General features: G+C 63.3%; 98 protein-coding genes, 1 tRNA gene and 1 pseudogene (2 of these 100 running past the window's edge). 60 read left to right on the forward strand and 40 right to left on the reverse strand.

Annotated elements, in window-relative coordinates:
• Together DEHOM01_RS01560 and DEHOM01_RS10035 are read right to left on the reverse strand one after the other, a co-directional pair.
• Positions 1 to 302, reverse strand: partial view of an excinuclease ABC subunit UvrA gene (locus tag DEHOM01_RS01560; RefSeq protein WP_061211170.1) — the beginning only. 2296 nt of this gene lie to the left of the window's left edge; 302 of the gene's 2598 nt are visible here — the first part of the coding sequence; its start codon is at positions 300 to 302; its stop codon lies off the left edge, out of view.
• 110 nt (positions 303 to 412) lie between these two features.
• A complete protein-coding gene (locus DEHOM01_RS10035) occupies positions 413 to 562 on the reverse strand; it encodes a hypothetical protein (protein ID WP_167346629.1) in 150 nt (49 codons plus the stop codon).
• Here DEHOM01_RS10035 and DEHOM01_RS09680 point away from each other — a divergent pair.
• The 5 genes from DEHOM01_RS09680 to DEHOM01_RS01585 are packed head-to-tail and all read left to right on the forward strand — an operon-like array spanning position 561 to position 5363.
• Positions 561 to 1448, forward strand: coding sequence for a siderophore-interacting protein (locus DEHOM01_RS09680; RefSeq protein ID WP_167346630.1), 888 nt, complete (start codon positions 561 to 563; stop codon positions 1446 to 1448). The genes DEHOM01_RS10035 and DEHOM01_RS09680 overlap by 2 nt on opposite strands.
• A gap of 53 nt (positions 1449 to 1501) precedes the next feature.
• On the forward strand, positions 1502 to 2554 hold the full coding sequence (locus tag DEHOM01_RS01570) for an iron-siderophore ABC transporter substrate-binding protein (RefSeq protein WP_082738637.1): 1053 nt from the start codon (positions 1502 to 1504) through the stop codon (positions 2552 to 2554).
• A gap of 51 nt (positions 2555 to 2605) precedes the next feature.
• Positions 2606 to 3544, forward strand: a complete 939-nt coding sequence (locus DEHOM01_RS01575) for a FecCD family ABC transporter permease (RefSeq protein WP_439645379.1) — start codon at positions 2606 to 2608, stop codon at positions 3542 to 3544.
• Positions 3541 to 4575 (forward strand): FecCD family ABC transporter permease, encoded by a 1035-nt coding sequence (locus tag DEHOM01_RS01580; RefSeq protein WP_061211173.1) that lies wholly within the window; start codon positions 3541 to 3543, stop codon positions 4573 to 4575. The genes DEHOM01_RS01575 and DEHOM01_RS01580 overlap by 4 nt, the downstream gene beginning before the upstream one ends.
• Positions 4572 to 5363, forward strand: coding sequence for an ABC transporter ATP-binding protein (locus DEHOM01_RS01585; protein ID WP_061211174.1), 792 nt, complete (start codon positions 4572 to 4574; stop codon positions 5361 to 5363). Before DEHOM01_RS01580 ends, DEHOM01_RS01585 begins: the two co-directional genes overlap by 4 nt.
• Positions 5364 to 5495: 132 nt before the next feature.
• On the opposite strand, the gene DEHOM01_RS01590 is transcribed toward DEHOM01_RS01585, so the two are convergent.
• The 4 genes from DEHOM01_RS01590 to DEHOM01_RS01605 form a co-directional block, all read right to left on the reverse strand.
• Entirely contained in the window at positions 5496 to 5849 is a 354-nt protein-coding gene (locus tag DEHOM01_RS01590; RefSeq protein ID WP_061211175.1) for a VOC family protein, read from the reverse strand.
• 100 nt (positions 5850 to 5949) lie between these two features.
• The gene (locus DEHOM01_RS01595) at positions 5950 to 6738 is read right to left on the reverse strand and encodes a class I SAM-dependent methyltransferase (protein WP_061211176.1); all 789 of its coding nucleotides are present in this window, start codon (positions 6736 to 6738) and stop codon (positions 5950 to 5952) included.
• Between the two features lie 62 nt (positions 6739 to 6800).
• Positions 6801 to 7511, reverse strand: coding sequence for an ASCH domain-containing protein (locus tag DEHOM01_RS01600; RefSeq protein WP_061211177.1), 711 nt, complete (start codon positions 7509 to 7511; stop codon positions 6801 to 6803).
• Positions 7512 to 7697: 186 nt separating this feature from the next.
• The gene (locus DEHOM01_RS01605) at positions 7698 to 9005 is read right to left on the reverse strand and encodes an FAD-dependent oxidoreductase (RefSeq protein WP_082738638.1); all 1308 of its coding nucleotides are present in this window, start codon (positions 9003 to 9005) and stop codon (positions 7698 to 7700) included.
• A 309-nt stretch (positions 9006 to 9314) separates the two neighbouring features.
• Here DEHOM01_RS01605 and DEHOM01_RS01610 point away from each other — a divergent pair, with 309 nt between their 5' ends.
• Positions 9315 to 9743, forward strand: a complete 429-nt coding sequence (locus DEHOM01_RS01610; RefSeq protein ID WP_061211178.1) for a tetratricopeptide repeat protein — start codon at positions 9315 to 9317, stop codon at positions 9741 to 9743.
• Between the two features lie 153 nt (positions 9744 to 9896).
• Here the strand turns inward: DEHOM01_RS01610 and DEHOM01_RS01615 are convergent, their stop codons facing one another.
• Positions 9897 to 10829 (reverse strand): DUF2382 domain-containing protein, encoded by a 933-nt coding sequence (locus DEHOM01_RS01615; RefSeq protein WP_061211179.1) that lies wholly within the window; start codon positions 10827 to 10829, stop codon positions 9897 to 9899.
• 248 nt (positions 10830 to 11077) lie between these two features.
• Between DEHOM01_RS01615 and DEHOM01_RS01620 the strand changes: the two genes are divergently transcribed.
• Positions 11078 to 11608 carry a GNAT family N-acetyltransferase gene (locus DEHOM01_RS01620; protein WP_061211180.1) on the forward strand — a complete coding sequence of 177 codons (531 nt, stop codon included), beginning with the start codon at positions 11078 to 11080 and terminating at the stop codon, positions 11606 to 11608.
• Here the strand turns inward: DEHOM01_RS01620 and DEHOM01_RS01625 are convergent.
• Positions 11605 to 13203 (reverse strand): inorganic phosphate transporter, encoded by a 1599-nt coding sequence (locus DEHOM01_RS01625; RefSeq protein ID WP_061211181.1) that lies wholly within the window; start codon positions 13201 to 13203, stop codon positions 11605 to 11607. The genes DEHOM01_RS01620 and DEHOM01_RS01625 overlap by 4 nt on opposite strands.
• A gap of 377 nt (positions 13204 to 13580) precedes the next feature.
• Here DEHOM01_RS01625 and DEHOM01_RS01630 point away from each other — a divergent pair, with 377 nt between their 5' ends.
• Positions 13581 to 14816, forward strand: a complete 1236-nt coding sequence (locus DEHOM01_RS01630) for a threonine/serine exporter family protein (RefSeq protein WP_061211182.1) — start codon at positions 13581 to 13583, stop codon at positions 14814 to 14816.
• Between the two features lie 9 nt (positions 14817 to 14825).
• Here DEHOM01_RS01630 and DEHOM01_RS01635 read toward each other — a convergent pair whose 3' ends face one another.
• Together DEHOM01_RS01635 and DEHOM01_RS01640 are read right to left on the reverse strand one after the other, a co-directional pair.
• Positions 14826 to 15446: a hypothetical protein gene (locus DEHOM01_RS01635; RefSeq protein ID WP_061211183.1), complete on the reverse strand. Its 621-nt coding sequence runs from the start codon at positions 15444 to 15446 to the stop codon at positions 14826 to 14828.
• Positions 15447 to 15499: 53 nt separating this feature from the next.
• Entirely contained in the window at positions 15500 to 18127 is a 2628-nt protein-coding gene (locus DEHOM01_RS01640) for an MMPL family transporter (RefSeq protein ID WP_061211184.1), read from the reverse strand.
• Positions 18128 to 18356: 229 nt separating this feature from the next.
• Here DEHOM01_RS01640 and DEHOM01_RS01645 point away from each other — a divergent pair, with 229 nt between their 5' ends.
• Positions 18357 to 18869 (forward strand): phosphoribosyltransferase, encoded by a 513-nt coding sequence (locus tag DEHOM01_RS01645; protein ID WP_016664163.1) that lies wholly within the window; start codon positions 18357 to 18359, stop codon positions 18867 to 18869.
• A gap of 19 nt (positions 18870 to 18888) precedes the next feature.
• On the opposite strand, the gene DEHOM01_RS01650 is transcribed toward DEHOM01_RS01645, so the two are convergent.
• Complete coding sequence (locus tag DEHOM01_RS01650; RefSeq protein ID WP_061211185.1) at positions 18889 to 19824, reverse strand: DUF808 domain-containing protein; 936 nt, start codon at positions 19822 to 19824, stop codon at positions 18889 to 18891.
• A 186-nt stretch (positions 19825 to 20010) separates the two neighbouring features.
• On the opposite strand from DEHOM01_RS01650, the gene DEHOM01_RS01655 reads away from it, so the two are divergent.
• The 4 genes from DEHOM01_RS01655 (at position 20011) to DEHOM01_RS01670 (ending at position 24990) form a co-directional block, all read left to right on the forward strand.
• Positions 20011 to 21270: an MFS transporter gene (locus DEHOM01_RS01655; protein WP_061211186.1), complete on the forward strand. Its 1260-nt coding sequence runs from the start codon at positions 20011 to 20013 to the stop codon at positions 21268 to 21270.
• 44 nt (positions 21271 to 21314) lie between these two features.
• Positions 21315 to 22322, forward strand: a complete 1008-nt coding sequence (locus DEHOM01_RS01660; protein WP_061211187.1) for a PPK2 family polyphosphate kinase — start codon at positions 21315 to 21317, stop codon at positions 22320 to 22322.
• A 111-nt stretch (positions 22323 to 22433) separates the two neighbouring features.
• Positions 22434 to 22928, forward strand: a complete 495-nt coding sequence (gene tpx, locus DEHOM01_RS01665) for a thiol peroxidase (RefSeq protein ID WP_061211188.1) — start codon at positions 22434 to 22436, stop codon at positions 22926 to 22928.
• A 151-nt stretch (positions 22929 to 23079) separates the two neighbouring features.
• The gene (locus tag DEHOM01_RS01670) at positions 23080 to 24990 is read left to right on the forward strand and encodes a potassium transporter Kup (protein WP_061211189.1); all 1911 of its coding nucleotides are present in this window, start codon (positions 23080 to 23082) and stop codon (positions 24988 to 24990) included.
• A gap of 20 nt (positions 24991 to 25010) precedes the next feature.
• Here the strand turns inward: DEHOM01_RS01670 and DEHOM01_RS01675 are convergent, their stop codons facing one another.
• From DEHOM01_RS01675 to pgi, 4 genes are all read right to left on the reverse strand, one after another.
• Positions 25011 to 27245, reverse strand: a complete 2235-nt coding sequence (locus DEHOM01_RS01675; protein WP_061211190.1) for an NADP-dependent isocitrate dehydrogenase — start codon at positions 27243 to 27245, stop codon at positions 25011 to 25013.
• A gap of 72 nt (positions 27246 to 27317) precedes the next feature.
• A complete protein-coding gene (locus DEHOM01_RS01680) occupies positions 27318 to 28091 on the reverse strand; it encodes a ZIP family metal transporter (RefSeq protein WP_061211191.1) in 774 nt (257 codons plus the stop codon).
• 51 nt (positions 28092 to 28142) lie between these two features.
• Positions 28143 to 29177 (reverse strand): 6-phosphofructokinase, encoded by a 1035-nt coding sequence (locus DEHOM01_RS01685; protein ID WP_061211192.1) that lies wholly within the window; start codon positions 29175 to 29177, stop codon positions 28143 to 28145.
• A gap of 196 nt (positions 29178 to 29373) precedes the next feature.
• The gene (gene pgi / locus DEHOM01_RS01690) at positions 29374 to 31065 is read right to left on the reverse strand and encodes a glucose-6-phosphate isomerase (RefSeq protein ID WP_061211193.1); all 1692 of its coding nucleotides are present in this window, start codon (positions 31063 to 31065) and stop codon (positions 29374 to 29376) included.
• A gap of 177 nt (positions 31066 to 31242) precedes the next feature.
• Between pgi and typA the strand changes: the two genes are divergently transcribed.
• The 11 genes from typA (at position 31243) to DEHOM01_RS01745 (ending at position 42437) form a co-directional block, all read left to right on the forward strand.
• Positions 31243 to 33159: a translational GTPase TypA gene (gene typA, locus DEHOM01_RS01695; RefSeq protein ID WP_061211194.1), complete on the forward strand. Its 1917-nt coding sequence runs from the start codon at positions 31243 to 31245 to the stop codon at positions 33157 to 33159.
• A 14-nt stretch (positions 33160 to 33173) separates the two neighbouring features.
• Positions 33174 to 33650 carry a hypothetical protein gene (locus tag DEHOM01_RS01700; protein WP_061211195.1) on the forward strand — a complete coding sequence of 159 codons (477 nt, stop codon included), beginning with the start codon at positions 33174 to 33176 and terminating at the stop codon, positions 33648 to 33650.
• A complete protein-coding gene (gene fdxA, locus DEHOM01_RS01705) occupies positions 33647 to 33979 on the forward strand; it encodes a ferredoxin (protein ID WP_016664175.1) in 333 nt (110 codons plus the stop codon). Before DEHOM01_RS01700 ends, fdxA begins: the two co-directional genes overlap by 4 nt.
• 233 nt (positions 33980 to 34212) lie before the next feature.
• Positions 34213 to 35397 (forward strand): extracellular solute-binding protein, encoded by a 1185-nt coding sequence (locus DEHOM01_RS01710; RefSeq protein ID WP_061211196.1) that lies wholly within the window; start codon positions 34213 to 34215, stop codon positions 35395 to 35397.
• A gap of 9 nt (positions 35398 to 35406) precedes the next feature.
• Positions 35407 to 36300: an ABC transporter permease gene (locus DEHOM01_RS01715; protein WP_061211197.1), complete on the forward strand. Its 894-nt coding sequence runs from the start codon at positions 35407 to 35409 to the stop codon at positions 36298 to 36300.
• A gap of 1 nt (position 36301) precedes the next feature.
• Entirely contained in the window at positions 36302 to 37102 is an 801-nt protein-coding gene (locus tag DEHOM01_RS01720) for an ABC transporter permease (protein WP_061211198.1), read from the forward strand.
• A complete protein-coding gene (locus DEHOM01_RS01725) occupies positions 37099 to 38244 on the forward strand; it encodes an ABC transporter ATP-binding protein (RefSeq protein WP_061211199.1) in 1146 nt (381 codons plus the stop codon). The genes DEHOM01_RS01720 and DEHOM01_RS01725 overlap by 4 nt, the downstream gene beginning before the upstream one ends.
• The gene (locus tag DEHOM01_RS01730) at positions 38241 to 39044 is read left to right on the forward strand and encodes a glycerophosphodiester phosphodiesterase (protein ID WP_082738640.1); all 804 of its coding nucleotides are present in this window, start codon (positions 38241 to 38243) and stop codon (positions 39042 to 39044) included. The genes DEHOM01_RS01725 and DEHOM01_RS01730 overlap by 4 nt, the downstream gene beginning before the upstream one ends.
• Entirely contained in the window at positions 39041 to 39874 is an 834-nt protein-coding gene (locus tag DEHOM01_RS01735) for an inositol monophosphatase family protein (RefSeq protein WP_061211201.1), read from the forward strand. The genes DEHOM01_RS01730 and DEHOM01_RS01735 overlap by 4 nt, the downstream gene beginning before the upstream one ends.
• 31 nt (positions 39875 to 39905) lie before the next feature.
• Positions 39906 to 41057: a succinyldiaminopimelate transaminase gene (dapC, locus tag DEHOM01_RS01740; protein ID WP_061211202.1), complete on the forward strand. Its 1152-nt coding sequence runs from the start codon at positions 39906 to 39908 to the stop codon at positions 41055 to 41057.
• A gap of 30 nt (positions 41058 to 41087) precedes the next feature.
• Positions 41088 to 42437 carry a citrate synthase gene (locus DEHOM01_RS01745; protein ID WP_082738641.1) on the forward strand — a complete coding sequence of 450 codons (1350 nt, stop codon included), beginning with the start codon at positions 41088 to 41090 and terminating at the stop codon, positions 42435 to 42437.
• Positions 42438 to 42456: 19 nt separating this feature from the next.
• On the opposite strand, the gene DEHOM01_RS01750 is transcribed toward DEHOM01_RS01745, so the two are convergent.
• Complete coding sequence (locus DEHOM01_RS01750; protein ID WP_061211203.1) at positions 42457 to 43383, reverse strand: hypothetical protein; 927 nt, start codon at positions 43381 to 43383, stop codon at positions 42457 to 42459.
• A 2-nt stretch (positions 43384 to 43385) separates the two neighbouring features.
• The gene (gene dapD / locus DEHOM01_RS01755) at positions 43386 to 44336 is read right to left on the reverse strand and encodes a 2,3,4,5-tetrahydropyridine-2,6-dicarboxylate N-succinyltransferase (protein ID WP_061211204.1); all 951 of its coding nucleotides are present in this window, start codon (positions 44334 to 44336) and stop codon (positions 43386 to 43388) included.
• Positions 44337 to 44405: 69 nt separating this feature from the next.
• Between dapD and dapE the strand changes: the two genes are divergently transcribed.
• The 3 genes from dapE (at position 44406) to DEHOM01_RS09685 (ending at position 46523) form a co-directional block, all read left to right on the forward strand.
• A complete protein-coding gene (gene dapE / locus DEHOM01_RS01760; RefSeq protein ID WP_061211205.1) occupies positions 44406 to 45497 on the forward strand; it encodes a succinyl-diaminopimelate desuccinylase in 1092 nt (363 codons plus the stop codon).
• Between the two features lie 10 nt (positions 45498 to 45507).
• Positions 45508 to 46254: an LOG family protein gene (locus DEHOM01_RS01765; protein WP_061211206.1), complete on the forward strand. Its 747-nt coding sequence runs from the start codon at positions 45508 to 45510 to the stop codon at positions 46252 to 46254.
• Positions 46255 to 46352: 98 nt separating this feature from the next.
• The gene (locus tag DEHOM01_RS09685) at positions 46353 to 46523 is read left to right on the forward strand and encodes a DUF3117 domain-containing protein (protein ID WP_016664188.1); all 171 of its coding nucleotides are present in this window, start codon (positions 46353 to 46355) and stop codon (positions 46521 to 46523) included.
• A gap of 42 nt (positions 46524 to 46565) precedes the next feature.
• On the opposite strand, the gene DEHOM01_RS01770 is transcribed toward DEHOM01_RS09685, so the two are convergent.
• Positions 46566 to 47222 carry an O-methyltransferase gene (locus DEHOM01_RS01770; RefSeq protein WP_061211207.1) on the reverse strand — a complete coding sequence of 219 codons (657 nt, stop codon included), beginning with the start codon at positions 47220 to 47222 and terminating at the stop codon, positions 46566 to 46568.
• 130 nt (positions 47223 to 47352) lie between these two features.
• On the opposite strand from DEHOM01_RS01770, the gene DEHOM01_RS01775 reads away from it, so the two are divergent.
• Positions 47353 to 47784, forward strand: coding sequence for a twin-arginine translocase TatA/TatE family subunit (locus tag DEHOM01_RS01775; protein WP_061211208.1), 432 nt, complete (start codon positions 47353 to 47355; stop codon positions 47782 to 47784).
• A gap of 26 nt (positions 47785 to 47810) precedes the next feature.
• On the opposite strand, the gene DEHOM01_RS01780 is transcribed toward DEHOM01_RS01775, so the two are convergent.
• The 4 genes from DEHOM01_RS01780 to DEHOM01_RS01795 are packed head-to-tail and all read right to left on the reverse strand — an operon-like array spanning position 47811 to position 52452.
• Positions 47811 to 48929 carry an Mrp/NBP35 family ATP-binding protein gene (locus DEHOM01_RS01780; RefSeq protein WP_061211209.1) on the reverse strand — a complete coding sequence of 373 codons (1119 nt, stop codon included), beginning with the start codon at positions 48927 to 48929 and terminating at the stop codon, positions 47811 to 47813.
• A gap of 9 nt (positions 48930 to 48938) precedes the next feature.
• On the reverse strand, positions 48939 to 49598 hold the full coding sequence (locus tag DEHOM01_RS01785) for a DUF1003 domain-containing protein (protein WP_061211210.1): 660 nt from the start codon (positions 49596 to 49598) through the stop codon (positions 48939 to 48941).
• A 5-nt stretch (positions 49599 to 49603) separates the two neighbouring features.
• Positions 49604 to 50923, reverse strand: coding sequence for a magnesium transporter MgtE N-terminal domain-containing protein (locus DEHOM01_RS01790; protein WP_061211211.1), 1320 nt, complete (start codon positions 50921 to 50923; stop codon positions 49604 to 49606).
• Positions 50920 to 52452, reverse strand: a complete 1533-nt coding sequence (locus tag DEHOM01_RS01795; RefSeq protein ID WP_061211212.1) for an aminopeptidase P family protein — start codon at positions 52450 to 52452, stop codon at positions 50920 to 50922. Before DEHOM01_RS01795 ends, DEHOM01_RS01790 begins: the two co-directional genes overlap by 4 nt.
• A gap of 72 nt (positions 52453 to 52524) precedes the next feature.
• Here DEHOM01_RS01795 and DEHOM01_RS01800 point away from each other — a divergent pair, with 72 nt between their 5' ends.
• Together DEHOM01_RS01800 and DEHOM01_RS01805 are read left to right on the forward strand one after the other, a co-directional pair.
• Positions 52525 to 53376 carry a PHP domain-containing protein gene (locus DEHOM01_RS01800; protein ID WP_061211213.1) on the forward strand — a complete coding sequence of 284 codons (852 nt, stop codon included), beginning with the start codon at positions 52525 to 52527 and terminating at the stop codon, positions 53374 to 53376.
• A gap of 5 nt (positions 53377 to 53381) precedes the next feature.
• On the forward strand, positions 53382 to 54731 hold the full coding sequence (locus tag DEHOM01_RS01805; protein ID WP_156468282.1) for a CobD/CbiB family protein: 1350 nt from the start codon (positions 53382 to 53384) through the stop codon (positions 54729 to 54731).
• A gap of 19 nt (positions 54732 to 54750) precedes the next feature.
• Here DEHOM01_RS01805 and DEHOM01_RS01810 read toward each other — a convergent pair whose 3' ends face one another.
• The 3 genes from DEHOM01_RS01810 to DEHOM01_RS01820 all read right to left on the reverse strand — a co-directional run bounded on the left by DEHOM01_RS01810 (position 54751) and on the right by DEHOM01_RS01820 (position 57292).
• Positions 54751 to 56244 carry a DEAD/DEAH box helicase gene (locus DEHOM01_RS01810; RefSeq protein ID WP_061211215.1) on the reverse strand — a complete coding sequence of 498 codons (1494 nt, stop codon included), beginning with the start codon at positions 56242 to 56244 and terminating at the stop codon, positions 54751 to 54753.
• 19 nt (positions 56245 to 56263) lie between these two features.
• Positions 56264 to 56485: a DUF3107 domain-containing protein gene (locus DEHOM01_RS01815; protein WP_016664198.1), complete on the reverse strand. Its 222-nt coding sequence runs from the start codon at positions 56483 to 56485 to the stop codon at positions 56264 to 56266.
• 195 nt (positions 56486 to 56680) lie between these two features.
• Entirely contained in the window at positions 56681 to 57292 is a 612-nt protein-coding gene (locus DEHOM01_RS01820) for a TetR/AcrR family transcriptional regulator (protein WP_061211216.1), read from the reverse strand.
• Positions 57293 to 57440: 148 nt separating this feature from the next.
• Here DEHOM01_RS01820 and DEHOM01_RS01825 point away from each other — a divergent pair, with 148 nt between their 5' ends.
• Both DEHOM01_RS01825 and DEHOM01_RS01830 read left to right on the forward strand, forming a co-directional pair.
• Positions 57441 to 60647, forward strand: coding sequence for a UrvD/REP family ATP-dependent DNA helicase (locus DEHOM01_RS01825; protein WP_061211217.1), 3207 nt, complete (start codon positions 57441 to 57443; stop codon positions 60645 to 60647).
• Complete coding sequence (locus DEHOM01_RS01830) at positions 60644 to 63940, forward strand: ATP-dependent helicase (protein WP_245630631.1); 3297 nt, start codon at positions 60644 to 60646, stop codon at positions 63938 to 63940. The genes DEHOM01_RS01825 and DEHOM01_RS01830 overlap by 4 nt, the downstream gene beginning before the upstream one ends.
• A gap of 23 nt (positions 63941 to 63963) precedes the next feature.
• On the opposite strand, the gene DEHOM01_RS01835 is transcribed toward DEHOM01_RS01830, so the two are convergent.
• Positions 63964 to 64875: a phosphotransferase gene (locus DEHOM01_RS01835; RefSeq protein WP_061211219.1), complete on the reverse strand. Its 912-nt coding sequence runs from the start codon at positions 64873 to 64875 to the stop codon at positions 63964 to 63966.
• A 120-nt stretch (positions 64876 to 64995) separates the two neighbouring features.
• On the opposite strand from DEHOM01_RS01835, the gene nudC reads away from it, so the two are divergent.
• A complete protein-coding gene (gene nudC, locus DEHOM01_RS01840; RefSeq protein WP_167346633.1) occupies positions 64996 to 65880 on the forward strand; it encodes an NAD(+) diphosphatase in 885 nt (294 codons plus the stop codon).
• The gene (locus DEHOM01_RS01845) at positions 65877 to 67973 is read left to right on the forward strand and encodes an ATP-dependent DNA helicase UvrD2 (protein WP_082738645.1); all 2097 of its coding nucleotides are present in this window, start codon (positions 65877 to 65879) and stop codon (positions 67971 to 67973) included. Before nudC ends, DEHOM01_RS01845 begins: the two co-directional genes overlap by 4 nt.
• Positions 67974 to 68057: 84 nt before the next feature.
• On the opposite strand, the gene DEHOM01_RS10040 is transcribed toward DEHOM01_RS01845, so the two are convergent.
• Positions 68058 to 68219 (reverse strand): DUF5679 domain-containing protein, encoded by a 162-nt coding sequence (locus DEHOM01_RS10040; protein ID WP_016664205.1) that lies wholly within the window; start codon positions 68217 to 68219, stop codon positions 68058 to 68060.
• Positions 68220 to 68796: 577 nt separating this feature from the next.
• Between DEHOM01_RS10040 and DEHOM01_RS01850 the strand changes: the two genes are divergently transcribed.
• Positions 68797 to 69354 (forward strand): M48 family metallopeptidase, encoded by a 558-nt coding sequence (locus DEHOM01_RS01850; protein WP_245630632.1) that lies wholly within the window; start codon positions 68797 to 68799, stop codon positions 69352 to 69354.
• 89 nt (positions 69355 to 69443) lie between these two features.
• Here DEHOM01_RS01850 and DEHOM01_RS01855 read toward each other — a convergent pair whose 3' ends face one another.
• Positions 69444 to 69980 carry an NUDIX hydrolase gene (locus DEHOM01_RS01855; protein ID WP_082738646.1) on the reverse strand — a complete coding sequence of 179 codons (537 nt, stop codon included), beginning with the start codon at positions 69978 to 69980 and terminating at the stop codon, positions 69444 to 69446.
• A complete protein-coding gene (locus tag DEHOM01_RS01860; RefSeq protein ID WP_061211223.1) occupies positions 69977 to 71524 on the reverse strand; it encodes a zinc-dependent metalloprotease in 1548 nt (515 codons plus the stop codon). The genes DEHOM01_RS01855 and DEHOM01_RS01860 overlap by 4 nt, the downstream gene beginning before the upstream one ends.
• A gap of 142 nt (positions 71525 to 71666) precedes the next feature.
• On the opposite strand from DEHOM01_RS01860, the gene DEHOM01_RS01865 reads away from it, so the two are divergent.
• The 10 genes from DEHOM01_RS01865 (at position 71667) to DEHOM01_RS01910 (ending at position 83187) form a co-directional block, all read left to right on the forward strand.
• Positions 71667 to 72770: a YlbL family protein gene (locus tag DEHOM01_RS01865; protein WP_167346634.1), complete on the forward strand. Its 1104-nt coding sequence runs from the start codon at positions 71667 to 71669 to the stop codon at positions 72768 to 72770.
• 47 nt (positions 72771 to 72817) lie between these two features.
• On the forward strand, positions 72818 to 73531 hold the full coding sequence (locus DEHOM01_RS01870; RefSeq protein WP_061211225.1) for an HAD family hydrolase: 714 nt from the start codon (positions 72818 to 72820) through the stop codon (positions 73529 to 73531).
• Between the two features lie 101 nt (positions 73532 to 73632).
• On the forward strand, positions 73633 to 75315 hold the full coding sequence (gene ettA, locus DEHOM01_RS01875; protein WP_061211226.1) for an energy-dependent translational throttle protein EttA: 1683 nt from the start codon (positions 73633 to 73635) through the stop codon (positions 75313 to 75315).
• A gap of 131 nt (positions 75316 to 75446) precedes the next feature.
• On the forward strand, positions 75447 to 75827 hold the full coding sequence (locus DEHOM01_RS01880; RefSeq protein WP_016664212.1) for a GntR family transcriptional regulator: 381 nt from the start codon (positions 75447 to 75449) through the stop codon (positions 75825 to 75827).
• Positions 75824 to 76540, forward strand: coding sequence for an ABC transporter ATP-binding protein (locus DEHOM01_RS01885; protein WP_061211227.1), 717 nt, complete (start codon positions 75824 to 75826; stop codon positions 76538 to 76540). Before DEHOM01_RS01880 ends, DEHOM01_RS01885 begins: the two co-directional genes overlap by 4 nt.
• Complete coding sequence (locus tag DEHOM01_RS01890) at positions 76521 to 77363, forward strand: hypothetical protein (protein ID WP_147594899.1); 843 nt, start codon at positions 76521 to 76523, stop codon at positions 77361 to 77363. Before DEHOM01_RS01885 ends, DEHOM01_RS01890 begins: the two co-directional genes overlap by 20 nt.
• A 103-nt stretch (positions 77364 to 77466) precedes the next feature.
• Complete coding sequence (gene glgP, locus DEHOM01_RS01895; protein WP_061211228.1) at positions 77467 to 79995, forward strand: alpha-glucan family phosphorylase; 2529 nt, start codon at positions 77467 to 77469, stop codon at positions 79993 to 79995.
• Positions 79996 to 80087: 92 nt separating this feature from the next.
• A complete protein-coding gene (locus DEHOM01_RS01900) occupies positions 80088 to 80954 on the forward strand; it encodes a carbohydrate ABC transporter permease (RefSeq protein ID WP_016664217.1) in 867 nt (288 codons plus the stop codon).
• Between the two features lie 11 nt (positions 80955 to 80965).
• Entirely contained in the window at positions 80966 to 81796 is an 831-nt protein-coding gene (locus DEHOM01_RS01905) for a carbohydrate ABC transporter permease (RefSeq protein ID WP_061211229.1), read from the forward strand.
• Between the two features lie 98 nt (positions 81797 to 81894).
• Entirely contained in the window at positions 81895 to 83187 is a 1293-nt protein-coding gene (locus DEHOM01_RS01910) for an ABC transporter substrate-binding protein (protein WP_061211230.1), read from the forward strand.
• Positions 83188 to 83197: 10 nt separating this feature from the next.
• Here the strand turns inward: DEHOM01_RS01910 and DEHOM01_RS01915 are convergent, their stop codons facing one another.
• Entirely contained in the window at positions 83198 to 84106 is a 909-nt protein-coding gene (locus tag DEHOM01_RS01915; protein WP_061211231.1) for an NAD-dependent epimerase/dehydratase family protein, read from the reverse strand.
• A gap of 120 nt (positions 84107 to 84226) precedes the next feature.
• Between DEHOM01_RS01915 and DEHOM01_RS01920 the strand changes: the two genes are divergently transcribed.
• Positions 84227 to 85000: a TetR/AcrR family transcriptional regulator gene (locus tag DEHOM01_RS01920; protein WP_061211232.1), complete on the forward strand. Its 774-nt coding sequence runs from the start codon at positions 84227 to 84229 to the stop codon at positions 84998 to 85000.
• On the opposite strand, the gene DEHOM01_RS01925 is transcribed toward DEHOM01_RS01920, so the two are convergent.
• Genes DEHOM01_RS01925 through DEHOM01_RS01935 form a run of 3 tightly spaced genes read right to left on the reverse strand, consistent with a single transcriptional unit; the run spans position 84997 to position 87915 of the window.
• A complete protein-coding gene (locus DEHOM01_RS01925) occupies positions 84997 to 85929 on the reverse strand; it encodes an SMP-30/gluconolactonase/LRE family protein (protein ID WP_061211233.1) in 933 nt (310 codons plus the stop codon). The two genes, DEHOM01_RS01920 and DEHOM01_RS01925, sit on opposite strands and share 4 nt — an antisense overlap.
• Entirely contained in the window at positions 85910 to 86815 is a 906-nt protein-coding gene (locus tag DEHOM01_RS01930; protein ID WP_061211234.1) for an acyl-CoA thioesterase, read from the reverse strand. The genes DEHOM01_RS01925 and DEHOM01_RS01930 overlap by 20 nt, the downstream gene beginning before the upstream one ends.
• A 35-nt stretch (positions 86816 to 86850) precedes the next feature.
• Positions 86851 to 87915, reverse strand: coding sequence for a D-2-hydroxyacid dehydrogenase (locus DEHOM01_RS01935; RefSeq protein WP_061211235.1), 1065 nt, complete (start codon positions 87913 to 87915; stop codon positions 86851 to 86853).
• Between the two features lie 98 nt (positions 87916 to 88013).
• Here DEHOM01_RS01935 and DEHOM01_RS01940 point away from each other — a divergent pair, with 98 nt between their 5' ends.
• The 4 genes from DEHOM01_RS01940 (at position 88014) to DEHOM01_RS01955 (ending at position 90873) form a co-directional block, all read left to right on the forward strand.
• Positions 88014 to 88532: a gluconokinase gene (locus DEHOM01_RS01940; protein ID WP_174519424.1), complete on the forward strand. Its 519-nt coding sequence runs from the start codon at positions 88014 to 88016 to the stop codon at positions 88530 to 88532.
• 43 nt (positions 88533 to 88575) lie between these two features.
• On the forward strand, positions 88576 to 88896 hold the full coding sequence (locus DEHOM01_RS01945) for a putative quinol monooxygenase (RefSeq protein WP_061211236.1): 321 nt from the start codon (positions 88576 to 88578) through the stop codon (positions 88894 to 88896).
• A gap of 106 nt (positions 88897 to 89002) precedes the next feature.
• Entirely contained in the window at positions 89003 to 90379 is a 1377-nt protein-coding gene (locus DEHOM01_RS01950) for a sodium/glutamate symporter (protein ID WP_061211237.1), read from the forward strand.
• A 14-nt stretch (positions 90380 to 90393) separates the two neighbouring features.
• Positions 90394 to 90873, forward strand: coding sequence for an acyl-CoA thioesterase (locus tag DEHOM01_RS01955; protein ID WP_061211238.1), 480 nt, complete (start codon positions 90394 to 90396; stop codon positions 90871 to 90873).
• 9 nt (positions 90874 to 90882) lie between these two features.
• Here DEHOM01_RS01955 and DEHOM01_RS01960 read toward each other — a convergent pair whose 3' ends face one another.
• Complete coding sequence (locus DEHOM01_RS01960; RefSeq protein ID WP_061211239.1) at positions 90883 to 91809, reverse strand: mechanosensitive ion channel family protein; 927 nt, start codon at positions 91807 to 91809, stop codon at positions 90883 to 90885.
• 116 nt (positions 91810 to 91925) lie between these two features.
• On the reverse strand, positions 91926 to 94481 hold the full coding sequence (pepN, locus tag DEHOM01_RS01965) for an aminopeptidase N (RefSeq protein ID WP_061211240.1): 2556 nt from the start codon (positions 94479 to 94481) through the stop codon (positions 91926 to 91928).
• A gap of 240 nt (positions 94482 to 94721) precedes the next feature.
• Between pepN and fdnG the strand changes: the two are divergent.
• The 3 genes and pseudogenes from fdnG to nrfD all read left to right on the forward strand — a co-directional run.
• A pseudogene (gene fdnG, locus DEHOM01_RS01975) lies at positions 94722 to 97910 on the forward strand (formate dehydrogenase-N subunit alpha); the annotation flags it as partial.
• Between the two features lie 242 nt (positions 97911 to 98152).
• Entirely contained in the window at positions 98153 to 99136 is a 984-nt protein-coding gene (locus tag DEHOM01_RS01980; RefSeq protein WP_061211242.1) for a 4Fe-4S dicluster domain-containing protein, read from the forward strand.
• The gene (gene nrfD / locus DEHOM01_RS01985) at positions 99133 to 100236 is read left to right on the forward strand and encodes an NrfD/PsrC family molybdoenzyme membrane anchor subunit (protein ID WP_061211243.1); all 1104 of its coding nucleotides are present in this window, start codon (positions 99133 to 99135) and stop codon (positions 100234 to 100236) included. The genes DEHOM01_RS01980 and nrfD overlap by 4 nt, the downstream gene beginning before the upstream one ends.
• A gap of 191 nt (positions 100237 to 100427) precedes the next feature.
• Here the strand turns inward: nrfD and selD are convergent, their stop codons facing one another.
• Entirely contained in the window at positions 100428 to 101471 is a 1044-nt protein-coding gene (selD, locus tag DEHOM01_RS01990) for a selenide, water dikinase SelD (protein ID WP_061211382.1), read from the reverse strand.
• Positions 101472 to 101511: 40 nt separating this feature from the next.
• On the opposite strand from selD, the gene DEHOM01_RS01995 reads away from it, so the two are divergent.
• From DEHOM01_RS01995 to selB, 4 genes are all read left to right on the forward strand, one after another.
• Positions 101512 to 101606: transfer RNA gene (locus tag DEHOM01_RS01995), tRNA-Sec, on the forward strand.
• A gap of 146 nt (positions 101607 to 101752) precedes the next feature.
• On the forward strand, positions 101753 to 102526 hold the full coding sequence (locus DEHOM01_RS02000) for a DUF3800 domain-containing protein (protein ID WP_061211244.1): 774 nt from the start codon (positions 101753 to 101755) through the stop codon (positions 102524 to 102526).
• A 218-nt stretch (positions 102527 to 102744) separates the two neighbouring features.
• Positions 102745 to 104100 carry an L-seryl-tRNA(Sec) selenium transferase gene (gene selA / locus DEHOM01_RS02005; RefSeq protein WP_061211245.1) on the forward strand — a complete coding sequence of 452 codons (1356 nt, stop codon included), beginning with the start codon at positions 102745 to 102747 and terminating at the stop codon, positions 104098 to 104100.
• A 9-nt stretch (positions 104101 to 104109) separates the two neighbouring features.
• On the forward strand, positions 104110 to 105915 hold the full coding sequence (selB, locus tag DEHOM01_RS02010; RefSeq protein WP_061211246.1) for a selenocysteine-specific translation elongation factor: 1806 nt from the start codon (positions 104110 to 104112) through the stop codon (positions 105913 to 105915).
• A gap of 62 nt (positions 105916 to 105977) precedes the next feature.
• On the opposite strand, the gene nagE is transcribed toward selB, so the two are convergent.
• From nagE to DEHOM01_RS02030, 4 genes are all read right to left on the reverse strand, one after another.
• Positions 105978 to 107948, reverse strand: coding sequence for an N-acetylglucosamine-specific PTS transporter subunit IIBC (nagE, locus tag DEHOM01_RS02015; RefSeq protein WP_061211247.1), 1971 nt, complete (start codon positions 107946 to 107948; stop codon positions 105978 to 105980).
• A 105-nt stretch (positions 107949 to 108053) separates the two neighbouring features.
• A complete protein-coding gene (locus DEHOM01_RS02020; RefSeq protein WP_061211248.1) occupies positions 108054 to 108716 on the reverse strand; it encodes a ribonuclease FAU-1 family protein in 663 nt (220 codons plus the stop codon).
• A gap of 210 nt (positions 108717 to 108926) precedes the next feature.
• The gene (locus DEHOM01_RS02025; protein WP_061211249.1) at positions 108927 to 110774 is read right to left on the reverse strand and encodes an ABC transporter ATP-binding protein; all 1848 of its coding nucleotides are present in this window, start codon (positions 110772 to 110774) and stop codon (positions 108927 to 108929) included.
• A complete protein-coding gene (locus tag DEHOM01_RS02030) occupies positions 110771 to 112534 on the reverse strand; it encodes an ABC transporter transmembrane domain-containing protein (protein ID WP_245630633.1) in 1764 nt (587 codons plus the stop codon). The genes DEHOM01_RS02025 and DEHOM01_RS02030 overlap by 4 nt, the downstream gene beginning before the upstream one ends.
• A gap of 124 nt (positions 112535 to 112658) precedes the next feature.
• On the opposite strand from DEHOM01_RS02030, the gene DEHOM01_RS02035 reads away from it, so the two are divergent.
• The 3 genes in view from DEHOM01_RS02035 to DEHOM01_RS02045 are tightly spaced (at most 42 nt apart) and all read left to right on the forward strand, a layout consistent with a single transcriptional unit that may run on beyond the window.
• On the forward strand, positions 112659 to 113279 hold the full coding sequence (locus DEHOM01_RS02035; RefSeq protein ID WP_061211250.1) for a mycothiol-dependent nitroreductase Rv2466c family protein: 621 nt from the start codon (positions 112659 to 112661) through the stop codon (positions 113277 to 113279).
• Positions 113280 to 113321: 42 nt separating this feature from the next.
• The gene (locus DEHOM01_RS02040; RefSeq protein ID WP_061211251.1) at positions 113322 to 113786 is read left to right on the forward strand and encodes a ribose-5-phosphate isomerase; all 465 of its coding nucleotides are present in this window, start codon (positions 113322 to 113324) and stop codon (positions 113784 to 113786) included.
• A gap of 17 nt (positions 113787 to 113803) precedes the next feature.
• Positions 113804 to 114706 carry the 5' portion of an Fpg/Nei family DNA glycosylase gene (locus DEHOM01_RS02045; protein WP_061211252.1) on the forward strand. It continues 105 nt past the right edge of the window, so the window shows 903 of its 1008 coding nt (coding positions 1-903); the start codon lies at positions 113804 to 113806; the stop codon falls past the right edge of the window.

Below are 114706 nucleotides of genomic sequence, written 5' to 3' on the forward strand. Positions count from 1 at the left end.
GTCGGCGGTAGGCCTGCGACTGACCCTACGCGCGGGTTGACCGCGTTACCGATGAGACGGCGCGCGAAGGGGGAGACGGACTCCAGGTAGCGACGCTGCGCCTCCCCATGGATGGTACCGAAGGCAAGGCTGGACTTGCCTGAGCCCGACACGCCGGTGATCGCCACGAGGGTATCCCGGGGCAGGTCGACGTCGATGTGTTTCAGGTTGTGAAGGTGCGCATCCCGCACCCGGATCATCGGATCATGATCTGCACGTGTCGAAGCATGCGGAGCCTGTGACGCGGGCGTGGAGTGGGGCATGCTGACTATTTTAACCTCGCGAACTGTGGTCCCTATCGATAGAGGTTGCCGTCGGTGTGGCATCACGCTCTCGCGATATGCCCGACTCGGAACGAGGTCGTCGGTTGTTATCAGTTGAGATCTGTGAGGGCCTCGCCGGTGCTGAAGCGCTCCCCGGTCTCCTGCGCGATGGTCTCTTTTTCCCGGATGCCGTTGCGGCGAAGGGCGTGGGTGAATAAAGTAAGGCGAGCCTTGCCTAATTGTGGTACGTTATGCGGCATGAGATCAAAGCTCTCGTATACCGCGGTTGAGGTCCGCGTCGACGCAGTGCGCGACTTGTGCCCCTCGATGCGTCGAGTCACCCTGAGCGGAGAAGGACTTAAGAAGGCTGCTCCGCTTTGCCTTGACCGTCGGATCAAGCTCGTGCTGCCCCGATACCACGGTGACGCACTGGAGGACATCCCGCGTATCCCAGGTTGGTATGACGCCCTCGTGTCTTTACCACCAAGTGATCAGCCGTCCGTGAGGACATACACGGCCCGGGCAATGCGTCCAGACATGGCCGAGCTCGACGTCGATGTGGTTCGCCACGGCACCAGTGGCCCCGCGGGCCGGTGGATCGAAACCGTGGCTGCTGGCGATTGGCTCGTTGTTGCCGTCCCCCGCGCCGATTTCAAGGACATTGACACCATTGGCCTGGCCTGGCATCCGGGTAGTGCCAAGCAAATCCTGGTGGCTGGCGACGAAACCGCGGCACCGGCTATAGCCAACATCGCCGCCTCTCTGGCCCCAGATGCCGTCGGCACGATTCTGGTCGAGATGCCGGCCCCCGAGGATGCATGGCCTCTCACGGCCCCGCCCGGGGTTGACGTTAAAGTGCTGTGCCGCGAAGGTGAGGCTCCCGGCAGTTTGCTCGAACGTGAACTTCACGCGCTGACGTGGCCGCCCGAAGCGGCCGAAAGCGTAGCGGTCGATGACCTTGACGATGACGCTGGAATCCTGTGGGACGAACCCGCCGGAGATGCCGACGGCGAGCATTTTGCCTGGTTGGCAGGCGAAAAAGGGGCTGTGCAACGTATGCGCCGCTTCCTCGTACGCGAACGCGGCTGCCCCCGCGATCGGGTGGCCTTCATGAGCTACTGGCGTCAAGGGCACGCCGAATCCTAACCATCCCGGCGCGACCGCGTCGGTCCCACATAACCCCTAAAGGAACACCAGAAATGTACCCCTCAGATCAGCGTCTCAGCATGCCTCGTCGCGGGCTGCTCGCCCTGGCCGGAGCCTTCTCGCTGTCTGCCGTCACCGGTTGCGGCAGTAACCGTTCGAGTGCTGGGTCAACGTCCACCGAAACCGCGTCGGCGGGCAGTTTCCCCGTTGTGATTCGCCATGCCTTGGGATCCACGACCATCAAGCAGGCGCCTCAGCGAATTGTCACCATCGGGCAGGGCGCCACTGAGGCCCTCATCAGTATGGGGGTCTACCCGGTTGGCGTTGAAACCTATGCCTGGGGAGCTGACAAGGATGGACATCTACCCTGGAACCGAGAAGCCTTCGAGAAGGCGGGACGGCCCCTTCCAGCTCTATTCGCCGGCGGTGAGCAACTCGACGTCGAGGCCATTGCGGAGCTCGAGCCTGACCTGATCCTCGCTCCATGGTCAGGGCTCACCCAGAAACAGTATGACCAACTGACCGCGTTCTGCCCGACTGTCGCCTACGAGAAATCCGCCTGGACCACTACTTGGGACGGCGAGATCCGCATGGTGGCCAAGGCGCTGGGGCGCCCCAGCGACGGCGACAAAGTCATTAGCGACCTCAAGAAAACCCTCGCCGACACTGCTGCTCAGCACCCACATTGGGAAGGCACGACCTTCAGTTACATCTACACTGAAGGCCAGGGAACGCTTGGCATTTTTCGTCCCACGGAACAACGCGTGGCCTTGATCAGCATGCTCGGCCTGACGGTCGACCCAATTGTCGATACCATCACGGCCAACGATGGGTCCGATTGGGCGCTCATCAGCCTCGAGAATGCCGATAAGCTCAAGGATTCTGACCTCATCTTCACCTTTCATCTGGATGCCGCGACCAAGAAACAGGCCACCTCGCAGCGGCTCTACTCGTCCATCCCTGCCATCAAGCGTGACAGCGTGGTGGCCCCGACTGACCCGCAGCTCGTCACAGCGATCAGCATGATCAACCCGCTCACCGTGCCGTGGAGCCTTCCACGTCTCACTGATCTCATCGACCAGGCCGTCGCGAAGGTGACGGACTAACTCTTGCTGGCTCGTCGACGTACTCTGGTCGCCACCGCTCTCGTGGCGGTGGTGCTCGGTATCACCTGTGTGCTCAGTCTTGCTCTGGGCAGTAAAGCCATCGGACTCCGTGACCTGGCGGAAGCCATCCACAGTGGCGGCGACCCCCACGTGCGGGAGGTGCTGGCAGCACGTGTCCCACGCACCTTGTGCGGGCTGGTTGCGGGCGCTGCCCTCGCCAGTTCTGGCGCCGCGATCCAGACAGTCACTCGTAATCCCCTCGGGGATCCGGGGGTTCTGGGGCTGACAAGTGGTGCAGCAGCTGGAATCGTTACCGTCACGTCGATCCCCGGGCTCGCTGGCCTCCAGCTCGTCGGGGGAGCCTTCGCCGGAGCAGCGGTGGCCACGGTTGCAGTGATGGTACTTGGCAGTTTCGGGCGTGGCACCGATGCCACCAGGTTGGTACTTGCCGGGGCCGTGACGACAGCCGTCGCCGTTGCCTACTCGCAGGCCGTGAGCCTACGCCACAAGGCAGCCTTTGACGCGTTGCGCTACTGGTCGGCGGGATCGCTGGCGGTAGGCGACTTCCTCGATTGGTGGCCCGTGGTGGTGATCGCAGTCGCGGGCGCGGGGCTCTTCGCCGGGGGACGTGGGCTGGATGCCGTGGCTCTTGGCGACGAAGTAGCCGCAGGCCTGGGGCACCATCCTGCACGTGTGCGCGCTCTCACTCTTACCGCGGTGGCTCTGATGACCGCGGCCGCGACAGCGATTACTGGCCCTATCGTCTTCGTCGGTCTCGCTGCACCGCACTTGGCCCGACGATTCGCTCAAGGCTCGGCGCGTGCGCTCATCGGGTTGTGTTGTCTGATTGGGCCGGTACTCATGCTGCTGGCTGATGTGATTGGACGCCTGGTCCTGCGTCCTGCTGAGGTACCTGTTGGAGTCGTGACCGCACTCTTGGGTGCGCCTTTGCTGCTCGCAGTAGTCCGCCGCTCACGAGGCGTGCTGTGAACGCGGCCCCTACCTCCCTCGCCGCGAATCAGGACCGCGCCGCCCGTCTCGCCCAGCGCAGCCGTACCCGGCATGTCCTCGCGGTGGTGATTCTGGTGGTGGCTCTAGTGGCATCCTGCGCGTGGACGCTGGCCGTTGGCAGGCTCGGCACCCCTCTTGCACGTCAACCGCAAGCTTTGCTCGATCTGCTCACCGGACGCGGGAGCCTCGCTCTGACGACACTGCGCGGACCGCGCCTTGCCGTGGCGGTCGGGGCGGGTGCGGCGCTGGGACTGGCAGGAGCATTATTTCAGCGCGCTACTGCGAATCCACTCGTCACTCCCGATGTCATTGGGATTACCACCGCAGCTGGAGCTGGGATGGCGGTGGCGAGTGCGCTCAATGTTCCGACCAGTCTTGGCGCGCTGGGTGGTGCCCTCGCGGCCGGCCTCATCATCCCGTGGGCCACGACAACAGGCTTCCGTAATCCCGGCGCGGTGATCGTCGCAGGGATCGGTATTGCAGCGGCCTCCACCGCGTTGACGCAGTTTGTCTTGGTTTTCTCGCGCCAGTCCGAGGCCATGGCTCTCGCGGCTGCACTCACGGGGTCGCTGACCGCGCGAACCTGGGGTGATGCTCTGGTCGTCTGGTCGGTGCTCCTACTACTGGGACCGGTGGCGCTGGGGCTACGTGTTGATCTCGATCTCATCAGCCTTGGCGACGATGCGGCTCACGGTCTCGGATCGCGCCCGGCCAAGACGCGTTCTTTCGCGCTATTAGTGGGAATTCTGCTGACTGTGGGCGCGGTGGCAGCAGCAGGCCCGCTCGCCTTCGTGGCGCTCACTGCCCCTCATTTGGCTCGTGGATTGACCGGGCGGCCGGCGATGGGATCCGCGGCGTTAGTTGGCGCGACGACGGTGTGTCTGGCCGATTTAGCCGTTCGACACGTGGCGTTCCTCGCGGGGCTTCCCGTGGGCGTACTCACGGCCCTGATCGGCGGGCTGTTTCTTGGCGCGGTTCTCATCTCACAAATCCGGGAGGGCTCACTATGACCAGTTCGGCGATCGACATGAACGAGCTCACCATTCGCTTCGGTGGCCTGACCGCTGTTGACCGCCTTAGTGCCACGGTGCCGAAGGGAAGCTTCAGCGTCGTCATCGGCCCTAACGGGTGTGGCAAGTCGACCTTGTTGCGCGCCGTGGCCCAGGTGCGGCCGGCCGACGAGGGTAGCGTGACGATGCTCGGCCACGATGTTGCCCGCATGGGACGTCGACAGCTGGCTCGTACCTGCAGCCTTCTGCCGCAGACCACGGTGGCCCCACGAGGTCTGCGCGTGGGCGAACTCGTGGCGCGTGGCCGCCACCCCTACCACTCGTTCCTCAGTAGCAGTGCCCCCGGTGACAGTGAGGCCATCCACCGGGCGGTTGAACGCGCCGGGGTTGCCGACCTCGTCGACCGATACGTGCACGAGCTGTCTGGTGGCCAACGGCAGCGCGTCTGGTTAGCGATGGTTCTTGCCCAGGACACTCCAGTCTTCCTGCTGGATGAGCCGACCACATTTCTGGACCTCTCGGCGCAGTACCTACTTCTCGACCTCTGCTCCGACCTGGTCGATGAAGGTCGTACGGTCATGGCCGTTCTGCACGATCTGCCCCAGGCAGCTGCCTATGCCGATCACGTGCTTATGTTGAACCAAGGGCGATTGGTTGCCGCGGGATCCCCTGCCGAGGTGATCACCGAGGAGAATGTGGAGGAGACCTACCGAATCAAATGCCGCGTGGACCTCGAGGATCCGCGCGGGCCGGTGGTTCTTCCGCTTGCTCGCAAACATCGACTGTGAACCAGCTGGCGCAGCCCCGGGGGCCGTTCGAATCCGACGGCTCTAGGCGGTGAGATGCTGATCCAAGGTTCGGTATGCACGCAGTGGACTGCGGTCTGAAACAAGGAAGTGTTGAACAGTTCCGATCTGGGTCTAACCAGGGGTAGGGTCGCCCACACAGAACTCGTTGCCTTCCGGATCCTGCATAACGGTCCACACGAGTCCCGGTGCTTCATGACTGCCGAGTTCGGTGGCGCCTAGCTTCTTGAGGCGCTCTACTAAAGCTTCGCGTTCAACCCCGCCGCCGTCGAGATGCACGCGGTTTTTACCGGGAGTGGGGTCTTCAACGCGCTGAAAGCCGAGTGCCGGAGTGGAGTCGAGCAAAACGAAGTCTCCGTAGTCGGCGGCGATAGCGCATCCTGTGGCGGACGCCCAGAATTCAGCGAGCTTAGAGGGATCGTCGCAGTCGAAGGTTACCTGGCGGATAGCAAAGGTTGCGTCACGCATAGTCCGCATGGTACGTGCGTGTCATCGTTCCTGCCTGTTAATCGCAGGTAGGTAAATGTCCAACGGTGCGCCGTGGGATTCTGCTTTAACGCCTCGGTCGCTATCGACTCGTGTCACGTCGACGCTGGGCAGTGACAAGTGCGTAACCGGTCGAGGAGTTGATCCGCCCCGAATCATCGGCGTGGGCCTCGAGGTGATCGCGCAGCGCGGTCCAAAGAGCCTCTCGGCGGGCACCGGCATTGTCGGCCATCCAAGCGTGCGTCGGGCTTCCTTCTCGGTAAAGCTGCATACCCTCTTCGACGCTTTCGAATGACCAATCCAGGTCGAGGTGTTCGATGCTGATGTGGTCGAACCACGGCGACAAACGCTCGTGCGCCACATCGTCGACGCCCCAGGCCATGTGGGGTGGGGTTTGCGTCGAGGAGCCGGGGCTCACGGCTTCCGACATTGCGTCGGTCATCGTGGCGAGAAAGCCTTCGAGGTTCCACGTGGCCATCACAAGGGTGCCGCCGGGACGCAGGATGCGAGCCCACTCTTCGGGTCCAGCTACGGGATCGCAAAACATGGAGCCAAACGTGCTTGTCAATGCGTCGTAGCCGGAATCCTCTAGCCCGGTTGCCTCCCCTTGGGTGCCAAGCCATGTGGCTTCAGGTGCGAGCCGCTGCCCGATCGTGCGGATCCGTGTGGTCGGCTCGATGGCGGTCACGGAGTAGCCGCGACTGAGGAGCTCCGCAGCACCTTCTCCATGCCCGGAACCGATGTCGACGACAGTTGCGGGACTGGGCGTGCGGCGAGACAGTTCGGTGGCAACGAGTGTGGAGACTGGGCGCAGGCGTGCGGCAGTCGGGGCGTAGTCGCACGCGGACCAGATGTCGCTAGGGGAGGCCATGCCCACACACTACATGAGAAGCGTTATCACGTAACTGTGGAGCGTGCCTTCAGCGGCTCTGCCTATGTGAGCTCAAACGTCACGACGTCGACGCTGTCGTCCATTACGAGACCCGGGTAGTGCGTATCGAGAGCTTCGTGCAACTCCGTCAACGAGGCAAAGCCGTCCCGCCTCGCCTGCTCCTCGGTGAGGTTACGGCGACGAGTGGGCGTCACGGAGGTTACGGTAGCGTCGATCGTCATGACCTCACCGCTGTCTTTCTCGAACACGAGCTGTGCCGGGCCGGGGTAAAACGGATCGTCGACTCGGATGGTTTGCCGCTTAGTTCCTTCCCTGATCGCGCGCTCGTAACCTTCCCACATGTAGAGCTTTTGCGGGCGTTCCATGGCACGCCAGTCATAGGCGTAGGGGAGCAGCTCGGCAACACTCACGGCCTCAAGTCCGTTGGACCCTCGAACCACGCACTGGATCGCGGGATCGCGGTCAAAAAGCACTTGTCGGCACTTCCCACACGGGGAAATGACCTGCCCGGTTGGCCCGTAGACAGCGGCGACGGCGACAACGGGGTCGTCGGCGCATTCGGCGGCGTGATTAGCGAGAGCCGAAATCTCGCCACACGGTCCGCCTAGAAAATGGAATGCGTTGAGCCCGAGCACTGTTCGGCCAGACTTCGTGAGAAGGGCAGCGGCCACCGTATGGTCGCCACCATCGTTGCCCCGTTGGGCATGGTCAGATGCAGCACTTACCAGCTGTCGGAGCTCGGACGTTATCACGCCCTCACCGTATCAGTGCCCTAGCGGGGTCGGTTCGGCTCAAACAAAAGCCAGGCGACCAGGAAACCTTGCGGTTATGCGAGTTTCGCCAGTTCTTGGGCTGCGCCAACCATTGTCCGACGGTCGCTCTCCGACGGTCCCTTCTTACTTTCGGAGGCCGAGCGCGAAGACGGCACTGTCGCCAAGCTATCGCTTGCGGAAACGGTGAGTCGCGCTCGTCAGCCGATTGAGCGCTGAGTTCCAACGATCGCGCAAAGCGATCCATGGGCCGATCGCGTCTCTATATGGCATAGCTCCGGCCTTAGGGCCGAACAGGCGTTGCTCCACCTTGCCCTCGTCTTTCCCAACGATTCCCAAGAGAGCCGTGAGGATCCGGAGGCTGACGTTGCGCGTGGCGCGCGCCGGATCTTCACTGGTGATGTTCTCCTTGAGATGCCAGGCGTACTCGCCCAAGGCGGAAAGATCGGGCATCCGCGCCTCGTCGTAGTCGGTAAGCGGTGTTGAGCTACCGGAGGCTAGAGCCTCCGCGAGCAGCATCGCATCTTCGAGACCGGAGTTCACGCCTTCGCCCGTTGGTGGAATAACGGAATGAGCGGCGTCGCCCAACAGAACGAGCCACTCGTCGTGGGAAACGTACGGGCAGCGAACAACGGCACCGCCGAGGGGTTCTCGATTGAAGAAGTCGGCGTAGTTAGCGTGGGTGAGCAACGGCGGGAGAAGGGGCGCGTTGTGCTCGAGATACCGACGTAGGGCGGTGATTCGATCTTCGGAACGATCAGACGACAGCAGCATGGCTTCTGCCGGGTCGCTTTGAATGGCTGTTATCGCGATACACCACACGCCGTCGGGGAGCGTGGCGGTATAAATGCCTTTATTCGTGAAGATGTGATGCCATCGTGGATCTAAGCCGGTGGCGGATGCCCCGGGAGTTGAATACACCACGCGGAATTGGACACCCCAATCGCCCACCTCCGGGTTGAAGTTGGGCAATTGAGTGGCCATCGACCGGCGGGTGCGAGACCACACGCCGTCGCAGGCCACGACTATGCCTTCGCCGACGTGGATGGGAGCAGCTTCGGCAAAATCCAGGGTGCGGGTCTCGAGGTCGATCTCGCGCAACTTATGCCCAGTGAGTATGGAGATTCGCGGATCGTGCCTGGCCGCATCCAAGAGTATGCCGGTGAGTCTGGCGCGAGTCGTGCCGATGAGTGTTCCTGATGGCAAGGATGCGATGGTTCGGCGTCCCGTGCGGATCTTAAACCCCTCGACCAGCTCTCCCTGGGCTCGCAGCTGATCCACAAGCTCGGGGGCGATGCGCCGCAGAGTTTCCTGTCCGCGCGGGTTGACTCCTATGGGATAGCTGTTTGCGTCGCTGAGTGAAATATGATCCTTGGCCTCATATAAAGTTACGCGTCGCTTTTGCGCAGCCAGCAGGAGGGCAGTTGCGAGGCCGACCGGGCCCGCACCGATGATATGGATGTCTCGACTTACCATGGCTGAACGCCTTCCTGTGATGCAGCCAGTGTAGAGCCGAATAGGTACGTCCACACGCGCGTCCTACATGCCGAAGACCATTCCTCTGTGACAGCAGAGGAGTGTCCTAATCGGACGGCTTTAAAGTGCCGTATTGTCAACCCGTCAAGAGTCCGCTTCTTGGGTTCAGATGGCATTTGTAGCACTGTGCCCATGGGGGTGATGCCGCGGTCGAGGCCGCGTTCGAGCAAGCCGCGCAGGCCTTTCCCAGTCCGCCTTGCAACGCTGTTCTCGCCAACTGGTACGGGACCGGATGGGGAGGAGACCACCATGAGTTGGGAAGAAGAAATCGACGTACTAGCCGAAAAGGGAAACGAACGCATGGATGCTGAGGATTACCTTGGCGCGGTGGAGTTTTTCGATCTTGCCTGGACGATGCTCCCGGAGCCGAAAACGCAGTGGCCGCAAGCAACATGGCTGCTGGCGAGCATCGGTGATGCGCACGTGCTGCGCGGGGATTTCCAGACCGCGCATGCTGCTTTGACCACGTGCATGCACTGCCCGGAGGCGCTCGGCAATCCGTTCATTCACCTGCGCCTCGGCCAAGCGCAGTTTGAACTTGGGAACGAGCCGCGCGCAGCGGACGAACTCATGCGCGCATACATGGGTGCGGGCCCGGAGATTTTTGCCCACGAAGACCCGAAGTATCTCGATTTTCTGGCCAGCAAGGCGCAATATATCGAGCGGCCAAGCGTGTGAATCTCGCCGAAGCACACGTGTTTACGTCGCTCATCTAGGTCTCGGGTGGGATCGAGAGCGTACGTCCACTGCTGAGCATGAGCGAAGCCCCCGACCACTCGCGCGATGGCGAGCGGTCGGGGGCTTCTTCGAGTCTTAGCCCTTCAAGGGTGCTCAGATGGTGTCGCCCTTGCGGTTGCCCTCGGCGTCAACGCCGTCCACGGCAACCTCTTCGTGCGAAACGTCGGTCGAGACTCGCTCGGTGTCCTGCACGGTGCGGGTGCCCACGCGGACGTCCTCGGTCGCGACGGTCTCCTTGTTCACGACAGGGCGCTCTTCGGAGATCGAGACCTCGACCTCGTCCTCGCCGAGGGGAGTGTCGGTTGCGGTGCCGTTCGCGGGGGTGCGCTCGACAACGAACTCTTCGCGCTCAACGGGAACCTCGATGGTCTTGGTGTCCGTCACGACGTGCTTGCGAAGGCGCACGCGGCCGGTCTCGACCTTCTCGGTGCCGACGTTGACCTGCTCCTCGTGGAGGGTGATCTTCTGATCGCCCTCGGCGTCGGCAGCCTCGCGGCGGTCCGCATCGGCAGAGTAGCCCTCGCGGTTCGCCTCGGCTGCGGCGTCGCGCTCGCCGGCAGCGCCCGCAACGCCAGCGGTGCCAGCAACACCGGCGGTGCCGACGCCTGCTGCGCTCTCGTTGCCCGCGGCGTTATCGGCGAGACCCTGCTGGTTGAGGTCACGATCCTCACGAACCTCGCCCGTGTTGGCGTTGGTTTCGGTGCCGTAGCCCGGGTCCTTCACGCCGTAGTAGCGGTAGAGCTCGTTTTCCTGCTCGGGGGTGATCTCGCCGTCCTCGCTGATGTTCGGAGCGTCCTTCACGAAGTCCTTCTCGTAGGGGACGGTGATCTCGTCGCCCGCGAGCTTCGCGTCATCGAGCGGGATGAACGTTTCGTTCGTGCCGAAAAGACCGGTGTTCACCGTGACCCACGAGGGTTCACCGGTGCTGTTGTGGAGGTAAACCTGGCCGACCGAGCCGATCTTGTTGCCGTCGCGGTCGATAACGGTGGCCTTCTGGAGAGTGTCAATCTGGTCGCGGAGGTTCATGGTTGGTGTCCTTTCCTCGAACGTAAGACTTTCGAGACACTGTGGGAAGCTCGTGAGCGTCTCTTGTGGAACGCCCGGAGCTCTTTTGTGCCCCAAGCGAGAACCAACTTTCCATGAGTACCTTGAGGCTTTTTCCACGTACGCTGAGCGCTTCGTGGAAGGAGTCTTACTGAATACTGGGTCTGCCCGCGTGAGTCTGAGAGGTTTGTGCGTGCGACTTTCAGTTTCGCGTACGAAACAATGGGGAAATGCTCTTCATGGTTCGGCATGCCCGCCCCTCAGAAACGTTCGCTCTTAGCGAACTCGCAGCCCGTACCTTTCCTTTGGCGTGCCCTCCGACGCTTGCAAGGGCCCACATCGACGCCCATATCCGCGAGAATCTTTCTCCCAAACACTTTGATGCGCACATCGCCCATCCGGACCACGATGTACTCGTGGCAGCCGTCGGACCTGAAATCCTTGGGTACGCACTCGCACTTTTCGGGCCTGACGGTTCCCCCGCTCCGGGCCTTGGCGTCACGCTCAACCCTGCGGGCCTGCTTTCCAAGTGCTACACGGACCCAAAGGTGCACGGCACCAAAGCAGGGGCCAGCCTTCTCGTCGCAGCCGAAGAGCGCGCACGCGAACGTGGGGTGAATGGCCTATGGCTCAACACAAATGCCCACAACATCCGGGCGCAGCGTTTCTACCGCAAGCACGGATTCAGCCGCGTGGGCGACATCGATCTCGTCGTGGGAGGGATCGTGCACCACGACCCCGTGTTCGAAAAGCGGGTTTAGCCGAAAACAGCCCTCAGGATCACGATGCCCACCGCGCCGATGGCAGCCGCCGCCGGAAGCGTAATGACCCAGGCGAGGGCAATCGGTTTCATGAGTTTCCAGTTCGCCGCCTTATTCACGAGACCAATGCCGAGAACTGCGCCGATGAGGATATGAGTCGACGAGACCGGGATCCCCACCATCGATGCGCCCATGACCACGCCCGCGGCGGACAGCTCGGCGGCGAAACCTGAAGCGGGGTGCATTTTCGTGAGACCGGTGCCAACTGTCTGGATGACGTTGCGGCCGATGAACCACAGACCGCAGATCAAGCCCACGCCTGCACTGAGCATGAGGGCCGCGGGAACCGTCGCGTCAGAAGAAATCGAGCCGCTCTTCAGTACGTCGAGGACCGCAGCGAACGGGCCAACCGCGTTCGCGATGTCATTCGAGCCGTGGCTGAAAGCGAACGCCGAGGCGGTAAACACCTGCATCCACGAGAACAGGAGGAAGGTCGAGCGCGAGAGGTCCTCGTTCTTAAGCGTCTTCGCGAAAATGAACACCGCCATCCACACGGCCGCGCCTACCATCGCCATGATGAGGATGTTGCCCGCGCCGTTAATGTCAAGGTGCAGGTTCTTGAGGCCCTTGAAGAGGAGCATCGAGGAGATCACGATCGAACCGGCGGCTGCGAGGAGCGGCACCCACGTGTCGAGTGCGCGGTGGGCATTGACGTGCTCGGCGCGCTCCTCAATGTCGTGGAGTTCGCGGTAGTAATCCGAGTCGAGATCCTCAACGTCGTAGTTGGGGTCCGACTGAATCGTAGAGGCATCGCGCGCCATGGCGTTCGTGTAGGCGATCTGCTGGATCTCCGTGAGGCGTTCGAAAGCTTTCTTGTGTTTTTCGCGGTGCGCAGCGCGGTCGATCTTGAGCTGGCGAAGCTGCGCGTCAGCTTCCTCGTTATACACGAGGATGTAGCGCTTGATTGCGCTGAAAAGGACGTAGGCAACGAGCCCTCCGAGGATAGGGGAGACGACCCACGAGAGTGCAATCTTGCCGATCTCGCCCCACTGCACCATGTCGAAACCACCGGTGCCCGTGACAAGGCCGAGCGTCACGGCAGCGCCAACGATGCCACCGACGATTGAGTGGGTCGTGGAGACGGGCCAGCCCATCTTTGTCGCCACTAGCAGCCATAGTGCGGCGCCGAGGAGTGCCGACATCATGATGAAGGCGAAGTCGAGTGGTTGAACGGAGAAGGCATCGAGGTCGACGATGCCGCTGCGCACAGTTTCGGTCACATCGCCGCCAGCGATCACTGCGCCGCTCACTTCAAAGATGGCGGCGACCATGAGCGCCTGCTTCATGCTGAGGGTGCCCGCGCCCACCGACGTGCCGAACGAGTTGGCGACATCGTTGCCGCCGATGTTGAACGCCATGAACAGGCCCACGACGATGGTCGTGATGAGGATGCCCCACGATCCAGTGCCGGTGTAGCCAAGCGCCCAGTAGATGCACAAGATGAGCGTGCCGAGTGTGAGGACACCGAACGCGAGGTGCCAATTGCGATCGGGGCCAAGGAACTGGCGCTTTGGTTCGAGGACGTCGTGAGACATGGGGAAAATCCTTCGAGGGTGAGGAGCGGACCGCATCATGATGCGCCGGCAGAGCAACTGAAAGGTTACGCGCACTTTGCCTTTGGGTGGATATTCCCAGTCTGTTGGCCATGACTTTCACAAAGTACGTGGGGTAGACGGCTGGATTCTGCGCGGGCGAAAGCCGAGGAAGGGACGATGGCGGCGAGGGGGCCGGGTTCTTCTCCTTCTCGGTTGTGCTGTTAGCCATCACGGTGCCTGTGCTGCATGAAACTGCCATGAGGCGAAAATGAAGAAACCTTCATGTACTGGGAGCGCTAGGGTTAAACGGGCGCACGCCCGGCTGTTTCTGGTGCGGGGCCGTTCACATACGAGACGCAGCGAAGAGAGAAGGATCCATGCGAGACGAGCGGATGCGGGCTCTCGCAACCGCGGCACGAACCCTCGTGGGGTACGGCCACCTCACGTCGGAGGCAATCTCCGCGGTCGAATCCCTGAGCGCTCGACTCGGCTTGCCGGTACGGTGCATTGTTGAATGGAACCGCGTCGTCCTCGTCGATCTCGACGGTCGTGCGCACACGACCGTCCACGTGCGACCCGAGGCGATCAACATGGCGCGTGTTAACGCGACGCTACGAGCTATCGACTCGCTTCCGGCCAGTGGCGACATCGGTGATCGTGAACTCGCGCGGCTCAATTCTCGGCTCGACGAAGCGGCTTCGATTTCGCACGCCCCGCTATGGCTTTTCGTCCTCGCCTGTATCACCGGTGCGTGGGGTCTCGCTCTCATCTACGGTGCCCGCAGCCCGCTGTCGTACCTGTTGATCGCGCTAGCAGCGGGTGTTGGCGGTTGTATGAGGCGATGGCTCGGAGCCCACGGCATCGCCGTGCCGGGCCAGGCGCTTGCGGCTGCCTTGCTCGCGGGGATTCTTGGTGGGGTCGCCGACCACCTCGGTATCGCATCGGCAGCCCGGCTCGTCGCGGTGTGCCCCGCCATGATTCTTGTGCCGGGCCCGCACCTCATTAACGGCGCGCTCGACGTCACGGGAAAGAACGTCACGGTGGGGTGGCATCGCCTCGTGTATGGCGGCATCATCCTCGCGGCGATCAGCGGCGGGCTCGTCGTGGGGCTGCTCCTCGTAGGGAGCGACCTTCCCGTCACTGCTGGTGCCCGTACGCCTTCGCTATGGGTTGATGCGCTCGCGGCAGCACTCGCTGCGATGGCCTTCAGCGTCTACTTCTCGATGCCGCTCACGCAGGCGGCGTGGCCCATCCTCGTGGGAGGGCTCATCCATGCTGGACGTTGGATTCTCATGGTTGTGTGTGGCGTCAACGTCATCAACGGCGACCTCGCGGCGTGCATTGTCGCGGGGCTTGTGCTGAGCGCCGTTGCGCACCGCAAACGCCTGTCATTCGCAGGCGTGGGGTTCGCCGCGATCGTCGCGCTTGTGCCCGGCATCTACCTGTTCCGCGCCGTGGCGGGAATGGTGCAGCTGACGACACGGCCGAGCACGGTTGTCGTGGTTGGCATCGCGCAGGACTTCTCCACCGCCCTGCTGATTCTCGCCGCGATGACGTTCGGGCTCATCCTCTCTCACGGCTTCATCACGAGGTGGCGCGCGGCCGTACGATAGGGACGGTCGCTAGCCCTCGACCTTGCGCTTTGCCTCGCGCAAAAGCGCTGCGTACTCGTCCGCGCTCAGCGACACTTCCGGCATGTTGCGCAGCCCGTATCGGGCCTTGCCGTCGGCGTCGTGCTCGAACTTCCACGCGAGGGGAAAGCCCGCACGGGCAGCCTTGCGGCGCGGCCAGGCGAGGACACCGGGGATGACGCGTTCACTCTTGAGTCCGAGCGCGGCCACAATTTCCGACGCTCCGAGCGTGTTCGGCGCAGCGTCCATGAAAAGCGTGAAAATGTCGCGCTCGTTTCGTTTGAGGGAGCGCCACCACTCGACGGCGCAGTCGAGAAGGTCGTGATCGCTTGAGGTGGGCGCAGCGGCAGCGGCGCTGCGGCGCGGGCTTTCCGGTTCACGGGTTGTGCGGTCCGACGCCGGTTGCGCCTCATCTTTGCCTCGGTTGACGTCGCGCTCGCCGCCGGGGCGAGTTTCCGCGGGGCCCCGGCCTTCCGTCGCGGGCCCCTCGTGCGCGTTGTCGTTCGCTTTGGGCTGGGCGGTCTCGCTCCCCGCGAGCCACGTACCAAAACGCGTGTAGAAATCGGCGAGCCGATCTTCGGGGACGAGAACTTTCACCTCATGCATGACCATAGGGCAATTCTAGGCTGCCCCGAACGGCGCCGTGCCTTTTCGCTGCCGTGTCCCTATGCGCGTGGCGCCGCGTTTTTGGGAGCCACCACCCGGTCGAGAACGGCGAGCAGTGCAGGAAGGATCCCCACGATCAGGATGATGGCCGCAAACGCCCCGATCGCGATGGTTCGACAGATCTGGGCGACCGTCGGATTTGAGAACAGAGAACCGATCACGCCTGTCACCAGCACCATGATGAGGCCCGAGGTGAGGATCGTGTGAATCGAACCGTCGTAGGCGCGCGCAAGCGAATCTCGCACCCCGTGTTCCTGCCGTGCCTCCCGGTAATACGTCGTGAGGACGATCGCGTAATCGATCGTGGCTCCCATCAAAATGCACTGCACGATGAGCATCGCGAGGTAGTACATGCTGTATCCCTGGAGCCCGACGGTGCTCACCGTAATAAAGACGCCTACCTGCACAAGCAGCACAAGAATCGCAGGCACGGCGATCGAGCGGAACGTGAGCGCCACAATGATGAATATTGCGGCCGCCGTGAAAAGTGTGATCTTCACATTTTCCGCGCCGAATCCCTCGCGCATTTCGTACACCATGGCTGAATCTCCCACGAAGAAATGCTCACCGGGCACCTTGGCGTCTGCGAGATCGACGAGATTCTCGACGAACGCGAGTGTTTCCGGGCTTTCCTTCGGGTAGTCAGTACGGATAATCAAGCGCGAGAACTCGGTTCCCACGAACCGCGTGCGAACATCAGCGATGTCTGCGGCGGCGCTCTCGAGTTGAGAAACCTGCTCAGTGCTCAACTGCCCCTCAAATCGCCCGTCCTGCCCGGAGTTTTCGAGCATGAAGTGCACGAGGTCATCAAGTGACATCGTCCAGGACGGATCCGATTCATGAAGCGCGCGGTGCAGCAAGAAGAGCTGAGTGAGATCCTCCTCGTTGAGAGGGGCCGCGTCGCTCGCGTCGCCTGAATGATCGCCCTCGCTCCCGCGCTCCTTCATGCCTTTTAGCGCCGACGCTAGCTGCTTCGGGGTGAACTCCCGGCCCCGAACGTCACCGGGTACCTGACCTGAATCGAGTGCGCGCTCGAGAGCGTCGACTCCGTCAAACCGGCCGGCGCCGCCCGGGGTGAAAGACCCGAGTTCCCCCTTCTGGCTGAGGTCTTCAGCCTCGCGAGCGGCAGTCACGAATTCTCGTAGCGTCATGGTTCCCGCCTGACCGTCGTGGTAGGCGAAATACACCATCGAAAGGGCCGTGTCGTTGAGAGCCAAGGAATCGTCGGACCCGTCCTTGTTCCCAATCGCGTTCCCAGAGTCGTGCGAGCCCTCAAATTCCTCCAGGGTGCTTCTCATCTCGCCCTTCGTGAGCGGTTCCCCGACGGTCGTGGGGTAACCCATCACGCTGATCGCGTGCGGATCGCGCTTCGCAGCATCGGCAATCTCATGAATGTGCTCAGAATTCGAATTGAGATAGACGAGCACGATGTCGTTAGCGGGGGCGAAATGCTCGGCGACCCGGTCGGGGGTCGAAAGCGTGTACGCCGTCTCCGTACGGGATTGGAGGAACGCGGATCCCGCAAGGACAGCGACGAACACAGCGAGCACGACCCACCGTGCAGCGTGCTCGAGCCGAGCGAGCATGCCCAGGCGGGGGTGGAGGAATGGTTTTGGGGTGCGCGCTATCAAGGCGTCGCACATGACAAGGAGCGCGGGAAGGACTGTGAAAACGGTCAGCATCGAGATCGCCACGCCCTTGGCAAGGACGATGCCAAGGTCGGCGCCAACCTTGAAGCTCATGAAGATGAGCATGAGAAGGCCGACGATGGTCGTGATCGATGCCGAGGCGATTGCGCTGAAGGCCTTGGGCAGGGCTCGGCGCATGGCGATTGCGCTCGCATCTGCTACGGAGTCCACACCGCGGCTTTTCTGCGCGGCGCGTTCTTGCCGATACCGATTGGCGAGGATGATCGAGTAATCCATCGACAAGACGAGCTGGAGGATCGCGGCAATCGAAAACGTCACTTCGGCGATTTCGCCAAGAAAGACGTTGGATCCCATGTTGAGCAGCACGGCGATGCCGATCGTCGCGAGATAGAGCAGGGGCTCGATCCACGACGCACTCATCGCGATAAGGATCGCGGCGAGTAGAGCCACGGCTATGGCCGCGATCCATAGGGGAAGCTCGCCGCTCGTCGAGGGATTATCGCTCGTGAAGGCGAGGGGGTGTCCGTTCAGGCCGGACTCGCTCAATGCGGAGAGGTGCTCTGCAAGGGACGTCGCAGCCGGGTCTGCGTAGTCGGATTCGGAGGAGACGACGAAGAGCGTGTGGTCACCGTTGATGTATCGGGCTGGGTCGCCATCAGCAGGAGTGGCATTGGTTGACGATGTGACGTGGTGAACCCCATTGAGCTTCTCGAGGGCAGCGAGGGCCTCTTTGCGCTCCGAGTCGTCAGCGAGTCCATCCACCATGACCCGAAACGTCGAAAGTTCGGGGTCATCGAACTGATCTGTGAGGACTTCGGTTCCGGCGCGCATCGGTGATGCGGACGGCAGATACTTCGCCATATCGGCATTCACGCCGACGAAAGGAATCAACGCGCCAAAGAACACCGCGCACAATGCCGCAAGGGCGACGATGAGGTGCCGCGCACGCACGATGAGAGACGCGCAATAATCAAGCATCGCGGCTCCTGCTGTCTTCACATGCGAGGTGCCTACCACAAGGGCGGGCGGCTGTATCGAAGTCGTTACTAGTGTACGCACCCGGAAGCAGCGTTTCGAAGACGCGGATTTTCGCCCCTAGAATGGAGCCACGACCGGTTGGCCCCGAGGGTCCGACGGGGGAGAAGACAACGAACACACCACCGGAACAACCGGTGCGATCCGGAAATGCCGGGGAAACGAGGACGCCGTGACAGGGGCCTACCACGCCGATTCAAGCGATCTGCAGGTGAAGGAGGTCCTCACGTGGGAGACCTTCGGCACCGCGAGCCGTGAACTTGCACAAACCATCATTGATTCGGACTTCGAGCCCGAGATCATCATCGCCGTTGCGCGCGGAGGCCTGCTCCCGGCGGGGTCCCTCGCTTATGCTCTGGGACTCAAACTTGCCGACGCTATCAACGTCGAGTTTTACACCGACGTTCACGAGACCCTTCCCGATCCGGTCCTTCTCGCGCCGCTGCTTGACACCGAGGCTATTGAAGGCAAGCGCCTGCTCGTCGTCGACGATGTTGCCGATTCCGGCCGCACTCTCGCGCTTGTCCTTGAGCTTCTCGAGGCTCAAGGCGCCGAGGCGCGCTCCGCGGTCCTGTACTCGAAACCGACGTCGGTCGTCGAGCCCCATTTCGTCTGGAAACACACCGCCGACTGGATCGTGTTCCCCTGGTCGGCTGAACCGCCTGTCACCCCCACGGAAAAGTAAGCGGCCGGCCCCGCTGGCGCTAGTGGGCCTTCTTCCCCCATGGGGTCAGTGCCCACACGCCGGCCCCGCTGGCGCCCCACGCGAGCCCGAATACCAGGGCGCACAGCGTATCGACGAGCCAGGCGAGCACGCCGCCCACGCCTGCGATCCCCTCGACGCCCTCGGCGAGGTGGTGCACGAGGCCGTACGGTGCGTGCAGTCCGAGCTCATCGAGGCCTGTGAGCATGATGTGACCGCCAACCCACAGCATGGCGAACATTCCGACGTAGCTGATGATGGTCATGACGACCGGCATTGCCCGCACAAGCCATGCGCCGAACGTCTTCGCGGCGCCTGAATCCCGTTTCGTGAGCGCGAGCCCAACGTCGTCCATCTTGACGAGAAGACCCACGACCCCGTAAACGGCGAGCGTGATGACAATCGCGACGACCACGAGGATGAGGGCGCGATCTACGAGGGGCTGGTCAGCGACCTCGTTGAGCGAGATCACCATAATTTCTGCGGAGAGAATGAAATCGGTGCGCACGGCCCCTGATACAACCTTCTTTTCCGCATCCTCTCCCTGCACAACGGCGGGCTCGGCATCGTTCGCTTCCTTGTTGCCGGTGACAAGCTCCCAAATCTTATGGGCGCCCTCGAAGCACAAATAGGTGCCTCCCAGCATGAGTAGCGGCGTGAGGACCCACGGCGCAAACTGCGAAAGAAGGAGCGCGAACACGAGGATGATGGCCTTGTTGAGCAAGGACCCCTTCGTGATTTTCCAAATGATCGGCAGCTCCCGCTTGGGGTTGACTCCGCGCACATATTGCGGAGCTACGGCGGCGTCGTCAACGACGACCCCCGCTGCCTTTGCGCTGACCTTCATGGACGCGGCGGCAACATCGTCCGCATTGGCCGCGGCCATGCGCGCGAGGGCGGCGATATCGTCGAGCAGTGCGGCAAAGCCAATGGCCATAAGGAAAAACCTTCCGATGTGCGCGTCTAGAGCACTCCCATTTTATGGGTATCCGCGCGGTGAATCCCGCCACCACAACTTGGAGGAGGCCCGCGTCTTTTTCTAGAGTATTGGGCGCTGCGCGGGTCAACATCCGTGAGCCCAGGCACCTGACGTGTCTGCCGCATAACGATGAAGGAGTGTGCCGTGTCGGCTGTTCCTCCTACCGTGACAGGCTCGATTCCCGCGATTAACCCGGAGGTCGATCCGTCAGCCCTCCCCGAGGCAGCACCGAACAGCGAACCGGAGAGCTCGAATTGGATCGCGGTGGTCGCGCTGGCTCTCGGGATCTTCACGCTTATCACCATCGAAGAGCTTCCCATCGGCGTGCTCACGCTTATCTCCAACGACCTCGGTGTGAGCCGAGGAACCGTCGGACTCGCCGTGACACTTCCCGGCGTGATCGCGGGCGTTGTGGCCCTACTCGTGCCGAGCGTGACTCGCCCCTTGAACCGTAAGACCGTGCTGCTACTCGCTCTTCTCTCGGTGGTCGTGAGTTGCACGATCTCCTTCTTCTCCACCTCGTGGCCGCTCTTTCTTGCCTCGCGCATTTTCACCGGGATTGCGATTGGGATGAACTGGCCCGTGCTTCCGCTCGTCGCGATTGGCCAGGTGAAAAAAGAGGACCGCACGACTGCGCTGACCATTGCGTTTGCCGGGAACGGGAGCGCGCTCGTGCTTGGACTGCCTCTCGCAACGTGGCTCGGAACGATGCTCGGGTGGCGCGGCGCGTTCGCTGCCACGGGTATTCTCGCCCTCGTCGTGGGGCTCATGATGGTCGCAATGGTCAGGCCCGTGCAGTCGGCCGTGGTGGAAACCGTGCGCTCGACCCTCGGCGCTGTGAAGATCCGCGGCGTGCGCTACGCATTTGTGCTGACGCTCATTATCGTGACGGGCCAGTTCGTCTCCTACAGCTACGTGAGTCCGATCCTTCAAGACTTTGGCCACGTCGATCTCGAAAAGATCAGCATGTACCTGCTGCTTTACGGGGCGCTAGGCCTCATCGGGAACTTCGCCGCAGGTCCGCTCATCAAACGCTCTGCTGCCGTGGCGGTTCTTGTCCTTGCGGTGGGTACGGCGCTTTCGCTGGCGCTGGTCGCGACCGTAATGTCCGCCCCCGTCAATGCTCTCGTCATCATCGCTGTGTGGGGCTTTTTTGGCGGCATGGCCTCGGTGTCGATTCAGTCGCTCGTCAACGCTGAGGCGGGGGAGCGCGTTGAGGCGGGCACTGCCCTCAATAGCGCGGCATTCAACATCTCGATCGGTGGGGGCGCGATCATTGGCGGCCTGATCGTGGATAGCGCCGGGCTTCGCGCGGCGGTCTGGGTGTCGACGGCTGCCGTTGCCCTCGGTGCCCTCATCGTGACGCGGTTCATCACACTCACGCATAGGCGAGCCTCGAGGTGAGCGTGAGTCAGGGAGGGCCCCTCGCCGCTTCCTAAACTGGAGGCATGGCCAAGAAGGACAAGAAGAGCAAGAAGAACACTGAGGGCGCTCAGACGCCCGTGCGTGAACAGCGCGAACAGATCGTTCTCGATCAGGCGAAGAAACACCTAAAGGTGAGTGATGCTGCGCTCGACATCGTCGAGGACGGCACCTATGTCGACGCGCGCCCACGCGGGCACGAGCTCCCGCTCGACCTCGAGGGCTTCACTTCCGTGCGCGACCTCTCGACGAAGGCGCGGCTCGAGTTTGGCGGCGACAAGCAGGACGGCAAAGCAATCCTCGCCGCCCGCAGCGCGTACCTCAGTGAGCTCCAGGAGAGACTGTGGGCTGAGCATCGTGGTGAGGACAATGGCCGCCGCGTTCTTCTCGTGATCCAGGGCATGGACACGGCCGGCAAGGGCGGGATTGTGCGTCACGTGGTGGGCGCTGTTGACCCGCAGGGCGTGCGGATCAAGGGCTTCAAGGCTCCGACGGCGACGGAGAAGAATCGCCACTTCCTGTGGCGTATTCGCCGAGCGCTTCCCGAGCCGGGCTTCGTCGGCGTGTTCGATCGATCGCACTACGAGGACGTGCTCATCCACCGCGTCCACGGGTGGGCAGACGACAAGACTCTCGCGAAGCGCTACAGCGACATTAACCGTTTCGAGAAGCAGCTTGTGGAGGAGCGCGGCTACGAGGTCGTGAAGGTCATGCTTCACATTTCTAAGGAGGAGCAGTGGGAGAGGCTCTACGAGCGTCTCGAACGCGAAGATAAGCACTGGAAGTTCAACATGGGCGACCTCGACGAACGTGAGCATTGGGATGCATACATGGATGCGTACGACGCTGCGATCCGCGAGACGCACAAGGCGTGGGCTCCGTGGCACGTCGTTCCCGCGGATCGAAAGTGGTACGCGCGGCTGGCTGTTCAGCAGCTTCTGACCGATGCGCTCGAACGCATCGCCCCCGCTTATCCGAAAGCTGACTTTGATGTGAAGAAGGCCATTGAGCGAATGAAAGCGGAGAAGGCGTAGGCGTGCGAGAGCATCCCGCTTTCTGGCAACGGTCAGATGGCGGCTCTACTGTACGAGGCGTAGCAGGGCCGCATGTCGCGGCCGGACATAGCGATGAAAGAAGGATTGACAATGGCAGAAGTCACCATTGAAGGCGCGACCGTGTCGACGAACGGGGAGCTCCCCAAGGTTGGCGATCAGCTTCCCGCGTTCACCCTTGCAGACGCCGAGCTGAAAGATGTCACTCTTGACGACTTCGCCGGCAAGCGCATTGTGCTGAACATTTTCCCTTCGGTTGACACGCCCACGTGCCAGGCGCAGCTGCGCACGTTCAACAAGCAGGCGTCCTCGCTCGACAACACCGTCGTGATCGGTGTGTCGGTGGACCTTCCGTTCGCGCAGGAGCGTTTCTGCGGCGCGGAGGGCCTCGATGACGTCCACACGTTCTCGGCTTTCCGTTCGAGCTTCGGCAAGGACTACGGCGTCGTGCTGTCCGACGGCGAGTTCGCCGGCCTGTTCGCTCGTGCCGTGCTTGTTGCCGACGAAACCGGCAAGGTTGTGCACTCGCAGCTCGTGCCGAGTGTCGATGACGAGCCCGACTACGAGGCTGCACTCGCGGCTCTCTGATTTCGCGACAGTACGAAAACGCCCCGGTGTGTGCCGGGGCGCTTTCGTATGTGGGGCTGATAGCCGCTGTACGGCCTTACGGATTCGTGAGCCACGAGACAGCCTTAACGGTTTCTTGACCCATGGGGCCGGGTTAGACTCGTCGCTCGTGATGACAACTCACGCCCGTTCACAAGGTATTTTTGCACTGTCCGTCGCCGCCCTCGGCGTTGTTTTCGGAGACATCGGCACTTCGCCGATTTACGCATTCCAAGCGCTTTTCACAGAGGCCGACGGCCACCCGCTTCCCCCTGATCCCCAGCATATTTTTGGTGCGTTGTCCCTCGTGCTGTGGGCAGTCACCTTCACGGTCTCCATTAAGTACGTAGGTGTGCTCCTTCGTGCCGATAACGACGGTGAGGGAGGCGAGCTCTCGCTCACGGCGCTTCTGACATCCGTCCTGTCGAGCGCGCGCACGCGAAGTTTGCTCGGCGTGGTGATGGTGCTCGGGATGTGCGCGGCGGGTTTGTTTTACGGCGATTCGCTCATCACCCCGGCCATCTCAATCCTGTCGGCTGTGGAGGGGCTCGAAGAGGCGTCTCCCGCCCTCGGCCCGCTCGTCGTGCCAATCGCGCTCGCGCTTGTGCTTGCCCTGTTCAGCATTCAGCGGTGGGGAACGGGCGTCGTGGGCCGCGCGTTCGGGCCCGTCATGATCGTGTGGTTCCTTGTGATCGCGACCTTCGGCGTGCTGTCGATCGTCAAGACTCCGGAAATCATCGGGGCGCTTTCCCCGCATCATGCTCTCGGCTTTATCGTGACGGAACCGCTCTTGGCATTTTTCGCGCTCGGCGCTGTTGTGCTGACGGTGACGGGAGCAGAGGCCCTGTATGCGGATATGGGGCACTTTGGTCGAGGACCGATCGCGAGGGCATGGTTCGCGCTCGTCTTCCCGTGCCTCGCACTTAACTATCTGGGGCAGGGGGCGCTCGTTCTGCGCGAACGCAGTGCGAGCCACCCGTTCTACGATCTTGTCCCGCACAACCTTCAGTTCCCCGTGGTGATTCTTGCGACCCTCGCGACGATCATTGCGTCGCAGGCCGTGATCGCGGGGGCGTTCAGCGTGTCGATGCAGGCCCAGCGGTTGGGGCTGCTTCCGCGCCTCACGCATACGTACACGAGCGAACACAAGGGGCAGGTGTATGTGCCCGGTGTGAACTGGCTACTGTGCGTGGGGGCACTCGTGCTCATCCTTGCCTTCCGCTCCTCGCAGGGGCTCTCGAGCGCGTACGGCATCGCCGTGTCGGGATCGTTCCTCCTCTCGACTGCTCTCCTGTTCCTCTACCTCCGCTACGTGCGAAAGTGGGCACTGTGGAAGGTGATCGTCGTGGCCGCGTTCTTTGCGAGCGCCGAGCTCTTCCTATTTGCGGCCAACGCCGCGAAAGTGTTCACGGGAGGGTGGATTCCCCTCGTCGTATCGGCGCTGTGCATCGCGACGATGCACGTGTGGCGCTTTGGCGCCGATCGCCTTCGTGAGCGCCGCCGGGACCTGTGCGGAACGTGGGAGGAATTCGTGGCGCGCACGGAAAAGAAGCAGCTCCAAAAGCTCCCGGGAACCGTCGTGTACCTCCACCAGGATGTCCATACGCCGCCGCTCGCGCTTCTCACGCAAACGCGCGTGAATCGCGCCATCCACTCTCGCGTCGTGATTGCCGAGGTGACGACCGAGCCTGTTCCACGCGTGAACGCGGAAGATCGCATCAAGGTCCTGGACGTCCCGGGCGTGCCCGACGGCGTCGAATGCGTGAACGTCCACTTCGGCTTCAAGGAACACCTGGATGTGCCGAAAGCGATGCGTCTTCTCGCCTCGTGTCCCGACACGAGCGAGCGTTGGAGCAATCAGCGTCTGAAGTCCACGTGGTTCGTGACAGCGCGCGCCAACCTTGTGCTTGCGCCTGCGACGTTCCTGACGCTCGTCGCGAAGAAAGTGTTCCGCGTGATGTTCAAGAACCAGGCACGCGCAAGCGACCACTTCCATTTGCCGGTCGCACGTTCGATGGGCGTCGAGACCGACCTGCGCTTCTAGAGAAGCCGGAGGCGGGCGCGTTAGCGCGCCGCGAGCTGGTCGATGATCGCGTTGAACGTGGCCGAGGGGCGCATAACCGCTGCTGTCGATTCAGGGTCGGGCCGGTAATAGCCACCGATCTCAGCCTTCGTGCCCTGAACCGCGAGAAGCTCACGCTCGATGTCATCGGCAGATTGATCAAGCTCGCTCGCGACGGGCGTAAACGTGCGCGCGAGCGCACTGCTGTCGCTTTGTGACGCGAGCTCACGCGCCCAATACAGTGCGAGGAAGAAGTGCGAGCCCCGGTTGTCGGTGCCGCCGAGACGCCGCTCGGGTGACTTGCCTTCGGTGAGCAACGTTTCGGTTGCGCGCTCGAGTGCATCCGCGAGGACCTCGGCATCGTGATTGTCGTCGCGGCGTGCGAGATGCCTGAGTGATTCGGCGAGCGCGAGAAATTCCCCGAGAGAGTCCCACCGCAGGTAGTTTTCTGTCACGAGCTGTTGGACGTGTTTCGGTGCGGAGCCGCCCGCTCCCGTCTCGAAGAGCCCGCCGCCCGCCATGAGGGGAACAACCGAGAGCATCTTGGCGCTGGTGCCGAGCTCCATGATGGGGAAGAGGTCGGTCAGGTAATCGCGCAGCACGTTGCCGGTGACCGAGATCGTGTCGAGTCCGTCGCGGGTTCGCGCGAGAGTCTCCCTCATGGCCTCGACGGGGCTGAGCACGCGGATGTCGAGGCCGTCGGTGTCCTCGTCGGCGAGGGCGCGCTCGACCTTCGCCGCAATTTCGCGATCGTGTGCCCGCTCGGGGTCAAGCCAGAAGAAGGCAGGCGTTTCGCTAAGGCGCGCGCGACGCACGGCGAGCGCAACCCAGTCGCGCACGGGTGCGTCCTTCGTGTGGCATGCACGGAAAATATCGCCGGCCTGGACGGTGTGCGATGTCAGCGCCGCGTCGTGGCATCCGCACGTCGAGCGGATCTCGATTCGCCCGTCTGCGGGGGCGATGAAAGTCTTGTCGTGGCTGCCGTATTCTTCGGCTTTCTGCGCCATGAGGCCAACGTTCGGGACGGTTCCCATTCGGGACGGATCGAACGCGCCGTGGCGGCGACAGTCGTCGATCACAACCTGGTAGATGGGGGCATAGGAGCTATCGGGAATGACGGCAAGCGTGTCGTGCGGGGCACCGTCGGACCCCCACATTTTTCCGCCCGTGCGGATCATCGCGGGCATGCTCGCATCCACGATGACGTCGCTCGGCACGTGAAGATTCGTGATGCCGCGATCCGAGTCGACCATCGCGAGTTCGGGGCCCTCGGCGAGGCGGTCATTCACGAGCGTGCGAATCTCCTCGGCAGTTTCGGCACCGACCGCATCGAGGCCCGAGAGGATCGCGCCGAGACCGTTGTTTGCCGAGAGCCCCGCGTCCTCGAGTTCTGCCCCGAAGCGTGTGAAGACCTCGGGGAAGAATGCGCGCACCGCGTGGCCGAAAATGACGGGATCACTGACCTTCATCATCGTGGCCTTGAGGTGGAGCGAGAACAGAACGTCGCGCTCGCGGGCGTTATCGATCTGAGCGGTGAGGAATTGCTCGAGAGCGCCGATGCTCATGACGCTCGCGTCAATAATGTCGCCGTCTTCGGCGGTCACGGCGTCTTTGAGGATCGTTTCGGTTCCGTCGGCTGCGACGTGGACGATCTGGAAGGTTTTCTCGCCATGAACGACGAAGCTTCGTTCGCTCGAGCGGAAGTCGCCCTCGCTCATGGTGGCGACCTCGGTGCGCGAGTCAGTGCTCCACTCGCCCATGCGATGCGGGTGGGCCTTCGCGAAGTTCTTGACGGCGCGCGGCGCGCGGCGGTCAGAATTGCCTTCGCGGAGCACCGGATTGACGGCGGAGCCTTTGACGGCGTCGTATCGCGCGCGGATGTCGAGTTCGGCGTCGGTTTCGGGGTTATCCGGGTAGTCGGGGAGGTCGTAACCGCGTGCCTGGAGTTCGGCGATTGCGGCTTTGAGCTGCGGAGCCGAGGCCGAAATGTTGGGAAGCTTGATGATGTTCGCCTCTGCGGTGCGAGCGAGGGCGCCGAGCTCGGCGAGAGCGTCACGTTCGCGTTGGTCCTCGGGGAGGCGGTCCGCGAACGCGGCGAGGATGCGAGCGGCGAGTGAAATATCGCGGGTTTCGATGTCGACGCCGGCCTTCGAGGCGAAACCACGCACGATTGGCAGGAGCGATGCGGTCGCAAGCATGGGGGCTTCGTCGGTGATGGTGTACATGATGGCGGACATCAGCTTCTCCTCGCGGTGATGGTCACGAACTTCTCAAACGTACCAGGCGGCGGCGGGGAGCAAACCTCGTGCTCAGCCGCCGAGCGCCCATAGGCTCGCCGCCATGACAAGCGCACCGATGCCACACCACGTGAGGGTTCGCGTGAGCCGAGCGTGCGTGTAGGCGAGGGGGAGGAGCTCGACCGCGCTGATTGCGATCATCACCCCTGCGATGAGGGGGGTTGCCCATTCGAGGTTTGCGGCGTGCCCCGTGGCGGTGAGGAGCCCGTAGAGCGCGAGGGCTCCGGCTGGTTCGGACAGCCCCGAGAGCGCTGTTGCGGCGATGGCCTTCGTACGTGATCCGGTTGCGTGGAGGATGGGGGCGGCGACGGCGACCCCTTCGGGGATGTTGTGCAGCGCGATCGCGCCAGCGAGCGGGAGTGCGAATGCGGTGTCCTGGAGTGCGCTCGAAAATGTCGCGAACCCCTCGGGAATGTTGTGCGCGGTGAGTGCGAGAGCCGTGATGAGGCCCGTGCGCAAAAGTGCTCGCGTATGTGAGGGGTCCGACGGTTGCGACGCCTCCCTAGCGCTCGTGACCGCGCGGCGCTCCCACGCTCGCGAGGCAAGGTCGAGGGCGCCAACAATGACGAGACCGGCGACGCAGTAAAGGGTGCTCGTGCCCGCTCCGAGCACACCGATCGAGTGGGGGAGGAGCTCGAGAGCACTGACGGTGAGCATCGCACCTGCGGCGAACGCGAGAGCCGCGCCTAGGGCCTTCGGTTCGCGGGCACGCTCACTCAAGGCTATGAGAGAGCCGAGGATCGTGGCGAGCCCGGCAATTGTGGTGAGGGCGAGCGCGGTCAGCATGTTGAGAATTATTATCAAAAAGCGGGGCTGGGGCGCAAATGCGCGGTATTCCTACCCAAAAAGGACGCGAACCTCGTCCCACCTGGACCTGGGCACGCGCTTCACCGAGTCGATTGCCCCGGACAGCGGCTCATTGACGATGTCGGTTCCACGCAGTGAAACCATGCGCCCGTACCCGCCCTCGTGGATGAGGTCGATCGCGGCCATGCCAAATCGGGTCGCGAGGACGCGGTCGTACGCATTCGGTTCGCCGCCGCGCTGGATGTGTCCGAGCACGGTCGCGCGGGTTTCGATGCCCGTGGCTTCTTCGATATAGGGGGCGAGGCGCTGGGCGACGCCGCCGAGGATCGGTCGGCCGAATTCGTCCATCTCGTAGTCCATGAAGTCTGCCGGCGCGTCCTTCGGAACGAACCCCTCGGCGACGACGACGAGTGGGGAGCGGCGCTTTGAGCGTGCAGCGCGCTGCGAAACGTACTCGCAGATTTCGTCGATCGTGAGCGGGAATTCGGGGATGCAGATGACATGCGCGCCTGCAGCCATACCCGAGTGGAGCGCGATCCAGCCGACGCTGCGCCCCATGACCTCGGCGACCATGCATCGGTGGTGGCTGTTGCCCGTCATGCGTAAGCGGTCGAGGTTCTCGGTTGCGATATCAACGGCGGTATTGAAACCGAACGTGTAGTCCGTGGCGTCGAGGTCGTTATCCACTGTTTTCGGGACGCCGACTACGGGGATGCCGGCCTCTGCGAGGCGATTGGCCGTGAACAGTGTTCCGTCGCCACCGATAGCGATGAGGGCGTCCACATCGTGGTCCTCGAGAACTTTGCGCACGCCCTCGGCGCCGCCGCCGTCCTCGTGGAAGGGATTGACGCGCGAAGTACCGAGGATCGTTCCGCCCTGACGGCCGATGCCGCGCACAAGGCGTCGAGGGATCGGGATGAATTCGTTGTCGCGCACTCCCTTCCAGCCGTCGAGGTAGCCCACGAATTCATCTTCGTAGATGGAATCTCCCTTGAGGACTGCTCCGCGGATGACCGCGTTGAGTCCCGGGCAGTCGCCGCCAGAAGTTAGAATGCCGACCTTCATGCCACTCTCCTTCGGTTATGTCTTGCGCCACGTCCATCCTAAGGACAAAGTCGCGGGACTTCGTGGGAGTCCCGCTAGGCGGACCGACTGCCGAGCCGCAACGGCGTTGGATTGCATAGGAGTTGTGGGGGTTACCCACTCGTCAAAGAAAACGGGACCCCGCCTCGGCGGGGTCCCGTTTTCTTAAGCGCGCAATTTAGGCGCGGTGCGCGCGGTAGTACTCGATGAGCTGACGGGTCGAGGAATCCTGCTCGGCGAGAACCGACTCGTCGCCCGCGACGGCGCTCGTCAACTGCTTCGCGAGCTGCTTGCCGAGCTCAACGCCCCACTGATCGAAGCTGTTGATGCCCCACACTGCGCCCTGCACGAAGGTGATGTGCTCGTACAGGGCGATCAGCTGGCCGAGGACGCTCGGAGTGAGAGCGCTCGCCATGATCGAGGTGGTCGGACGGTCGCCTGAGAATACGCGTGCGGGAACAAGCGCGCCGGTCGTCCCCTCGGCCTCAACTTCCTCTGCGGTCTTGCCGAAGGCGAGCGCTTTGGTCTGCGCGAAGAAGTTCGCGAGGAAGAGTTCGTGGACGTCGGTATCGCCGTCCTTGAGTGCGTAGGTGGGATTAGCAAACGCAATGAAATCCGCGGGAATGAGGCGCGTGCCCTGGTGGATGAGCTGGTAGAAGGCGTGCTGACCATTCGTGCCGGGCTCGCCCCAGAAAATCTCGCCGGTCTCCGCAGTCACGGCAGAGCCGTCGTAACGCACGGACTTGCCGTTGGACTCCATCGTGAGCTGTTGGAGGTAGGCGGGGAAGCGATGAAGGAATTGGCTGTAGGGAAGAACCGCGTGAGTCTCGGCGCCAAGGAAGTTCACGTTCCACACGTTCACGAGCCCCATGAGCAAAGGCACGTTTTCCTCGGGAGCTGCCGTGCGGAAATGCTCGTCCATCGCGTGGAAGCCGCCGAGGAACTCTTCGAAGGCCTCGGGGCCGAACACGACGGCGAGGATCGTGCCGATCGCCGAATCGACCGAGTAGCGACCGCCCACCCAGCTCCAGAACCCGAAGGCGTTCGCCGGGTCAATACCGAATTCCTCGACCTTGTCGAGTGCGGTCGAGACGGCCACGAAGTGCTTCGCGACGGCTTCGGCATCCTGCGATTCAGCGACGCCCGCGGCGTGCAGGCCATCGAGCAGCCACGCGCGCACGAGCTTCGCATTCGTAATCGTTTCGAGCGTCGTGAACGTCTTCGACGCAACAATCACGAGGGTTGTTTCGGGATCGAGGTCGCGCGTCGTCTCGCCCACGTCGGTCGGGTCGATGTTTGAGATGAAGCGTGCCTCAATCCCCGCATCCGCGAGCGGGCGCAGTGCCTCGTACACCATCACGGGGCCGAGGTCGGAGCCGCCGATGCCGACGTTGATGACGGTCTCGATCTTCTTACCCGTCACGCCGGTCCACTCGCCGCTGCGAACCTTATTCGCAAACTCATAGATGCGTTCGAGGACCTCGCGCACATCGGCATCGACATTCTGGCCGTCGACGTCGAGGGCGGGGGATGCACCCTTCGGGCGTCGAAGCGCGGTGTGCAAAACGGCGCGGTCCTCGGTCGTGTTGATGTGCGCGCCCGCGAACATCTCGTCGCGGCGCTTGCACACGCCCGTCTCGTTGGCGAGATCGAGAAGGAGTCCGACGGTTTCTTCGGATACAAGGTTCTTCGAGAGGTCAACGAACAGATCCGCCGCCTCAAAACTCAGCTTCTTAGCGCGATCGGGATCTTCGGCGAACGCTTCGCGCAAGCCTTTGTCAAGCATGCCGTCGTGCTCTTCGAGGCGCTGCCAGGCCTCTGTGGTCGTCGGATCAACGGGGGCGGGGGAGAGATTGCTGTTTTCGCTCATGTTTCCATTGTGATCCCTCACCCTGTGAGGCAGATTTCTATTCGTCCCGCGAGAAGGCTCACGCAGCCGATAAGAGGCCCGGACGCGTTACCATGAATCGGGCGCGCGTGGGCCAGGCAAGCGTCGGACCCCCACACCTCACGAGACTTCCGCCGATCCCGAACAGATAAGGCTCCTATGACCATTCAGCACCGCTCCGATCTTCGAAACGTCGCGATCGTCGCCCACGTCGATCACGGTAAAACGACCCTCGTGGACGCCATGCTCCGCCAGGGCGGCGCGTTCGGTGAACGCGACAAAGTCGATGAGCGTGCGATGGACTCCGGTGACCTCGAGCGCGAAAAGGGCATCACCATCCTCGCGAAGAACACCGCGATCCACTATTCGGGGCCGACGGCAGCCGAGATCGGGCACCCCGAGGGCATCACGATCAACGTGATCGACACCCCCGGGCACGCCGACTTCGGCGGCGAGGTCGAGCGCGGCCTGTCCATGGTCGACGGCGTCGTGCTGCTCGTGGACGCCTCCGAGGGCCCGCTCCCGCAGACCCGATTCGTTCTGCGCAAGGCCCTTGCCGCGAGCCTTCCCGTGATCATCGTCGTGAACAAGGTTGACCGTCCCGACGCCCGCATCGACGCGGTCGTCAACGAAACAACGGATCTTCTTCTCGGCCTCGCTGAGGACCTCTCGCAAGAGAACACCGAGATCGACTTCGACGCGCTGCTCGACGTCCCCGTGATCTACGCCTCCGGCAAAGCTGGGCGTGCGAGCGCGAACAAGCCCGCCGACGGCGAGCTTCCCGATTCCGAGACGGTCGAACCGCTCTTCAAGACGATTCTCGAATCGATCCCCGCTCCCGAGTATGACGACGACATGCCGCTGCAGGCACACGTCACGAACCTCGATGCTTCGCCGTTCCTCGGCCGCCTCGCGCTCTTGCGCATCGAGAACGGCGAGCTCAAGAAAGGCCAGCAGGTCGCGTGGGCGACCCGCCACGGTGATATCAAGAGCGTGAAGGTCACCGAACTTCTCGAGACGAAGGGGCTCACGCGCGAGCAGATGACGCGCACGGCGCGCCCTGGCGACATCGTGGCCGTTGCGGGTATCCCCGACATCATGATCGGCGAAACCCTCACCGACCTCAACGATCCGCGTCCGCTCCCACTCATTACCGTGGACGACCCCGCGATCTCGATGACGATCGGCATCAACACCTCGCCGATCGCCGGCAAGGTCAAGGGCCACAAACTCACGGCCCGCCAGGTCAAGGACCGCCTCGATGCCGAGCTCGTCGGCAATGTGTCCCTCAAGGTCCTGCCCACCGATCGCCCAGACGCATGGGAGGTTCAGGGCCGCGGCGAGCTTGCTCTCGCGATTCTCGTTGAACAGATGCGCCGCGAAGGTTTCGAACTGACCGTGGGCAAGCCGCAGGTGCTGACCCGCGAGATCGACGGCGTGAAGTGCGAGCCGATCGAGCGCATGACGATCGACGTTCCCGAGGAATACCTCGGCACAATCACGCAGCTCATGGCCTCCCGCAAGGGGCGCATGGAAACCATGAACAACCACGGTTCGGGCTGGGTGCGCATGGAATTCCTCGTTCCCGCGCGCGGCCTGATCGGTTTCCGCTCGCGCTTTTTGACCGAAACGCGCGGGACCGGCATCGCCTCCTCGCTCGCCGAAGGCTTCGAGCCCTGGATGGGCCCCATTGAATTCCGCAACACGGGCTCCCTCGTGGCCGACCGCGCGGGTGCCGTGACGCCGTATGCGATGATCAACCTCCAAGAACGCGGCTCGTTCTTCGTCGAACCCACCTCCGAGGTGTACATGGGGCAGGTCGTCGGCGAAAACGCCCGCAACGAAGACATGGACGTGAACATCACGAAGGAAAAGAAGCTCACGAACATGCGCTCGGCCACTGCAGACGCGTTCGAGAATCTCATCCCGCCGCGCAAGCTCACGCTCGAGGAGTCGCTCGAATTCGCCGCCGAGGACGAATGCGTTGAGGTCACCCCCGAGATCGTGCGCATCCGTAAGGTCGTCCTCGACCCGACCGAGCGTGCGCGCGCTCGCGCTCGAGCCCGCAACTCGTAATCGAGGGCGAGACAATGAGTCACAAGGACCCCAACGAAGGCGTCATTTTCGTCGACGGTACGAGGCCCACCTCGCGCGCGACCGAGATCGTTGTGGGCGCGATCGTGGGGGTGCTCGGCGGCCTTGTCGTGATTGGGACGCACCGTATGCGCTCGACCGTCCAAGACGTGTCCGTGCCGTGGGGGCTCCTGTTTGGTTGCGCGTACGAGGTCGTCGCAACCTGCATGCTGGTCGCGCTTAGCGGGCGCAAGCTCCCACTGTTCATCGATGCTCTCGCCTTCACACTCGTGGCCGTGTATTTTTCGGGCACGTCGCTCGGGGGAGGGCTTCTCGTTCCAGCACAGATTGCGGGCGAAGCGCAGTGGCAGGGCTGGGCCGCCCAGTTCCTCGGCGTGATCGTGCCTCTCGTGGGCGTCGCTATCGTGTGGGCCATCCAAATCAGAAACATCGCGCGCGCGAACCAGCGCGAAGAAAGGACTGTGAAGCCATGACCTACGTCATCGCCCTCCCGTGCGTTGATGTCAAAGACCGTGCCTGCGTTGACGAATGCCCCGTCGACTGCATCTACGAAGGCGAGCGTTCGCTGTACATTCAGCCGGACGAATGCGTCGATTGCGGTGCGTGCGAACCCGTGTGCCCCGTCGAAGCGATCTACTACGAGGACGACCTGCCCGATCAGTGGAGCGAGTACTACCGCGCGAATGTCGAGTTCTTCGACGAGCTCGGAAGCCCCGGTGGTGCGGCGAAGCTCGGCCCGCAGTCGTTTGACCACGAGGTCATCGAGAAGCTTCCCCCACAGGAAAACCCGCTCGAGGGCTAAAACCTCGAAGCAAAAGTCCACGTGGCCTGCAGGTGAGCATCAAGTAACAGAAGGCCCAAGTTCGGCTAGCAAAGCCCGGTTTAAACGGGGTCTTTCATGACCACTGCGTGAACTCTTGACGACCTTTCGCGAGCGTGGGCGGGGGACGGGCGTAGCGGGGGCATCGGCGCGCTTAACCTCGAGGCGTCGTCCAAATCGATGCGCCGCTTGCGCGCCAGTGGAAAGGCCACGCAATGTCCCTCAATCGACGTTCACTTCTGTTTGGTGGTGCTGCCCTTAGCTTCGCGGGCCTCGCGACAGCATGTGCGCCAGCCTCGAAAAACTCTTCAGGAGCCTCCAACAAGGGAGGTGAGTCGGCAGCCGATGTGACGGGTGAGGTCGAAGGGACCCTTCGCATCCACGCGGGCGGCGACACCAACGTGCGCGACCTATGGCAGGACGGGCTTGGGCCGGCCTTCACGAAGAAATACCCGAAGGTCACGATCAAGGTTGACCACGATCTGCACTCCGAACGCTCCCAGCAATCGCTCGCGCGCTTGTCCGCTGCCGGCGACGGCGATTCGGGCATGGACTTCATCGATGACGGCTGGGTGACGGACGCGGCAGACGCGAAACTTCTGCTCAACGTGAGCGCCAAAGAGATTCCCGCCCTCGGCGATGTTCCCCAGGAAGCGCTTGCCCAAGGACTTGGACAAGCCTTCCCCTACCGAGCCTCCTCCGTGCTCCTCGCGTACGACACGGAGCAGGTCGCCACCCCTCCGAAGACTCTCAAGGAGCTTTTGGCCTGGATCGAACAGAACCCCGGCAAGTTCGCCTACAACTCTCCTTCGACGGGCGGTTCAGGCTCGGCTTTCGTGACGAGCGTGCTTGACCTGTACATCCCGAAGGACGTTCGCGAGCGTATGACGACGAGCTACGACGAGGCCGACGAAAAGCACTGGGACAAGGGTTGGGAAGAGCTCAAGCGCATCGGTAAGTTCACGTACGGCCAGGGCACCTACCCGAACGGCAACGAACAGAGCATCGAGCTTTTGGTCAACGGCGAGGTCGCGATGATCCCGGTGTGGTCCGATCAGTTCATTTCCGGCCGCGAGTCCGGGAAGATCCCGGAACGAGTCAAGGCGACGCAGATCTCGAATCCGTCGTTCGCGGGCGGAGCATCGTTCCTCGGGATCCCGAAGAACTCAAAGAACAAGCCTGCCGCGCTCGCGCTCGCGAAATTCGCGCTCTCCCCCGAGGGGCAGCAGATCATCTCCACGACAATGGCGGGTTACCCGATCATTCCGCTTGAGGATATGCCCGAGGAGATTCAAAAGAAATTCGACGGCATCGACACGCAGAACCTCGGCCAGGGCTACTTTGGCGACCACGAAGACAACAAAGCCAAGCTCTGGGACCAGAAGGTTCCGACCGCCTAGGGAGCAAGCGTGGCATCGAGGCAATCATGGATCGGTGTGCTCCTCGCGAGCCCACCGATCCTCCTCATCATCGTTTTCATCGGCTTTCCCGTCATCAATGCCTTCGGCTTGAGCCTCGGGTACACGGGTGGGTTGAACACGACGATCGCGATGATCGGTAAGAACACGCACGAGACGCAGTCGTGGGCTCCGACTCTCGACGCGTATCGCGAGGTCTTTTCGAACCCGCGATTTCTCTCGGATTTGCGGGTGACGGTGAGCATTTCAATTCTCACCACCGTGATCGTCACGGCCCTCGCGTGGCTCGTGGCTCTCGCGATGAGGCTGCGGCCGTCGGGCATCACCCGCATGCTTCCCGCTTTCGCCGTCATCCCGATGTTTATCCCGGGAGTAATCGGGGCGTGGGCCATGATTCGGTTCTGGGCGGCCGACGGTTTCTTTGGCTCAGTGATGCGGAGTCTTGGCGTGGCGAGCCCACCTCAAATTGCGTTCACGTCGACCCTCGTGCTCATGACTCAGGTGTGGTCCTCGCTTCCGTTTGCGGTCCTCATGGTGTCGTCTGGGGTTCAATCGGTGCCTGACGCCCTGATTGATGCCGCTCGGGATGCTGGTGCGGGAACGGTCCGCATTGTGAAGGACGTCGTGGCACCGATGGCGTTCGTGCCCACGGTCATCGCCATGACGTTCACCGCGATTGGGAACGTCGGGTCGTTCACCGTTCCCTGGCTCACGGGCCCTTCCGCGCCGACCATGCTCGGCGTCAGTATGACGAAACACTTCAACACGTACGGAGAGCCGCAGCAGTCAGTTGTCATGGCCATTGTCGTGTTTGCGCTCGCTGCGCTGATTGGGGTTCTTTACGTCTGGGCCAATTACCGACAAGCAAAAGAAGAGATGACCTGATATGCCCAGGAAAATTGCGTCGGGGCTTGCCGCGCTTGCGTTGCTGCTCTTCGTGGCCGGGCCGATCGTGTGGCTCGCCCTTCACGCCTTCGCGACCGAGTGGCGCGTGCCGAACCTCCTTCCGGCCGGGCTCACCTTTGACTGGTGGGGAAAGGTTTTCGGTACTCCGAAGTTCGTCACCTCGATCCTCAATTCGCTCATGTTCGCCGTCCTATCGACGACGCTCACGGCTCTCATCTGTATGCCTGCTGCCTACGCCTTTGGGCGTATGCAGTTCCCGGGGCGCACGGTGATGCTCCTTGGCCTGTTCGCCACAAATGCGTTCCCGAAAATGGGGCTTTTCGTGAGCATCGCGGCTTTGTACTACGCCTTCAACCTCATGGAGACCATTCCGGGTGTCACGATCGCGCACATGCTCGGTCAGGTCGTTTTTCTTACGTGGATCCCTGCCGCCTCGTTTGCGGCGGTACCGCGCAGGCTCGAAGATGCCGCGCGCGATAGCGGCGCCGGATGGCTCAGGACTTTCGTGAGCGTCACGCTTCCACTTGCCGCCCCGGGGTATTTCGTCGCCCTCATCATGGCTTTCCTCGCGTCGTGGGACGAAGCTCAGGCCACCTACCTCGTTGGTGCCCCCAGTTATTCCACGATGCCGACCGAGCTCTACACGCTCGTTCTCAACTCGCCGGAACAGGTCGCGGCCGTCTTTTCCATCATGCTCACCGTCCCCTCCGTTGTGCTTCTTCTTCTCGTAAGGAAGCACATCATGGGTGGGGCTCTCGCAGAAGGTTTCCAAATCCGATGACACAGACCGCATCGAAAGCTGCCCGAACCGCTAGCCGGTTCTCTCCCGAGCCGCTCACGCTTAGCTCCGTCAGCATCACGCTCGGTGGCAAGAGCATCATCAAAGATCTTGATCTCGCGATCGGGAAGGGAGAGATGGTCTGTTTGCTCGGCCCTTCGGGATGCGGGAAAACGACGACTTTGCGGATGATCGGTGGGTTCCTCACGCCGGATGCGGGGCGGATCACCGTGGGCGAGCGCGATGTGACGTCGCTGCCTCCGGAGCGCCGGCCCTCGGCGATGGTGTTCCAGAACTACGCGCTCTGGCCCCACATGAGCGTCGAAAAGAACGTGGCATTCCCGCTCAAGGTTGCCAAGATTCCACGTGACGAGCGCACCGTACGCGTGCGTGAGGCCCTCGCGCTCGTCGGACTCGAGGAGAAGGCCGGGCGCCGACCGGCGCGGCTGTCGGGCGGCGAGCAGCAGCGCGTTGCTCTCGCGCGTGCGCTCGTCCAAAACCCCTCGCTCTTGCTTCTCGATGAGCCGCTTTCGAACCTCGACGCGAAACTTCGCGTCCAGGTTCGCGAAGAGATTCGTCGTATCCAGCAGGAACTTGGCATGACGAGCGTCTTTGTGACGCACGATCAGGAGGAGGCGCTCGCCGTCGCTGATCGCATCGCCGTCATGAACGGCGGCCGGATCGAACAGCTGACTGATCCAACGACCCTGTATCGCCGACCGGCGACGCGGTTTGTCGCGGGTTTCATCGGGACGATGTCCTTCGTGGAAGGGCGAGTGGAGCGCCGTGCCGACGGCTCCGGTCGCATCTACGTCGACGGCCCCGAGCCGCTGCCGATTGATCTCGTGACCGGAGCGGCCGAACATGCCGAATGCGGTATTCGCCCCGAGAACGTCGTGATTGGCGATCCCCGCGCCGCCCAGCTCAAGGGCACCGTTGAACGGATCACCCCAAAGGGCCACCTCAGCGACCTCGTCGTGCGCGTCGGCGCTATTCGTTTGCGCTCGCTCGCGAAAGCCGACGACTTGCGCGTTGGCGATGAGGTGGGGGTGCGCATCACCGAAGCGCTCGTGTATCGCGATGGTGTTCTCGTCGACGCGGCTACTTCGCCTGCCGGACCTACCGGGGAGCAGTCAGCAGCATGAACGGAGAAATGATGAGTCCTGTGCAGCTCGTTGCACATCGTGGCGATCCCGTCGCCCACGTTGAGAACACTCTCCAAGCGATCGCGCACGCGGCAGCCGAGGGGCTCGAGGTTGTCGAGGTCGATCTGAGGCTCAGCGCCGAAGGGGAGCCCATTCTTCTGCACGACTCTACGCTCGAGCGTTTGTGGGAGTGCACGGCCAGTCCCGCTGAGCTCTCGGTGAGCGCGCTTGAAGCCCGTGAGCCGGCTGAGCATGGCACGTGCGCGAACGATCACGGCTTTGAGCGGGGAGTCCCCACGCTCGAGCGTGCTCTTGACGCCGTGGGCGATGCTGTGCTTCTTCTCGATTTTCCGGGTGAGTCTGACGGTGCGGAGCAGGAGATTGCGCGCGTGAGCGCCTCGCGGATCCGGGCGATTGCCTCGGGAGAGGGGGACCACTCGGATGAGCGTCGCGCGGCAGCGGCACGGGCGGAGTTCACGGGGGGACTCATCGCCATGCGTGCCGTGCGCGAGGTCCTTCCCACGGCACGTTTGCGTATGACCTACCCGCTCGATGGTGTTCCGGATCCCGCCCTCGTCGAGGAGCTCGAGCCTTACTCGTGGAACCCCCACTTTGGCATGTGCTCGCCCACGACCGTGAGCGCTGCGCGTGCCCTTGGGCTGCGTACCACCTGTTGGACCGTTGATGATGCCGAGACTGCGAAGGCGCTTGCGGCGATGGGCGTTGAGGCCGTGACGTCCAACCGTGCGGGCGACCTCCTGCGCGTCCTTAACCAGAACGCGGAGGTGTGGGGAGCATGAGCGCCGATCACGTGGGACGAAAACGCGATGTTTTGACGCGCGCGCACGAGCTTGCACAGTCACTTGCCACATGGGCGATGATCCGCTCGACATCCTCGAACGTTTCGATGTTTGCGACAAAAAAGAACGCCGCTGATTTCGTGACGGATATTGATCTGGGGATCGAACTCTGGGTGCGCCGGACCATTGCGGAAGAGTTTCCGACGCACGCCTTCGTCGGGGAAGAGTTCGAGGACAGCGCCGGGGTTGAGTACACGTGGTACTGCGATCCCATCGACGGCACCACGAACTACGCGCACGGTATCTCCTGGTTTTCGTTCTCCCTCGCCATGTGTGATGAGGACGGCCCCGTCGTTGGTGTCGTCGCAGACCCGCGCACGAAAGAGATCTTTTCGGCGATTCGGGCGCGCGGAGCCATGCACCGCGGTGGCCCCATCTCAGTCGAACACCGGTCCACTCTGCCCGGTTCCGTCGTTCTCACCGAGCTTCTCGGGGCGACATTCTTCGAGGGCCAGGCGGAATTTATCCGCTCTCTGGGCGAGATCGATGTGACGAGCCGGATCATGGGCTCGGGAACCCTGTCGCTCGTGGGGCCCGCGGTCGGCAGAGGGCACGGTGCGCTCGTGGGACGATTCGGAGCCGTGGATCACCTCGCGTCCATGCTCATCGCACACGAGGCCGGTTTGAAAGTGCTCGATTGGGACGGCCAGGAAACCCTGTTTCCTTCTGACCCGTCCACCGGCATCATGGTCGCGCACCCCGCGATCGCGACGGAGCTGCACGGTATGTGGCGCCGCGCCATCGAGAGCGAAGGCGATCGAGCTCGGTAAGAGCTGGCACTGGGGTCGTAGGATGAGCACCATGACTTCGCGAACGCCGCTCCTTTCGACCTTGCCGTCCTTTCCGTGGGATTCGCTCGCCTCGGCGCGCGCACTCGCCGAGCGACACCCGGATGGGATTGTCGATCTCTCAGTGGGCACTCCCGTTGATGAAACGCCCCGCGTCGCACAGGAAGCACTTGTGGCCGCCTCGGATGCGCACGGCTACCCGACGGTCGCCGGAACGGGGCAGTTGCGCGAGGCCATCGTCGATTTCTGTCGCGCACACCGCGGTGCTCCCTCAGCTCTCAACGCCAGTGGCGTGCTTCCCACGATCGGCTCGAAAGAACTCGTTGCGCACCTTCCGTTCCAGCTCGGCATCGGCACCGGGGAGGCGGTCGCCTTTCCCCATATCGCCTACCCGACCTACGACCTCGGCGCACGGCTCGCGGGAGCCCGGCCCGTCCCGGTCGATGTGCGGGCGCTTGCACGCGAGGGGGAGGGAGCGCTCGGTTCCGACGTCTGCCTCGACTCGGTGCGCCTGCTGTGGCTCAATACGCCTTCGAATCCGACGGGAGCGGTGCACGATATCGGCGAGCTACGTGCCCTCCTGGCGTGGGCGCGTGAGAGGGATATCATCGTCGCTTCCGACGAATGCTACGCGCCACTCACGTGGGACGTGGACGAGGCCCCGTCGATTCTCGATGAGCGCGTGAATGACGGCGACCTCACGTCTGTGCTGTGCGCCTACTCGCTCTCGAAGCAATCGAATCTCGCTGGTTACCGTGCCGCTTTCGTCGCCGGCGACCCTGCCCTCGTCGGTGAGCTGCTCGCGGTTCGCAAACATTCCGGGCTCATGGTGCCGGGCCCCGTTCAAAACGCCATGGCAGCGGCCCTCGGGGAGGAAGCGTCGGCCTCCCGCCAGCGCGAAACCTACCGCGCTCGCCGTGAGACTCTCGCCCCCGCTCTCGAAGCGTTCGGCGGGAGCATCGAGCATTCTGAGGCCGGCCTCTACCTGTGGACGACATTCGGTGAGGCAAGCGAAGCGAGCATTGAGCGCCTTGCAAAATTGGGAATCCTCGCTGCCCCCGGTACCTTTTACGGCGAGGCAGGTGCGCGGCATGTGCGCATCTCCCTCACCGCTACGGACGAGCGGATCGCTAGCGCTGCCGAAAGGCTCCGAGCGGCCCGCTAAGAGCGCTGCGACAGACACGAAAGGAACGCGATGACCGCACACTTCAGCGTGAATGACCGAAACCTGGATCTGCCGCTCGTCGAGCCGACCGAGGGCAACCTCGGTGTGTCGATCGCGGGGCTGCGCAAGGAAACGGGGACGGTGACGTTTGACCCGGGGCTCATGAACACGGCGCCGACGACGTCGGCCATTACGTTCATCGATGGTGAGGCGGGGATTCTCCGGCACCGCGGCTACCCGATCGAGCAGCTCGCCGAGCACTCGAGCTACCTTGAGGTCGCATTCCTCTTGATCTTTGGCGAGCTGCCCACGAAGGGGCAGCTCGACCAGTTCGTGCACTCGATCGAGCAGCGGACTCTCCTCGACGAAAACCTCAAGCGCGTGTTCATCGCCCTTCCGCGCGATGCCGCACCCATGGCCGTGCTCCAAGCGGGCGTGAGCGCGCTGTCGACCTTCTATCAGGACTCGCTCGACCCGAGCGACCCCGAGCAGGTCCGAATTTCGACGTTGCGCCTTCTCGCAAAGATGCCCACGATGGCCGCGTACGCCCACCGGGTCGCAAACGGGCAGCCGCTCATGTACCCGGATAACTCGCTGAGCCTCGTGCAGAATTTCCTGCGGCTCATGTTCGCTTTTCCCGTCGAGGATTTCGTGGCGGACCCGGTTGTGGTGCGTGCACTCGAGCAGCTTTTTATTCTCCACGCCGATCATGAGCAGAACTGTTCGGCGACCGCGGTGCGCCTCGTCGGCTCGGCGGGAGCGGACCTTTTCTCCTCGATCTCGGCGGGCGTTGCGGCCCTGTCTGGGCCGGCGCACGGCGGCGCCAACACGCGCGTCATGCACATGCTCGACGACCTTCGAAAGTCTGGTCAGGATCCGCGAGTGTTCATGGAGAAGGTCAAGAGCAAGGATGATTCCACCCGCCTCATGGGCTTCGGGCACCGGGTGTATAAGAATTACGATCCGCGTGCGAAGTTCGTGAAGGGCATTGCCGATACGGTGCTCGAGCGGCTTGGGATCCACGATGAGCGCCTTGAGCTCGCGATGAAGCTTGAGGAGATCGCGCTTCGCGACGAGTACTTCATTGAACGCAATCTTTACCCGAACATCGACTTCTATACGGGCATCATCTACAAGGCGATGGGTTTTCCCACGCACATGTTCACGGTGCTGTTCGCGATCGGGCGCCTGCCCGGGTGGATCGCGCAGTGGCAAGAGGCGATCAACGATCCCGACACGAAAATTATGCGGCCGCGGCAGATCTACACGGGCGAAGCCGAGCGCGCATACGTGCCGATCGAGGAGCGTACGGGCACGTCGGAGCTCCTGCTTCACGATCTTCGCGAGGAACTGAAGGCGCGAGAGAAGAAGACCGAATAAGCGAGGCGGTGGCCTCGGCTCACGCCCCCTTCGCCAAGTAGATCACAACCGCGTCATCGTCGTTGCCGACCCCGCCAGTTGCGTCGCTGTCCCACTGCGACGACGTCTGCGAGACGTGGCGTGAGCGGTCCCAACGGTGCCCGCGGTAGTCGACGCCCACGATATTGTCCTGTGCGGCATGAGCGACAGCCCAGTTTGCGAGCGCCCAGCCGCGCTTTTCGTCGGCCGTCTTGATGACCACGGTCGTGTGCCCCGACCCCTGCGGCGCGTTTGACCCCGCGGCGCCGAGCGAACTTTCTACCTCACCTGACTTGCTCATGCGGGTGAACTCGTGCGCGAGCGACTCGCGAAGTTTCTCTGGGTGCGCTGGCCCGCCAGCGGCGGCGAGGTCGCATTCGAGCTCGGGCCCGCTGTTGCCGGTGAGCGCAGAGGAGAAGAGGCGCCCCTCGACCTCGTGATCGGCGTAGGCATCGGGAAACGCTGAACGCTGCACCTTTTGCGCCGCGACGGTGATGTCCATGTTCTCGTACCCCTTGACCTTGGCGAGCTTCTCGTAGAAGGCCGTCGAGGCAAACACAGGATCCATGATCTGCTCTTTTGTGCCCCACCCCTGGGAGGGGCGTTGCTGGAAGAGCCCTACCGAATCGCGATCCCCGTAGTCGATGTTTTTAAGCTTCGACTCCTGGTAGGCGGTCGCGAGGGCGATCGACGCGGCGCGCGGTGGAAGCCCCATGTCGATCGAGACCGCACTGATCGTGGCGGCATTGAGGGTTTGCTCGGTCGAGTACGAATGCGATGTCGAGAGCCCACTCGCGGTGCAGCGGCCCGTGCGCTGGCCGCCGTCAAAGAGAGTGAGCGCAGCGAAGCTCCCGCCCACGACCGCGAGAAAAACCGCAAGGAGCGTGAGCGGGATGACCACGCGAGACAGCGCGGGGCGTTTGGCCATGGTTAGTTCGCGTGAAGGTCGGAGTTCAGCTCAACGCGCTTGTTCGAGCGCGAGACGGCCTCGACGGCGCCCGATTGCGAGTTACGGCGGAACAGGAGGCTTGGCACCCCGGAGAGGTCGCGAGCCTTGACGACAGAACGATTCTCGCCGTCGATGAGGGTGACCTTCGTGCCCGCGGTGACGTACAGCCCGGCCTCGACGATGCAGTCGTCGCCGAGGGCGATGCCGACGCCTGCTTCTGCTCCAACGAGCGAGCGCTCTCCGACGCTCACGCGCTCCGTCCCGCCGCCCGAAAGGGTGCCCATGGTCGAGGCGCCACCACCGATGTCGGAACCATCGCCCACGACGACGCCCTGCGAGATGCGCCCCTCAATCATCGAGGTGCCAAGGGTGCCCGCGTTGAAGTTCACGAAGCCCTCGTGCATGACGGTCGTGCCGCTCGCGAGGTGAGCGCCGAGGCGCAAACGATCGGCATCGCCGATGCGGACGCCGTCGGGAACCACGTAGTCGACCATGCGGGGGAATTTATCGATGGAGTAGACCGTCGGGCGCCGACCCTCACTGATGAGGCGCAGGCGCGTCTCTTCGAAGCCGTCCACGGCGCACGGACCTTCCGAGGTCCACACAACATTCGTGAGCGCGCCGAACAGACCGTCGAGGTTTTGCTCGTTCGGCTTTACGAGGCGGTGGGAGAGTAGATGGAGGCGCAAGTACGCATCGGAAGCGTCGCGCGGCGCCTCTGCCAGGGAAATGGCTCGTGTGACGACTTCCTGACGGGTGCCGCGTGCGGCATCGTCTCGCGCGGCCTTTGCGAGGGCGACGGCGAGGGGATGGTTGGCGAGGTCATCGGGGGCACTGCCCAGTTCAGGTGCGGGGTACCACGTGTCGAGGGTCGTCCCGTTGTCCGCGATGGTTGCGAGGCCGATGCCCCATGCGCTTTTGTTCTCAGTCATGGCTCACAGGCTATAGCGCGCCTCTTCGGATTTCGTTGGAGCGCGCCGAAAACCTCTACGCTTGTGTGCATGATGAACACGACACCGCTGCCCCTCGATGCGGGCCTGACCGAGCTCACGCGTGCAATCGTCGATACCGAGTCGGTTTCGGGTAACGAAACTCTCCTTGCCGACAGGGTCGAGGCGACGCTTCGTGCGTGCGAGCACCTCGAGGTCATTCGCGATGGCGACACCGTCATCGCGCGCACCCACCTCGGCCGCGCCGAGCGCGTCATTCTCGCCGGCCACCTCGATACCGTTCCCGTCGCCGGCAATCTTCCCTCGTGCGTGCAGGTCGTGGACGGACAGGAGCGGCTCATCGGCCGCGGTGCGTGCGACATGAAGGGGGGAGTCGCCGTGTTCCTTGCGCTCGCGTGCTCCCTCGCGTCGCCTCGTCACGATTTGACGTGGATCTTCTATGACCACGAGGAAGTCGAGGCAAGCCTCAATTCGCTTACGCGTATCGCGCGCGAGCGCCCCGAGCTTCTCGAAGCCGATTTTGCGATTCTCGGCGAGCCGTCGAACGGGGGAGTGGAGGCAGGCTGCAAAGGCACGATGCGGGTGCGGCTTACCGCGCGGGGAGTTGCAGCCCATTCGGGTCGCGCATGGATCGGAAAGAACGCGATCCACGCCCTTTCCGGTGCGCTGTCGCGGCTTGCGGACTATGAGCCGAAGGATGTGGAAATCGACGGTCTCCTGTACCGCGAATGCCTCAATGCGGTGGCAATCGAGGGCGGTATCGCAACGAACGTGATTCCCGACCGGGCCGCAATGCTCGTGAACTATCGCTTCGCGCCGAGCACGAGCGAAGCGGAGGCGCTCGCTCATATCGAAGAGGTGTTTGCTGGGCTCGACCTCGAGCTTGAGGTCACGGACTCCTCGGGCGGCGCGTTGCCCGGCCTCACACGGCCCGCGGCCCGGGACTTTCTCGCGGCCCTTGGCGACGGCGTGAGCGTGGAAGCGAAGCAGGGATGGACCGACGTGGCGCGCTTCAGTGCACTCGGCACGCCAGCCGTCAACTTTGGTCCGGGAGACCCGCTTCTGGCTCATACGGATGGGGAATACATTCCGACGGCTGCCCTCACCCACTGTTACAGGTCTCTTGAGCGGTTCCTGAGCTAACGTGGAAATCATGAAAAAGCTTCATCACGGCTCTTTGAGCGACTACCGAAAAGGCCCCGTGTTTCTCCGCGGTAAGCAGCGTCCCACCGAGACCACCGATCAGCGTCTCCTCCAAAACGCGGAGAAGGGCGATTGGGTTCACACGGATCCATGGCGAGTGATGCGCATTCAGTCGGAGTTCGTTGAGGGCTTCGGCGCGCTCGCCGAACTCGGGCCCGCTGTCGCCCTCTTCGGCAGTGCGCGCACCAAACCTGAGCATCCGCACTACGAGCTTGCACGCGAGGTGGCGAGGCGCATCGGTGAGATGGGCCTCGCGGTCATTACGGGCGGCGGTCCCGGAATCATGGAGGCCGGCAACCACGGCGCGGTTGATGCAGGAACAACGAGCGTGGGCCTTGGCATCGAGCTACCGTTTGAGCAGGGCATGAACGAATACGTCGAGCTCGGCGTGAACTTTCGCTACTTTTTCACGCGCAAAACCTGTTTCGTGAAGTACTCGCAGGCGTTCGTGGCCTTCCCGGGAGGCTTCGGCACATTCGATGAGCTTTTCGAGGCGCTGTGCCTCATCCAGACGCACAAGATCAAGAAGTTTCCGCTTATTCTCGTGGGCCGCGATTACTGGAGCGGGCTTGTCGCCTGGCTTGAGCAAACCGTCCAGGAAGAGTACGGCTACATTTCTCCCGGCGACACCGATCTCATCAATATCGTCGACACGGCCGACGAGGTTATCGAGGTCCTCAAGCGCGATATGAAGTAACCGCCTACCTCGCGCTTTCTATGCCCTCCCAGGAACCGGCGGATCAAAGTGAAAGAATAGGGACGATAGATCCATTGCCAGAGAAAGGGCGAACGATCATGGCAGCGATGAAGCCTCGTACAGGCGACGGCCCCCTCGAAGTGGCCGAAGAGAGCCGGAGCCTCATCATGCGAGTACCGCTCGAGGGCGGCGGTCGTCTCGTCGTAGAAATTTCGGCGGATGAGGCGCGTGAGCTGCGCGACGCCCTCAACACGGTTGTTCCCGCCTAACCTCATCTCCTGAATTGCCTAGAGGCTGTGGGGGTTATTCCCTCACAGCCTCGCCTTGACTGCTGTCAGCACCCCGTCGCCCGCGGGTGACAGCGCGAGCACGAGATTGTCTCGCTCCTTAAGGTCGGCCACGACCTCCCGAATGCGGGCCGTCTGCGAATCATTCGCAGACGAATCGCCGAGACGATCGTGGTGCATGACGTTCATAATGACCAGTGCCCCACCGAGGCGAATAATGTCGAGCGCCCCCTCCACGAGAGCGCCGAGCCTTGGCTCGCTCGCATTCACGACGATCATGTCGTAGGCGCCGCGCGTGAGACGCGTAAACACGTCGAGCGGCTGCGCGTTAATCGTGCGCACGCGCGCCTCTGGGATCTGGGCCTCGGCACAGGCTTTGCGCACGAGCCGCACGTTTTCCGGCTCAGGATCGATTGCGGTGAGGGTGGCGTCGGAACCCATCGCACTCGCGAGGTAGAGGCTGAGCGCACCCGCCCCAGCACCCACCTGCACGATCGCCCGTGCCCCGAGCATCGCGACGACGCTACGCGCGTGTGCGGCCGAGCCCGCAAGAACCGGCGCAAGGCCTATCGCACTGCCGCGCTCGCGCGCCCGCTCACACACCCCGGGGGCGGCAAACAGCCGCTCCTCATCGAGGAATTGCTCGCTGAGCGCCCAGCTCGCCAACTTGCCCGTTGCCATGTGCACTCTCCCTCTTTGCCGTGAATTTCGTGGCACTCAAGCTTAGGCCACGCCGCGCGAGTTTCCCACTTGTGCGTGCAATAATGGCGGAGCACCATTTTGAGCGGAACGAGACAAGGCAGGCACGTCGATGGGTTCAGATGTCTTCCTCACTTTTGGGGGATGGGAACTGCTCATCATCATCCTGCTCTTCACGATCCTGATCGGCCCGCAGCGCCTTCCCGAATACACCCGCAAGGTCATCCACTGGGTGCGCGATCTGCGTAAATGGGCGGATAACTCCCGTGCGTCGATCGAAGACGAAATGGGCATCGCCGTCGACGATCTCAAGAAGTACGACCCGCGCCAATACGATCCGCGCAAAATCATTCGCGATGCGTGGGATTCGACCGGCCTCGAGGACGACGTCAACGACTTCCGCAGCGCCGTCAAGAGTTCCGCAGGCGCCACATCGGCAGCGGTGGCGAGTGTCGGCGCGGCAGCGAAAGGCTCCGGCAGCGCGGCTGGTTCCAAGGCGGCCCAGGAGCCCGAAGGGACCCCGTTCGACCCCGAGGCAACCTGAGCCTACGCCGAACCGTACGAGGCGTGCTACGCGAGCGAGAGCGGGAGTTTCCGGCCCGAAAGACCACGCGGTTTCGCGAGCTGCTCAGCGATGCGCATAAACGCGAGGTACGCCTCGCTCGAGGACTCTAAGGCGGTGTGAGGCCGGCCGGCGTCGGACCCTTCGCGCACGCTTTGCGCGAGCGGAACCTGCCCGAGGAGCGGAACGTCCGCGCCCTGATCCTCGCTTAGCTGGGCGGCGACGCGCTCGCCGCCGCCGCTACCGAAAATCTCGAGGCGCTCACCGTGATCGGTGCTCAACCAACTCATGTTCTCGATCACCCCGATGATCGTCTGTTCCGTGGAACGGGCGAGAGAGCCGATGCGCGAAGCGACGCCGCTCGCGGCTGAGTCGGGAGTCGTCACGACGAGAAGCTCCGCGCTAGGCAGCACCTGCGCGACCGAAATAGCGACATCGCCGGTTCCCGGCGGGAGATCGAGAAGCAGAAAATCGAGATCGCCCCAGAACACGTCCGTCGCAAACTGCTCGATCGCGCGATGCATTTTCGGGCCGCGCCACACGACCGCCTGATGCTCGGGCACGAAAACGCCGATCGACATGACCTTGACACCGTGGGCGATGGGCGGCATGAGAAGGTCATTCACGCGGGTTGGCTGGGTGCTCACCCCAAACATTCCGGGCATCGAAAAACCGTGAATGTCGGCGTCAAGGACACCCACGCTATAGCCGAGGCGAGTGAGGGCGAGGGCGAGGTTAGCCGTCACCGTGGACTTTCCGACGCCTCCCTTGCCCGAACTGATCGCTATCACTCGCGTGAGAGATCCGGGCTTATTGAAGGGAACTTCGCGGCGCCTTTTGCGAAGATCCTCGACGAGGGCACGGCGCTGTTCCTCGCTCATCGTCCCCGACGTCACGCGCACTTCCGTGAGGCCCGAAACGTGAGACGCAGCCTCGGCGGCCTCTTTCTCGATTCGGGAGCGCATGGGGCATCCCTCGACCGTCATCACGAGGTGGATGAGAGCCACCCCCTCAGATGTGACCTCAACAGAGCTGACCATGCCAACATCGGTGATGGGGCGGCCGAGGTCGGGGTCGATCACGCGCGTGAGCGCGGAACGAACCTGCGAGGCAAGGTCAGTGCTCACGGGGCCTCACTAAGCTGCATCGTTGCGCATCTGCTCGAGTTCCTCGCGGAGCACCGCGCGAATGTCCTCGCGCAGGAGCGAGCGCAAATGCGCGTGATCGCGTGCGGGTTCGATCGGTTCGGCGCCATCCTCGGTTTCCGCGGCCGGTGAGGGATCGTCGTCGCCAGCCTGAAGCTCCTCGAGGAGGTCTCGAAGCTCGCCGCGCACGTAGTCGCGGGTGGCCACATCCGCCATCGCGATGCGCAAGCTCGCGATTTCACGCGTGATGAATTCCGTGGTCGCGTGGGCTTTTTCGTTCGACTGACGATCCTGCTCGGCCTGCACGCGGTCGCGGTCGGCCTGGCGGTTGTCCGAAAGGAGCAGAAGAGGAGCGGCATACGACGCCTGGAGCGAGAGAATCAGGGTGAGAAGCGTGAAGTTGAGCGCGCGGGGGTCGAACTGAATCGTCTCGGGAAGGAACGTGTTCCACCCGAGCCACACGCCACAGAAAATCGTCATGCCCACGAGGAACGCGGGCGTACCCATGAATCGCGCAATCGCCTCGGCCATGCGGCCGAAACCATCATTTTTGTCGTCCTTCGGGCGGCGCCTCGAAAACATGCGCCACAGCCCGCGCCTCTTGCGCGCGGGATCGTCGAGCTGGGGGCGCTTCTTCTTGCCGCGTGCCATCTAGCTCACCCCTCCTGGTCCGAAATTGCCCTCGCGATCCCCGTGAGGTCGATCTGCCCCGTCGTCGTTGCGACGGGCTCATCGCTCTCTCGCCAATCCTCTGGAAGAACGTGGTCGAGGACGTCATCGACCGTGACGGCACCGAGAAGGTGGGAATCCTTATCGACCACGGGAAGCGACACAAGATTGTACGTCGCCATTTCGCGAGTCACGTCATGGAGATGGCTCGTAGGGGCCATCGTCACCTGATCCTGATCGATGATCTCGCCAACGGGGCGCTCGGGACGTTCGCGAAGCAAATGCTGGAAGTGCACGCCCCCGAGGAGCTTGCCCGTGGGCGTCTCGAGCGGCTGGCGGCACACGTACACCATTGACGCGAGCGCGGGGGAGATCTCCTCGCGAGATATGAGAGCGAGGCAGTGCGCGACCGGGGTCTCGGGGGCGACGATCAGCGGCTCGGTCGTCATGAGCCCGCCGGCCGTGTATTCGTCGTAGGCGAGCAGGCGGCGCACGTCTTCGGCCTCCTCCGGCTCCATGCGCGTAAGGAGATCCTGGCCCATGGGTTCGGGAAGCTCCTGGAGGAGGTCCGCAGCGTCATCCGGGTCCATCGCATCGAGGATATCCGCGGCGCGCTCTGATTCGAGTCCCTGCATGAGCTCAACGCGGATGTCCTCGGGAAGTTCCTCGAGGACCCATCCGAGGCGCTCGTTTGAAAGGTCACGCACGATATCGGCGCGGCGTTTCGGCTCCATCTCCTGGATGAGATCCGCGAGGTCAGCGGGCTTGAGGTCCGAATACGAGGCCAGCAGAATCTGCGCGGACTGCTCCGCCTGAGTCCCGAAGAGGCCATTGACCTCCTCAACACCGACCGTGAGCGTCTCATTGCGGCCCACGAGCTTCGAAAACGCGTTCTTAGCCTTCGACCGGCGCACGTGGAGCCTCGTGATCTCCCATTCCTTAGAGATCTGGTCCTGCTCGAGCGCGACATCTTCAACGAACGCGTCGCCCGTTCCGTCAACGAGGTTCACCTTGCGGTCAAGCAGATCACCCACCGCGAGAATCTCGCTCTTGCGCATTTCGAAGCGGCGAAGGTTGAGAGAACCGTCGGAAATGACCTGGCCGGTCGAGATCGACGTGACCTTCGTGATCGGCAAGAAAATGCGCTTCTTCCCGGGCACCTCGATGACGAGCCCCACCGCGCGCGCCGTGTGGGTCTCTTGCGGAATCAGAACGACATCGCGGACCTTGCCGATGCGGTCACCGAGCGGGTCGAAAAGCCCGGTGCCCGCGAGGCGCGCGGCAAAGAAGCGCTCGTGCGGGCTCACTTGAGCAACTCCGCCATCCAAGCCTCGATCGCGTCGATCTCGCGGGGAAGCTCGCGCGAGAGGTTCTCGACGCCGTCCTTCGTCACGAGAACGTCGTCCTCGATGCGCACACCGATGCCGCGCAGCTCTTCGGGAACGAGGAGGTCGTTCTCCTTGAAGTACAGGCCCGGCTCGATCGTGAACACCATGCCCTCCTCGAGGGTGGCATCGAGGTACATTTCGCGGCGTGCCTGGGCGCAGTCGTGAACATCCATGCCGAGGTGGTGGCTCGTGCCGTGCACCATCCAGCGGCGGTGATACTGGCCCTCGGGCTTGAGGGACTCCTCGGCGCTCACGGGAAGCAAGCCCCACTGATCGAGGCGGTCCGCGATAACCTCCATCGCGGTCGCGTGCAGGTCGCGGAACTTCATCCCGGGCTTCGCCGCGGCAAACACGGCATCGGCAGCATCGAGAACGGCCTGGTAGACCTTCTTCTGCGGCTCCGTGAAGGTGCCCGTCACGGGGAGCGTGCGCGTGACATCCGCGGTGTAGAGCGAATCGACTTCACAACCTGCGTCGATGAGGATCAGGTCGCCTTCCTTGACGGCGCCGTTGTTTCGCACCCAGTGAAGCGTGCACGCATTCGGGCCGGAGGCAGCGATCGTGTCGTAGCCGACGCCGTTGCCATCGGCGCGCGCCGTACGGTTGAAGACCGTCTCCACGACGCGCTCACCGCGCTCGTGGGCGATGGCCTCCGGGAAGTTCCGCACGACCTCGTGGAAACCCTTGATGGTCGTCGCGACAGCGGCGCGCATCTGCTCGATTTCCCATGCGTCCTTGACAACGCGGGACTCAGACGCGCTCTGCTCGAGGAGCGAATTGACCGTGCGGGCCTTTTGCCCGCCTTCGAGGCCGTTTTGCTCGCGGATTTCGGCGACGAGCGCATCGATGCGTTCATCGACTCCTTCGATGACAGCGAGGTCGAGGTTGTCGCCAAGGTCCTTTGCAAGCGCGTCGCGCAGCTCGTCGATGTGGCGGCACGGCACGCCGATCTGCTCCTCGACTTCCTCGAGGGTGGGGCGGCGACCGACCCACATTTCGCCGTAGCGAGAATCCGCGAAGAACTCGTTGGTCTCCGGGCCCGAACGCGGTTTGAAGAAGTACGTGGCCTGACTCTTGCGGGGATCCTCGGCGTCGGGCTCGACGACGAACACCGAATCGGGCTCCTCATCGGTGCCGAGGCCCGAATAGTACGCAAACGCCGTGTGGGGGCGGAACTGGTAGTCGCAATCGTTGCTGCGGACCTTGAGGCCCCCGGCGGGAAGCACCATTCGAGTTGCGGGCACCGTCTCGACGAGAGAGTCGCGCCTTGCGGGCGTGAAATCGGCAACGGCACGGCGGCCTGCCGGCGGGAGCGTCTCATCCCACCCTTTGGTGAGGAAGCTAAGAAAAGCCTCGCTCGTGGGGCGCTGGCTGCGGGTATCGCCCCTCGACTTCAGATCGTCGGTGGTCTCGGGGGCGCTGGACTTTGAATTATTGATCTCACTCACCCTTCGATATTCTCACGGGGGAGCGCCAAGAGCCACCCGGGCCGGCCAAGAAGAGGTGTGAGAGGAGGAACGATGAGCCTCATCGATCTTCATACCCATTCGGCGGTATCGGATGGCACAGAGCCGCCTGCGGCCGTCATCGAACAGGCGCGTCGCGCGGGAGTCGACGTCATCGCCCTCACCGACCACGACACTGACCGCGGGATCGCTCAGGCCCGCGGGGCCGCGACAAGCGCTGGCCTCGGTTTCCTTCCCGGCATGGAAGTCTCCGCGAAGCTCCACGGCCGGAGCATCCACATCCTCGCCCTTGGTAATACTCCAGCTCCGGGCTCGGCATTCGCCGCCAAGCTCGACGAGGTGCGTGAGTCGCGAGAGCGACGCGCGCAGCGTATCGTCGAGCGGCTGAGCGAGGACTTCCCTATCACGTGGGAGGCGCTCCTTGATACTGAAAGCAGCCGCGATGTGAGCGTGGCAAGCGTCGGACGCCCCCACATCGCGGACGCCCTGACGCGCGCTGGCGTCGTGAGCGGCCGAGCTGAAGCCTTTGCGCACCTGCTCGCTCCCCACTCGCCCTACTACGTGCCCTACCGCGCCCTCGAAGCCGAAGACGCGATCGCGGGGATTCACGTGTCTGGAGCGCTTGCGGTAGGGGCGCACCTCATGACACGTACGCGCGGCAAGGGGCTCGATTCCGACGGATGCCAAGAACTCATCGAGTGCGGCCTCGACGGCCTCGAGATTTTCCACCGTGAGCACGGTGAGGCTGAGCGCGCAGCGCTTTCGGCGATCGCACGCGAGCACGATCTCATCGTCACGGGCGGAAGCGACTACCACGGAAGCGGAAAACCGAATCGCCTCGGCGAAAACACGACGAGCGAAGAGAACCTCGCGCGCATCCTCGCGGCGACGTCCGCAAGGCTGTGATGGGGATGTCAAGCACTCAGCGCGCTCGCCGTAGGGGCGATGCCCGTGAAGTTGCCCGAGCCATCGTCGGCAACCCACAAGCCTCGCTATTCGTGACCGTGGTGACCCTCGGGATTATCGCCGTGGCCCTCGCACTCACGTCGAGCGTGTGGATCGGCTGGGGGCCCAGCGCGTTCGTAGCCCCGCAGAACCTCGCTTGCCTTATCGCGAGTGTCGCAGGGGCACTCGTTTTCGCGTGGCGAAGCCTCGCTGAGCGCGCCGCGGACGAGGCGCGAGAGAAGTCCCACCAGCTTGAACGGGGAATGAGGGAACCGTCCCGGCGGCTCTCGCCCGGAATCGTCTTGGCAGCGATTCTCTGGGGTGCAGTCTTCACGCTCATTCCGACGCTCACAGTCCTCGCGCTGAGCCTCTTTCACTGGAGCGTTGGAGACGCGAAGGCGATCAACCCGCTCCTGTGGATTGTGTGGAGCATCGGTACATGGGCGTTCATATCGAGCCTTGCAATCGGCGGGGCCGTGCTCACGTTTGTCATCAACAATGCGTTAGCGGTGGGGATTGCGGGCGTCATCGCGTACCTCATCGGGTGGTGGACTCTTGTTTTCGGTGTATCGGCGTCAATTCCGGCCCTCGGCGGTTACATCGACACCCCGTGGTTCTTCTATGAGCCGACGCTCACAAGCGCGGGCCTACGTGCCATCCTTTGGCTTGGCGTGGGAATCATCATGCCCGCCATCGGCGAGCGCTCCCTCACGTGGGCGAGCGGGGGTGTGCTTGTTGCCGTGCTCGCACTCGCCGGGGGAATCTCCAACAACGGCCGCGTTCAGCCGGTCGAGACGGCTTTCGGGGCCAGCTGCGTGGGCGAGAACCCCAAGGTATGCACGCCCCGCCCGTTTGCGACCTCGCTTTCGACGCTCCAGGCGCAGCTGGCGCCGGGAGTGAACCTGCTGCCGAGCGACATGATTCCGAGCGTTGTCGGCACGCACCGCTTCGTTGAATCTGATGTGTCGACCGCGACGCTCCTCGTGGACCCGAGCGACCGTGAGGCACTGCCGTCCAATAGGCCGAATCTTCTCAACACGGTAGGCGCGCTTGGCATGAGCGAGTTCGTCGCGCCGTGCGGCGGTTTTTCGAAGGCGAGCGGCACAAACCTCGCGGCCTACCTCGCGTTTGTGAGTCTTGCGACGGACGGCGAAATCAACCTCAATAGGATCGGCGCTGCCCCCGATTCAATCGTGCCTGACACCGAAGCCGTGCGCGCGGCCCTTCCCGAAGCTCGAGAAAAGGCCGCGCTCAGTCCTAGCGAATTCACCGCATGGCTCGCGAGTAACCGCACCGAGATCACGAACTGCGGTTAATCGCGAGCGCCGAGGGCGGTTAATCGTTCCTACGCTCGACGACCTTGCCGTTGACACGACGCGTGCGCGAGCGGCGGCGGCGTTTACGCGGCGCCTTGTCGCCTTCGGCCTTCGTCTCGGAATCAACGGACTCGCCGCCTCGAGAAGAACCACCGCGGCGGTGGCCATTGCCGCGGCCACGGCCACGGCCCTCACCGCGACCTTTGCCGCGGCCGTTCGTGCCGCGACGCTTGCGCGAATCGGGGCCGCCGAGATCTTCGATCTCTTCGGCATCGAGGCCCGCGCGCGTCCGCTTGTCCTTCGGGAGGGTGCCCTTAGCGCCCTCGGGAATGTTGAGGTCGCTGAACAGGTGCGGCGAGGTGGAGTAGGTTTCGCGCGCTTCCGTTGACTCGAGGCCGAGTTGGCGGGCAATGAGCGCCCAGCGCGCGAGATCCTCCCAGTCCACGAACGTCACGGCGGTTCCGCGCTTACCCGCGCGGCCCGTGCGGCCCGTGCGGTGCAGGAAGGTTTTGTCGTCTTCCGGTGCGGTGTAGTTGATGACGTGGGTGACGTCATCGACGTCGATGCCGCGTGCGGCGACGTCGGTCGCGATAAGGACATCGACTTTGCCGGTCCGGAACGCGCGAAGCGCCTGCTCGCGCGCACCCTGGCCGAGATCTCCGTGAAGAGGGGCGGCCGCGAAGCCGCGTGCCTCGAGGTCGTGGGCGGTGCGGTCAGCCTCGCGCTTTGTGCGCGTGAAGACGATTGTGAGGCCACGGCCCTCAGCTTGGAGGATCCGCGCGAGAACCTCGATCTTGTCGAGCTGGTGTGCACGGTAGACAACCTGGGTGATGTCCGCCTTGGTGCGGGCAGTATCCCCGGGATCGTGGGCACGGATGTGGGTCGGCTGGGTCATAAAGCGGCGCGCAAGTGCCATGATCTGCGCGGGCATCGTGGCCGAGAAAAGCATGGTCTGGCGCTTCGCGGGCACGGCCTTGAGGATTTTCTCGACGTCCTCGAGAAAGCCGAGGTCGAGCATCTCATCAGCTTCGTCGAGAACAGCGACCTTCACGTGGGAAAGGTCGAGATACTTCTGGCGCATGAGGTCGATGAGCCGGCCAGGTGTGCCCACGACGATGTCGACGCCCTTGTTGAGCGCCTCAATCTGAGGTTCGTAGGAGCGGCCACCGTAGAGGGTGAGGACCCGAACGCCGCCGCGCTTGCCGGCGGCCTGGATATCGGTGCTGACCTGGACGGCGAGCTCGCGGGTCGGGACCACGATGAGGGCCTGCGGTTTACCGAATGCCGGATCGGTTTCGGCGACGTTAGGGTCGACGGCTTCGAGTGCGGGGATCCCGAAGCCGAGGGTCTTTCCAGTGCCGGTCTTGGCCTGGCCAATGATGTCCCGGCCCCTAAGAGCGATCGGGAGGGTCATGGCCTGGATCGGGAAGGGAGTGGTGATGCCTTTATCGGCGAGCGAGGAGACGATCTCCTCACTCACGCCGAAATCGGCAAAGGTCTGGTTGTCAGTCACGTTCGGGGTCTACTTTCCGTTAGCCCAGGAAACCAACGCGGCGCGGCTCTTCGGTCGAGTACTCGACGTAGTTGATGCGCGCCCCGGGCACGAGAACCGTGCGGCCCTTGGTGTCTGTGACCGTGAGGAGTGAGCTCTCATTGATGGCCGTTTCCACGAGCGCGGTGAGGTCCGCTGCACTCATGTCGGTTTCGAGCGACAGTTCCCGCGACGAATGCGTGACGCCAATGCGAATTTCCATGGGGTGTCCTTTTCTCATGTGCGCACTGGGCGCACGGTTTGCGAGCCGCACACTCCGCACGAGTCTCGCTGAGAATGCTTCGAGATTCGGGGGCGCGGCAAAGGTGAGCGAGGCTTAGCGGCCTGACCGCTCAGCACACGCTCATGCAAGTGTATCGAGCGAAGAGCTGAAACCGTGCAGCGTTCGCTCAGAGCCCTACTCGGGGTTTTGCGTGAGTTTTTCGTCGCGAGGGTCGAACGCGCGAATCCCGCCTGTGAGCAGCAGTGCAAGTGAGGAAAGCATAGCCTCTCGGCGTTCCTCGGTGGCGCCGTCCGTTTCGCGCGCGATCGCTTGCACGGACGTGACGAAGGTGCGACCAACGACAATGGCTTCCTCGGGGGAGAGGTCTCGCGCGCGGGCGAGGAGTGTCCCGACGGATTCGGCTGCACGCGACGTCGCACGGGTAACCTCCTCCTGTACGCTCTCGGTCACGTACTCGCTGCCGAAGAAGAGCTTCAGCATGTTCGAGTTCTCATCGAACACTCCAAAAAACACGTCGATGCCCTCACGGACTCGGTCGTAGGTCGTAGCGCCTTCGAAGGCGAAGCCGTCGATGCGCTCCCGAAGCACCTCGCCAACCTGCTGGATCACGGAGATGTAGAGGTCCTCTTTGGAGCTGAAATGCTGGTACAGCACGGGCTTTGTGACACCGGCGGCCTCGGCGATGTCGTCCATTGACGTGGGATGGTAGCCGCGCTCACCGAATTTAGACGTGGCAACACTGAGCAGCTGGGCACGGCGTTCTGCGCGAGGGAGGCGGCGGCGCATGGTGTCTCCTGGTGTTTCGGGTGGCGCTGGCGATCAACGCGGAAAAACATTGTCTGGGTAGTTTAATTGTCTCACCTCCATGGTGGGGTGATATTTCGCTGAGTGACTGAGTGACATGGTTTGGCCTAAAGCATTGGAGGGAAGCGGCATGCAGGAAAATCCTGCGGAGTTGCGGCTTGCCGCGCGCGATTCTGGCGCAATGCTCGCGGATTTTGCGCTGGTTACTGCGGGGCCAGCGCAAAAGCGTGCGCTCGAGTCGGTGGCGCAGGGGGTTCCGACGCTCGCCTACGGCCCCCCGCGTAGCGGGAAATCCTCCCTGTGTGCCCACGCCGCGTGGGAGTCGATGCGCGCAGGTGTTGATCCGCGCGCCGTCGTTCTTCTCGCCCCCACGAGGGAACGTGCAGCGTTTCTTCGCGAGGAGCTCTCGAGGCGAGCGATGGCAGAACGCGCTTCGGGTGCGCAGCTTCATTTAGAGCTACCGACGGTCATGACCCCTCTCGCGTATGCTTTCGCGCTTGTGAGTGAAGAGGCGGCGCGTAATTCGCGTGCGCAGCCGAGTCTTGTCACGGGCGCTGATCAAGATGTGCTCCTCGAGGAGCTTCTTGCGCAGATACCCGCGCAGTGGCCCGAGTCGATTGATCCGGCAGCGATCCCACTCGCGGGTTTTCGCGCGGAACTTCGTGACCTTATGAACCGCTGCACCGAGCGGGGCCTCGGGCCCCTGCAGCTCGCCGAGCTCGGAAAGCAGTGCGGGCGCAAGGAGTGGACTGCAGCCGCACCGATCTTCGAGGCCTATCTTGATTCGCTTGCGCTCGAGGGAAGCATGGCGATCGAAGCGGGCGCGCGCCTTGATTTGGGGGTTCTGGTCGATCGCGCGTGCGCGGTGATCGAGAACGCTGAGGCGCTGGAGTTTCTCGCTATTGACGACGCCCAGGACTTCACCGCGAGCGGGGTGCGTATCGTCACGGCGCTCGCGGCCCGCTCCGGACGTTGCCTCGTGACCTCGAACCCGGATGCGACTGTTGAGGGCTTTCGTGGTGGCATGGCCGATGCGGCATCGCGGGTGGCGAGTGCGCTCGCCTCTGACTCGCGTTCGTGTGCTGTAGTCACGCTCGAGCAGAGCTACGCTCAGGAACCGGCCCTTTCGCGCGTGGTTGCAGCACTCGCCTCACACCTTCCGCTCGAGGGCGCTCCGACTGCGCTGAGGAAGCTCACTCATGAGGAAGGCGTGGCTGATTCTTTCGCGCTCGCGACCGCTTCGAGTGACGAGGCAGAAGCCCGTGATATCGCGACGGCGATTCGGCTCCTCGCGGCCGTTCACGGCGTGTCCCGTGACGATATCGCCGTCGTATGCCGTTCGGCGTCGGCCGCGCGGGCCCTCGCGGAGCGGCTGTCACGAGTCGGGATTGACGCCGAAGCGACGCTTCGCGCTACCGCTCTTCGCGAGGAGCCGGTGATCCGTGACCTTTTCACGATCCTTGCGTGGGCACTCGGAATCGAGCAGTTACGCGACGAGCGCCTCGTCGAGATCCTCCGCGGGCCGTGGGGCGGAATCGACGACGGCATGGTGCGAGAGCTGCGGCGCTGGGCCCTCTCGCACAGTGCGCACACGCGCGGCGACGCCGCGATCCTCTCGATCCTCAACGATGCGGAAGTTGCGCTACCGGCGCCAGCAGGTGGCGCTGTCGAGCCAGAAAGCGGCCGAGAACGCTACCTTCGTGCGGTGACGGCTCCGCTTCGGCGACTTCGCCGAATGCGCGACGCGATCGTTTCCGCGCGCGATTCAGGGATTCTCCCGCTCTTGTGGGCGGCGTGGGAGGCTTCGCACTTTGCCACGCGGTGGCAGAACGAGGCGATTGCCGTGACTGCGAGCGTGCAGGCGCGCTCGCGCGCGCAGCTCGCCAACGCTCGCCTCGATGCGCTCGGCGCGCTTTTTACTGCGGCCGACCGCTACGAAGAGCGACGCGGAGGCGACGACATCGAGGTGTTCATGTCGCACATCGAGGCCCAAGCCGTGCCGGAGGACTCCCTCAGTGCACGCGGGCGGGTGAGCGGTATCGTGCGCGTACTCACGCCCGCAGCCGTTGCGGGAGAGAGCTTCGATACCGTGATTCTCGCGGGTCTCAACGAGGGGGCCTGGCCGAATCTCCGCCTCCGCTCGGGGGTGCTCGGCGCCGCCGATCTGGCACTCTTTGTCGACCGGCCCGGGCCCACGCCCAATCGAGCGGAACTTCGGGCGATGAGGCGAAACGCGAACCTCCACGACGAGATTCGCCTCGCGGTAGCGGCACTTTCACGTGCACGAAGCCGCGTTCTCGTGACCGCCGTTGAAAACGATGAATCGGCGCCCTCGGGCTTGTTTCGCGTGCTCGAAAGCGCCGTGCAGTGCGAGGTAGTGCCGTGTGGCTGGGTAGCGTCGGCCCTCCACAGCGCAAATCCCGGGCCCTTTCCCGAATCTCGCCAACTCGTTTCCGCGCTCTCGCGCGCCCTCGCATCCGAGAGTGCGGACCCTAGCCACCTCGCAGGCCTCCTCGCAGCTCTTGAGCGGGAGGGGATCGAAAGCGCAAGCCCCGAGAACTGGTATCACCAGCCGCTCACCCGCACCGACCCCCCGTTCCCCTCGGGTAGCACCCTCGCGCTTTCCCCGTCGAGTCTCGCGACTGCCGCGCAATGCCCGCGTGCGTTTCTCCTCGAAAGCGCGGGCGCCCGGACAAGCGGCGGAACCGCTCAGGAGGTGGGCACTCTCATCCACGCTCTCGCGGAAGCCCACCCCAGGGCGGGTGTGGCCGAACTCGTTGCTGAATTTGCGAAGCGCGCACCCGAGGGCGAGGAGGCCGAACAGAACTGGCGCACGCGCGCCGAACGCGCTCGAATCGTGCAGATGCTCGAAAAGCTCGGGGCCTACCAGAGTGCGCATCCGGACGTCGCAGCGGTCGAGAAGGGTTTTTCCGTTCCGCTTGGTGACACGGTCGATATTCGCGGCTCCATCGACAGGATTGAGCGTGAAGCGGGTGGCCTCAGGGTCGTGGATTACAAGACGGGTAAGTCTGCACAGTCGAAAGCCCAGGCAGAACGCGACCCTCAGCTGGCCGCCTACCAATACGCGCTGGCGCACATGGAAAGTGACGAGCCCGTTGTCGGGGCGAGCCTCGTCTACGTCGGCACGGACGCGAAGTCGAGTGCCCTGCGGCACCAGGCGCCGCTCGGGGAGGGGGATGATCCCGACTGGTTCGAGAACCTCGTTCGGGAGATCGACGCGCGACTGCGCTCGGCGCGCGTGAATCTCGTGCGCAACCCCCACTGCAAGGTGTGCCCCGTCAAGCGTTCATGCCCGTTGTTTCAGGAGGAGATGTGACGAAAGTGCGCCTGGGCGCGCGCGAGGTGGCGCGCCTTCTCGGCCAGCCCGAGCCGACGCCCGAACAGGTGGCCGTCATTGAATCTCCTCTCGCCCCCGCGCTCGTTGTTGCTGGCGCGGGAAGCGGCAAAACCGAGACGATGTCGGCGAGAGTCGTATGGCTGATCGCAAACGGCCTTGTCGAACCGCGCCACGTGCTTGGACTGACGTTCACGAAGAAAGCGGCGCACGAGCTCGCCGAGCGCATCGATCGGCGACTCTCGAGTCTTGCGTCCGCCATGCGTTCGGCGGGAATCGAGCTGCCCTCGACGCTTGCGGCGAGCACCGTTCACCTCGGTGGCCAGTCGCCGCGCGTGGCGACCTACAACGGTTTTGCGCTCGATCTTGTGCATGAGCACGCGCTGCGGATCGGCATTGACCCAGACTTCACGGTGCTCCCGCCCGCAGCGGCGTGGCAGATCGCTTACGATCTCGTCGAATCATGGCAGGGGGAACTTCCCTTCGATCATTCGAGCGGGTCCGTGGCTTCGGCGGTGCTCTCGCTTTCGGGGGCGCTCAGCGATCACCTTCGCACTGCGCGGGACCTCGATGAGTATCTTCGACAGATCGAAGTCGAGACGATGAACCTCCCGCTTCAAAGCGATGGAGGGAGGAAACGCACCTCTCCAGCGAGCGTCAAGAGGCTGTGGCGCGTTCTCGAGCAACGACGAGCCCTCGTGCCGCTCCTCGAAGCATTTGCTCGCGAGAAGCGCGAGCGAGGTGCGATCGACTTTTCCGATCAGGTGAGCTTCGCCGCCGCTATTGCGGAGGCGAGCAGTGAGGTGCGAGAGGACGCACGCACCCAGCACCGCGTGGTTCTTCTCGACGAATTCCAGGACACCTCGGTCGCACAGCTCGACCTGCTCGCGTCACTTTTCGGCACCGGGCACGCGACGTGTGCCGTGGGGGATCCGAACCAGGCGATCTACGGGTGGCGCGGTGCCTCGGCTGCGTCACTGTCCGCGTTCGTGGAGAGGTGGGGGAGCGAGGACACACCAGTACGCCAATACACGCTCAGCACCTCGTGGCGCAACGACGCGGCCCTGCTCAAGGGGGCAAACGCGATCAGCGCCCCGCTCGCGGGCAGCACGGCCGGGGTGAAGGTTCCGACGCTTGCCCCGCGACCCGGCGCAGGCCCGGGCTCGATCACCGTCGCCGCACACGCGACAGAGTTCGACGAGGCCCGCGCCATCGCCGAGTGGATCCGCGAAATCCGTGCCGCCCATGAAGCCGAGAGCGAAGCGCTCGACGAGGCGCCAGCGAGCGCGGCGGTCCTCGTGCGTTCGCGCGCGCGGATCCCGGTTCTGCAAACCGCGCTTGAAAACGCAGGGCTCAGCGTGAGCGTCGCGGGCGGCGATTCACTCCTCGCTCAGCGCGAAGTGAGCGATGTACGCGCGCTGCTCGAAGTCGTGAACGATGCCTCGCGCTCCGATGCGCTCGTTGAGCTGCTCGAAGGGCCGCGCTTCCGCTTCGCGCCGGCGGATATCGCCGTGCTCGGTGAGTGGCGACGTGTGCTCGAACGCAGTGATGGGGCGCGGGCAGCCCGCATTGATCCGGCTGCGGCCTTCACGCTCGTCGATGCCATTACCTCGCCGCCCCCGGTTGATTTCGTGAGCCCTGCGGGCCAGCGCCTCAGCATGCCTGCCCGCGAACGACTCGCCAGGCTCGCGCAAATCGTGAGGGAGGTGCGCGGCGCCCAGGGGCTCGATATTCCAGACCTCGTGACGGTCGCCGTGCGGGCCCTCGGCATCGATATCGCGCTCGAATCAGATCCGGATAGGGACGTGTCACACGCGCTCGCGAACATCGAGCGGCTTCGTGCGCAAGCGGCAAGTTACGCCCGCACAGCCACAGCCCCGAGTCTCTCGGCGTTTCTCGCGCATCTCGACGTGTCCGAGGCCGAGGAGCGCGGCCTAGAGGCCGCGCCCACCCGCCCACGCGACTCGAGCGCCGTCGTGATCTCGACCATTCACGCCGCGAAAGGCCTCGAATGGGATCACGTGGCGATTGCCTCCCTCACCGAGGGGACCTTCCCCTCCTATACGAGCCAGAGTGCAGCAAAACCGGAGGGCGCGCGTGAGTATCCCGCGCCGAGGGAGCCCGGGTGGATCAACGAACTTTCTCTCGCCACGATCCCCGTCGAACTTCGCGGCGATAGCGAGATCCTCGCGGAGCTTCGCTGGGCAGAGGCAGAAACCCAGGTTGAACTCGACGAACTCTTCGAAGAGTTTCGTCTCGACAGTGGGAAAGAGAGTCTGCGAGAGGAGCGCCGCCTCATGTATGTTGCGCTCACACGTGCGAGAAAAAGCGCTCTGCTCACGTATTCGGCATGGGGCGAGGGAGTCTCAAAGCCGCGCCGCGCCTCTCGCTTCGCCGATGAGATTCGCGCGCTCGAGGGCGTCGCGGTCGTTGACGTGGAAGGTGAAGTCGGCGAGAAAAATCCGCTCGAATCCTCTCCGCGCCTCGCCGCATGGCCCGCGAAAGCCCACCCGCGAGAAGCAGCTGTTAAGGCGGCGGCAGCAGCCGTCGCGCTTGCGCGCGAGAGTGACGTGGATGCTCTCGCCACGCCCCAGTCTCGCCCCGACCTGGCGCGCTTCACCGAAGCCACCCGACACGTCATTGCGAGTCAGCGTGCCGAGCGTGAAGCACGGCGCGTGCGCCTCCCATCGCGCTTAAGCCCCTCGGATCTCGTGGCGCTCTCGGGCGCAAACGCCGATGAGCGAGTGAGAGAACTCGTGCGACCGATGCCGCGAAAACCCTCCGCGAGTGCGCGGCTCGGAACACGGTTTCACTCGTGGGTCGAGGAAACCCACGCTCACGGTGCCCTGCTCGATGTGGAGGAACTCTCCCTCGATCAGGATGACGATGACGTCCGCGAAAGCCTCCAGGAGCTCAAGGACAAGTTCGATCGTTCAGTGTTCGCCACGATGACTCCCCTCGCGCTCGAAGTTCCGGTTTCCCTCGCGCTTGAGGAGGCGTTTTTCTCCGGCGTGATCGATGCCGTGTACCCGAACCCGTCTGGTGAGGGGATATGGATCGTGGACTGGAAAACGGGCCGCGTCCCCTCAGGCGAGGAGCTCGCGCGCAAATCGCTTCAACTTTCCGTATACCGCCTCGCGTGGCACCAGAAGACCGGCCTGCCGCTCAACCAGATTGAGACCAAGTTCCACTACGTCCAAGCCGAACGCACGATCGACATCACGCGACACCCGAGCGAGGCGCAACTGAGCCGGATGCTCGCCGCGCTCGCGTAGCCAAGCGCCCGGGCTGAACGACGCTAGCGCTCGGGCGTGATCTCGGGGTCGTGAGAGGCAAGTTCATCGAACTCGTGCTCTGCTTCCCGGCGGGCAAGTTCGGCGAGGTCATCATCAACCTCGCGCAGCATTTCGAGGGCATCGGCAACGATTGACTGATCGTTGGTGTCGCTTCCCGACAGTAGCCACTCGAGAACGGCGAACTCGCCGACGAGCTGGGTGCGCTCCTGGAGGCGTGAATCCGGGCGCACATCGAGGTTCGCGCAATACGCCGTGAAGAACGCGTCGAACGCTTCCGGGTCGAGGCCGTGGAGCATCCACGTGAGATCACGAGCCGGATCAGCAACCTGCGCGTTTTCCCAGCCGGTAAAGCCAGAGATTTCGGTGCCCGTGGTGAGGGTCGTGTCCTCGTTCAAAGTGCCGTGGGTGAAACGTGGCGTGAACTGCCACAGTGAATCATCGGCAAGCAAGTGGGTCCATCGCTGTGCCACGGCCGAGGGGATCGGGTGACGGTCGCGGGCGCGCTCGACGCTCGCGCGGTAGTTCGAGCGGACCTCCTCCGCAGTGAATTCCTCGACTCCAGAGGCCTGGCACGCGGCTTTCGGAGTGTTGTGGATCGTCGCGATGGCGCGGCCGACGTTCGCGGCGAGCACGTGGTCGTGACTGACTTCATCAAGGTGCAGCGGGACGCCTTCGAGCGCGAGGGCGATGGCTGCGCGACCGCCCTCGGGGATCGACGCAAACCCCTGAGGCGCCTGCAGGTAAGGAGCGAGCTCGGTGCGCGAAAGCGCCTCGAGTACACCAATTTCTTTCGCGAGACGCGCGCCCGCAGTGGGGGTCGAGGGGGCGCTCACGACCCACAGTCGTTCCTGCGTGTCGCGCACGAGTGCAGACTCGATCTCCTCACCCTCTGGGGTGGTCGCGGAAGTGGCCACGGGGATCACACCTGGAATCCCGGCCGTGGCAAGGGCAGCCAGTGCATAGGAATTTCGTCTCACCCCCTAACCGTATCCATTGTCTGCGGGTTGGATACTGTGGGACACATGCGAGCGCCCATGAATTTTCCTCACACGTACCTCACGTCCCACTTCGTGGCACCAGATGATGCGCGAGGAATTCCCGCTCCTTCCCACGCGACACTCGAGCGGCGCGCAGTCGTCGTTCACGGCGACACGGTGGCGGTGCAGGAGTGTTCGAACGGCGACGTTCGCCTGTGGATGCCCGTGGCTCCGGGCGCTGTGTTTCTCGGTCCGTGGCAGGGTGGCGAGGCCTGGGCCTGCCACGAAAGAAGCCTTGGCGGCGCGGGCATGACGCCCCCGAGCGACGTGCGCATGCGAAGCCTCCGCGAGGTCGCGCCCACGCTCTCGCCGCGTGAGAGAAGCCTCGCACTCAGCGCCGTGGGAATGCTCACGTGGCATCGAGACTCCCGCGCGTGCGCGCGCTGCGGCAGCCCCGTAGAAATCACCCGCGGAGGATGGTCGCAGGCATGCGGTAACGGCCATGACTCCTTCCCCCGCACCGACCCCGCCGTGATCACTCTCGTTCGCGACCACGATGATCGCGTGCTGCTCGCCAACAATCGCAGCTTCACGGGCGGCATGATCTCGGCGCTCGCGGGCTTTGTCGAACCCGGAGAAGACCTCGAGGATGCCCTCAAACGCGAGGTTCATGAAGAAACGGGGCTCATCATCGGTGACATCAACTATTTCGGCTCCCAACCGTGGCCGTTCCCACGCTCGATCATGGTGGCGTTCACCTCGCGCCTTGCGAAAGGCAGCGGTACGAGCATCACCCTCCAGCGCGAGGAGCTCGCGAGCGCCACATGGTTCACGCGAGATGAACTCACGGGAGCCCTCGAGCACGGGGAGTTACGCCTGCCATCGCCCACGTCGATCGCACACTCGATGATCGACGCATGGAGGAAGGGAGAGCTCGCGTGAGCACTGCGGAGATGAGAGGTGCCGAGCGCATCCTCGAGGGGCTCGACCCCGAGCAACGCCAGGTCGCCCAGTCCGTCGGCGCGCCACTGTGTGTTCTCGCGGGCGCCGGCACGGGCAAAACACGGGCGATCACCCACCGCATCGCCTACGCGATTGCCAGTGGGGGCTACGCGCCCAACCACGTTCTCGCGCTGACGTACACCACCAAGGCGGCTGCCGAGATGCGTTCGCGTCTGCGTGACCTGGGTGTGCCGGCCGTCCAGGCCAGAACGTTCCACTCCGCGGCGCTCAGGCAGCTCACCTACTTTTGGCCGTCAACCGTCGGAGGCCCGGCCCCGGACCTCGTGGACCGAACCCTGCCGCTCGTAGGGCAGGCCATGAGCCGGCTGCACATGCGTGTGGATCCGGCGGCCCTTCGCGACATCTCCGCAGAGGTCGAATGGGCGAAATCCTCGATGATCGTTCCCGAGGAGTACCCGCTCGCGGCGGCGCGTCTTTCTCGGGCGGGAGTTGCAGGTTTCGAGCCGCGCACTCTCGCGCGGATTATGACCCAGTACGAGGACCTGAAAACCGAGCTTCACCTCATTGACTTTGCCGATGTTCTTTTGCTGACGGCCACGATGATTCAGGAGCATCCGCAGATGGCGCACGCTGTGCGCTCCCAGTATCGCCATTTCACCGTCGACGAGTATCAGGACATCTCCCCGCTGCAGTTCAGGCTTTTGCGTGCGTGGCTTGGCAACGCGAGCGACGTGTGCGTCGTGGGTGATGCCGCACAGACCATCTACTCGTACGCGGGGGCGGATTCGAGCTATCTCCTCGAATTCAGGAAGGAATTCCCGCGTGCGAACGTGATCCGGCTCGAGCGCAATTACCGCTCGAGTCCGCAAATTGTCCAGGTCGCGAACGCTGTGCTCGCGCGGGCGCAAGAGGGCAGGGACTCGCACGTGGAGCTTCGGGCGCAGCGGTCCGACGCCACCCGGCCCCTCGTCGTTGGCTACCCCGATGAAACGGTTGAGGCGCGTGAGGTTGCGCGCTCGATTGCCGAGCTTCTCGCGAAGGGCAGGAATGCGAGCGAGATTGCCATTCTCTTGCGCGTCAATGCTCACAGCGAGCGGTTTGAGGATGCTCTCGACCGCGAGGGGGTCGCGTATCAGGTGCGCGGTGGCCAGAAGTTCTTCGAGCGGCGCGAGGTGCACGAGGCGACGAGCGCTCTGCGGGCGGCGTTAGGCACGGGTGGAGGCAACGACCCGGATGTGGGGCGTGTCGTTCGCGATGTCCTTTCCTCGCGCGGATGGTCGCCGAAGGCTCCCGAATCTCGCGGGGCGATCTTTGAGCGGTGGGCTTCCCTCAATGCACTCGTGCAGGTGGCTGACTCGATTGCCGAGCGTGCGGGAGCGACCCTGAGAGACGTCGTGGCTGAGCTCGAGGAGCGCCGCGAGGCGCAGAGCGCCCCCGTGAGCGAGGCCGTCACGATTGCAACGGTGCACGCGGCAAAGGGCCTTGAGTGGCCAGTGGTGTTTGTCGTGGGAGCGAGTGAGGGGACGTTCCCCATCTCGTACGCGAAGACCGACAAGGAAATCGAAGAAGAACGCCGGTTGTTCTACGTCGCTCTGACGCGTGCGCGCGACGTTCTTACCGTCACCTGGGCCGCGGCTCGGGCCGAAGGCGCGAAGGCTTCGAGGAAGGCCTCTCGGTTTATCGCGGGGGCTTTCGATTACCGCGACGAAGGCGCTGCTGAACGCGTGGCGATGAAGCGGACGACGGGTCGGCGCGGTGCACGTGTGTTCACGACGTGCAAGGGGTGCGGCGAGGCTCTCACAACGCCTGGTGAACAGAAAGTCGGGCGCCACGCGGAGTGCGGGGGAGAGGAGAGCGCGGAGCTCTTCGGGAGACTACGTGCGTGGCGTCGCGAGCGCGCGAGCGAGCTCAAGCGTCCTGCCTTTGCGGTGTTTACCGATTCAACTCTGCTCGCGATCGCGGATCGAGCGCCCGGAAGCCTCGAGGAGCTTCACCAGGTGCCCGGCGTGGGGCAGACGAAGCTCACCCAGTTCGGTGAGGAGGTTCTCGCGATTATCAGCGAGGCTCGCTGAACGCACGTAAAAAGAACCGGCGCCACCGTGGCGCCGGTTCTTTTTTGTTCGCGGGGACGGCGAGCGAATGTGCGCTCGCGTCCCTCACTTACTGGGGAGGAAGCGGTTGAGCTTCGTGCCGCACTCGGGGCACTCAGCCTTTGCCGCGCGGCGGCCCTTGTCGTTGACCTGGATGGTGCCGGTTGCTTCGTGCTTCGCGCGGCACTTCACGCAGTAGAACTCGCCCGTGTAGGTTTCGTCAGCCATGGTTGCTCCTAGGGATTGTGATGAACTCATTGTTCCTCGCCACTGTATAGGCAATTTCGGGCCCTTGAGAACTCAACACTCCGCGTATGAGACAAAGAAACCGCACGTCAGAGCCCTTTTTGGGAATGGTTCGCAAGTACGGCTGGTTGAGGAGGGGGTCCGGAGACTTAGGTGCCGGCTGACTATAAAAAAGGGGCGACCCTCCGGGGGCGCTTAACGCACATGGGCCTTCCCCGCCCACGAGCGTTTGTTTTCCCGGAGGATCGCTTCTTCATCGAATGTAGTGCCAGGGGCGGGCTGGGTCAAAGCGGCGACGGGGAGTGAATGTGGATAACTTTGGCGTTGTTGTGGACACCCCTCGAACCTGTGTGGAAAGTGTGTGTGGATAATCGGGCATAGGAGCCTAACAGCGGTCTTGACCTGCGCTAATGCTGCCTCTTGGCGGTGAATATTAATTTCTTGCAACATGTGTTGCAGTCCTCAAAATTCGTCACGAAGGGGACGGAGGTCCCCGTGCTTCCTCGCTTATCCACAACACCGGGGTGCTTGTCAAGCTCGCGCGCACTACACTCGCTGCGTGCCCCACCGACGACCCGAACGCGAACAACTCCACCTCGACGGCATCGGCGAGACCATCGACGTGGTTCGCTCAGCTCGCCGTCACAAAACCATCACCGCACGTCGCAGGGGCGGAGTGTTTGAGTTGCTTGTGCCCGCGAGACTTTCGGCACGTGAGACGCGCAAGTGGGCGCGGGACATGTATGCGAAGTACGGCAACCGCGCTGAGCCGGCAGTTGCGAGTGACGAGGACCTCATGGCGCTCGCCCGTGCGTTGAGGGAGAAGTACCTGCCGAGCGTGCCAGAGCCTTCGAGTGTGCGTTGGGTGACCAACCAAGGCAAGCGCTGGGGATCATGCACGAGCGCGGATGGCTCAATCCGTCTTTCACACGTCCTGCAGGGCATGCCGACGTACGTGATCGAGTCGGTCCTTGTGCACGAGCTCGCCCACCTTCTCGAACCGAACCACTCGCGGGCTTTCCGCACGCTCGAGGCTTCTTACCCCGAGCACGAGCGCGCGAATGGGTTCCTCGAGGGGTACGTATTTGCCCAGCGCTCAGCTCAGGATGAAGATTGATGCCCCCAGCCCGCTGATCGGGGCTCACTCAGTCGCGTGTGCGCACCTCAAACAGTTGAGCGGAAACGCAGCCGGAAGACGCTGTGGGATCAGGTGCGGAGCCGTTCGAGTGTGGGAACGAGGTCAGGTACGACGCCTGCCGGGAGCGCATCGAGCCTCCACCAGCGCACGTCGTGGCTTTCCTCGCTCAGTCGCAGGGCATCCGTGGGCCCCGTGGGAGTCACTGCCGCGCGCATGAGGTACTGCACATCCCAGTGCTCGCTGCACACGGTGAAATTCTTATTGAGGGTGTGCGCATGGAGCTTAAAAGGAGCGCTGCCCACGAGCTCGAGGTCTTCAAGCCCCGACTCCTCGAAAACCTCGCGCCTCGCGGCCTCCTCGAAGCTCTCCTCGCCCGCGTCGATATGCCCGCCGAATTGGAGCCATGCCCCGACCTTGCGGTGGTGATGCAGCGCAACGAACCGGCCGGAGGCATCGATGACGATTCCGCTAGCCGTGAAATGCACGGGCCCACTCGACTTGAGGTGTGCATTCTCGCTCGAGGCCGCAAGCGCGAGAAACCGCTCCCTCTCACGCGAAGGGGTGCATGTCTCGAGTTCTGCGAGGAATCGGCCGGGCAAACTCACTGCTCGTCGCTCGGGTTTTCGTCGTCGCCTCGGGGATCCTCAGGTTTCTCTCCTCGGCCGTCGAACTCGCCGTCCAGCAGCTTGCGAAGTTCCTCGTCGAAATCGGGGGAGGCGGAGTTCATCGAACCGAACTCGGGAAGGTCGGGAAGCCCGTCACCGTCGGAATCCTCCTTGGGCACGGGCGCCTGGGGCGCTTGCGGGCGCCCGCTGAGAACCTCGGGGCTGGGGAGGAGATCCGGGTGGGCCCAGACCTTTTCGCGGCCCTGCATCCCTTCGGTCGCGAGCACTGACTCCCACCATGCGTACGCTTCCTTGACCGAGCGCGGGTGTAGCTCGATGCCCACGAGATTCGTGAGGGTGTCGAGCGCGCTCCCGCCGGTTGCGCGGCGGCGCTGGACGAGTTCGCGCATCGCGTCGAGGCGGGGGAGTTTGTCGCGGAGGGTTTCGGTCACAACGAGATCGACCCACGATTCGATGAGCGCGAGGGTCGTGGTGAGTTCGGTCAGGGCGCGCTCCTGCTCAGCCGACCGCGTGAACGTGAAGATGTCCTCGGGGTTGGTTGCACTGATCGCCGCGGGATTGTTGACGTCGAGGTCGCGGATCTTCTCCTCGAGCGCTCCCATGTCGAGGGTGATGCCTCGCGCGTATCCCTCGATCGCGGTGAACAGATGCTCCGGAAGCCACGGCGCGCTCTTGAAGAGGGTTTGGTGGGCGATTTCGCGCGCGGTAAAGAAGATGCGCGCCGCATCGAGGTCAAGCTCTGTGCCCTCGAGGACATCGGTGAGGTTTGCGGGCACGATCACGGGGGCATAGAAGGTCCACAGCGGAAGCGAAAGGTCGGTCACGCCAATCGCCTCGCGCGCGATTGAGCCGATCGCGTGGCCAAACTGGAGGCCGAACATCGTGCCGCCCATTTTCTTCATCATTGCGCTCGGGTCGCCGAGGGCCCCGCCCATGGCGCCGAGGGGGCCGGTGCCGCCAAGCTGCTCGAGACCGCCCAGCTCGCCAAGCTGCTTCGCAAAAGCATCGCCGATCGCCTCGGCCATGTATTGCGCGACCGGCTCGACGATTTTCTGCCAGCGCGGCAGCGTACGGTTCACCCATGTGCCGCGGCTCCAGCACTTGACCGCGTCGCTCACGACTGCGAAATCTGTTTTTTCCGCAAGCCACAGTGCTGCGATGTTCCCCGCTTCGCGCAGGGCGCGTTCTTCGGCGTCGCTCACGTTTGGATCGCCGGCCGTACCGATTGACGTGCCGCCGATCTGCGGGAGTGCGCCCGTGGGCAGGAGAGTGACGTTTCCGGCCGCGACCTGGCGCGCGAGATCATGGCCGAGCTTCCAATTGACGGGGCCGTCGCCGCCCGCGGCAAAAAGTGACTGCATCTGAATCGCTGCCATGCGCAGCATTGCCGGGTCACTGGGCAGGCCGGCGCTCTTCGCGAGCTCGGAAAGATCGAGATCCTCGAGTGCGCCCGGGGGGATCTGCCCCTGGAAAATCTCCTCGAGGAACTTGCGGAGGTTTTCTTCGTTGGACTCGTCGCTCATGCGCGCTCCTGTCGATTGAGGCGGCGGGCCGCCGACCACGGATTAACCAAGCGTATCGACCACGGGGAACGAGGGGTACAGTTTTCGCTTCCCGCGAAGGGGCATGCAGGCGCTTTCGCGGAATCTTTGGGACAATGACCGCGTGAAAAATGCCCTATCGAAGCTCATGGTCGTTCCCGCGAGTGTCACGAATGCGCGCCTGTACAGGCGCCGTCTATGGACGGTGAACCTCTCGGCGCTCGTGCTCGTTGTGATGACCGTGGTTGCCGCCGTGCTGCCCGCTCCCTACGTCGTCGAATCGCCCGGCCCCTCACTGAACGTGCTCGGCGAATACGAGGGCAAGGACATCGTAAGCGTCGAGAATCGCGATGGGGCCGCAAGCGAAGGCGAACTGCGCATGACGACCGTGTCGGTCCAGGGGTCTCCCGGCTATGACATCCCGCTCGCCGGTGTCATGTCCGCGTGGTTCGATCGGGACCGCTCGATCATGCCGGTTGAGGCTCTCTACCCGGACGATACGGATGCCGAAGACAACAGCCTCATGAACACGGTTGAGATGAACGGCTCTCAGCAGGAGGCGATCGCCGCTGCGCTCGCGAAGCAGGGCATTTCGTACTCAACGACGACCATCGTCGCGGGCGTTCGAAGCGATGGAGCGGCGGCGAATCGCCTCGAGCCCGGCGACGTCGTGCTCACGGTGAACGGCCAGCAGGTCACCGATGTCGCTTCGGCTGGAGAGGCCATTGGCCGCACACCGCGAGGGCAGAAAGTGAACGTGACCGTGCGACGCAAAGGCGAAGAAAAGTCCTTCGCGCTCACGCCGCGCTACGAGGGGGAGCGGGCGCTTGTCGGCATCGTGCTCTCGCGCGGCTTCGAGTTCCCGGTGAAGGTGAACTTCGCGCTTGACGGGATCGGCGGGCCGAGTGCCGGCATGATCTTCGCCCTCGCGATCTACGACGAAATGACGCCCGGCGATCTTACGGGCGGCAAGAAGATTGCGGGCACGGGCACGATTGACGAGCAGGGCACGGTGGGACCGATCGGCGGGATTCGCCAGAAAATGATCGGGTCACGGTCCGACGGCGCCGAGTATTTCCTCGCTCCTTCGGCCAATTGCGATGAGGTCACCGGACACATCCCCGAGGGTCTCCAGGTGGTCAAGGTCGACTCGCTTTCCGATGCCATCAGCTCGGTTGAACAGATCGCTTCTACGGGGTCGATCGAGGGCCTGCCTACCTGCGGTTAGGCAGTGAAAACAGCGTCGTTACACGCACACGACACGAAGGAGAGGTTATGGCACGCGCAAGGCGCAGGTCACAGGATTCGGTCACTCAGTTCACGGTGGTGTTCGACTTCGGAGGTGTGCTCGCCGCCCACCACAATCCCGTTCCGGTCGTTCACGCCGAGGTTGGCGGCGAGTACGAATCGGTTCGTGAGGTGTACTGGCGCGAGCGCGTGAAGCTCGACGGCGGGGAGATCTCGGTCGCCGAGTATTGGCGGGCCGTATGTGAGGCCTCGGCGATCGGCGAGCCCACCGCCGAGGAGATCGAAGCCCTCATCGACCTCGATAACCGGTACTGGGGTCAGATCGCCAAGGGGAGCCGCGAACTTATTCACGATCTCGCGCGCAATTCGGTACGAATCGCGCTGCTCTCGAATACGAACGCTCCCTTCGGCGAGTACGTGCGTAGCCAAGAATGGTTCGAGCCCTTTGAATTCGCGATCATTAGCGCCGAAGAGAAGGTTCAAAAGCCCGATCCCGAGATCTTCGAAATCCTCCTCGACGCGATTGCGCACGAAACGGGCGGCGTCGTCAAACCTCGCAACGTGATCTTCTTCGACGACCTGCAGTCGAACGTCGATGCGGCCCGCACGCTCGGCATCGATGCCCACTATTGGCCGCGCAATGACCGCACGGTGGCGTCGGACACCGCTGCCGAACCCGACCGACCTGGCTGGGAAATCGCGCGTGAAATCCTTACCGAACGTGGGGTTCCGCTCGGCTGAAACGCAGGCGCCACCGTTAGACTGAAAACATTGTGCCCGCCGCTGCGGCTCGAGCCGGCGGCACGGCGGGGGAACCAACCCACGAGTCAAATGGAGAGACATTGGCAGAGTTCATCTACACCATGTACAAGGCGCGCAAGCAAGTGGGCGACAAGGTCATCCTTGATGACGTCACCATGAGCTTCTTCCCGGGCGCCAAGATCGGCATGGTTGGCCCGAACGGCGCGGGTAAGTCGACCATCCTCAAGATCATGGCGGGGCTCGACGAGCCGAGCAACGGTGAAGCGCGCCTCAGCCCCGGCTACAGCGTGGGCATTCTCCTTCAGGAGCCGCCGCTGAATGAGGAGAAGACCGTCCTCGAAAACGTCCAGGAAGGCATGGGCGAGCTTTACGCGAAGGTCCAGCGATTCAACGAAATCGGCGAGCTCATGGGTGAGCCGGACGCGGATTTCGATGCGCTCATGGCCGAGATGGGCACTCTTCAAACGGAGATCGACGCCGCGAACGGCTGGGATCTTGACTCGCAGCTCGAGCAGGCGATGGATGCGCTTCGCTGCCCTCCGGGTGACGAGCCGGTGACGCACCTCTCCGGTGGTGAGCGCCGCCGTGTCGCGCTGTGCAAGCTTCTCCTTCAAAAGCCCGATCTGCTCCTCCTCGATGAGCCCACGAACCACCTCGATGCCGAGTCGGTTCTGTGGCTCGAGAAGCACCTGCAGAGCTACGAGGGTGCCGTTATCGCGATTACCCACGATCGCTACTTCCTCGATCACGTCGCCGAGTGGATCGCCGAGGTCGACCGCGGCCACCTCTACCCGTACGAGGGCAACTACTCGACCTACCTCGAAAAGAAGCAAGAGCGCCTCGAGGTTCAGGGCAAGAAGGATCAAAAGCTCCAAAAGCGCCTCAAGGAAGAACTCGAATGGGTTCGCTCGAGCGCGAAGGGCCGCCAGGCTAAGTCCAAGGCACGCCTCGCTCGCTACGAGGAGATGGCGAAGGAAGCCGAGTCGATGCGCAAGCTCGACTTCGAAGAAATCACGATCCCGCCGGGCCCGCGCCTCGGCAACGTCGTGATCGATGCGAAGAATCTTAAGAAGGGCTTCGGCGATCGCGTTCTCATCGATGGCCTGAGTTTCTCGCTCCCACCGAACGGCATTGTCGGCGTGATCGGCCCGAACGGCGTGGGCAAGACCACCCTCTTCAAGACCCTCGTGGGGCTCGAACCTCTCGACGGTGGCGAACTCAAGGTCGGCGAAACCGTGAAAATCAGCTACGTCGACCAGAACCGCGAGAACATCGACCCCGAGAAGAACCTGTGGGAGGTCGTGAGCGACGGCCTCGACTTCATCGAGGTGGGCAAGGTTGAGATTCCCTCGCGTGCCTACGTGTCGCAGTTCGGCTTCAAGGGCCCGGACCAGCAGAAGAAGTCCGGCGTGCTCTCGGGCGGTGAGCGCAACCGCTTGAATCTCGCGCTCACGCTCAAGCAGGGCGGCAACCTGCTGCTCCTCGACGAGCCGACCAACGATCTCGACGTGCAGACCCTCAGCTCACTCGAAAACGCGCTCTTGAACTTCCCCGGCTGCGCCGTGGTCGTTTCGCACGACCGCTGGTTCCTTGACCGCGTTGCGACCCACATCCTTGCCTACGAGGGCACCGAGGAGAACCCCTCGAATTGGTACTGGTTTGAAGGCAACTTCGAGTCGTACGAGAAGAACAAGGTTGCGCGTCTTGGAGAGGATGCCGCGCGTCCGCATCGCGTGACGCATCGCCGCCTCACGAGGGACTAGCGGCGTCGCTCGCTCCTTTGAGCGAAGGAGTCGACCGAAAAACCCGGGACTTTCGAGGTCCCGGGTTTTCTTTGCCTTAACATCTGTGCTACTGTATTAAGTACGTAATACAGTAAGACAAGGTGGTGTGGATGGACTTCGATGCTTCGAGACCGGTGTGGGTCCAGCTGGTCGAGGAGTTCACGCGAAAAATTGCGGCGGGCGAATGGATTGCGGGCCAAAAGGTCCCTTCGACTCGCGACCTTGCCCTCGACTATCGCGTCAACCCCAACACCGTACAGAAAGCCCTCGCCGAGATGGACCGGCGGGGCCATACCAAGAGCGAGCGAACATCGGGGCGCATAGTGCTCGTCACTGATGACGCTACGGATGACCTCAAAACTAGCGAGAGTGAAGCGATTGCGGATCGTGCACTCGAGCAGCTCACGGGGCTAGGACTCTCGCCCCAGGATATTGAAACGCTCTTCCGTGAGCGTCTCTTAAATCACTCTCGAAAGGGTGAAAAACCATGACTTCGCAACTTTTGCGAGTAGACAAGGCTTCAAAGGCCTACGGGGCAACGATTGCCCTCGACAGCGTCGATCTCGATGTCGAGCCTGGGAGCATCGTCGGGCTGATCGGCGAGAACGGCTGTGGAAAATCGACCTTCCTCAAGGCAGTCGCGGGCCTCGTTCGACTGGATTCTGGTGAAGTGCGGGTGTGCGGCGAATTAGTCGGGCCACGATCGAAATCGATGGTGAGCTACCTGCCGGATCGTTCGGCGCTTCCAGCGCGCTTTACTGTCGAGTCCTGCATGCGCGTGTTTGGGCAGGTGTTCGCGGACTTTGACGAGGCTAAGGCGCGCGCGATCCTCAAAAACTTCGGGATAGAGCCAACGCGGCGTCTGCATGAACTTAGTAAAGGGCAGCAGGAGAAGGCGCATATTGCGCTCGCCATGGCGCGCGACGCGCGGCTGTTCCTTCTCGATGAGCCGATCTCTGGCGTTGATCCGCTTTCGCGCGAGCAAACGTTGCGCGAGGTGATCGCGGCTCTCGGCGACGACTGTTCTCTCCTTATTACTTCGCACATGGTGCAGGATCTCGAGTTGATCGTGGATCGGGCGCTTCTCATGCGCCGCGGTCAGATCGTCGACGATGTCTGTCCCGATGAACTGCGTGAACAGACGGGCGACGGGCTCGTCGAACGACTGAGGAAGGTGTATGGATATGAACGCACACGCAGATAGCATGAGGTTGCCTGGCTTCGGGACCATTGTGCGGCTCGATATGAGCCGCGTGTTACCGATGACAGGTATGGCCACGCTCGCAGGCATTGCGGTGGCACTCGCGTTCTCCGGCCTAGGGGCCCTCGTGGCGCCTCTCAAGCCGGTTGCTTTTGTGGGGGTATGGATGGCTGCGGGCCTGTTGGTCGCTGCGACCGGCCTAGTGCTTGCGGGGTATTTCTACGTGAGCATGGTGGGGCGTGAAGCCCCGGTCACTCGCACGTGGCCCGTCGGTGGGCTCGCCCTTTTGGCAGGGAAGCTCGTGAGCGGCGTGCTTGCTTTATTCGTATCGGTCGTGGGGACGCTCGTGATGGTGATTCTTTCGTTCGCGTGTCTTGCACCCAAAGGAGACCTCGCCCTCGGTGATCTCATGACCGGAGTCGGGCAACTATTCCGCGAGCACCCGGTGGTGTTGACGTGCGGGCTCATGTGGATAGTGCTTGGGGTCGTGTCGTTCCTCGCCTACGTGTATTTCGCCGTGCTTGTGGGAAGTAAGGGGTTCTTGGGCAGGCTTGGAGTCGCGGGGCCTGTGATTGTCGCGGTGTTCATGTGGGCCGTGGTATCGCAACTCGTGGGTGTGGTGTCCATCCTCATTCCCCTGTCGTTTAACGTCGACTCGTGGTCTATTGAGACGGTGAGCATCCTCGGCTCCATCATCAACGCTGTGAAGACAGATGCGGAGGTTCCACTGCTCCCAATCGCACTTCCTGTTCTCCAGAGCCTCGTCACGCTCGCGCTTCTCTTCTGGTGCGCGTGGGACTGCTCGAAAATCCGCGATATCCAGTAATGATCGCCGTGGTCGAGCCCGCCGCTAACCTCAAGCAAACTCCGCAAGAACTTTTCATGCGGAACATGCATGGTAAGCGGCGGGCTCGGCTACCTTAAGGGATATGAAGGCACTTCGTACTCTTTCCGTGACGTCAGAACTCCCCGCCGAGCTCGAGGGGCTTCGCACCCTCGCCTACAACCTTCGGTGGACCTGGAACGCCGAAACCCGCGACCTTTTCGAGGCGCTCGATCCGCGTGCGTACGAGGAGAGCAACCGCAATCCCGTTGTGCAACTCGGGATGGTGCCCGCGCGCCGCTACAGCGAGGTTGCGGCTGATCCGAAGTTCCGCTCTGCCCTCGAGGACTGCCTCGAGGATCTCGACACCTACATGACGAGTGAGCGCTGGTTCCAGAAAGAGGTGCCGGCCGCTCCGGCAATCGCGTACTTCTCGATGGAGTTCGGTATCACCCCGACCCTCCCGATCTACTCGGGTGGTCTCGGCATCCTCGCCGGTGACCACCTGAAGTCCGCCTCGGACCTCGGCGTCGACCTCATCGGCGTGGGTCTGCTTTATCAGTGGGGCTACTTCTCCCAGTCGCTCAACCGCGAAGGTTGGCAGCAGGAAAACTACAAGCAGAACGTCACTGAGGATCTCGCGGTCGTGCCCGTGACGGATGCCGACGGTGACCAGGTGTGCGTGAATGTCACGTTCCCCGGCGAGCGGATCATCACGATCGCTCTGTGGAAGGCCCAGGTGGGGCGCATCTCGCTGCTTCTCCTCGATACGAACGTTGAAGGCAACGACGAGGGCGCCCGCCAGATCACCGACCGCCTTTACGGTGGCGACCACTTCCACCGTATTGAACAGGAGATCGTGCTCGGCATCGGCGGTGTGCGAGCCGTCGAGCGGTTTGCTGAGCTCGAGGGGCGCCGCGAGCGAGACGTCTTCCACCTCAACGAGGGCCACGCGGGCTTCCTCGGCCTCGAACGCATCGGTCAGCTCATGGGTAAGGGCCTGAGTTTTGATGCGGCGCTCACGAAGACCCGTGCGGGCTCGGTCTTTACCACTCACACCCCCGTTCCCGCCGGTATCGATCGTTTCGATGCGGGCCAGCTGCGTCACTTCCTCGATGCGGACGGCAACGGCATTTCACGCCTCGTCCCGAATCTGCCGGTGGAGGCTGCGCTCGCGCTCGGTGTCGAGGATGGCGGGCAGATCTTCAACATGGCGCACATGGGGTTCCGCCTCTCGCAGCGGTCGAATGGTGTTGCGAAGCTCCACGGCGAGACGAGCCGCCGCATGTTCAAGGACCTTTACCCGGGCTTCGACGAGGCGGAGGTGCCGATCACCTCGATTACGAACGGCGTGCACCGCCGCACGTGGATCTCGCGTCCCATGGATGCGCTGTACAAGAGCGTGTTCGGCGATATTGACCTGTCGGCGCGCAGCGACTGGTCGCAGCTTGGGACCTTGAGTGACGAGGCGCTTCTCGATGTCCGAAATACGCTGCGCGCGAATCTTGTCGAGCGTGCGCGCGAGGATGTACGCCGTTCGTGGGTGCGCCGTGGTGCGCACCCGGGCGAGCTTGGCTGGGTTGATTCGGTGCTCGACCCGAACGTGCTTACGATCGGCTTTGCGCGTCGCGTCTCAACCTACAAGCGCCTCACGCTCATGTTGAGCCAGCCGGAGCGCTTGCGGGACATCCTCCTCAACGAGGAGCGGCCCGTGCAGATCGTCGTGGCTGGCAAGGCGCACCCCGCGGATTACCCCGGCAAGGAGTTCATGCAGCGCCTCGTGCAGTTCGCGGACGATCACGGCGTGCGCCACCGCATCGTGTTCCTCGCGGACTACGACATTCGCATGGCGCAGTACCTCGTGTCCGGCTCGGACGTGTGGCTCAACAACCCAATTCGCCCGGAGGAGGCCTCGGGCACCTCGGGCATGAAGGTTGCGCTCAACGGCGGTCTCACGTTCTCGACCTCCGACGGTTGGTGGGATGAAATGGCCACCGACGACGCCGGCTGGACGATCGAAACCGTCGACATCGAGGACCGCGCCGAGCGCGACCGCCTCGAGGCGGAGAGCCTCTACAACATTCTCGAGAACCGCATCGTTCCGCTGTTCTACGACAGGGATGAGAGCGGCGTTCCGGCGAAGTGGTTGCAGATGGTGCGCAATTCCCTCGTGGAAATCGCGCCGAAGGTGACCGCGACTCGCATGGTGCGCGATTACGTCGAGCAGCTGTATGCGCCGGCTTCGCAGTCGGTTGCGCTGTTTGCGAACGATGAGGGTCTTTCTCACGAGTTCGCCGAGTACAAGCAGCGGCTTGCACAGGGCTGGGGCGGCGTGAGTGTTCACGACGTCGAGGATTCGGTTAACGGTGATGTTCTCGCCGTGAGCGCGAGTGTTGAGCTCGGGGAGATCCATGCCGACGACGTCCAGGTCCAACTTGTCGTGGGCTCCGCGAACGAGGACGGCGAGCTTGAGGATCCCATCACCGTGGCGATGACGCAGGGCGTGGATGGCCGCTATGCGGCCGAGCACCCGCTCGAAACCCTCGGGTCGGTGGGCTACACCGTGCGTGTCGTGCCGTCGCATCGCGTTCTTGCTCACACCGCTGAGCTTGGCCTAGTGCGCGTCGCACAGTGAATGGGGTGTACGCTGGCATAGCTTGTCGTTAGGTCGGGCATAAGTATCGACCTCAAGATGTCAGAGAGTATCGGGTGGAAGGAGTCGATCGGATGATGCGGCTTCGCCACCCGATTCTTTCGTGGCTCTTCGTGTTGCCCGCGGCGATAGGCGTGTTTGCCTTCATTCTCTTGCCGGTCGTTGTGGCCTTCGGGCTTTCACTGACGAACTGGGAGATCGTCGGCTCGCACGACTTCATCGGTCTCAAAAACTACGAGATCCTGTTCACAGGTGACGCACTGTGGAACTCCTTGTTTGTCACGCTTCTCTTCACCCTCATGAGTGTGCCTCTCGGGATCGCGCTCGGGCTGCTGCTCGCGATCCAGCTCAATAAGATGTTCCCCGGATCGACCCTGTTCCGGGTGATCGTCGTGATCCCGTGGGTGTGCGCGCCGGTTGCGATCGGCGTCGTGTGGAAATGGATCTACCAGCCCACCTACGGCGCCCTGAACGCGCTGCTTGGAACTCGAATCGAATGGTTGAGCTCGCACACGCTCGCCCTTCCTGCCGTGGCATTCGTCGCGGTGTGGCAGGCCGTCGGATATAACGCGCTGTTCTACCAGGCCGGGCTCCAGAAGATCCCGCCGTCGATTTACGAAGCCGCTGAGCTTGACGGTGCGGGCAGCATCCGGAGGTTTTTCGCGATTACGCTGCCCCTTTTGAATCCCACGACGTTCTTCGTGGCGCTCACGCAGATGGTCGCGAGCTTCCAGGTGTTCGACACCGTGTATTCGCTGACCGGGGGAGGGCCCGGCGATAGCACCCAGGTCATTGCCTCGCTCATCTACAACGAGGCGTTTGGCGCGGGCCGGCTTGGGCGGGCTGGAGCCGTTGCCGTGATCCTCTTCGTCATCCTCGCGGCTCTCTCGTTTATTCAGCAGCGGTTCTTCTCGAGCCGCATCACCTACGACATGTCCTGAGGGCGGTGTCTATGAAGAAAAAGTCGGTGCTTTCGGCGATCGTGGCGTACACGATCCTCATCATTGCTGCCGTGCTTACACTCGCGCCGTTTTCGCTGTCGATCATGACGGCGCTGCGTGCCCCCAGTGACTTCCTCCGCCAGGGCCCCATTCACCTCCCGGACCCCGCGACGATCGAGAACTTTTCGGCGCTCTTCACGGGGTCCCATAGCTTTGTGACCCCATTTGCCGTGACGACGCAAATGGTCGCGGTGATCCTTGTGGGGCAGATCATTTTCTCCATTCTCGCGGCCTACGCGTTTGCGTATCTGCAATTTCCTGGTCGTGACGTGCTGTTCTGGGCGTTTATTGCGACCTTGCTCGTTCCGCAGGTCGTGGTTGTCGTGCCTCTGTTCCTCGCCTTCCAGCAGATGGAGCTGCGCAATACATTCTGGGCGCTCGTGTTGCCGTTCGTGTTTGGCAGCCCGTACGCCGTGTTCTTGCTCCGTGAAAACTTCCGGAGCGTGCCTCAGGAGCTGCTTGACGCGATGCGCGTTGATGGCGCGGGGCACCTGCGGTTGATTCGCAGCCTCGTGGTGCCCCTCAACCGTCCGATCATCGTGACGCTCATCGTGATCACCGTGGTGACCCACTGGAATTCCTTCATGTGGCCGCTCATTATCACGACGGGGGACACGTGGCAGACCCTTACGGTTGCGACCTCGGCGCTCAGTACCCAGTACAACAACAATTGGACGATGGTCATGGCGGCAACGACGCTCGCGATGATTCCGCTCATCCTTCTGTATCTCGTGTTCCAGAAGCAGGTGGCGCAGTCGATCGGTGGAACCGAACTGCGATAAACATCGCTTATGGCATCCATAAATATCCGGTATGCTCGTGCGTTAACAATGTGCAGGGCACGAGGGTGCCCGCACGACCGTTGAAGAAAGGCCATCAAATGGTTTCACGTCGCACAGTTCTCTCCGGTGGACTCGTAGCCTCCGCGGCCGCGGCACTCGCCGCGTGCTCGCCGTCAGATTCGGGCTCGTCCGCGAAGAAGGGCTCGGGTTCCGACGCCGGGGCGCTTAAGTTCCGCATTTGGGATAGCACGGCGAAGGCGGCATACGAGGAGTCGCTCAAGAAGTTCACCGAGGAATCGGGGATCAAGGTCGAGGTCGAGGTCGTTCCGTGGGACGACTACTGGACGAAGCTGCCTCTCGATCTCTCTGACGGCGCTTCGGATAGCGCCCCCGATGTGTTCTGGCTGAACTCCGCGAGCTTCACCCAATTCCAGCAGGCCGGAGCGCTCGTCGATATTTCGGAGAAGCTCGGCGGGTCCGTGAAGGACTGGGAGAAGGCTGTCGTTGACCTGTACACCCGCGACGGCTCGCTGTGGGGTGTTCCGCAGGTCTGGGACTCGATCGCCCTCTTCTACAACAAGAACCTCACCGACGCCGCTGGCGTGGACCCCACGACACTCGCCTTCGATCCCACCGCCGGCTCGGATGCCCTTCGCGATGCCGCCACCGCGCTCACGAAGGATGGCGTGTTCGGTTTCAATGCGGCGTGCGATCGCCAATCCATCATTGGCCCCTTCCTGAGCTCGAACGGTGCCGAGTGGCAGGATGCCAACGATATGTACGCATTCGATTCAGAGCAGGGCGTCCAGGTGTTCTCCTACCTCGCTGCGCTCGTCAACGAACTCAAGGTTGCGCCTTCGGCCGCTGACACCAACACGAACGGTGACTTCGCGCGTGACCTGTTTATCCAGGGTAAGCTCGGCCTCTTCCAGAGCGGCCCGTTTAGCCTCAAGACGATCCACGATTCAGTTGACGGCGCCTTCGAGTGGGCTATCGCCCCCATGGTGGCGGGCCCGAAGGGGGCGAAGTCGCTCGTGCACGGCGTGGTTGCCGCGGGTAACGCGAAGCGCGAGGACCAGGACTCGGTTGCGAAGCTTCTCGAATGGCTCGGCTCGAAGGAGGGGCAGCTGCCCCTGGGTGAGCAGGGAATTTCGTTCCCCGGCCACGTGGATGCGCAGCAGTCCTTCGTGGACTTCTGGAAAGAGCAGGGCGTCGACGTCGAGCAGTTCATCGAAGCGGCGAAGAACCCCGGCCCCGCGGATACCGGCGCAAAGTCCCTCGCCGGCCTCAATGCCGTAATGCCCGTCTTCCAGGAGATCTTCGCGGGCAATCTCTCCGCCGAGGAAGGCGTCAAGAAGGCCCAGGAAGAGGGTAATGCCGCGATGGCCTGAGCCCCGCGGTTTAGGCGAAAATTGCCTCGCTCCACCTCGTTGACTCGAGGCCGTGCTCTTCGGTGAGCGCTCCGGGCGCGAGGCGTGATGGCGAGTCCCACAGATATCGTTGCTGCGAAAGCGAACGGAGTGTGGGGCTCGCCATCCCCGTTAAAGAGAGTGCCCATGCTGGGATTGTGCGAATCTTCGGCGCGCTCACGTTTGCGCGGGTGGAGACGATGTGCGCCAGTTCGCGGAAGGTGACCGGTGTGGGGGAGGGGGCGTTGAGTATCGCGCTCGAGTCGCCCGCGAATACGCGCGTGTGCTCTCGGGCCACGTGGATCATGGCGTCGGCGAGGTCCGACACGAACGTCATGGCGTGATCGGTGTCGGGGCCTCCGAGAACCCAGCATGTTTTTCCCGCGAGGGTGGGGTTGATGATGCTCATCGTGGGCACCGACGCCTTCGCGGAGGCGCCTTTTCCCACGAGGTCGGCGGCAACAACACTCGCGGTGTGCGCCGCATGTGCCGCGCGAGCTTCGAGGAGCTCGGCGCGCACGTCCCCGAGGGGAGAGCACGGGCGTATCGGCGCTCCCTCGTGCAGGTCGTGCGCCTGTGCCCCGAACGCGTAGACGGATTCGGGGAAGACGACGGGGATGCCAAGGCCTTCGGCGACGTCCATGACCGCTTGCTCGCGGTGGGGCAGTTCCTCTCGCCAGGCCTTTGCGGTGTAGGGCGCGTGGATGCAGTGCATGATCGCGTCCGCGCCGCGCGCCTCGCGTTCGAGTAGAGCGCGCTCGCCTGCGTCGCCCGCAATGACGCGCACCCCTTCGATTGGGTGTGCGCTGCGCCGGATAACTGTCACATCGTCACCCGTTGCGCGCAGTGACCTGACGATTGCGTTGCCGATTTGCCCGGCCCCCGTGACGAGAATCTTCAAAACAGCCCTCCAAAATGTGATCAGTGCTCTCGTTTAAGAAATATAGGTGCTCGCACCCTTGAAAACAAGAGCACTGCTCTCGCTATCGATTTCGAGTCTGTTCAATGCGAGGATGGACGCATGAGTGAACGCCGAAGCCGCGCCGAGAATCGGCGGCGCATGGAAACTGAAATCCTGCGCCTTGCCAGGCAGCAGCTCGAGGAAAAAGGCCCCGCAGACCTCTCATTGCGAGAAATTGCCCGAGACATGTCGGTCGCGTCATCGGCCCTATACAGATACGTGCGCGACCGCGATGAGCTGCTCACGCTCCTCGTCATCGACGCCTACACCGACCTTGCTGATGCCGTTGACGACGCCTTGGGTCTGGACCCAGAAGAGCGGGGTGGCGCAGAAAGCCCCGAGGACCTCGGAACGTTCGCGCGCGCCATGCGCTCATGGGCGCTCGCAAACGCAGCGCGATGGGGTCTCGTCTACGGCACGCCCGTTCCCGGCTACGCCGCGCCAGCCGACCAAACTGTCGCACCGGGCACGCGTCTACTCGCCCGTCTCGCGCACATCGTCGCTGCCGGCAACCTTCTCGGCGCCGACCCCAGCGGCGCCTATGCCGCGTTCCTCGAGGGCGGGTTGGAGGACGTGTTCGGGACCAGTGACCGGAGCGATCTCGACAACGTGGGAGCAGAGGCAGGAGAAACCTGCGCAATAAACCGCGGCGAGGCCACTAGACGCGCGGCGACCACGATCGACCTCTGGTGCGCGCTACTCGGCACGATCAACGCCGAGGTTTTTGGCCAGCTCGGTCCCGGCCTCGACAAAGTAGGCGGGGAGATTCTCGAGCGGCTCGTCGAATCGTGGACCGCGACGCTCTTCCCCGAGACGGTAAAGGGTGGTCGCTAGGCGAAACTCCACGGCTCGCGAGTATTCGTGCGGAGCCGGTAAAGGCTCGTGGTGGCCGTGATGAAGAGGTCCTGGCCGTCCTCGCCACCGAAACAGAGATTAGACACAACCTCTGGAACGGGCGCGTGGGCGATCAGAGAGCCGTCGGAATCAAACACGCTCACCCCGTTCCCGCCGGAGGACCATACCCGGTCCTCTTCGTCGACGGTGATGCCATCGGGAACCCCGGCCGCGGGGCAGGCAAACGGGCGCCCGCTGCCCTTGACGACCGCGTTGTCAGCGTCGAGGTCGAAGGCCCAAATATGGTGGCGGCCTGCGCTATCCGTGACGGATTCGGGGGCGTTTTCCTCGGGTTTATCGGGGTTGTCGGCGGTGTTCGTGACGTACAGGCGTTTACCGTCGCGGCTGAAAGCGATGCCATTCGGGCGGCTCAGTTCGGTCACAACGGCCTCGAGGTCGCCGTGGTGATCGAGCTTGAACACGTACGAGCGCCCGTACTCCATCTCGCCCGGCTGCCCCTGGCCCTCGCTGAGGATCCCGTAGGGAGGGTCGGTGAACCAGATCGTGTGCTCGATCGGGTGCACGGCAACGTCGTTCGGGGAGTTGAGGCGCCCGCCTTCGAAGAAGTCGATGAGCATTTCCGCATCCATGAACGGCACGAGCGGCGCCTTATCGAGCGAGCGGGTCCCGTGGTTGCATTCAACGACTCCCAGGTCGGGGTGGTGAGCGCGGCCATTGGTGTAGTTGACGCCGTTTTTCCACACGAGCGTTTCACCGGTTGCGGGGTCGAGCTGGATGATGCGGTTGTTCGGGATGTCGCTAAAGCGCACGACCTTCTCGAGGGGGTACCACAGGGGGCCTTCGGCCCAGGCCGCGCCGGTCGCGACCTTCTCGACGCGGGCGCTCGGGTCAAACGGCGGGGTGGTCACTGTCCTTCACCTCCGTGCGGATGCGGAACATGCCCTCTTGGTTCACGGTCGCGACGAGCGAGCCTTCGCGCGTGTAAATCTGACCAACGCTGAGCGAGCGGCCACCGGTCGCGGCAGGGGAGCGCTGCACATACAGCAGCCAGTCGTCGACGTTGACATCCGAGTGGAACCACATCGATTGGTTGAGAGTGGCGACGCGCAGGCCGGGCGTGAGCCACGTGAGGCCCTGGCGGCGGATGGTCGGCTCGAAGGGCGTGTAGTCGCTCGCATACGTCAGGAACGCTTCATGGGTGAGCGGATCGCGGGTGTCGATCGGGGTGAGAGCGCGCATCCACACGGCCTGTTCGGCGCGCTTTTCAGGGTCCGGAGTGAAGTACAAAGAGCCGGTCGCGTTCCGAATGTCCACGGGGCGCTGGTAGGCCATGAACTGCGCGAGCGGGTGGTCGACCTGGCCCAGTTCGTCGTGCGTGCTCGGGAGAGTGTCGGGGGACTGGTCCGACGCCACCTCGTCCACGTGGTGCACTCCTTCTTGGCGTTCCTGGAACGAGCCATTCATCGTGAGGACGAGGTTTCCGCGCTGCGTGACCTCGAGTGCGCGGGCGGAGAACGACCCGCCGTCTCGGAGCGTACGTACGGTGAAGGTCAGCGGCTCGCTCGCGCGAGCGGGCTCGAGGAACGATGCATAGGTCGAGTGCACACGGCGCCCCTCCGGCACGGTGCGCGCCATTGCGATGAGAGCCTGCGCCATCATCTGCCCGCCAAACACGTGCCCGCCCGGTTGAGGGAGCGAGGTCCCCTCAAATGTGTGTTCGGGCCCATCGATTTTCCGAAGCTCGAAAAGATCGAGGAGGCTGCGGGTCACGGCTGCTGGCTCAGGAATCGACATGCGCCCATCTTAACGAAGAGCGCATGAACGCCTTCCTAATAAAAGTTGAGGGTATCGACAACATTCGTGAGAGGTGTGCCGTCGAGGAGCGCCGTCGCGTTGCGTGCCACGATCGCCGCGATGCGCATCCCCTCCTGCGAGCTCAGGGCTGCCGAGTGCGGGCTGAGGAGAACCTTCTCGTGATCCCAAAGTGGGTGTTCGTGAGGGAGAGGCTCGCGCTGCACTACGTCGAGTGCGGCGAAATCGACGGTGCCGTCGTCGAGGGCGTCGAGAAGCGCAGCCTCATCGATCACGCTTCCTCTGCCGACGTTCGTGAGGATCATGCCCTTCTTCATCGAAGAAAAGGCCTGCCGATCGAGCATGTGGCGAGTCTCGTCCGTGCCGGGAAGCGTCACCACGACGGCGTCGACCCTCGACAGCGCGTCGTGAAGATCTGTGCGTGGCACGATCCGATCAACATTCTCGATGGGGCGCGACGAGTGAGACATGCCCCATACCTCGGAGCCGAATGCCTTCAGCCGGGAGGCAACAGCCTTGCCGATACCGCCGAGACCCAGCACGAGAACCGTCATTTCATCGAGGTGCCGCGGACGCACGCGAATGGTTGGCCACACGTGCGCACGCTGATCATCTTCGAGGCCACGAAGGTTCTTCGCCCCAGCGAGTAGCCCAAAGATCGCGAACTCCGCAAGGGTGCTGCCGTGCACACCCGCCGAGGTTGTAAACGTGACGCGTTCAAGCTCTTCAGAGCTGAGATGCGCAGCTTTCACCTGCGCTCCGCCGCCCGCAGCCATCGTGTGAACCCAGCGAAGTTTCGGATTGCTCCGCACGAGAGCGGCGAGTTTCTCTGGGCTATCGTCAGGAAGGCCCACGACGGCATCGGCGCTCTCGAGGATCTCCCGATACGCCCGCTCGTCTGCATCGGAGCGCGTGAAAGCCGGATCGCCCACCCAGTCGGAGTTGTACCGGCGCGGGCGCGCAAGAGCTCCGGTGGGAACGAGCCTCACGCGTGGCTCGCGCTCGCGGATCAACGCGCATTCGTCTTCGGGGAGGTCGACGGCGATGGCGAGGGGCAGGCGCTGGTCGTTCGAGCGTGGCATGAGGTCTCCTTCCGCTCCTTCAATCCTAGGGGGACGCACTGGTGAATCCTCTACAGTGGTGGGGAAAAACTAGCGCCGCACACTAAAGGAGACCTGTCGTGAGCCAGACCCCGCTCATCATCATGGGCGTGCAGGGTACGGGAAAATCCACCGTCGGAAAGGCCCTCGCTGACCGTCTAGGGCTGACGTTCATCGACGGCGACGATCTTCACCCAGCGGCCAACAAAGCCAAAATGGCTTCGGGAACTCCGCTCACCGACGAGGACCGCGCTCCATGGCTGGACGCGATCGGCGAGACCATCGCGCGTGAGCGCGCGAGGGGCGTCACGTGCGCGATCGTGTGCTCCGCGCTTAAACGCCGCTACCGCGAGCAGCTGCGCTCCTTCGCGCCGGATCTCCAATTCGTGCACCTTGCGGGAAGCCAAGAACTCATCGCCGGGCGCATCGCGCACCGCCACCACGAGTACATGCCCGCCTCGCTTCTTGAATCCCAGTTCGCGACTCTCGAACAGCTCGACGACGACGAAGCGGGCATCATCGCGAGCATCGAGCCGCCCGCGAAGGACGTCGTCGAGAACATCATCGCCGGCCTCAATAACGGCACTCGCACCTGCTAGGCGCGGCAAGGATCTATGCAGGGTCAAAAGCTAAGGTGCCGCCATGATTTTCATTAACGTGAAATACCAGGTGAAGCCCGAAGAGACCGCCACCTTCCTCGAGAAACTTGCGGATTACACGAACGCGTGCCGCGCGGAGGAAGGCTGCCTCTTCTTCGAGTGGTACCGCAGCACGGAGCGCGAAAACGAGTTTCTTCTCGTGGAGATGTACCGCGACGGCGAAGCGGGCGAGAAGCACGTTAACTCCCCGCACTTCCAGGCCGGCCTGGATGCCATGCGCCCGCTCATCTCTGAAACTCCCGAGATCATCTCGAAGGATATTGACGGTGAAGGCTGGGGCCCCATGGGTGAGCTCGCGGACTAAGTCCCGCTCGGTGCCACCTCTCACGTGAACGTGACTCACCAGCCCTTTCCCGTGGTACCGTGACTCGTTTGCAAGTATTCGCGAGATGAGTCAAAGGATGTGAACGATGAGCGCGTGGGACGTCTTTACCGACCTCGGCTGGATGGGCCTTCTGATCCTCATCGGTGTGCTTCTGCGCGCCTGGGTCAAGCCTATCCAGTCTCTCTTCTTGCCCGCCGGCCTGATCGCCGGGCTTCTCGGCCTTATTTTCGGCCCCAACGTCTTGAACATCATCCCGTTCAGTAGTTCCGTCCCCATCTACTCTTCGATCCTGATCGCGGTTGTATTCGCGGCGCTTCGGTTCACCTCGAAAATCGCGGGACTCGGCAACGTGTTTCGTGCCGTTCGCACCATGTGGTCCGTCTCCCAGGCCATCTCGGTTCTCCAGTGGGGCTTCGGCCTGATTTTCGCCCTCGGCATCCTCAGCTTGTTCTTCAACGACCTGCCCGACGGCTTCGGTTTGCTCCTCGCAGCAGGCTTCATGGGCGGGCACGGCACGGCAGCCGCGATTGCCGACGGTTTTGGCAATACGTGGCCCGAAGCGCTTTCTCTCGCGATGACCTCGGCCACGATCGGCATCATCCTTTCCGTCGTGGGCGGAATCGCGATCATCAAGGTCGAATCGATGCGCGGCAACACGGCCTATCTCAAGGACTTCAAGTCCCTTCCGAAGGATCTGCGCACGGGCATCATCGCTGAAGAGAACCGCGAATCGATCGGTGTTTCTCCCGTATCCTCGACGAGCCTGGACCCGATCACCTACCACCTGGGACTGCTCTTCATGATTGCGGCCTTCGCCTACATGTTCACGTCGTGGGCGAACAGCCAGGTCGAGTGGCTGTCGGTTCCTACCTTCAGCGTCTCGTTCCTCCTCGGGTACGTCGTGCTGTTTGTCCTCAAAGCATTCAGGGCGGAAAACGTTTTCGAAGCGAAAATCTTCGAGCGTGGAAGCGGCATGTCGACCGACCTTCTCGTGGCCTTCGGCGTTGCCTCTATCGACCCGAAAGTCGTGGCTTCCTACTGGCAGCCGCTTCTCATTCTTCTCCTCGCGGGCACCATTTTCGTGCTTGCCTACTACGTGTTCGTCTCCAAGAAACTCTTTGCCGATCACAAGGTTGAGCAAGGCATCTTCACGTGGGGCTGGAACACCGGCACCGCGGGCATGGGCATGGCGCTTTTGCGCATCGTCGATCCCGATATGAAGTCGAAGACCCTCGACTACTACGGCATCGCCTATATCCCGATCGGCTTTGTCGATATCGCGACGATCGCAACGCTCCCGGCTCTAGTGCTGGCGGGCGCCTCGTGGTGGGTAGCGCTTGCGCTCACGCTCGCGGGAGCGATCATCATCGCGCTGGCGTTTCGCCACCGCGAACCGAACCCCACGACCGGCGTGATCCAGAGCGTCGGCGTGCACGGCACGTTTGACCACAGGGCAGAATAAGGCTCGTCGCACTCGTGCCTTTCCTCGATATTCCCGTACCCGTCAGGTGGAGTGACCTTGACGGGTACGGGCATGTTAATAACACCGCGTATCTGCGGCTGCTCGAGGAGGCCCGCACGAGGGCCTTTTGGCAGCCGTCGGATACCGAGCTCGCGAACGGCGCTCCCGCGTACCCAACCGCGCTCGCCGAGCTGTCGCCGGGCGGTGCCTTCCACACGCTCGTGGCCGCCCACACGATCGAGTACGCGCGCCAGCTCGGTTACCGCCGAGACGGGGTCATCGTGCGCACGTGGGTCTCGAAGCTTGGGGGAGCGTCGCTCGATCTCGACTACGAAATACTCACGGCCGACGAGCCGGAGCGGCCCTACGCGATCGCGCGCACGACGATCGTGATTGTCGATGCCGAAACCGCGAGGGCCGTGCGCATGCCCACACGGCTACGCACGGCCCTCGAGAGCTTCACAGGCGCGCCGCTCACGTTCCGGCGCGCGTAGCGAGTCCTTCTACGCCGACTCCTGGAAGCGCGGGAGCGCAAACTCGATGCCCCGCTTATCGAACTCGACGCGAAGGCGTTTGCGGATCTCGCGCTCCACCTCCCACTGCTTGCCAGGGATGGTGTCGGCAGTGATTCGGCGCTGGTAGCGAGCACCATCGACCGAGAGAATTCCAGTGGCCTGGGGCGCGCCGACAATGAGCTTCGACCACTTTTGATCGGCCTTGAGCGCATCGAACACGGCGTGGATCGCCTCCGTCACCGCAGCATCGTTGGCGCTGCTCGCGATATCGAGCATGACGAACGCTGTTCCGAGGCCGCGCGAGTAATTGCCGAGCGAAACAATTTCACCGTTGCGCACCGTCCACAGGACGCCGTTGAGGCCGCGCACCTGGGTGACGCGCAAATTCACGTTTTCGACGGTTCCCTCGGCGAACTGAAGATCGACGTAATCGCCGACGGCCACCAGATCCTCGAACAGCATGATCACGCCCGCAAGAACGTCCTTAATGAGCGTTTGCGCGCCGATACCGGCGGCCAGACCGGCAACACCAAGCGAGGCGATGATCGGCGCGATGTTGACGCCCACTTGCGAAAGGATCATGACGAACGCGATCGACCAAATGACGACGCTCGCGACATTCTTCGACGCCGTCGAGAGGGTGTCCGCACGCTGCTTGCGGCGCTCCTCGTGGGCAGCCGCGAGGCCGGCATCGGGGTGCTTCTTCACGACGACGTTGGTCATGCGAGAAATACGCGAACCCGATTGATACATCGTCTGAAAAATGCGATTGACCAGTATGCCCACCACGAAGCGCACGAGTAGGGCGACCAGAATGATCACGAGGATCGTGACGCCATTGGAGAGCAGCCACTGGCCTATCCGGTCCACGAGCGAGAAAGCCTCTTGGGTCGTGGTTTCTGCCAAAAAATTCATGCCCCCACCGTAGGAGGGAAACCTTGAGACGGGCATGAAAAGGCGGCCCCACCGATGGTGAGGCCGCCCACGGTTTCCGACGGTGGCTGCGCCCTCAGCGCAGCCGCCTCAGCGGATTACTTGTCGGCGTTTTGGACGCGCACTGCACGCGCGACGGAGTCGCGACCCTCGAGGACGGGTCGGCGCATGCCGTAGATCGCGTCTTCATGCGAGGCGAGCCACTCGTCCGCTTTCGCGACGATCTCTTCGCTCGGGTACTGGCCCGGGAAGTAACCCCGGATAAGACGGTTGGCGATCTCGCTCGAGCGCGAGGCCCATGCCTTCTCGATCATCTCGAAGTACGGATCGATGTACGGCGCGCGCAATTCCTCGCTCGCGCGGTTGAAGCCCACGATGGCGCAGGTGAGGTGCTCGTTCGCAAGCGTGTCCTCGCCGACGGTCTTCTCCCACGCCGCTGCTTTCGCCTCGGCAGTGGGGATCGCGGCCTTCGCCGTGAGGGCGCTCTTACGGCCGTTTTGCGTGTCGTCGCTCGCGAGTACCTCGTCGATTCCGGCCTCGTCGATAGCGCCGAGGGCGGCGAGAGCGATGGTGATCTGCCACTTGAGATCGGTATCGATTTCGCGGTCCGCGAGGGTGAGAGATCCGTCGAACAGCCCCTTGACCGTGTCGAGGTCGTCCTTGCCGGCAAACTGCAGATACGACTCGAGGAATTGGAGCTGCTGATCGCTGCCACCGTCGGCCCCTTGCGTGAGCTCCCACAGAGCCGACGCAACCTTCTTCTCGCGCTCAGCGCGATCAGCCGGGGCCGCGTAGCGCGTGCCCACGAGGTCCAGACGCCCGAGGAGCGTGCGCAAAACCGAGGAGTCCTTTTCGCGGTCGATGTTCTTTAGGAGAAGATCGAGGTAGCGGCGGCTCGGCAGCTCGGCGTCTCGCGTCATGTCCCACGTGGCGCTCCACACGAGGGTGCGAGCGAGCTCGTCGTCGATATCGCGCAGGTGCTCGAGGGCGAACGCGAGCGAATCGTCGTCGAGGCGGACCTTCGCGTAGGTGAGGTCCTCGTCGTTGATGAGCCACAGGTCGGCCTTCTTGCCCGCAAGCTCGGCGATCTCGGTGCGCTCACCGTCGATGTCGGTCTCGACGCTCACGGTGCGGGTCACGACGCCGCCCTCGAGGCTGTAGCCGCCGATCTTGAGTCGGTGTGGGCGGATCGTGGGGTGCTCGCTCGCGGCGGACTGTAGAACCGCGAACGACGCGACGGTGCCGTCGTCATTGCGTTCAATCTCGGGGCGGAGCGTGTTCACGCCGGTCGTCTCGAGCCACAGCTTGCTCCACGAGCGAAGGTCGCGGCCGCTCGTGGCCTCGAGCTCGTCGAGCAGATCATTGAGGGTCGTGTTCTGCCACTCGTACTTCTTGAAGTACGCGCGAAGGCCCTTAAAGAACGACTCCTCGCCAACGTACGCGACGAGCTGGCGCAGAACCGAGGCGCCCTTCGCGTAAGTGATGCCGTCGAAGTTCGTCTCCACCGCGTCGAAGTCCACCATGTCGGCCACGATCGGGTGCGTGGACGGCAGCTGGTCCTGGCTGTAGGCCCAGGCCTTTTCCGAACCAGCGAAGGTCGTCCAGGCGTTCGTCCAGCGAGTAGCGCGCGCCGAAGAGAGGGTCGAGGCGAACTCAGCGAAGGACTCGTTGAGCCACAGGTCGTCCCACCACTTCATCGTGACGAGGTCGCCGAACCACATGTGAGCGAGCTCGTGGAGGATCGTGAGGTCGCGGCGTTCGCGGATTGCGTCCGAGACGGCGCTGCGGAACACGTAGCGCTCCACGAACGTCACGGCGCCCGGGTGCTCCATCGCGCCCATGTTGTATTCCGGCACGAAGATCTGGTCGTAGGTCGGGAACGGGTAGTCGTAATCGAAGAGATTCTCGTAGAACTCGAAGCCCTGCTGCGCGACTGAGACGATGTACTCGCCGTCGAGGTGTTCGGCGAGCGACGCACGCGCGTAGACACCCGCGGGGATCTTGCGACCGTTGCGAGAGGTGATCGTGCCGTCGTAGCCCTCGTACTTGCCTGCGATGAGGGCCGTCAGGTAGGTCGAGATCTTCGGTGTTTTTTCGAAAGTCCACGTGGCGATCGGCTGACCGTCGGAATCCTCACCGGCCGGGACGGGCTCGGGGCTCGGGGCGATCGAAATGACGCGCCAGTGGGCGGGAGCGGTGATCGTGAAGGCGAAGGTGGCCTTGAGGTCGGGCTGTTCGAAGTTGGCGTACATGCGGCGGGCATCGGACACCTCGAACTGGGTGTAGAGGTACACCTCGTTGTCGACCGGGTCGACCATGCGGTGCAGGCCTTCGCCCGTGTTCATGTAGGCGCCGTTGGCGCGGATGGTAATGACGTTCTCGCCGACTTTGAGCGCGGGAAGCTGGACGCGCGCGCCGTCGAAACGTTCGCCGGGGTTGTCGAGGGTCTCGCCGTTGAGGGTGATCTCGAGGACTTCGGGAGCGATGAGGTCAACGAAGGTTTCGCGAGCCTCGGTGGAGTTGACGTAGATGGTGGATTCCGTGAGGAATGTCTTGGGGCCCTTGGTGAGGTCAAGCTTAACGTCGTAATGGGAGGTGCTGAGGAACGAGGAGCGTTCCTGCGCCTCGGCGCGGGTGAGATTTTCAGAGGTCATTCTCGAATTCTCCTAGGGTTGAGGGGGCCGCATCGCGTGCGGGTCCTCTCCATCTTCGCATCGCAGGGTGGGAGCGGGTGGAGTGAATGCACGGACGCGAGGGCTGGGCGAACGGGTAGTGCCCGGCCGCCCGGAGGGATAGGGAGTCCGACGCCGAAGTAGTTTTTGCAATGGTTTAGTTTCTTAAAGATCGTTCCTGACCAGGGTTTCTTTTGCTCGTGGCGCTGGTAGGGTTGTCGTATGGCATCACTAAATCCTCTTAATTGGCCTGTGCTGAGGCAGGCCAAGTCTCGCGATGTGCTGGGGCTCGGCCCCACCTCCCAGTCGCCCACCTATCAGAACCTCGAGGCGCGTACGACAACCGCCGACAAGGTCGTTGAGAGCGTGTGCCCCTACTGCGCCGTCGGCTGCGGCCAGCGCGTGTACGTCAAAGACAACAAGGTCATCCAGATCGAAGGCGATCCCAACTCGCCCATCTCGCGTGGTCGCCTGTGCCCGAAGGGTTCCGCGAGCGAGCAGCTCGTCAACGCTCCCGGGCGCGTGACCGACATCCTCTACCGCGCTCCAAAGTCGAAAGAGTGGGTCAAGCTTGATCGCGAGACCGCTATGTCGATGATTACCGAGCGTTACCTCGAGGCGCGCAAGAAGCACTGGCAGGATACCGACGAACACGGCCGCCCCGTGCGCCGCACGCTCGGTATCGCTTCGCTCGGTGGCGCGACCATCGATAACGAGGAAAACTACCTCATCAAGAAGCTGTTTACCGCCACGGGCGCTATTCAGATCGAGAACCAAGCCCGCATATGACACAGCGCCACGGTTCCCAGTTTGGGATCCTCGTTTGGGCGCGGCGGAGCCACGCAGCCGGTGCAGGACCTCGCGAATGCGGACTGCATCATCATCCAAGGCTCCAACATGGCCGAGTGTCACCCGGTCGCTTTCCAGTGGGTTATTGAAGCGAAGCTTCGCGGCGCACGCGTGATCCACGTCGATCCGCGCTTCTCGCGCACCTCGGCGCTTGCCGATAGGTACATTTCGACCCGCGCAGGCGGCGACATCGTGCTTCTCGGCGCTCTCATCAACCACGTTCTCGAGAACAACCTGTTCTTCGAGGAATACGTGAAGCACTACACGAATGCCTCGACCCTCATTAGCGAGGATTACCAAGATCCTGAGGATCTCGACGGCTTCTTCTCGGGCTTCGATCCGGAGACGGGAACGTACGACACTTCGAGCTGGCAGTACGAGATGGACGAGGAGAAGAACCTCCCCGTCCGCGATGAGACCCTGCAGCACCCGCGAACGGTGTTCCAGATCCTCAAGCGCCACTTCCGGCGCTACACGCCGGAGGTTGTGGAGAAGGTCTGTGGCGTCAGCCAGGAAGACTTCGCCTACATCGCCGACTCGATCACGAAGAACTCGGGCCGCGATAAGACGACCGCATTCTGCTACGCCGTGGGTTGGACCCAGCACACGGGTGGTGCGCAGTTCATTCGCACAGCCTCGATTCTCCAGCTGCTCATGGGCAACGTGGGGCGCCCCGGTTCGGGCATCCTCGCGCTGCGTGGGCACGCCACGATTCAGGGCTCGACCGACATCCCGACGCTCTTCCACATCCTTCCCGGCTACCTCCCGATGCCGAAGGCAGGCGTGACGGATACCTGGGAGACCTACCTCGACTCGGTAGGCACCAAGAAGCAAAAGGGCTTCTGGGCAAAGTCGGAAGAATTCACCGCAAGCCTTCTCAAGGCTTGGTGGGGAGAGAGCGCGACCAAGGAGAACAACTTCCACTTCGATTACCTGCCGCGACTCACGGGCGCGCACGGCACCTACCAGACCCTGCAGCTCATGCTTCAGGACAAGGTGGATGGCTACTTCGTGCTCGGCCAGAACCCAGCGGTCGGAAGCTCGAATGGTCGCTTGCACCGCAAGGCTCTCAGCCACCTCAAGTGGCTGGTTGTGCGTGACTTCAACATGATCGAGACGGCGACGTTCTGGAAGAACGGCCCCGAAATCGAGACTGGCGAGCTGAAGACCGAAGACATCGACACCGAAGTCTTCTTCATGCCCGCTGCGAACCACACAGAAAAGGCCGGTTCGTTCACGCAGACCCAGCGCATGGTGCAGTGGCGCCACCAGGCAGTCACGCCGCCGGGCGACGCCGAAAGCGAGCTGCAGTTCTTCTTCGATCTCGGCAATCGCATCCGCGAAGCGCTCAAGGATTCAGATGATCCTCGAGACAGGCCCGTCCTTGACATGACCTGGGACTACCCGCTCGATGAGCACGGCGAGGTTGACGCCGAGGCCGTGATTCGCGAGATCAACGGGTACTACACCGAGGGCGAAAACAAGGGCAAACCGCTGTCGAAGTTCGTCGATATGAAGGCCGACGGCTCGACGGCCGGTGGCTGCTGGATCTACGCGGGCGTGTACGCCGACGGCATCAACCACGCCGCGGTGCGCGAGCCTGCCGACGGTCGCCCCTACACCGAGAGGGAATGGGGCTGGGTCTGGCCGGCCAACCGCAAGATCCTGTACAACCGCGCCTCTGCGGACCCCGAAGGTAAGCCGTGGAGTCCAGAGAAGGCCTGGATCTGGTGGGATGAGGAGCAGGAGAAGTGGGTCGGTCACGACGTTCCAGACTTCCCCGTGGGCCTCAACCCGAAGGCACGCCCCGATGCCACCGTGGGCGGTCCCGCGGCGCTTGCGGGTGACGATGCGTTCATCATGCAGCCCGACGGTAAGGGCTGGCTGTTCGCGCCGAAGGGCATGATCGATGGCCCGATCCCGACTCACTACGAGCCTGTGGAATCGAAGCTGCCGAACATCATGTACCCGCAGCAAAACCAGCCGACCCGCGTCGTCATGCCGCGCGAGGAGAACCTCACCGCCCCCGGCTACGGCGAGCCTCTCCAAGAGGTGTACCCGTACGTGTTCACGACCTACCGCCTCACCGAGCACCACACGGCGGGCGGCATGAGCCGCTGGCTTCCGTACCTCGCTGAGCTCCAGCCGGAGATGTTCGCGGAAATTTCTCCCGAACTCGCCGAGGAAGTTGGCGTGAAGAACGGCGAATGGGCAACCCTCATCTCGCCGCGAGCAGCGATTGAAGCGCGCGTACTTGTGACGAAGCGTTTCAAGCCACTGAACGTCAACGGTCACACCGTTCATCAGATCGGCCTCCCATACCACTGGGGTGTTGGCGAGGACGCGATCATTACCGGTGACGGTGCGAACGATCTGCTGGGCATCACGATGGACCCGAACACCGGCATCCAAGACTCGAAGTACTCTTCGGTCGCGATGATTCCGGGTCGCAGGCCCCGCGGTCCTGAGCTCGTGGATCTCGTGGAGAAGTACCAGCGCGAAGCCGGGATCACGCTCGAGACCGGCATGCAGCGCGTGACTGTCCCTGCGGATGACACCGGCAAGGCCGAGACCAGTACGGAGCAGGATGCAAAGGTCGCCGAGGAGACGACCCGCGGCTCGAACACCGCGGGCTTCACGGGGATCGCCGCATCGAAGCCCGGGTCGAAGGGCGCTCGACGTCGCGCAGAGAAAGCCGACGAGAACTTGGACACGGGCTCGAACGGGCTCGACGGTGAAACCGGCCGCACGAGCATGGTCAACGACAACTCCCAAGCTTCCCACGACGAGAATGGAGGTGTGTGATGAGCCTTCTCAACACGACCGCTGACCCCATCTCCGTTGCGGGATGGGAGCACACGCACGACCGCAAAGGCTTCTTCACCGATACGTCGATCTGTATCGGCTGTAAAGCCTGCGAGGTCGCGTGTAAGGAGTGGAACCGTAACCCCCAGGACGGTAACTTCGAGCTGCTCGGGTCGTCGTTCGACAACACGGGCTCGCTCGGCGCGAACACGTGGCGTCACGTCGCGTTCATCGAGCAGTCGGAAAAGCGCATCGAGGAGGCCCGCGAATCGGGTCGCCAGCTCGTGAATCTCGGCATGCCGAAGATCGGGCAGAAGCCACCGAGCGAGCAGCAGCCGAAGCACACGGAAGAGTTCCGCTGGCTCATGGCCTCGGATGTGTGCAAGCACTGCACGCGCGCGGGCTGCCTTGATGCGTGCCCCACGGGTGCCCTGTTCCGCACGGAGTTCGGTACGGTTGTTGTGCAGGCCGATGTGTGTAATGGCTGCGGCACGTGCGTGTACACGTGCCCGTTCGGTGTGATCGAGCGCCGCGACGACGGCACCGTGTCACCGAAGACCGACCGCGACGACCGTCCTCACCTCGAACAGGACATCCCGAATAAGGGCACGGCCAACAAGTGCACGCTGTGCTACGACCGCCTCAAAGACGGTCAGCAGCCCGCGTGTGCCCAGACCTGCCCCACGACGTCGATCAAATTCGGTGATCGCGAAGACATGGTCGCGAAGGCCAAGGAACGCGTGAAGAAGCTCCATGAGGAGGGGATGACCGAAGCCCGCCTCTACGGAGCAAATCCGAACGACGGCGTGGGTGGCCTCGGCTCTGTCTTCCTCCTCCTCGATGAACCCGAGGTTTACGGTCTTCCGCCGGACCCGCGCGTGGGCACGATGGACCTGCCGAAGATGTATGGTCGCGCAGCCCTCGCAGCCGGTGCAATGATCGCGACGACCGCCCTCATGTTTGTGGGAGGTAAGAGGAAATGAGCCAGAACGAGTTCGATAGCTACCGCCCGCCGCAGCCGATGCGCCGCAAGCGTCGGCCCGAAGCAACCAAGTATGACGGCGCCCGTAAGCGCGGCCAGAACCGTATGGGCGAAGTCTCGATGGTCGAGGACGTCCAGTTCACGAGCTACTACGGTCGTCAGATCGTCAAGGCGCCGCCGTGGGAGTACCCGATCGGCGTGTACTTGTTCCTCGGCGGTGTCGCCGGTTCGTCGGGCCTGATCGCGCTTGCCGCGGGGGCGACCGGGCGGGAGACGCTGCGCCGTAACGCGCGCGTTGGCTCGATCGTCGCGCTCGGCATCGGCACCGTCAGCCTCATCGAGGACCTCGGCCGCCCGGAGCGCTTCCTCAACATGATGCGCACGTTCAAGCCGACGAGCCCCATGAACCTCGGCACGTGGATCATCTCGGCGTACGGAGTGAACGCTGGTGTGACGTTTGCAAATGAGTTTGACCGCATGACGGGGGAGAAGCTCCCCCTCGGTCCGCTTCGCAAGGTTGCGCGCGCTTTTGAGAAGCCTGCGGCGTGGGGCCAGGCGGCGACGGGTGCTCCGCTCGCGGTGTACACCGCGGTGCTGCTCGGTGACTCGGCGCTTCCCGCCTGGAACGGCGGAAAGTTCTCGCTTCCATTCCTGTTTGCCTCATCGGCGAGCCTTGCCGCGTCGGGCACGGCGATGCTGTCGACCCCGCTTGACGAGATCGGTCCGGTTCAGCGTCTCGCCCTCGCGGGCGTTGCGGGCGACATGCTTTCGCTTCGCGCGATGAAGAAGGAAATGCACCCGCTCGAAGCCGAGCCGCTGGAAATCGGCGATGGTGGCAAAAAGATGCACATCGCGGAGAAGCTTCTTATCGCGGGCGCCGTCACGGGCCTGTTTGCGAAGAAGCATCGCGCGATTGCGTTTGCGTCGGGTGCGTGCCTTGCCGCAGCGAGTGCGTTTACGCGTTTCGGTATTCTCGACGCGGGTTTCCAGTCGGCTCGCGATCCGAAGTACACGGTTATTCCGCAGAAGGAACGCCTCGAACGTCGCCGCAAGCACGGCATTGTCGACGATTCGATCGTGACGGGTCCCGAAACCGACTAGCGTCCTCTGGATTCCATAGAAGTTGTGGGGGTTATGGCTGGGTGCCATAGCCCCCACTTTTCGTTAGCCGCATTGACTTAGGTCGAGTTGCGGCAGCTCAAACCCCCGTAACCTCTATGCAATTCACGGAAGATCGAGGGCGGACTTGTCCACGGTGCGCGCCTTTCGCGCAGTTTTTCTTCCGACGGCACCTAGCGGACCTGGACGCTGCCTGCGGGCGCGTCGTCGCTCGCGGCGACGATTTCGCCGATCACGGGATAGCCGGGGATCTCTCCCACAACGAGAAGCCCGCCCGAGGTTTGCGCATCGGCGAGGAACAGCAGATCCTCTTCGGTAATGCCCGCTCCTGCACGAAGTGAGGGGCGCACCCAGTCGAGGTTGCGCCGAGTGCCCCCGGAGATGAATCCACCCGCAAGCGCGTCGAGCGCATCGCCCATCGCCGGCACGGCCGCGCGCTCGAGAACGGCACCGACGCCCGAGGCGCGCGTCATTTTGTGCAAATGCCCGAGCAGGCCGAATCCGGTCACGTCGGTCGCGGCCTTGGCACCGGCTGCAAGTGCCTTCCGAGAGGCTTCGGCATTGAGCGTCGTCATCCACGTCACGGCTTCGTCAATGCTCGAGCCCGTTGCTTTGTGGCGGTTGTTCAAAAGACCGACGCCGATCGGTTTCGTGAGAGTAAGCGGCAGGCCAACCTCGGCCGCATCGTTGCGCAGGAGAGCGTCGGGCTTCGCGATGCCCGTGACCGCCTGACCGTACTTCGGTTCGGGATCATCCACGCTGTGACCCCCGATCACGGGAACGCCAGCCTCGCGCCCCACGTCGAGGCCCCCGCGCAGCACCTCCGAAAGCATCTCCATGGGGAGTTTTTCGCGCGGCCACCCCACGAGGTTGATCGCGACAACCGGCTCGCCGCCCATCGCGTAAATATCTGAAAGGGCGTTCGCCGCAGCGATGCGACCCCAGTCGTAAGGATCATCGACGACGGGCGTGAAGAAATCCGCAGTCGACAGCACCGCGAGGTCTCCACGAACCTTCACCGCGGCGGCGTCATCGCCGTCGTCGAGACCCACGATCACCGAGTCGAACGTCTGCCCCGTGAGCGCTTTGACGGCGTCCTCGAGCTCGCCCGGCGGGATTTTGCACGCGCAACCGCCGCCATGCGCCATCGTGGTGAGGCGAGGGTAGTTGCTGAAGTCGGGTTCGTCGGTGTTCTGGGGATCCTCGTTGATGTTCATGCTTTCCACTTTAAGCGTTTTCACTGGTAAATTCGTTCTTGGAGGCGTACGTGTCCTGGTGGGCGCCCCGGTCTTCAAAACCGGTGATACCGAGTAGCTCGGTATGGCGGGTTCGATTCCCGTCCGCCTCCGCCAAGCTTTCGCGCCTCGCCTTTGTGGGCGGGGCGCGCGTGGCACGTGGAGTTTTGGTCCGACGCCTGCCACGCCACCGCGATCCCGAGTTTTTATCGAAGAGGCTCGAAGGTAGTGGGGAGAACTATGTGCGATAAGGGGGATCGCAGATGCTTGTGGCGTATCTTGACGAGAGCGAGGACCGGAGACGTCAGAGGTATTACTTCGGTGCACTAGTTCTGGACGGCGAGTCGGCCACGAGGACAGTCGAGGCGATGGAAGCGATTGCATGCGACGCCGCGGATAAGTTTCCTGTGCCCCCGGAAATAGAATTGCACGGCTACGACCTCATGAACGGGGCTGCCGCGTGGGAATGCCTCGCGGGAAAAGTACGAGCGCGGTTAGGGATTTTCAAAGAATCTCTACAGGCGGTGACCTCTCAGAGGGGTGAATTTCTTGTGCGCGAGGTGGATGTGCAGGCTGTTGAAGAGATCCCCGATGCAGTGGAAGCCACTCCTCACGAGATTTGCTTGGTCCACGTACTCCAGGCGCTTGACCGAATTGCAGAAGAGCGAGGCGAATATATTCTCGTGATCGCTGACGAGCATCATTTGGCTGGTAACCTCCGCGAACAGTTGCGACAGTGGCGTGCCGAGGGGACGCCTGGTCACTACAAACGAACGTACTTATCGAGAATTGTGGACACCATTCATTTCACGCCGTCCAAAGAAAGCCGACTGCTCCAGGCCGCCGATTTGCTTCTCTACTTCCACCAGCGTTTTGAAGGGCGCACTCTCGGAAGGGACCAGCGTGAGTTGAAGTTCTTGGAGCGTATGAAGGAAGAGGTATCGCGGATCGAGCATCCGGACTCCGGCGGGTGGCCTCAGATATGCACGAAACCCCCGGCCGAAAGGCACGGGGGTCAAGGCGGGTCTGAAGCCTAAGCTTCATGGCTTCAGTTTTTCATACGATGCGTGAGGTGACAAGAGCGTTGGGAAGCGGCCACAGGGGAGCAGTAGCCCCCTAAACGGAGGGTGTTAGAATCGTTCGCAGTCACTATAGAGCCTGTTGAGGGCATGTTTTTGTGATTGTGGTTGCGGCTGATATTTGGCGGCCGCGCGTTGTTCTCGACCCCGAGTTTTGAGCGAAGGTGCCCCGCGACATGTCACGAACCGCGTCCCCGGTAGCAGGCGACGATCCGCGACGGCGGATCCCACGGACCGATGCTGTACTCGCGCTCGATGAGGTCGAACGAGCGAAGCAGCGCCTTGGGGAAGAGCGCGTACGCAATGTTGTGCGTGACATGCAGAGTCGTGCCCGGGCGGGGGAAATCGCGCCGGAAGAGGTCGAGGGCGCAGTGATCGCCGCGCTCGAGAGCGTGCACGCGTGCGCGTTCACGCCCGTGCTCAACGCAACGGGAGTCATCGTCCACACCAATCTTGGGCGCGCACCCCTTTCACCCCAGGCGATCGACGCACTGGAGGCCGCAGCAGGCTACGTTGATGTCGAGTTCGATCTGGCAACCGGCCTTCGCGGGAAGCGCGGCGTTTCGACGCGCGAGGCGCTCCTCAAGGCGTGCCCCGCAGCGCAGGACGCGCTTGCGGTCAACAATGGCGCTGCGGCGCTCTCGCTCATCGCGACGGCCCTCGCCGGTCCGGGATCGGGCAAGCGGAGTGAGATCGTCCTGAGCCGCGGTGAGATGATCGAGATTGGTGCGGGATTTCGCCTCACCGAGCTCATCGAGTCGACAGGTCCCGTGATCCACGAGGTCGGCACGACGAATCGCACGCATCTTGCCGACTACGAAAAGGCCCTCGGAGAAAACACGGCGGCGCTCCTCAAGATCCACGCGAGCAATTACGTCATCAAAGGCTTCACAAGCGCCGTTGGCATCGCTGAACTCGCCGAACTCGCGCATGCCCATGATCTCCCGCTCATCGTCGACATCGGTTCGGGGCTCTTTTCTCCGGAGCCGCTGCTACCGGACGAACCGACCCTCACCGAAGCCCTGGAACAGGGCGCTGATCTCGTCCTCGCGAGCGGCGACAAACTCGTGGGGGGCCCGCAAGCGGGGCTGATCCTTGGAAAGAAAGAGTGGGTTGAGCGCGTGGCTCGCCATCCCCTCGCGCGGGCGATGCGCGCCGATAAACTCCTGCTCGCCGCGCTCGAAGCCACCGTCGGCGGCCCCACGCCTCCCGTGCTCGAAGCCCTCCACACCGAACCTGCCGCGCTCAAAACCCGCACCGAAAAGCTTGCGCGTGCAATCCACGAGCGCGTGAACGTGACGTGTGAGGTCGTTCCGCACGACGGTCGCGTCGGCGGGGGAGGCGGTGCAGAGGTTCCGATCCCGGGATGGGCGCTGCGCGTGCCCGAGCATCTGGCGAGCGAACTGCGCGCGCTCGAGCGACCAATCATTGCGACTACGCGAGACGGTGCCTGTCTTATCGACGTGCGCTGCATTCCCGAATTCGAGGATGATGAGCTTGCGAGCGCGATCGCCGCGCTCATGAAACGCTAGGAGGGACGCATGCACGTCATCGCGACCGCCGGGCATGTTGACCACGGCAAAAGCACACTGATCCGCGCGCTCACCGGCATTGAAACGGACCGCTGGGAAGAAGAGCAACGCCGCGGTCTCACCATCGACCTGGGCTTCGCGTGGTGCACGCTTCCCTCCGGGCGAGAAGTGAGCTTCGTGGATGTTCCGGGCCACGAACGCTTCATCGGCAATATGCTCGCGGGGCTCGGCCCGGTGCCTATCGTGCTGTTTGTTGTCGCCGCCGATGAGGGCTGGAGCGCCCAATCGAGCGACCACCGCGATGCCGTGAAAGCGCTCGGGATCTCCCACGGCATCATCGTTATCACTCGCGCCGACCGCGCGCCCGAACGCGTCGAGGCCGTGATCGACGAGGCCCGGCGTGAGCTCGCGGAGACCGGCCTTGCAGATGCGCCCGCGTGCGGCGTCTCGGGTGTGACCGGTGAGGGGATCGATGAGCTGAAGCGCGTGCTCGATGAACTCGTGGCAAGCGTCGCAGCTGCATCCCCGCATGAAAACGTGAGGTTGTGGATCGACCGTTCCTTCACGATTGACGGAGCGGGAACCGTCGTGACCGGCACCCTTGGGGCCGGCACCGTGCGCCCCGGCGACGACCTTACGCTTGTGAGCACCGGGCACGGCGGTGCCGAGCCTCGCACGGTGAGCGTGAGGGGCGTGCAGTCGCGAGGAACGCGCGAAGACGTCGTGGAACCTGTGAGCCGCGCCGCCCTCAACCTTCGCCAGATACCCGCGAGCGACATCCACCGAGGCGACGTGCTCCTCACCCCCGGCGCGTTCCACCTGACAACCGTCGTGGACGTGCGCAGCGTGAGCGGCGACAGCCTCGAGGACGTGCCGCGCGAGACCACGATCCACGTGGGAAGCGCAGCCGTGACCGCGCGCGTGCGGCCCCTCGGTGCCGACCACGCCCGGTTCACCTTTGACCTGCCTCTCCCGCTCGTGATCGGGGATCGCCTGGTCATGCGCGGTACGGGGGAGAGAGCCGTGCTCGGCGGCGTGCGGGTGCTCGACGTCGACCCGCCAGAATTGCGTAGAAGAGGAGCCGGGAGCGCCCGTGAGACCGAGCTCGAGCACATGAGCGAGCACGGCGACGCGAGGCGCGAGATCGAGCGGCGCGGGGCCATGCGCTCGAGCGATCTAAAGAAAATGGGCTTCGAGGTGGAGGGGAAGCTCGAGGGGATCGTGTCCGACGGCGGCTGGCTCGTGAGCGCAGCATTCCTCGAACACCGCGCGAAAGCACTCGCCGAACGCGTGGACGCTGCCGCGAAGGCCAAACCGCTCCGCCCGGGCCTCTCCCGCAAAGAGGCGAGCGAAGCCCTCGCGCTTCCCGCCCTCGAGCTTTTACCGATGATCGTGCGTCAAGCCGCGTGTGTCGAGCGCGACGGCCTCATCGTTGACCCCTCGGTGAAGGCGGGCCTCGGCGAGGCCGAAGCGAGCGTTGCCGCGCTCGAGGCAAAGCTCAAGAAAGACCCGTTCAACGCCCCGGAGCTTGGCGACCTGGCGGCGCTCGGACTTAGCGCCAAAGAGCTGGCCGCTGCAGCGAAACAGGGGCGGCTCTTGAGAATTGGGCAGCCGTCGGACAACCTCGTTCTACTGCCCACCGCGCCCGCGCTGGCAATGCGCGAGCTCGCGGCCCTCCCGCAGCCGTTCACCACCTCGGAAGCGCGCCGCGCGCTCGGTACCACGCGGCGCACCGTCATTCCGCTCCTCGAGCATCTCGACAAGAAGGGGTGGACGCGTCGCATCGATGCGGGTCACCGCGAAATCGTTCGTTAACGACGCTCTCCCCGCTTCCGAGATGAACTCGGGCGGGGAGAGCGGTGTGAGAAGGCGCCGTCTTAGACGAACTCGATGCGCGAATCCGCGTGACCGAGGATCACGACGGGCGTGATCGCCTTGTATCCCGCAGCTTCGATCGCCGAGCGGTCAAAGTCCACAAGAGGCTGGCCCGCGGTGACGCGATCGCCGTTCTTGACGTGCACGGTGAAGCCCTCGCCGTTCATCTTCACGGTATCGAGGCCCACGTGGATGAGGACCTCGGCGCCGTCGTCGAGCGTGAGTGCCACGGCGTGCCCCGTCGGGAAAGCCTGCGATACCACGCCAGCGGCGGGAGCCACGACCTGGTTGCCGCTCGGGTCGATCGCGACGCCGCCACCGAGGAGTCGGTCGGCGAACGTTGAATCGGGAACATCCTCGAGCGGGACGATCGTTCCCTGAAGTGGCTGGCGCATGCGCACGAGCGCGTACTCGGTCTTTTCAGCGACGGCAGTGGCGGCAGGAGCGGCAGTGGAGCCTTCGGAGCCTCCGACGGTTGCCGCAGCAGCATTGCTCTCGACCTCAGCGCGAGCCGGAGGCTCGATCGAACCATCCATGAGGCCGTCCATCGCGTCTTTCACGAACTGGACGTTGAGTCCATAAATCACCTGGTAGAGGTTGCCACCGGGCTTCATGACGCCGGTCGCGCCCGCAGCCTTGAGAGCCTGCTCATCGGCGAGAGACACGTCGTTGAGGCTCAGGCGAAGGCGCGTCGCGCAGTTCTCGACCTCGTCGATGTTGCCCTTGCCACCGAGGGCCTCGATAAACCGGTCGGCGGTGAGGATGTACTTGTCGGCGCCGGTGGCCGTCGAATCGCTCTCCTCGTCATCGTCTTCGTCTGCGCCGCGACCGGGGGTCTTGAGATTCCACTTGAGAATCACGAAACGGAACACGAGGAAGTAGACCACGAACCAGAACGCGCCCATCACAAAGATGGCCCACGGGTTCATTGCGAGTGGGTTGACCCACTGGAGGATCAGGTCGATGAAACCACCCGAGAAGCCGAAGCCCGAGCGGACGGGAAGGGCGGCAGTGACTCCCATCGAGATCCCCATGAAGATCGCGTGGATCAGATAGAGGCCCGGAGCGAGGAACATGAAGAGGAATTCGAGCGGCTCAGTGATGCCGACGAGGAACGCCGCGAACGCCGCACCGATCAGGATGCCGCCCGTCGCTTTCTTTTTCGACGGTTTCGACGTCACATACATCGCGAGGGCAGCACCGGGAAGGCCCATCATCATGACGGGGAAGAACCCGGTCATGTACTGGCCGGTTACGCCGCGAGTGCCTTGGCCTGCGAGGAAGTTGTTGAGGTCATTCACGCCCGCGATGTCGAACCAGAACACGGCGTTAAGCGCGTGATGAAGACCAAGCGGGATGAGCAGGCGGTTGAAGAAGCCATAGAGGCCGGCGCCGACCGGGCCGAGCGTGAGCATCCACTCGCCAAAGGCCACGAGGCCACCGAAGACGAGCGGCCACACAAACATGAGCACGAGTGCGGCGACGAGAGAGAGGAGGGCCGAGATGATCGCAACCGAGCGCTTACCCGAGAAGAACGCGAGGAAGTCAGGAAGCTCCGTGTCCTTGAACTTCTCGAAGCTCCACGCTGCGATGAGGCCGCAAATGAGGGCCACAAAAACGTTATTGACCTTGCTGAATGCGGGGTCGACCTGCGCAACATCGCTCAGGCCCTGGAATTTCATGATCGTCTCAGGCTTGAGGAGACTGGTGACCGTGAGCCACGAGGTAAGGCCCGCGAGTGCGGCTACACCGTCGGCCTTCTTCGGCATGCCGATCGCGACACCGATCGCGAATAGCAGCGGGATGTTATCGATCAGCGCGCCACCCGCTGCCGCGAGGAACGCTCCGATGATGTTGTTCGGGTCTCCGGTCGCGCCAGCGATCCAGTAGCCGAGGCCCGAGAAAATCGAGGCAACAGGGAGGACGGCGACCGGCAGCATGAGTGACCTGCCGAGTCGTTGGAAGAATTTCATCAAGACGTATCACTCCAAGGGGAAAGTGCGCATCCTTGCGCGGTAAACGCGGACGCGGTTACGCCCGGGGTAGAAACATACTACTGGGCCGGTGGGGTGCGAGGTCTAGCGGCGCCGCGCGCGTGTGAGGTCCATGTCCCACGAATAGTGCTCGGGAAGCTGCGGAAGACCCCAAGTTGGGTTGGGGAAGAAATACTCGAAGCCGGCGTTGAAGGGGTACCCCCACGCCTCGATGTCGCGTTCGGCCTCGCGGCCCCATGCCCGGATCTGTTCGGCCATTGCGGGGCTGAAGTAGCCGATCCGTTCGGCGCCCTCGAGTTCGTCCTCATCCTTGTAGTGGTAGTCGTGGCGGGGGAGCACGACGAGGTCGAGAACAAGATCGCGCGAACGCACCCCTTCCTCCGTGCGCTCGAGCGGGGTTTCAAGATTGACGTAGTAGCAGCCAAGCGTGCCGTCGTCCTTATAGAACAGCCACACGGAATACGGCTTATCGGGCAGGCCGATCATCAGGATGCCGTTGCCTGTCCACAGCTGTTTCGATTGGGTGCGGGGGGCGGTGAACATGCCTTCGTCGCCGGCGCGCCTGAGTGGCGCGCCCGATTCAAGAACGGGGAGGAGAACCTCCGTGCCCGGTGCGATCCACACGACAATTCCGCGGTCATCATCAATGACGACGGTTCCCGGTCGCACGGTGATGGTTTCGTGCGCGTGCGTGTAGTACGTCCAGGTCACGTGGTCCCCAGCGGACCAACGCTTCTGGGTATTCATGACTCTTCCGTGGCCCCATAAGCCTCCCGGGTGCTTAGCGACGGGCCGATTCCGCGAAGTCACGTGGTTTCCGGGAGGGGAACGAGTATGCCCCGAGCCTACCGGAGTGCGGGCGACTTACGCGAGTGCCGTGCTTCACGGTGCGTCAAAGAACGCCAGAAGCCGACGATGAGGTGGAGGGTGGTCGCAGCCTTGAAATGTGGTGCGTCCTTAGCGTGACCAGGCGCTCCACAGCTCGGCGTACCGTCCGTCGAGCGCCACGAGTTCGTCGTGGCTTCCCGATTCCACGACCTTGCCATCGTCCATGACAAAAATCCGGTCGGCTTCCTTCGCCTGAGAGAGGCGGTGCGCGACGATGACCGTCGTGCGCCCGCGCGCGACCTCGAGGGCCGCACGTTCGAGCACTCGCGCGCCTGAACTGCCTTCATCGGCCGTCGCCTCATCCATGATGAGGATCGCCGGGTCTTGAAGCACGATGCGTGCGAGCGCGAGCTGTTGGCCCTGTTCGGCGCTGAGTTTCGCGCCTTTCTCCCCGACCTCGGTATCGAGACCTTTGGGGAGGAGTCGTGCCCATTCCTCCGCGCCGACGCGCGCGAGGGCGCTCCACAGCTCGTCATCGCTTGCTTCGTCGATCGCAAGGCTCAGATCCTCACGGAGCGTTCCGTGGAACACGTGCACGTCCTGCGACACGATTGACGCGTGCGAGCGCACGGCTTCGAGGTTGGCGTGTGCGAGATCGGCGCCGCCGTGGAACACGCGACCCCAGCGCGGGGTGAGCGTTCCCGCAAGGATCGACGCGAGGGTCGATTTGCCCGCACCGGATGCTCCAACGAGTGCGACCGTCTCGCCTTCCGGAATCGTCAGGTCGATCGGCGCGAGCACAATGCGACCGCTATCGCTATAGGCGTGCGAGACGCCTTCGATTCGAATCGACCCATCCACGGGTGTTTCCTCTCCAGGCGAAGCGGCGGGGTCGATCGAGGTGATGACCCCCACCATGCGCGTAAGGCTCGCCGCGGCCGACTGCACGTCGTCGAGCGAGAAAATAAGGGACTGCAACGGCCAAAAGAGCGTCACAATGTAGATGCACGCCGAGGCCACGAGCCCCACCGGCATGAGCCCTGCCTGAACGGTCGCGTACCCGATGAGCAGCACAAGAATGACGGCGAGGGTTTCGGGGATCATCATGATCCACACGACTTGCACGATGAGGCGGAAGATCCTCAGCACGAGCGCGTAGGCGGCGGCGCTCAGCGAGCCAACGTGCCGCGTCTCGCGCTCTTCGATGCCGTAGGCGTGCACGGTCGGCGCACCATTGATCGCCGCGAGCAGTCCCTGTGCGCGGGCGCCTTTCGCGATGCGTTCGACGCGGTAGATGCGGTTCGTGCGCGGAAGGTAAAAGCGCAGTGCCCATATATAAAAGGGAATGATCGCGACAACCAGAATGAGCAGCCACGGGCTGATCACGACGAGCGCGATGAACGTCACCGTGATCTGGAAGATCACCGTGACGAGCCACGGCACGATGTTGTTGACGGCCTTTGCGGTGACGTCGACGTCGTCGGCGACTCTCGAGAGTGCGTCGCCGATGCCCGCCTGCTCCATCGTTTGCGTGGGTAGATCGAGGGCGCGGTCGATGACGTCCTCGCGCATTCCCGCAAGGAGGCGCTGGCCGAGTCCCGAGATGAGGGCGCGTGAAAGAGCCGAGGCGAGCGCTTGTACGGCGCCCGCTGCGACGATCATCCCGGCGATGGTCCAGAGCGCCTGAGTAGTTCCTCCGGACGTGACCACGTCTACCGCACGCCCCATGAAGTACGGGCCGAGCGCACCTGCAAGCGCGGCCATGATGGTTGCCGCAAGCATTCCGAGGGCGAGAGGAGTGAAGTCGCGAAGCCGGCCGAGTACGAATCGGCCGGTCTCACCGAAGGATGCGATCGGGAGTAGCTCGGCGTGCCGTGAAAGCTGGCGCGCAACGTCGCCCTCGGCCTCCATCGACGCAATCAGGTCGCGTTCTGCCTCGCTCGCGCTATTTGCCGTACGAGTGGCGTTTTCGCTCATCGTTGCACCACCTTCCGGTATGCCTCGGCGTGCATGAGCTCGTGGTGGGGGCCTTCGGCGCTTACCTCGCCGCCTCGCACGAAGAGCACGCGGTCGGCCTGATCGAGAAACGCCGGAGCCTTCGCGATGAGCACCGTGATGCGGTCCTCGATCTTGCGCGCCTCGCGCACCCCTTGGGCGATTTTGTGTTCCGTCACGGCGTCGACCGCGGTCGTCGGGTCGTTGAGCACAAGCACGGGAACATCCGCCGCGAGTGCGCGTGCGAGAGCCAGGCGCTGGCGCTGGCCACCAGAGAGGTTCGCGCCGCGGTCAAGGATGCGCGTGTCGAGCCCCTCGGGCAGGATCCTCAAAAGATCATCTGCGCCTGCGGATTCGAGAGCCGCGTGCGCCCAGGTATCGGGATCGTTCGTTGTGTCGGGTGAAGCGCCTGGAGCGGGGCGCTTTGTGTCGAGTTGCTCGCGCAGCGTGCCATCGAAAAGGTCAACGGAGTGTGGCTCGATGAGGAGGGCTTCGCGGGGCACGTCGAGGCAGGAGAGTTCTGCGAGGGCGAGGCGGGCGTCGGAAGCGGATTCGGGAACGAGTGCGACGATCTGAGAATCGCGCACGGTGCCGAGAAGAGGGGTGGAGATCTCCCCGAGGCCCGGAAGACGTGGGGGAGCAGTGGGCTCCCTGCGTGCCGAAAGGGCCTCGGGCGAGCCGGCCCTGACGAGAGAATTGAGCGCGGGCTCGGTGATGCTTCGCCCCATTTCGCTCAGGAGGTGGCGGATGCGGCGCGCCGAGGTCGAGAAGCTCGCCCACCACACGGGAACGCCCGCGAGCCCCGCCATCATGCCCGAAAGATTGCGCACGAGACCCGCAATCGAGATGAACACGCCTACCGACATCGCGCCCTCGAGCGTGAGCGTACCCGAGGCGACGACGACCGCGGCAATCATGAGCGAGGAGGTGAACAGCATGAGGCCGTCGGAAAGGCCCGAGAAACGCGCGTTCGTGAGGGCAGCGTCGAGTGCGATGCGTGAGCGCGCCCGGTAAGTCGAGCGCGCGCGGGTTTGCACCCCCAGCCCCTGAAGTACGCGAAGGCCGTGCACGAGATCCGTTGCGGTCGAAGCGGCGTCGGCAGCGCGTGACTGCTGGTTGTCGTACTTTTCGGAGAGAATCGGCGTGACGACTCGCAAGATCGCCACCTGCAGGGCGAGGCTCGCAAAAACGATGAGCCCCACGAGGGGATTCATGACCGTGAGCCACACACCTGCCCCCACGACGGCGATCGACGCGGGCACGGCCCACGTCATCATGTCGAAGACATCGGGAGCGCGATCAGCATCCGAGGTCGCGATTGAAAGGATTTCCCCTGCGGGGCGATCGATCTGTCGGGACGCGGGGTCGAGGGCAGCCGCGGTGACGGCGAGGCGCAGATTGTGCTGCTCGCGCGCTCGGATCTCCATGATCGGTTCGAAAAATCGCGCCCAGCACCAGTTGGAGAGAAGCAGGAGTCCTGCGAGACCCGCGGCACCGCCCGCGGTGAGCCAAAGATTGGCTTTAAAGATGCCGTGGTCGATCACGAGGCCGATCCCGATGGGGATGAACATATTGATCGCTTCGCTCGCCATCGCGAGCACCATGAACCACGTGAGCGGGCGCGCATTGCGGCGCACCATCGCGCGCATCACCGAGCGCTCACGAAGTTCGGTTCGGCTGAGGTGAGCCTCCGAAGCGTGGCGCTTTTTCCGCGTGCGCGCGGGTGCGTTTGTGGTGCTCATGGGCGTTTCGCTCATCCGTTTAAGTCAACGAAGAAACGCGAGGTTCCGCAATCGGTTCTCGGAAAACGGACGGTGGCGTCTGACACAATGGGCCGGTATTGATCCGCTACGAAAGGAGTGCCGCGTGACCACCGCGAATCGCGAAGTCCTTCTCTACATCGACCCTACGTGCCCGTACGCGTGGGTGACGAGCCGCTGGCTGCTCAACGCCGTGAAGGAGCGGCCGCAGTTCACCCCGCGTTTTTCCATCATGTCGCTGTATGTGCTCAACGAGGGCCGCGATCTCGACCCGAACTACCGTGCCCTCATTGACCAGACCCTGAGCCCCGCACACCTCTTCATGGCCGTGCAGCGCGAATGCGGCCAAGAGGCGTTCTCGAAGCTCTACACCGCGTGGGGCGAGCGCTTCCACGTGCAGGACCGCAAGGATGACTACCTCGAGGTTGCACGCGAATCGCTCGAGGAAGCCGGAATCGATGCCTCGTACCTCGAGCACTGGGAAGGCCGCACCTACGAGGGTGAGCTGCGAGAGGAACAAGCGAAGGTGCAGAAGATGGTGGGCGACGACGTGGGGACGCCCGTGATCTCCTTTGGTTCCGGAACCGCCTATTTCGGCCCCGTGCTCGCCCGTGCGCCTCGCGGGGAGGAAGCCGGTTCGCTTCTCGACGGCCTCGCGTCGATGGCGACCGTGCGCGGTTTTGCCGAGCTCAAGAGAGCTCGAACCGGTGAACTCGACTTCTCCTGATGCCCTCAACGCCTCAATCGATCACACAAGAAAGGGCCGCTCATGCGCTTGCATATCGCCACTGACCACGCCGGCTTCGACCTCAAGAACCGGCTCATCTCCGTCTTCGAGGGTAAGGGACACGAGGTGATCGACCACGGCGCGTTCGAGGTGGATCCACTCGACGACTACCCGCCGTTTTGTTCGGACTGCGGTGAGGCGGTCGTCGCGGATCCCGGAAGCCTTGGAATCGTGATCGGTGGCTCCGGAAACGGGGAGCAGATCGCCGCGAACAAGGTTCAGGGCGTGCGTGCGGCACTCGTGTGGAATGAAGCGACCGCGAAGCTCGCGCGTGAACACAACGACGCGAACGTGATCGCGGTCGGTGCGCGCCAACACAGCGAGGAGGAGCTCATCGCCCTTATCGAGACGTTCGTGAACGAACCGTTCTCCGGCGACGAGCGTCACGTGCGACGCATCGGCAAGATCGCCGAATACGAGAAGACTGGCACGTACCGGGAGCGCTAACGAAAGGGCGGTGAGCGATGCCCGAGGGGCATACGATTCACCGGCTCGCACGCGCGATGAACGCCGCATTCGGAAATACCCGGGTGCGGCTTTCGTCGCCGCAGGGCCGGTTTGAGGCGGGAGCCGCGGAACTCGACGGCTGGGTCATGGCGCGAGCCGAGGCGGCGGGCAAGCACCTCTTCATGGGCTTCGCTCCGCACGAGGACACCGAACCGCTTCGGTTCATCCATATTCACTTGGGGCTGTACGGCTCGTGGACATTCGCGGGCAGTGAGCGCTTCCATCAGGTGCGCGCGATCGGTGCGCCCCGCAAGGGGCTTGAGGTGGCGTCCGACGGCTCCTGGGCTTCGATTGTGCCCGGGGTCAACGTCAGACTCCGCATTCGCGGAGCAGAGGGGCTTGCTGACCTGACCGGTCCCAACCAGTGCCGCGTGATCGACGAGGCCGAGCGGGAAGCGGTGCTCGAACGTCTCGGGCCTGACCCGCTGCGCTCGGACGCCGATCCGCGTGAGTTCGTGCGGCGCATCAAGAAATCACGCCAGAGCATCGGTCAGCTCCTCATGGACCAGCGCGTATGCGCGGGCATCGGCAACATCTACCGCGCCGAACTGCTGTTTCGCGCGCGGCTCGACCCTTACGTGCCCGGCAACGAACTCACGACACCGCTGATCGAGGCGCTGTGGGAGGATCTCGTGCCTCTCATGGCGTACGGCGAGCGGACGGGCCGCATCGTCACGACGCAGCCCGAGCATCGGAAGATTCACCGCGAGCTCAACGAACGCACGGTTCCCGTGTACCAAAACGGGGATGATGACCCCGCGAGTGTTCCTCGCGAGGAGTCGTTTTACGTGTATCACCGTCAGGGGTTCCCGTGCCGCCTGTGCGAGGCGAGCATTCGCGATGCCGACCTTGCCGGGCGC

The sequence above is a fragment of the Dermabacter hominis NBRC 106157 genome (assembly GCF_001570785.1).
GTDB classification, from domain to species: Bacteria; Actinomycetota; Actinomycetes; order Actinomycetales; family Dermabacteraceae; genus Dermabacter; species Dermabacter hominis.

What these genes read in the sequence shown, in the direction of transcription:
- DEHOM01_RS09680 (WP_167346630.1), top strand. Translation starts at nt 561, where the DNA reads ATGAGATCAAAGCTCTCGTATACCGCGGTTGAGGTCCGCGTCGACGCA.
- DEHOM01_RS10035 (WP_167346629.1), bottom strand. Translation starts at nt 562, where the DNA reads ATGCCGCATAACGTACCACAATTAGGCAAGGCTCGCCTTACTTTATTC.
- DEHOM01_RS01570 (WP_082738637.1), top strand. Translation starts at nt 1,502, where the DNA reads ATGTACCCCTCAGATCAGCGTCTCAGCATGCCTCGTCGCGGGCTGCTC.
- DEHOM01_RS01585 (WP_061211174.1), top strand. Translation starts at nt 4,572, where the DNA reads ATGACCAGTTCGGCGATCGACATGAACGAGCTCACCATTCGCTTCGGT.
- DEHOM01_RS01590 (WP_061211175.1), bottom strand. Translation starts at nt 5,849, where the DNA reads ATGCGTGACGCAACCTTTGCTATCCGCCAGGTAACCTTCGACTGCGAC.
- DEHOM01_RS01595 (WP_061211176.1), bottom strand. Translation starts at nt 6,738, where the DNA reads ATGGCCTCCCCTAGCGACATCTGGTCCGCGTGCGACTACGCCCCGACT.
- DEHOM01_RS01605 (WP_082738638.1), bottom strand. Translation starts at nt 9,005, where the DNA reads ATGGTAAGTCGAGACATCCATATCATCGGTGCGGGCCCGGTCGGCCTC.
- DEHOM01_RS01610 (WP_061211178.1), top strand. Translation starts at nt 9,315, where the DNA reads ATGAGTTGGGAAGAAGAAATCGACGTACTAGCCGAAAAGGGAAACGAA.
- DEHOM01_RS01615 (WP_061211179.1), bottom strand. Translation starts at nt 10,829, where the DNA reads ATGAACCTCCGCGACCAGATTGACACTCTCCAGAAGGCCACCGTTATC.
- DEHOM01_RS01620 (WP_061211180.1), top strand. Translation starts at nt 11,078, where the DNA reads ATGCTCTTCATGGTTCGGCATGCCCGCCCCTCAGAAACGTTCGCTCTT.
- DEHOM01_RS01625 (WP_061211181.1), bottom strand. Translation starts at nt 13,203, where the DNA reads ATGTCTCACGACGTCCTCGAACCAAAGCGCCAGTTCCTTGGCCCCGAT.
- DEHOM01_RS01630 (WP_061211182.1), top strand. Translation starts at nt 13,581, where the DNA reads ATGCGAGACGAGCGGATGCGGGCTCTCGCAACCGCGGCACGAACCCTC.
- DEHOM01_RS01635 (WP_061211183.1), bottom strand. Translation starts at nt 15,446, where the DNA reads ATGGTCATGCATGAGGTGAAAGTTCTCGTCCCCGAAGATCGGCTCGCC.
- DEHOM01_RS01640 (WP_061211184.1), bottom strand. Translation starts at nt 18,127, where the DNA reads ATGCTTGATTATTGCGCGTCTCTCATCGTGCGTGCGCGGCACCTCATC.
- DEHOM01_RS01650 (WP_061211185.1), bottom strand. Translation starts at nt 19,824, where the DNA reads ATGGCCATTGGCTTTGCCGCACTGCTCGACGATATCGCCGCCCTCGCG.
- DEHOM01_RS01660 (WP_061211187.1), top strand. Translation starts at nt 21,315, where the DNA reads ATGGCCAAGAAGGACAAGAAGAGCAAGAAGAACACTGAGGGCGCTCAG.
- tpx (WP_061211188.1), top strand. Translation starts at nt 22,434, where the DNA reads ATGGCAGAAGTCACCATTGAAGGCGCGACCGTGTCGACGAACGGGGAG.
- DEHOM01_RS01670 (WP_061211189.1), top strand. Translation starts at nt 23,080, where the DNA reads ATGACAACTCACGCCCGTTCACAAGGTATTTTTGCACTGTCCGTCGCC.
- DEHOM01_RS01675 (WP_061211190.1), bottom strand. Translation starts at nt 27,245, where the DNA reads ATGTCCGCCATCATGTACACCATCACCGACGAAGCCCCCATGCTTGCG.
- DEHOM01_RS01680 (WP_061211191.1), bottom strand. Translation starts at nt 28,091, where the DNA reads ATGCTGACCGCGCTCGCCCTCACCACAATTGCCGGGCTCGCCACGATC.
- DEHOM01_RS01685 (WP_061211192.1), bottom strand. Translation starts at nt 29,177, where the DNA reads ATGAAGGTCGGCATTCTAACTTCTGGCGGCGACTGCCCGGGACTCAAC.
- pgi (WP_061211193.1), bottom strand. Translation starts at nt 31,065, where the DNA reads ATGAGCGAAAACAGCAATCTCTCCCCCGCCCCCGTTGATCCGACGACC.
- typA (WP_061211194.1), top strand. Translation starts at nt 31,243, where the DNA reads ATGACCATTCAGCACCGCTCCGATCTTCGAAACGTCGCGATCGTCGCC.
- DEHOM01_RS01700 (WP_061211195.1), top strand. Translation starts at nt 33,174, where the DNA reads ATGAGTCACAAGGACCCCAACGAAGGCGTCATTTTCGTCGACGGTACG.
- fdxA (WP_016664175.1), top strand. Translation starts at nt 33,647, where the DNA reads ATGACCTACGTCATCGCCCTCCCGTGCGTTGATGTCAAAGACCGTGCC.
- DEHOM01_RS01710 (WP_061211196.1), top strand. Translation starts at nt 34,213, where the DNA reads ATGTCCCTCAATCGACGTTCACTTCTGTTTGGTGGTGCTGCCCTTAGC.
- DEHOM01_RS01720 (WP_061211198.1), top strand. Translation starts at nt 36,302, where the DNA reads ATGCCCAGGAAAATTGCGTCGGGGCTTGCCGCGCTTGCGTTGCTGCTC.
- DEHOM01_RS01725 (WP_061211199.1), top strand. Translation starts at nt 37,099, where the DNA reads ATGACACAGACCGCATCGAAAGCTGCCCGAACCGCTAGCCGGTTCTCT.
- DEHOM01_RS01730 (WP_082738640.1), top strand. Translation starts at nt 38,241, where the DNA reads ATGAACGGAGAAATGATGAGTCCTGTGCAGCTCGTTGCACATCGTGGC.
- DEHOM01_RS01735 (WP_061211201.1), top strand. Translation starts at nt 39,041, where the DNA reads ATGAGCGCCGATCACGTGGGACGAAAACGCGATGTTTTGACGCGCGCG.
- dapC (WP_061211202.1), top strand. Translation starts at nt 39,906, where the DNA reads ATGACTTCGCGAACGCCGCTCCTTTCGACCTTGCCGTCCTTTCCGTGG.
- DEHOM01_RS01745 (WP_082738641.1), top strand. Translation starts at nt 41,088, where the DNA reads ATGACCGCACACTTCAGCGTGAATGACCGAAACCTGGATCTGCCGCTC.
- DEHOM01_RS01750 (WP_061211203.1), bottom strand. Translation starts at nt 43,383, where the DNA reads ATGGCCAAACGCCCCGCGCTGTCTCGCGTGGTCATCCCGCTCACGCTC.
- dapD (WP_061211204.1), bottom strand. Translation starts at nt 44,336, where the DNA reads ATGACTGAGAACAAAAGCGCATGGGGCATCGGCCTCGCAACCATCGCG.
- dapE (WP_061211205.1), top strand. Translation starts at nt 44,406, where the DNA reads ATGATGAACACGACACCGCTGCCCCTCGATGCGGGCCTGACCGAGCTC.
- DEHOM01_RS01765 (WP_061211206.1), top strand. Translation starts at nt 45,508, where the DNA reads ATGAAAAAGCTTCATCACGGCTCTTTGAGCGACTACCGAAAAGGCCCC.
- DEHOM01_RS09685 (WP_016664188.1), top strand. Translation starts at nt 46,353, where the DNA reads ATGGCAGCGATGAAGCCTCGTACAGGCGACGGCCCCCTCGAAGTGGCC.
- DEHOM01_RS01770 (WP_061211207.1), bottom strand. Translation starts at nt 47,222, where the DNA reads ATGGCAACGGGCAAGTTGGCGAGCTGGGCGCTCAGCGAGCAATTCCTC.
- DEHOM01_RS01775 (WP_061211208.1), top strand. Translation starts at nt 47,353, where the DNA reads ATGGGTTCAGATGTCTTCCTCACTTTTGGGGGATGGGAACTGCTCATC.
- DEHOM01_RS01785 (WP_061211210.1), bottom strand. Translation starts at nt 49,598, where the DNA reads ATGGCACGCGGCAAGAAGAAGCGCCCCCAGCTCGACGATCCCGCGCGC.
- DEHOM01_RS01800 (WP_061211213.1), top strand. Translation starts at nt 52,525, where the DNA reads ATGAGCCTCATCGATCTTCATACCCATTCGGCGGTATCGGATGGCACA.
- DEHOM01_RS01805 (WP_156468282.1), top strand. Translation starts at nt 53,382, where the DNA reads ATGTCAAGCACTCAGCGCGCTCGCCGTAGGGGCGATGCCCGTGAAGTT.
- DEHOM01_RS01815 (WP_016664198.1), bottom strand. Translation starts at nt 56,485, where the DNA reads ATGGAAATTCGCATTGGCGTCACGCATTCGTCGCGGGAACTGTCGCTC.
- DEHOM01_RS01820 (WP_061211216.1), bottom strand. Translation starts at nt 57,292, where the DNA reads ATGCGCCGCCGCCTCCCTCGCGCAGAACGCCGTGCCCAGCTGCTCAGT.
- DEHOM01_RS01825 (WP_061211217.1), top strand. Translation starts at nt 57,441, where the DNA reads ATGCAGGAAAATCCTGCGGAGTTGCGGCTTGCCGCGCGCGATTCTGGC.
- nudC (WP_167346633.1), top strand. Translation starts at nt 64,996, where the DNA reads ATGAATTTTCCTCACACGTACCTCACGTCCCACTTCGTGGCACCAGAT.
- DEHOM01_RS10040 (WP_016664205.1), bottom strand. Translation starts at nt 68,219, where the DNA reads ATGGCTGACGAAACCTACACGGGCGAGTTCTACTGCGTGAAGTGCCGC.
- DEHOM01_RS01860 (WP_061211223.1), bottom strand. Translation starts at nt 71,524, where the DNA reads ATGAGCGACGAGTCCAACGAAGAAAACCTCCGCAAGTTCCTCGAGGAG.
- DEHOM01_RS01870 (WP_061211225.1), top strand. Translation starts at nt 72,818, where the DNA reads ATGGCACGCGCAAGGCGCAGGTCACAGGATTCGGTCACTCAGTTCACG.
- DEHOM01_RS01880 (WP_016664212.1), top strand. Translation starts at nt 75,447, where the DNA reads ATGGACTTCGATGCTTCGAGACCGGTGTGGGTCCAGCTGGTCGAGGAG.
- DEHOM01_RS01885 (WP_061211227.1), top strand. Translation starts at nt 75,824, where the DNA reads ATGACTTCGCAACTTTTGCGAGTAGACAAGGCTTCAAAGGCCTACGGG.
- DEHOM01_RS01890 (WP_147594899.1), top strand. Translation starts at nt 76,521, where the DNA reads ATGAACGCACACGCAGATAGCATGAGGTTGCCTGGCTTCGGGACCATT.
- glgP (WP_061211228.1), top strand. Translation starts at nt 77,467, where the DNA reads ATGAAGGCACTTCGTACTCTTTCCGTGACGTCAGAACTCCCCGCCGAG.
- DEHOM01_RS01900 (WP_016664217.1), top strand. Translation starts at nt 80,088, where the DNA reads ATGATGCGGCTTCGCCACCCGATTCTTTCGTGGCTCTTCGTGTTGCCC.
- DEHOM01_RS01905 (WP_061211229.1), top strand. Translation starts at nt 80,966, where the DNA reads ATGAAGAAAAAGTCGGTGCTTTCGGCGATCGTGGCGTACACGATCCTC.
- DEHOM01_RS01910 (WP_061211230.1), top strand. Translation starts at nt 81,895, where the DNA reads ATGGTTTCACGTCGCACAGTTCTCTCCGGTGGACTCGTAGCCTCCGCG.
- DEHOM01_RS01920 (WP_061211232.1), top strand. Translation starts at nt 84,227, where the DNA reads ATGAGTGAACGCCGAAGCCGCGCCGAGAATCGGCGGCGCATGGAAACT.
- DEHOM01_RS01930 (WP_061211234.1), bottom strand. Translation starts at nt 86,815, where the DNA reads ATGTCGATTCCTGAGCCAGCAGCCGTGACCCGCAGCCTCCTCGATCTT.
- DEHOM01_RS01935 (WP_061211235.1), bottom strand. Translation starts at nt 87,915, where the DNA reads ATGCCACGCTCGAACGACCAGCGCCTGCCCCTCGCCATCGCCGTCGAC.
- DEHOM01_RS01945 (WP_061211236.1), top strand. Translation starts at nt 88,576, where the DNA reads ATGATTTTCATTAACGTGAAATACCAGGTGAAGCCCGAAGAGACCGCC.
- DEHOM01_RS01950 (WP_061211237.1), top strand. Translation starts at nt 89,003, where the DNA reads ATGAGCGCGTGGGACGTCTTTACCGACCTCGGCTGGATGGGCCTTCTG.
- DEHOM01_RS01960 (WP_061211239.1), bottom strand. Translation starts at nt 91,809, where the DNA reads ATGAATTTTTTGGCAGAAACCACGACCCAAGAGGCTTTCTCGCTCGTG.
- pepN (WP_061211240.1), bottom strand. Translation starts at nt 94,481, where the DNA reads ATGACCTCTGAAAATCTCACCCGCGCCGAGGCGCAGGAACGCTCCTCG.
- DEHOM01_RS01980 (WP_061211242.1), top strand. Translation starts at nt 98,153, where the DNA reads ATGAGCCTTCTCAACACGACCGCTGACCCCATCTCCGTTGCGGGATGG.
- nrfD (WP_061211243.1), top strand. Translation starts at nt 99,133, where the DNA reads ATGAGCCAGAACGAGTTCGATAGCTACCGCCCGCCGCAGCCGATGCGC.
- selD (WP_061211382.1), bottom strand. Translation starts at nt 101,471, where the DNA reads ATGAACATCAACGAGGATCCCCAGAACACCGACGAACCCGACTTCAGC.
- DEHOM01_RS02000 (WP_061211244.1), top strand. Translation starts at nt 101,753, where the DNA reads ATGCTTGTGGCGTATCTTGACGAGAGCGAGGACCGGAGACGTCAGAGG.
- selA (WP_061211245.1), top strand. Translation starts at nt 102,745, where the DNA reads ATGTCACGAACCGCGTCCCCGGTAGCAGGCGACGATCCGCGACGGCGG.
- selB (WP_061211246.1), top strand. Translation starts at nt 104,110, where the DNA reads ATGCACGTCATCGCGACCGCCGGGCATGTTGACCACGGCAAAAGCACA.
- nagE (WP_061211247.1), bottom strand. Translation starts at nt 107,948, where the DNA reads ATGAAATTCTTCCAACGACTCGGCAGGTCACTCATGCTGCCGGTCGCC.
- DEHOM01_RS02020 (WP_061211248.1), bottom strand. Translation starts at nt 108,716, where the DNA reads ATGAATACCCAGAAGCGTTGGTCCGCTGGGGACCACGTGACCTGGACG.
- DEHOM01_RS02025 (WP_061211249.1), bottom strand. Translation starts at nt 110,774, where the DNA reads ATGAGCGAAAACGCCACTCGTACGGCAAATAGCGCGAGCGAGGCAGAA.
- DEHOM01_RS02030 (WP_245630633.1), bottom strand. Translation starts at nt 112,534, where the DNA reads ATGAGCACCACAAACGCACCCGCGCGCACGCGGAAAAAGCGCCACGCT.
- DEHOM01_RS02040 (WP_061211251.1), top strand. Translation starts at nt 113,322, where the DNA reads ATGCGCTTGCATATCGCCACTGACCACGCCGGCTTCGACCTCAAGAAC.